Source organism: Myxococcus sp. RHSTA-1-4 (genome assembly GCF_020037125.1).
Lineage (GTDB): Bacteria > Myxococcota > Myxococcia > Myxococcales > Myxococcaceae > Myxococcus.
In genome coordinates this window covers 1-107,029 of sequence record NZ_JAIQDG010000038.1, presented here as the reverse complement: position 1 = coordinate 107,029, position 107,029 = coordinate 1, and the positions used below count along the sequence as shown (strand labels likewise).

At 71.6% G+C, this 107,029-nt stretch carries 79 protein-coding genes and 1 pseudogene; 36 read left to right on the top strand and 44 right to left on the bottom strand.

The window, feature by feature from the left end; genetic code table 11:
- A pseudogene (locus K8638_RS36955) lies at nt 1-264 on the top strand (hypothetical protein); the annotation flags it as partial.
- Nucleotides 265-344: 80 nt separating this feature from the next.
- The gene (locus K8638_RS36950; RefSeq protein ID WP_223759427.1) at nt 345-1,175 is read left to right on the top strand and encodes a type VI immunity family protein; all 831 of its coding nucleotides are present in this window, start codon (nt 345-347) and stop codon (nt 1,173-1,175) included.
- A 14-nt stretch (nt 1,176-1,189) separates the two neighbouring features.
- Here K8638_RS36950 and K8638_RS36945 read toward each other — a convergent pair whose 3' ends face one another.
- The 4 genes from K8638_RS36945 to K8638_RS36930 form a co-directional block, all read right to left on the bottom strand.
- On the bottom strand, nt 1,190-2,083 hold the full coding sequence (locus K8638_RS36945; RefSeq protein ID WP_223759430.1) for a DUF2381 family protein: 894 nt from the start codon (nt 2,081-2,083) through the stop codon (nt 1,190-1,192).
- Nucleotides 2,084-2,162: 79 nt separating this feature from the next.
- The gene (locus K8638_RS36940) at nt 2,163-4,217 is read right to left on the bottom strand and encodes a protein kinase (protein ID WP_223759426.1); all 2,055 of its coding nucleotides are present in this window, start codon (nt 4,215-4,217) and stop codon (nt 2,163-2,165) included.
- Nucleotides 4,218-4,457: 240 nt separating this feature from the next.
- Nucleotides 4,458-5,639 (bottom strand): TfuA-like protein, encoded by a 1,182-nt coding sequence (locus K8638_RS36935; protein ID WP_223759425.1) that lies wholly within the window; start codon nt 5,637-5,639, stop codon nt 4,458-4,460.
- 100 nt (nt 5,640-5,739) lie between these two features.
- Nucleotides 5,740-6,909, bottom strand: a complete 1,170-nt coding sequence (locus tag K8638_RS36930; RefSeq protein WP_223759424.1) for a YcaO-like family protein — start codon at nt 6,907-6,909, stop codon at nt 5,740-5,742.
- 410 nt (nt 6,910-7,319) lie between these two features.
- On the opposite strand from K8638_RS36930, the gene K8638_RS36925 reads away from it, so the two are divergent.
- A complete protein-coding gene (locus K8638_RS36925) occupies nt 7,320-7,787 on the top strand; it encodes a peroxiredoxin (protein WP_223759423.1) in 468 nt (155 codons plus the stop codon).
- A 19-nt stretch (nt 7,788-7,806) separates the two neighbouring features.
- Here K8638_RS36925 and K8638_RS36920 read toward each other — a convergent pair whose 3' ends face one another.
- Complete coding sequence (locus K8638_RS36920; protein ID WP_223759422.1) at nt 7,807-8,385, bottom strand: TIGR02265 family protein; 579 nt, start codon at nt 8,383-8,385, stop codon at nt 7,807-7,809.
- A 210-nt stretch (nt 8,386-8,595) separates the two neighbouring features.
- Here K8638_RS36920 and K8638_RS36915 point away from each other — a divergent pair, with 210 nt between their 5' ends.
- The 4 genes from K8638_RS36915 (at nt 8,596) to K8638_RS36900 (ending at nt 10,928) form a co-directional block, all read left to right on the top strand.
- Complete coding sequence (locus K8638_RS36915; RefSeq protein WP_225937900.1) at nt 8,596-9,201, top strand: RNA polymerase sigma factor; 606 nt, start codon at nt 8,596-8,598, stop codon at nt 9,199-9,201.
- The gene (locus tag K8638_RS36910) at nt 9,201-9,722 is read left to right on the top strand and encodes a zf-HC2 domain-containing protein (RefSeq protein ID WP_223759420.1); all 522 of its coding nucleotides are present in this window, start codon (nt 9,201-9,203) and stop codon (nt 9,720-9,722) included. The genes K8638_RS36915 and K8638_RS36910 overlap by 1 nt, the downstream gene beginning before the upstream one ends.
- Nucleotides 9,719-10,237 carry a hypothetical protein gene (locus K8638_RS36905; RefSeq protein WP_223759419.1) on the top strand — a complete coding sequence of 173 codons (519 nt, stop codon included), beginning with the start codon at nt 9,719-9,721 and terminating at the stop codon, nt 10,235-10,237. The genes K8638_RS36910 and K8638_RS36905 overlap by 4 nt, the downstream gene beginning before the upstream one ends.
- An 85-nt stretch (nt 10,238-10,322) precedes the next feature.
- Nucleotides 10,323-10,928: a DUF4136 domain-containing protein gene (locus K8638_RS36900; RefSeq protein ID WP_223759418.1), complete on the top strand. Its 606-nt coding sequence runs from the start codon at nt 10,323-10,325 to the stop codon at nt 10,926-10,928.
- Between the two features lie 18 nt (nt 10,929-10,946).
- On the opposite strand, the gene K8638_RS36895 is transcribed toward K8638_RS36900, so the two are convergent.
- The 3 genes from K8638_RS36895 to uvrA all read right to left on the bottom strand — a co-directional run bounded on the left by K8638_RS36895 (nt 10,947) and on the right by uvrA (nt 18,034).
- Nucleotides 10,947-11,945, bottom strand: a complete 999-nt coding sequence (locus K8638_RS36895) for a DUF5996 family protein (protein WP_223759417.1) — start codon at nt 11,943-11,945, stop codon at nt 10,947-10,949.
- Between the two features lie 178 nt (nt 11,946-12,123).
- Complete coding sequence (locus K8638_RS36890) at nt 12,124-12,699, bottom strand: glutathione peroxidase (protein WP_223759416.1); 576 nt, start codon at nt 12,697-12,699, stop codon at nt 12,124-12,126.
- Nucleotides 12,700-12,733: 34 nt separating this feature from the next.
- Nucleotides 12,734-18,034 carry an excinuclease ABC subunit UvrA gene (gene uvrA / locus K8638_RS36885; RefSeq protein ID WP_223759415.1) on the bottom strand — a complete coding sequence of 1,767 codons (5,301 nt, stop codon included), beginning with the start codon at nt 18,032-18,034 and terminating at the stop codon, nt 12,734-12,736.
- Nucleotides 18,035-18,164: 130 nt separating this feature from the next.
- Here uvrA and K8638_RS36880 point away from each other — a divergent pair, with 130 nt between their 5' ends.
- On the top strand, nt 18,165-19,163 hold the full coding sequence (locus tag K8638_RS36880) for a serine protease (protein WP_223759414.1): 999 nt from the start codon (nt 18,165-18,167) through the stop codon (nt 19,161-19,163).
- Nucleotides 19,164-19,169: 6 nt separating this feature from the next.
- Here the strand turns inward: K8638_RS36880 and K8638_RS36875 are convergent, their stop codons facing one another.
- The gene (locus K8638_RS36875) at nt 19,170-19,757 is read right to left on the bottom strand and encodes a DUF2378 family protein (RefSeq protein WP_370644218.1); all 588 of its coding nucleotides are present in this window, start codon (nt 19,755-19,757) and stop codon (nt 19,170-19,172) included.
- A 157-nt stretch (nt 19,758-19,914) separates the two neighbouring features.
- Here K8638_RS36875 and K8638_RS36870 point away from each other — a divergent pair, with 157 nt between their 5' ends.
- From K8638_RS36870 to mdoH, 4 genes are all read left to right on the top strand, one after another.
- Nucleotides 19,915-22,206, top strand: coding sequence for a PAS domain S-box protein (locus tag K8638_RS36870; RefSeq protein WP_223759412.1), 2,292 nt, complete (start codon nt 19,915-19,917; stop codon nt 22,204-22,206).
- A gap of 382 nt (nt 22,207-22,588) precedes the next feature.
- A complete protein-coding gene (locus K8638_RS36865) occupies nt 22,589-24,076 on the top strand; it encodes a glucan biosynthesis protein (RefSeq protein WP_225937898.1) in 1,488 nt (495 codons plus the stop codon).
- Nucleotides 24,076-24,564: a hypothetical protein gene (locus K8638_RS45035; protein ID WP_305071220.1), complete on the top strand. Its 489-nt coding sequence runs from the start codon at nt 24,076-24,078 to the stop codon at nt 24,562-24,564. Before K8638_RS36865 ends, K8638_RS45035 begins: the two co-directional genes overlap by 1 nt.
- 5 nt (nt 24,565-24,569) lie before the next feature.
- Nucleotides 24,570-26,591 carry a glucans biosynthesis glucosyltransferase MdoH gene (gene mdoH, locus K8638_RS36855; protein WP_223759410.1) on the top strand — a complete coding sequence of 674 codons (2,022 nt, stop codon included), beginning with the start codon at nt 24,570-24,572 and terminating at the stop codon, nt 26,589-26,591.
- Between the two features lie 41 nt (nt 26,592-26,632).
- Here mdoH and K8638_RS36850 read toward each other — a convergent pair whose 3' ends face one another.
- The 4 genes from K8638_RS36850 to K8638_RS36835 form a co-directional block, all read right to left on the bottom strand.
- Nucleotides 26,633-27,112 carry a hypothetical protein gene (locus K8638_RS36850; RefSeq protein WP_223759409.1) on the bottom strand — a complete coding sequence of 160 codons (480 nt, stop codon included), beginning with the start codon at nt 27,110-27,112 and terminating at the stop codon, nt 26,633-26,635.
- A 22-nt stretch (nt 27,113-27,134) separates the two neighbouring features.
- A complete protein-coding gene (locus K8638_RS36845; RefSeq protein WP_223759408.1) occupies nt 27,135-27,761 on the bottom strand; it encodes a hypothetical protein in 627 nt (208 codons plus the stop codon).
- Between the two features lie 189 nt (nt 27,762-27,950).
- Nucleotides 27,951-29,261, bottom strand: coding sequence for a M18 family aminopeptidase (locus tag K8638_RS36840; RefSeq protein WP_223759407.1), 1,311 nt, complete (start codon nt 29,259-29,261; stop codon nt 27,951-27,953).
- A gap of 12 nt (nt 29,262-29,273) precedes the next feature.
- Nucleotides 29,274-30,116 (bottom strand): hypothetical protein, encoded by an 843-nt coding sequence (locus K8638_RS36835; RefSeq protein WP_223759406.1) that lies wholly within the window; start codon nt 30,114-30,116, stop codon nt 29,274-29,276.
- A gap of 120 nt (nt 30,117-30,236) precedes the next feature.
- Here K8638_RS36835 and K8638_RS36830 point away from each other — a divergent pair, with 120 nt between their 5' ends.
- The gene (locus K8638_RS36830) at nt 30,237-30,953 is read left to right on the top strand and encodes a hypothetical protein (protein WP_223759405.1); all 717 of its coding nucleotides are present in this window, start codon (nt 30,237-30,239) and stop codon (nt 30,951-30,953) included.
- A gap of 66 nt (nt 30,954-31,019) precedes the next feature.
- On the opposite strand, the gene K8638_RS36825 is transcribed toward K8638_RS36830, so the two are convergent.
- The 4 genes from K8638_RS36825 to K8638_RS36810 form a co-directional block, all read right to left on the bottom strand.
- Nucleotides 31,020-31,958: an acyl-CoA dehydrogenase family protein gene (locus K8638_RS36825; RefSeq protein ID WP_223759404.1), complete on the bottom strand. Its 939-nt coding sequence runs from the start codon at nt 31,956-31,958 to the stop codon at nt 31,020-31,022.
- Between the two features lie 45 nt (nt 31,959-32,003).
- Nucleotides 32,004-32,705, bottom strand: a complete 702-nt coding sequence (locus tag K8638_RS36820) for a cysteine hydrolase family protein (protein ID WP_223759403.1) — start codon at nt 32,703-32,705, stop codon at nt 32,004-32,006.
- A gap of 78 nt (nt 32,706-32,783) precedes the next feature.
- The gene (locus K8638_RS36815; protein ID WP_223759402.1) at nt 32,784-33,677 is read right to left on the bottom strand and encodes a LysR family transcriptional regulator; all 894 of its coding nucleotides are present in this window, start codon (nt 33,675-33,677) and stop codon (nt 32,784-32,786) included.
- Between the two features lie 31 nt (nt 33,678-33,708).
- On the bottom strand, nt 33,709-34,344 hold the full coding sequence (locus tag K8638_RS36810; protein ID WP_223759401.1) for an SET domain-containing protein: 636 nt from the start codon (nt 34,342-34,344) through the stop codon (nt 33,709-33,711).
- A gap of 95 nt (nt 34,345-34,439) precedes the next feature.
- Between K8638_RS36810 and K8638_RS36805 the strand changes: the two genes are divergently transcribed.
- Entirely contained in the window at nt 34,440-34,814 is a 375-nt protein-coding gene (locus K8638_RS36805) for a DUF423 domain-containing protein (protein WP_223759400.1), read from the top strand.
- 15 nt (nt 34,815-34,829) lie between these two features.
- Here the strand turns inward: K8638_RS36805 and K8638_RS36800 are convergent, their stop codons facing one another.
- The 3 genes from K8638_RS36800 to K8638_RS36790 all read right to left on the bottom strand — a co-directional run bounded on the left by K8638_RS36800 (nt 34,830) and on the right by K8638_RS36790 (nt 37,542).
- Nucleotides 34,830-35,138 (bottom strand): hypothetical protein, encoded by a 309-nt coding sequence (locus K8638_RS36800; protein WP_223759399.1) that lies wholly within the window; start codon nt 35,136-35,138, stop codon nt 34,830-34,832.
- A gap of 9 nt (nt 35,139-35,147) precedes the next feature.
- Nucleotides 35,148-36,353: a glycosyltransferase family 87 protein gene (locus tag K8638_RS36795; protein WP_223759398.1), complete on the bottom strand. Its 1,206-nt coding sequence runs from the start codon at nt 36,351-36,353 to the stop codon at nt 35,148-35,150.
- Between the two features lie 160 nt (nt 36,354-36,513).
- Nucleotides 36,514-37,542, bottom strand: coding sequence for a 1-phosphofructokinase family hexose kinase (locus K8638_RS36790; RefSeq protein ID WP_223759397.1), 1,029 nt, complete (start codon nt 37,540-37,542; stop codon nt 36,514-36,516).
- A 153-nt stretch (nt 37,543-37,695) separates the two neighbouring features.
- Here K8638_RS36790 and mug point away from each other — a divergent pair, with 153 nt between their 5' ends.
- Complete coding sequence (gene mug, locus K8638_RS36785) at nt 37,696-38,196, top strand: G/U mismatch-specific DNA glycosylase (RefSeq protein ID WP_223759429.1); 501 nt, start codon at nt 37,696-37,698, stop codon at nt 38,194-38,196.
- A gap of 4 nt (nt 38,197-38,200) precedes the next feature.
- Here mug and K8638_RS36780 read toward each other — a convergent pair whose 3' ends face one another.
- The 3 genes from K8638_RS36780 to K8638_RS36765 form a co-directional block, all read right to left on the bottom strand.
- Nucleotides 38,201-39,034 (bottom strand): 3'(2'),5'-bisphosphate nucleotidase CysQ, encoded by an 834-nt coding sequence (locus K8638_RS36780; protein WP_223759396.1) that lies wholly within the window; start codon nt 39,032-39,034, stop codon nt 38,201-38,203.
- Between the two features lie 362 nt (nt 39,035-39,396).
- Nucleotides 39,397-40,068 carry a DUF542 domain-containing protein gene (locus tag K8638_RS36770; RefSeq protein ID WP_223759395.1) on the bottom strand — a complete coding sequence of 224 codons (672 nt, stop codon included), beginning with the start codon at nt 40,066-40,068 and terminating at the stop codon, nt 39,397-39,399.
- Between the two features lie 155 nt (nt 40,069-40,223).
- Complete coding sequence (locus K8638_RS36765; protein WP_223759394.1) at nt 40,224-40,451, bottom strand: hypothetical protein; 228 nt, start codon at nt 40,449-40,451, stop codon at nt 40,224-40,226.
- A 52-nt stretch (nt 40,452-40,503) separates the two neighbouring features.
- Between K8638_RS36765 and K8638_RS36760 the strand changes: the two genes are divergently transcribed.
- Entirely contained in the window at nt 40,504-41,196 is a 693-nt protein-coding gene (locus K8638_RS36760) for a Crp/Fnr family transcriptional regulator (protein WP_223759393.1), read from the top strand.
- Nucleotides 41,197-41,211: 15 nt separating this feature from the next.
- Here K8638_RS36760 and K8638_RS36755 read toward each other — a convergent pair whose 3' ends face one another.
- From K8638_RS36755 to K8638_RS36745, 3 genes are read right to left on the bottom strand one after another with little or no spacing between them, the layout of a single operon-like run.
- Entirely contained in the window at nt 41,212-42,012 is an 801-nt protein-coding gene (locus tag K8638_RS36755; RefSeq protein ID WP_223759392.1) for a FixH family protein, read from the bottom strand.
- A 14-nt stretch (nt 42,013-42,026) separates the two neighbouring features.
- Nucleotides 42,027-42,704 (bottom strand): redoxin domain-containing protein, encoded by a 678-nt coding sequence (locus tag K8638_RS36750; RefSeq protein ID WP_223759391.1) that lies wholly within the window; start codon nt 42,702-42,704, stop codon nt 42,027-42,029.
- Nucleotides 42,691-43,638 carry a hypothetical protein gene (locus K8638_RS36745; RefSeq protein WP_223759390.1) on the bottom strand — a complete coding sequence of 316 codons (948 nt, stop codon included), beginning with the start codon at nt 43,636-43,638 and terminating at the stop codon, nt 42,691-42,693. Before K8638_RS36745 ends, K8638_RS36750 begins: the two co-directional genes overlap by 14 nt.
- 341 nt (nt 43,639-43,979) lie before the next feature.
- Here K8638_RS36745 and K8638_RS36740 point away from each other — a divergent pair, with 341 nt between their 5' ends.
- Together K8638_RS36740 and K8638_RS36735 are read left to right on the top strand one after the other, a co-directional pair.
- On the top strand, nt 43,980-44,486 hold the full coding sequence (locus K8638_RS36740; protein ID WP_223759389.1) for a GNAT family N-acetyltransferase: 507 nt from the start codon (nt 43,980-43,982) through the stop codon (nt 44,484-44,486).
- 166 nt (nt 44,487-44,652) lie between these two features.
- A complete protein-coding gene (locus K8638_RS36735; protein ID WP_223759388.1) occupies nt 44,653-45,558 on the top strand; it encodes a CPBP family intramembrane glutamic endopeptidase in 906 nt (301 codons plus the stop codon).
- A 22-nt stretch (nt 45,559-45,580) separates the two neighbouring features.
- Here the strand turns inward: K8638_RS36735 and K8638_RS36730 are convergent, their stop codons facing one another.
- A complete protein-coding gene (locus K8638_RS36730; RefSeq protein WP_223759387.1) occupies nt 45,581-46,750 on the bottom strand; it encodes a hypothetical protein in 1,170 nt (389 codons plus the stop codon).
- A gap of 188 nt (nt 46,751-46,938) precedes the next feature.
- Here K8638_RS36730 and K8638_RS36725 point away from each other — a divergent pair, with 188 nt between their 5' ends.
- The gene (locus tag K8638_RS36725; protein WP_223759386.1) at nt 46,939-47,157 is read left to right on the top strand and encodes a hypothetical protein; all 219 of its coding nucleotides are present in this window, start codon (nt 46,939-46,941) and stop codon (nt 47,155-47,157) included.
- A 9-nt stretch (nt 47,158-47,166) separates the two neighbouring features.
- Nucleotides 47,167-47,328: a hypothetical protein gene (locus K8638_RS36720; RefSeq protein WP_223759385.1), complete on the top strand. Its 162-nt coding sequence runs from the start codon at nt 47,167-47,169 to the stop codon at nt 47,326-47,328.
- Between the two features lie 9 nt (nt 47,329-47,337).
- On the opposite strand, the gene K8638_RS36715 is transcribed toward K8638_RS36720, so the two are convergent.
- Both K8638_RS36715 and K8638_RS36710 read right to left on the bottom strand, forming a co-directional pair.
- Complete coding sequence (locus tag K8638_RS36715; protein WP_223759384.1) at nt 47,338-49,026, bottom strand: glutamine--tRNA ligase/YqeY domain fusion protein; 1,689 nt, start codon at nt 49,024-49,026, stop codon at nt 47,338-47,340.
- Nucleotides 49,027-49,195: 169 nt separating this feature from the next.
- A complete protein-coding gene (locus tag K8638_RS36710; protein ID WP_305071218.1) occupies nt 49,196-50,353 on the bottom strand; it encodes a glycosyltransferase in 1,158 nt (385 codons plus the stop codon).
- Nucleotides 50,354-50,469: 116 nt separating this feature from the next.
- On the opposite strand from K8638_RS36710, the gene K8638_RS36705 reads away from it, so the two are divergent.
- On the top strand, nt 50,470-51,363 hold the full coding sequence (locus tag K8638_RS36705; protein ID WP_223759383.1) for an alpha/beta fold hydrolase: 894 nt from the start codon (nt 50,470-50,472) through the stop codon (nt 51,361-51,363).
- A gap of 17 nt (nt 51,364-51,380) precedes the next feature.
- Here K8638_RS36705 and K8638_RS36700 read toward each other — a convergent pair whose 3' ends face one another.
- A complete protein-coding gene (locus tag K8638_RS36700) occupies nt 51,381-52,130 on the bottom strand; it encodes an arginyltransferase (RefSeq protein ID WP_223759382.1) in 750 nt (249 codons plus the stop codon).
- A gap of 201 nt (nt 52,131-52,331) precedes the next feature.
- Between K8638_RS36700 and K8638_RS36695 the strand changes: the two genes are divergently transcribed.
- The 3 genes from K8638_RS36695 (at nt 52,332) to K8638_RS36685 (ending at nt 55,104) form a co-directional block, all read left to right on the top strand.
- On the top strand, nt 52,332-52,574 hold the full coding sequence (locus tag K8638_RS36695) for a hypothetical protein (protein WP_223759381.1): 243 nt from the start codon (nt 52,332-52,334) through the stop codon (nt 52,572-52,574).
- Between the two features lie 227 nt (nt 52,575-52,801).
- Nucleotides 52,802-53,653 (top strand): glycosyltransferase family 2 protein, encoded by an 852-nt coding sequence (locus K8638_RS36690; RefSeq protein WP_223759380.1) that lies wholly within the window; start codon nt 52,802-52,804, stop codon nt 53,651-53,653.
- Nucleotides 53,650-55,104 carry a pyridoxal-dependent decarboxylase gene (locus K8638_RS36685; protein WP_223759379.1) on the top strand — a complete coding sequence of 485 codons (1,455 nt, stop codon included), beginning with the start codon at nt 53,650-53,652 and terminating at the stop codon, nt 55,102-55,104. The genes K8638_RS36690 and K8638_RS36685 overlap by 4 nt, the downstream gene beginning before the upstream one ends.
- 13 nt (nt 55,105-55,117) lie before the next feature.
- Here K8638_RS36685 and K8638_RS36680 read toward each other — a convergent pair whose 3' ends face one another.
- Nucleotides 55,118-56,539: a carbamoyl-phosphate synthase gene (locus K8638_RS36680; RefSeq protein WP_370644217.1), complete on the bottom strand. Its 1,422-nt coding sequence runs from the start codon at nt 56,537-56,539 to the stop codon at nt 55,118-55,120.
- A 157-nt stretch (nt 56,540-56,696) separates the two neighbouring features.
- Nucleotides 56,697-57,515 (bottom strand): methylase, encoded by an 819-nt coding sequence (locus K8638_RS36675; protein WP_223759378.1) that lies wholly within the window; start codon nt 57,513-57,515, stop codon nt 56,697-56,699.
- A gap of 104 nt (nt 57,516-57,619) precedes the next feature.
- Here K8638_RS36675 and K8638_RS36670 point away from each other — a divergent pair, with 104 nt between their 5' ends.
- Nucleotides 57,620-58,660, top strand: coding sequence for a hypothetical protein (locus K8638_RS36670; RefSeq protein ID WP_223759377.1), 1,041 nt, complete (start codon nt 57,620-57,622; stop codon nt 58,658-58,660).
- On the opposite strand, the gene K8638_RS36665 is transcribed toward K8638_RS36670, so the two are convergent.
- Entirely contained in the window at nt 58,621-60,159 is a 1,539-nt protein-coding gene (locus K8638_RS36665) for an MBL fold metallo-hydrolase (protein WP_223759376.1), read from the bottom strand. The genes K8638_RS36670 and K8638_RS36665 overlap by 40 nt on opposite strands.
- A 110-nt stretch (nt 60,160-60,269) precedes the next feature.
- Between K8638_RS36665 and K8638_RS36660 the strand changes: the two genes are divergently transcribed.
- The 3 genes from K8638_RS36660 (at nt 60,270) to thrS (ending at nt 63,932) form a co-directional block, all read left to right on the top strand.
- Nucleotides 60,270-62,132 carry an OPT/YSL family transporter gene (locus K8638_RS36660; protein ID WP_223759375.1) on the top strand — a complete coding sequence of 621 codons (1,863 nt, stop codon included), beginning with the start codon at nt 60,270-60,272 and terminating at the stop codon, nt 62,130-62,132.
- Between the two features lie 94 nt (nt 62,133-62,226).
- The gene (locus tag K8638_RS36655; protein WP_223759374.1) at nt 62,227-62,484 is read left to right on the top strand and encodes a hypothetical protein; all 258 of its coding nucleotides are present in this window, start codon (nt 62,227-62,229) and stop codon (nt 62,482-62,484) included.
- Between the two features lie 245 nt (nt 62,485-62,729).
- A complete protein-coding gene (gene thrS / locus K8638_RS36650; protein ID WP_223759373.1) occupies nt 62,730-63,932 on the top strand; it encodes a threonine--tRNA ligase in 1,203 nt (400 codons plus the stop codon).
- Between the two features lie 61 nt (nt 63,933-63,993).
- On the opposite strand, the gene K8638_RS36645 is transcribed toward thrS, so the two are convergent.
- The gene (locus tag K8638_RS36645; RefSeq protein ID WP_223759372.1) at nt 63,994-65,577 is read right to left on the bottom strand and encodes a collagen-like protein; all 1,584 of its coding nucleotides are present in this window, start codon (nt 65,575-65,577) and stop codon (nt 63,994-63,996) included.
- 471 nt (nt 65,578-66,048) lie between these two features.
- Entirely contained in the window at nt 66,049-66,465 is a 417-nt protein-coding gene (locus K8638_RS36640) for a CBS domain-containing protein (protein ID WP_223759371.1), read from the bottom strand.
- Nucleotides 66,466-66,676: 211 nt separating this feature from the next.
- On the opposite strand from K8638_RS36640, the gene msrB reads away from it, so the two are divergent.
- On the top strand, nt 66,677-67,099 hold the full coding sequence (msrB, locus tag K8638_RS36635) for a peptide-methionine (R)-S-oxide reductase MsrB (RefSeq protein ID WP_223759370.1): 423 nt from the start codon (nt 66,677-66,679) through the stop codon (nt 67,097-67,099).
- Nucleotides 67,100-67,153: 54 nt separating this feature from the next.
- Here msrB and purL read toward each other — a convergent pair whose 3' ends face one another.
- The 7 genes from purL to K8638_RS36600 all read right to left on the bottom strand — a co-directional run bounded on the left by purL (nt 67,154) and on the right by K8638_RS36600 (nt 78,771).
- A complete protein-coding gene (gene purL, locus K8638_RS36630) occupies nt 67,154-71,059 on the bottom strand; it encodes a phosphoribosylformylglycinamidine synthase (RefSeq protein WP_223759369.1) in 3,906 nt (1,301 codons plus the stop codon).
- 203 nt (nt 71,060-71,262) lie between these two features.
- Entirely contained in the window at nt 71,263-72,462 is a 1,200-nt protein-coding gene (locus K8638_RS36625) for an SDR family oxidoreductase (RefSeq protein WP_223759368.1), read from the bottom strand.
- 92 nt (nt 72,463-72,554) lie between these two features.
- Nucleotides 72,555-73,865, bottom strand: coding sequence for a hypothetical protein (locus K8638_RS36620; RefSeq protein ID WP_370644216.1), 1,311 nt, complete (start codon nt 73,863-73,865; stop codon nt 72,555-72,557).
- Nucleotides 73,866-73,951: 86 nt separating this feature from the next.
- Entirely contained in the window at nt 73,952-74,800 is an 849-nt protein-coding gene (locus tag K8638_RS36615; protein WP_223759366.1) for a metal-dependent hydrolase, read from the bottom strand.
- Nucleotides 74,801-74,832: 32 nt separating this feature from the next.
- Nucleotides 74,833-76,347: a hypothetical protein gene (locus K8638_RS36610; protein ID WP_223759365.1), complete on the bottom strand. Its 1,515-nt coding sequence runs from the start codon at nt 76,345-76,347 to the stop codon at nt 74,833-74,835.
- 153 nt (nt 76,348-76,500) lie between these two features.
- Nucleotides 76,501-77,943, bottom strand: coding sequence for a DUF2079 domain-containing protein (locus K8638_RS36605; RefSeq protein ID WP_223759364.1), 1,443 nt, complete (start codon nt 77,941-77,943; stop codon nt 76,501-76,503).
- 225 nt (nt 77,944-78,168) lie between these two features.
- Nucleotides 78,169-78,771 carry a hypothetical protein gene (locus K8638_RS36600; protein WP_223759363.1) on the bottom strand — a complete coding sequence of 201 codons (603 nt, stop codon included), beginning with the start codon at nt 78,769-78,771 and terminating at the stop codon, nt 78,169-78,171.
- Nucleotides 78,772-78,938: 167 nt separating this feature from the next.
- Here K8638_RS36600 and K8638_RS36595 point away from each other — a divergent pair, with 167 nt between their 5' ends.
- Nucleotides 78,939-79,499, top strand: a complete 561-nt coding sequence (locus K8638_RS36595; protein ID WP_223759362.1) for a DUF2378 family protein — start codon at nt 78,939-78,941, stop codon at nt 79,497-79,499.
- A 23-nt stretch (nt 79,500-79,522) separates the two neighbouring features.
- On the top strand, nt 79,523-80,617 hold the full coding sequence (locus K8638_RS36590) for a hypothetical protein (RefSeq protein ID WP_223759361.1): 1,095 nt from the start codon (nt 79,523-79,525) through the stop codon (nt 80,615-80,617).
- Between the two features lie 16 nt (nt 80,618-80,633).
- Here K8638_RS36590 and K8638_RS36585 read toward each other — a convergent pair whose 3' ends face one another.
- A complete protein-coding gene (locus tag K8638_RS36585) occupies nt 80,634-81,467 on the bottom strand; it encodes a hypothetical protein (RefSeq protein ID WP_223759360.1) in 834 nt (277 codons plus the stop codon).
- Nucleotides 81,468-81,722: 255 nt separating this feature from the next.
- Nucleotides 81,723-82,160, bottom strand: a complete 438-nt coding sequence (locus K8638_RS36580; RefSeq protein WP_223759359.1) for a DUF2383 domain-containing protein — start codon at nt 82,158-82,160, stop codon at nt 81,723-81,725.
- 514 nt (nt 82,161-82,674) lie between these two features.
- On the opposite strand from K8638_RS36580, the gene K8638_RS36575 reads away from it, so the two are divergent.
- The 5 genes from K8638_RS36575 to K8638_RS36555 all read left to right on the top strand — a co-directional run.
- Entirely contained in the window at nt 82,675-88,143 is a 5,469-nt protein-coding gene (locus K8638_RS36575) for a non-ribosomal peptide synthetase (protein ID WP_223759358.1), read from the top strand.
- A gap of 54 nt (nt 88,144-88,197) precedes the next feature.
- The gene (locus K8638_RS36570) at nt 88,198-92,913 is read left to right on the top strand and encodes an SDR family NAD(P)-dependent oxidoreductase (protein WP_223759357.1); all 4,716 of its coding nucleotides are present in this window, start codon (nt 88,198-88,200) and stop codon (nt 92,911-92,913) included.
- Nucleotides 92,914-92,943: 30 nt separating this feature from the next.
- The gene (locus K8638_RS36565) at nt 92,944-97,578 is read left to right on the top strand and encodes a type I polyketide synthase (RefSeq protein ID WP_223759356.1); all 4,635 of its coding nucleotides are present in this window, start codon (nt 92,944-92,946) and stop codon (nt 97,576-97,578) included.
- Nucleotides 97,579-97,629: 51 nt separating this feature from the next.
- Complete coding sequence (locus tag K8638_RS36560) at nt 97,630-103,566, top strand: type I polyketide synthase (RefSeq protein WP_223759355.1); 5,937 nt, start codon at nt 97,630-97,632, stop codon at nt 103,564-103,566.
- A gap of 149 nt (nt 103,567-103,715) precedes the next feature.
- The coding region (locus K8638_RS36555) for a non-ribosomal peptide synthetase (RefSeq protein WP_223759354.1) at nt 103,716-107,029 on the top strand (3,314 nt) is incomplete at its 3' end.

The window sequence follows — 107,029 nt, the reverse complement described above, 5'->3', positions numbered from 1 at the left end:
CATGAGACGGAGCTGAGGATGCTGCGCAACGGAGGCAAGGAACTCGTGGGCTCGGTAGTGCCCGACGTCGTCATCCATACGGGCAATCCTCTCCAGGCACAGAGGGTTTATGACTTCAAGTTCCCGTGCCCCGAGAGGAACAACCCTCAATGGAGAGACTACCCTTCAGGCAACTCCCTCCAGGTCCTGAACCAGGGGGCCGCATACGAGAAGGTACTCAGAGCATCCTCTGCTCGAGTGACTCCCAAGGGCGTGTTCAGATGAGCAAGCGATATCCAAGCATTCGGGTCCACGTCCAAGGCCAGGATGTGCCAGTCCCGAACAGTCTCGTCCTTCGATTCTTCATGCATCGATCTCACCAGGAGTTCGCGCCCGGCGTGCTATGCGCACTGGACACGTACACGAAGGCAGCAGGCCCTGATGCACTCGCCTGGTATCCGGGACTGGAGGGCAATTGGCAAAAACTCGACGCGAATGCGTGGGAGCGCTTCCGGCAAGACCTGCTCAAGCACCACTCCTTCTTTGCCACCCTGGTGGACCGTCCAGATGACGTCGGGAGCCTCCGGTTCGAGTACTGCGGGATATCGAAGGAAGAGCCAGGTCTGCTTGACGACCCGAGACTCGCGAGTGTCGCCACATTCGTGCTCCCGGTGGAGTTCCTGGAGCAGCGAGGACCAGGACAGGTGCGCGAACTGGCCTTGCAGGTGGCTTCGCACCTTCCCTTCCACTCGGGCTACGCAAGCCTTTCATTCAACCTGTTCGCTCAATCCGCAGATGTCTCTCGACAGCTTTACAAACACTGCTTCCGTTACCCGGGAATGGACATGCTCGAGAGCAGGGCTTCCTGGGATATTGGCACGCGGGTCCCCGGTGCGTACTGGCTCACCTTCCTGAGCAATCCCGTCCTGGGTGAACTGGGTGGCGCGGAAGGTCTTCGGGCTCGATTGGCTTCGCCAGGTACGACTGTCCAGCAACTCGCTGATGACCGCGCAGTGGTGACACTCGGGCAGTGGCCGGAGGCCGGCGACCTGGAGGCTGGCAAGGACCTCCCCGCCTACCGCGAGCTGGCCCATGTCCTGGAGCCCTGGCTCTACCACTGCAATCCGCAGGACTTCGTCCACTACGACTTCTCTTCGGCGGACAGGCTCCGCTGGGAGCGCCGCTTCCTCGACTGACTCCGCGCGGCAGCTCACGGCACTTCGATGCCCTCGATGGTCACGGGCCTGCCGCCGCCCTCGTCCCATAGCTTGAGGGTATAGCGCCCCCGCGGAAGCGTTTTCGCCTGCTCCCCGGGAATCACGATGATGCGGTCCTCCTTGAACCGGAGAGGTTCCTGCTGCCACGGACGAAGAACCTTCACGATGTGGCCCCGAGCATCCACGAGTGAGGCCCCCGCCGCCGTCCAGTCCGGCCCTGGCTCCCACATCTCCAGGGACACCCGAAGTCCAGCCCACGTTTCGGCCAGGGTGACGACGTCCGTGAAAAAAACAGAGAGCGGTGCCGGACTCTCCACCCGTTGGTAGGACACCCTCCTCAACTGGAAGACATCCGACCCTCTCATTGAGGCCACCAGCGCTTCAATCCCCCCTGTGGGAGCCCGGGTCAACCGCAGCCTGTCGACTTCACGCTGGAGCCGTAGTCCCCCCGCTCTCAGTTCCTCGACTTCCTGTCGGTAGGACTCCGCAGAGCGCGGCTGGCGGTAGACCTCGACCTGACGCTCCACATGAGAGGCATCCACCACCAGCATGACGGCGGCACGCTCTGGAGCCGCATCATCATGGAAACGGACTTCCAGCCGCAGCCGCTCCCCATGCCGAAAGGTCCCCGAGGGGATGAGCGCGAGGTGGTCATCCGCGATTCCGACCCGCTGGAAGCGCTCGCGTCCCTCCAGCACCACATACTCGGGTGCGATCCGCGAATCGAAGAACACTGTCGTGGACAGTCCCGGACCGATGCGAACTTCGGGCAGCGAAGAAGACGGGGCAGCACGCAGCTCGATACGGCGAACCCCAGACGTGAGAGCTGAAACCTCCGAGTCAGCGGCCCAGGCCCCTGACGCCAGCAGCAGTCCCCATGTCAGCAAGGCGAAGGGAGGCGAGACAGACAAGATGGGGACCTCTCATAAGGAGCACATCCATGGCGCATCGGGCTCGTAGCGCCCATCACCTGAGTCTTCCGAAATAGAAGGACGTCGCCAGGTCGACTCGAGGAGACATCATCGGCCTTTCAGGAGTACTGCCCTTGGCAAAGGGGACCCCCAGGGTTTCCCTGTTTGGGTCCTCCACGAGGTTAGCGCAGATGGGGAGGCGCCTGCCGTCAGGCATCACCAGTTCGGTCACCCAGGCATAGACGCGGTCCTTCCCTCGGAAGAGCTCGCCGTGGAAGACGGACCCCTTCGGGATATCCACATGTGGAATATCTTGAATCACATGGACGGTGACCGGTCCATCCGGCGGCACCGGAATCGGAGCCTTGTTACGATCCGCCAACAACGAGAGATCTTGAATGCTGCTGATGAGCCGGGGGGGCGCCAGCCCCAGCTCCCGCATGATCGGCAGGCGCTCCTCGGGGCACGGCATCTCGGGAGGCCCGGTGCGAACCTGGGGGCCTCCAGCACAAGCCGTTGCGATGCAGGCCACAGCGGTTGCCTTGGCCAGGGTGCTGCGCGCCGACGGTCGCTTCGACGGGGGAGGCGCGACTGCGGCCCTCTCGGCAGCGCCCGTCGTCGGCGCTGAGGCCTGCAGGCCCGCCTCCAGGGCAGCCCCCGCATCGGGGACAGATGGCACGACCGCGAGAACTGACGCATCGGGAGAACTCGGAGCACGGCTCGTCACAGCGGAACTTCCTTTCTCGGAAGAGGGAGGTTGCATGGGCGCCGTCGCCCCCTCCGGCGACGGCGCAGAACGGGTCAGCCCGAAGGCCACGAAGCCCAGGACCATCAGCACGCCCACCCCGAGTCCCACGACGGCACCGCGGCTCATTCGCCGCGAAGGCGCCGCAACGGATGCGGGAGACTCCTCTCCCCCCCCCCTGGGCAGCACGGACGCTGGCGCCGCGTCTCCGCGCCCCTGAAGCGGCGTGGAGGCGAAGGTCTCCAGCGGATCCACGGTGACTGGCGACGAAGGCTCCCGCGCGCTCGTGAGCCCCGCGGCATGTCCGGACTCCACGAGCGCGTCGGACTCCGGCGGCTTCAACGTGTCCGGCGGCGCACGCACCAACTCCGGCACCATCCGCACGCGCGGCGTGTCCTCACTCGCCCCCTGCGCCTCGACCTCGGGAGGCCGGTCCAGCGATACCCTCCACGCGGGCTGGCGCTTCTCCTTCGCCACGTCCCAGAGCGCCTGGAGCAGCGCCTCCGTGTTCGGATAGCGGTCATCAGGGTGCTTCGCCAGCAAGCGCATGGCGACGTCGCCCAGGGCTCGTGGCACCTTCGGATTCACGACGTGTGGCGCCCGCGGCGTCACCGTCTCAATCGCCGGCAGCAGCCGGTCATACGGAAGCTTCGGATCGAACGCGTAGCCATCCGTGAGCGCCTCGTACAGCAGCGCGCCCAGGGCGTAGAGGTCCCCCGGGACGCCCGCGTCGAAGTACGCCCCCCGCTGCCAGGCCCCCTCTCGCAGGAAGGCCACGCACTCGGGAGGCAGCAGGTGGGGCGAGGCCGGAGCCACCCCCACCGTCAGCGCCGTCGCCCCCGGCACCCGTACCGTGCCCAGGTCGATGAGGAACGGCCGCTCGTCCTCGCGGCGGATGAGCAGGTTGTCGCCCTTCAGGTCGCGGTGGTGCATCCCGCGCCGGTGCAGGTCCGCCACCACGCGCACCACCTCCGTGAACACGGAGAGCAGGTGCGCCGCCGTGGGCTTCACCCGCCAGCGCCACTCATGGAACGTCTCACCGTCGATGTAGTCGGTGACGAAGTACAGGTAGCCGTCGGGCGGCTCAGGCCACCGGTCCACCGCGTGGAGCCGAGGGAGGTTCGGGTGCGGCGCGCAGGCCAGCAGCGCGGCCACCTCGTGCGCCAGCCGCCCGTTGACGTCCTCCTCCTCCGCCGCGTGCGGCCCGGCAGGACGGAGCGCCATCTTCAGCGAGTAGAAGCGCCCTCCCCGCTCCACCTTGAAGACCCGGCCAAAGCCTCCCGCCCCCAGTGACGCCACCACGCGCCACGGCCCCACCTCGCTGTCCGGCACCAGCTGGTCCGGGTGGAACGGCGGAGACCTCACGTCCACGCCTCCTGGACCGACACCACCTGGCAGGTCGGTCCCTCTCGCACCACCGCCAAGGACTCCCACCCCGCGCGCGAGTCACGGCGCGACGGCACGGCCGTCACCGGCGTGAGGAGCACGAGAGGACTCGGAACCACCCAGGGCGCGGGGCTGGACAAGGGCAACCTCCGAGGTTGACTCTACCCATTCTCGCGGGTCTGTCACTAATCTTCCCACCCGCGAGGTGGGTGCCCCGTCTCAGTCCGACCCGACGTCCCCCGTCGGCTCCTCCGCGTCCTCCCGGGCCACGTCCCGCGCGGCCTTCGCCCAGCGGCCCCTCAGCCGGGCCTCGGCGGCCAGGGCCTCGTCCCAGGAGGGGCCGTCCGGAAGCAGCCGGGGCGCGTGCTCCAGGACGAGCCGCTCCAGCGCGAGCTCCTCGCACAGCCGCCGCAGTCCCATGGCGTCCAGCCCGCTCGCGGCCAGGACCGCCTCGCGCCGCTCCGGTGCCACGCCGCGCTGCTCCCACCACGCGGCCTCTTCCTCCGCCACCTCGTCGGCGGTGACGGTCAACCCCAACGTCCGCGCCCAGCCCGCGAGCAGCGCCCTGCGCAGGCCCGCTTCGGCCAGCTCGACGGCATCCGGGGCCTCGCGCAGCGCATCCAGCACCCGCCCCGAGGACACCTCACCTCCCCGGACCCGGGTCACGTCGTCCACCAGCCGCCGGCGGCGCACCAGTGACGAGGGCGACTGCCGCGCCCCCACCAGCATGGGCGCTCCCGAGGCCACCAGCTCCGCCGCGGCCTGGAGGCAGGCGATGGCGTCCAGCCGCTTCAGGTCCTCCGCGCCTCGCGGGAACCACGCTTCCCAGGCGGCGCGCACGGACTCGGACCAGCGTGGGCGCACCTGCTCCAGCAACCGGGGCCACGTGCGCTCCTGGTAGAACAGCGCCTCCGCCGCTTCGACCAGCATCCTCGCGGCGTCGCGGCCGAGGACCCGGGCGGCCCTCGCGCACTCGGCCACGTGCCGCACGTTGACGAGCGGAACCGTGAGCGGCCGCCACCCGTGCTCCGCGTCGGCGTGCAGCAGCGCCACCTCCGAGTCGTCCACCACCACCCCGTCCCGGTACCACCCGAAGATGCGCCCCACGCCCACCATGCCGTGCGGTGCCAGCTCCGCCGCGCGCAGCGCGCCCATGCTCGCCCCGCCGAAGACGGCCACGCCCGCCTCCAGCGCCGCCAGCACCTCGTGATGCCACACCGACGGCTGCGCCTCGAAGACGCCGTCCACCAGGGCGATGGCCCGGGGTCGCAGGCTCAGCGCCCGCCATACGTCGCCCTGACGCGCGGGAGGCAGCACGGTACACGGCGCCAGCCGCCGCGCTTCGTCCGCAGACAGCGAGGGGCCCAGGAAGACCACCAGCTCATCCGCTCGCCGGCTCATGAGTGCTCCGAGATGCACATTCGCTTCATCACCACCACCCTCGCCTCCTTCGCGGGCATTGGCGGGCCCGGGAGGCGCCTCCGCGCGTCCGCTCGCTGCCTCATAGAAGCTCCGAGATGCGCATCCCCGGCACCACCACACGCCTCACGTGCAGGCCCGCCACGGGCGAGTCCAGCTCCACCGCCGCCACCCTCGCGAAGCCGGCGCGCTTCATCAACTCCAGCACGTGCCGCACCCTCCGCCCGGCCGGAGCCCGGGCCCGCGCGCCCAGGTCGGGCATGTCCTCGGCCCGGCGTCTCGGCCGTACGTGGGCACACGCCTCGGCGAAGCCCCGCGCGGCCTCACGGTCCGCCGAGGCCACGTCCTCTCGCGCACCGTGGATGTCCGTCAGCCGCGACTGCGCCGCCTCCAGCAGGGCCTTCAGCAGCGCCTCGTCCCGCCCCATGGCGCACGCATAACCCGCGGTGAGCGGCACCGGCCCTTCCTCCAGGTCCACCAGCACCGCCGCGCCCACCGGCAGCCCCACCGTGCCCGGTGCACGAAGGGAGGGCGTGGCATCGAAGAGGTACACGCCGAAGCCCCGCTCCCGCAGCCGGCCCGCAAGCTCCGCCGTGCGAGGCGCCCCGCTCGCAAGCTCCGTCGGCCGCAGCAGGCGCCGCCGCACCACCTCCTCCGTCCACCCCTCCGGCAGCGCCCGCGCGAGCTGGTCCCGCTCCGTGGCCTCCAGCAGCGCGTGAAGCAGGGCCTGGCTCGCATCCGGATGCGCTCCGGAGCCATTGCTCGTCCACGCCGCGGCCACGGGGCCCAGCGAAGGGCCCCCCGGCGGCGGGACGTGGATTCCCTGGGCCGGCACCCACACCGGCCGTCCCGAGTGCAGCTCCGTGGCCTCGCGCCACGCGCAGCGCACCCCGTCTCCCCACAAGCGCGGCTCCACGAGCGCACCCGCCGAGCCGAGCGACTCCGCGCCCCAGAAGGAGCCCGACCGGCCGTCCAGCTCGGCCCGGGAGCCCCATGACAGCCGGCCCGGCACCACCGTCTCCGCCGCCCATAGCTCGGCCGTCTCCAGCAGCGCGCCCCACAAGGCGTCGGAGTACGTCAGGCCCTTGCCATTGCACACCTGCAGGACGTGGCCTCCGGGCCTCACGGCGCACGCCACCTCCACACCCGTCCGGTCCAGTCCCGTGACACGCGCCACCCGCGTCACGCCCATCGCCCGGGCCAGGCGGGTGGGAAACTCCTTCGAGGAAAAGACGTCCCTGGTAGGCCTCACGGGCGCGGACCTTATCTCGAAACCGGCGCGCGTACCGGTGTGGATGGAGTGCTCACACCACGGGCTTGCGCCACGAGCGGGACAGGTGCGGGGCATCACTCTCCCGGGCGAAGCGACGCGCCAGCTCGCCCGTCCCGCCAAGCCTCGTCCATCCGCCGCAGGCGGGCGAGGTGCCGCTGGTCGGATGAAGATTCCTCACTCGCCGCTGGGTTGGGGCCGGTGACATCCACGAACCGAGTGCCCGTGATGCCCGCCTGCTCCAAGGCATCCTTGATGTCTTCGGACACGATGAAGGCACTTCACGACGCGCATGGCTGGCACTTCGGAACGAGGCAACCCGGGCAGCGGGTTCTCTTCAAAACATGGTAGGGGTGGGCCGCCCCCGGCCCATCAGGAAGGGACCCACCGGAATGCCAGCCGTCGGAGACCCCGCTCCGGACTTCACCGCCACCGACTGCCGGGGCGCTCCCCTGCGGCTGTCCTCCCTGCGCGGCCGGCGCGTGGTGCTGTTCTTCTTCCCCAAGGCCTTCACCATCGGCTGCACCATCGAGAACCGGGCGTTCCGCGACAACCACCTGCTCGTGAAGGAGCTGGGCGCGGAGCTGGTCGGCGTGTCGGTGGACACGCAGCGCACGCAGTGCGAGTTCGCCGAGAAGGAGGACATCCACTTCCCCCTCCTCGGCGACGAGAGCCGCGACATCAGCCGCGCCTATGCCGCGCTCTGGCCCGTGCTCAACGTGGACCGGCGCATCACCTTCATCATCGACCCGCACGGCCGCATCGAGCACATCATCCGCCACGAGGTGCGCGTGTACCGGCACCTGGACGACGTGCTCCGCTACCTGCGCGCCAATCCGCTGCCCGCCTCACCCGCCTGAGGGCCGGAGGCCACGCGCCTCACTTCCAGTCGAAGTGGTATTCACAGTGCGGCCCGCCCCGGGCGCGACACACGGGGTGCGCGGCGCTCACCGCGCGGCCACCCGACAGCTCGATGGCCCGCTCGTGCCAGCCGATGATGGTCAGGCAGTCCGTCTCGGTGACGTTCTCCGCGCCGAAGGTGCGCAGCACGGCGGCGTTGGGTCCCTTCTGCTCGTAGGTGCGCGAGCCCACCGCGTAATAGAAACGGTAGATCTGCGGCGCCTGGCTCAGCAGGAACTGCGGGTCCCCGGGACGGACGAAGACGTGCTGCGCGCCGTGGAGCGCCTCCTCGGCGGAAGCCCGGCCCATGTCGATGAAGGCCCGCCGCTTGTCCTCCGGCGACATCACCTCCGCGATGGCCGTGTCCAGCCGCAGGTTGAGCTCCAGCGGATACCAGGCGATGGGGAGGATCATCTTCCGCAAGAGCGCCTGGTCCTCCGGCGGAAGCCGCCGCAGCACCTCGTCCACCCGCGACTGCCCGCCGTGGTGGCGCAGCATGTTCAGCCGGGAGATGAGCACTCCACCCTTGATGCGAGAGCTAGAGCCTTCCGTCACCATGCCCCGTCCCTGGTGTCAGCAATGCGCTCATTGTGTCAGTGGCGACACCAGGGCAGCAATCGCGGCGGCTGCCTCCTTGTCCTCCAACATGCTGGATTTCCTGCGCAATCTGTAAACTCGGGGACAAAACCGCCCTGTAAATAACCTTTCGGCGGTCTGGGGGTTGGAGGAGTCGTGGGTACCGGGGACACAGGTGGACGGGTGGTGGCGATGCCCTCGCGCGTCGCCCGGCCGGGACTGGCGCGGGCGACGGACGAGGAGTTGTGCCGCGCCTTCCTGGACGGAGAGCCGGCGGCCTTCGAGACGCTGGTGACGAGGCACCGCTCGCTCGTCTTCTCGCTGGTGCGGCGCTACGTGTCTCGCCCGGAGGACGCGGCGGACCTGGTACAGGCGGCCTTCCTGCGAGCGCTGGAGGCGTCACGCCGTGTGTTCTCGCGCTTCACGCCCGCGGGGCCCGCGCCCTTCCGGGCCTGGCTGGTGCGCGTTGCCCTCAACCTGGCGAAGAACCACGCGCGGCAGGGACAGCGGTGGCGGCCGGTGCTGGTGCAGACGGGCACGGAGGCCACGGCGGCGGACCCGGCGGAGTCGGCGCAGGAAGGGCTGGAGCGGAGCGAGCAGCAGCGGCAGGTGCGTGAAGCGGTGCTCGCCCTCCCCCGGCGCCAGCGCGAGGTGCTGACGCTCCGGGTGGACGGCGGGCTGTCGTTCAAGGACATCGCCCAGACGCTGGGCATCACGGAGAACAACGCGAAGGTGCAGTTCCACCACGCGGTGAAGCGGTTGAAGGCGCAGGTGGGCGCGCCCGAGGAGAAGAGCTGATGGCCGCGTGCCCTGAATACGAGGTGCTGCTGGACCTGCACGCCACCGGCGCCCTGGAGAACGAGGAGGCCGCCCGGGTGGGCCAGCACGTGAAGACGTGCGACGGGTGCCGCGAGGCGCTCGCGTCGACGGTGGACGTGCTCGCGCTCGCGGAGCTTCCCCCGCTCACCTCGGAGGAGAAGGCCGTGGTGCAGGAGCTGCCCCAGCGCACGCTGGCGGCCTGGCGGTGGGACTCGCGGCACCGGGGGCTGGGGCTGCGGACGCTCGGCGCGCTGATGGCGGTGGCGGCGGCAACCCTGCTGCTGCTGGTGCCGGCCCTCTTCTGGAGCACTGGCGACGAGAATGGCCCCGTGGAGCCCACGGCCAAGGCCGCCGCCGAGGCGGAGGTGGACGCGGAGACGATGGCCGCCATCGAGGCCTGGGCCGGCCTGGAGCCGCTCGACGAGGATTGGGGCGCGCTGGAGGAAGGCGACGCACTGGAAGACGAGGACCCGGACCTCGACCTGGGAGAGACGCTGTGAGGACGATGAGGCGGACGCGGATGGCGGCGCTGGTGCTGGCGCTGCTGCCCCTGGTGGCGGGAGCGCAGCCCCCGCGGGAGGAGCGCGGGGAAGCCCGCGACGTGGAGCGCATGGAGCGCCGGGAGCAGCGGCAGCGGCTGCGGCAGGTGCTGGCGCTGTCCGCCGCGCTGGAGCTGGACAACGCGCAGGCGCTGAAGATGGAGCAGACGCTGCGCGCCTTCGACGAGAAGCGCCGTCCCCTGCGCGAGCAGGTGCGGGAGGCCGCGCGCATCCTCCATCTGGCGGCCCGGGGTGACAGCACGGCCCTGCCGCACGTGGACGCGGCCGCCCAGCGCGCCTTCGAGGCGCGAGAGCGCATCGCGGTGCTCGACAAGGAGATGTACCAGGCGCTCGCCAGGGAGCTGCCTCCGGAGAAGCGGGCGAAGCTGGCGCTCACCCTGGCGCGCACCGAGGGGAAGATGAGGCTCAAGTGGAAGCGGCACGGCGAGCAGGAGACACCGGCCGCCGGGGACTGACGCCGGGCCTCATCGGCCTCGAGAGCAGTCGAAGCCCCGAAGTGGGCCGGGTAGATTCACCGCCCCACTTCCCAAGGAGATGCCCGTGCGGACGTTGCTCCGACTCACTCCCCCGCTCCTGGCCCTGCTGCTCGCCGCCTGCGGGCACATCGACGTGAAGACCCAGCACGACGCCAGCGCCGCACGGGCCGCGGGTGGCTACCGCACCTATGCCTGGAAGCCCCCGTCGCCGGGCGAGGAGCAGCACGCCTTCAGTCCCGGCACCCGCGTGAGTGTCGAGAAGTCGGTCGACGCGTACCTCCAGTCCCGCGGCTACCAGCGGGTCGAGGCCAGCGCCACCCCGGACTTCCTCATCCGCTGGGGCGGTGCCCTCACGGGCACGGTGATTCGCATGGAGGGCCTCAGCCAGGGTCCCCGGGACCCGCCGATGGACCCGATGGACCCCCGGCGCCGCACGTCCGAGGGCCTCTACACCGCCCCCACCACGAGGCCCCGTCCAGTCGACACCGAGGTCCCCAAGGGCGTGCTCGACCTCGACATCCTGGATGCCGGCACGAGGAGGCCCGTGTGGCATGGCCGGGCCCAGGGAGAGCTGTCGGAAGGGGCCAAGGAGGGTGACGTACAGGTCTGGCTGGACAAGGCCGCCTCGAAGCTGCTCGCGGACTTCCCGCCCGAGGCCGGGAAGCACTGACGCCGTCCGCGGCCTCCCTCAGTGCGCGGGCTGCTCGGGAAGCGTGGCCCCTTCCGGGGCGCGGCTCGCGGCCGCATGCTCGGGCAGGTACAGGGGCCGCTCCAGCCGCGCACGGTCCCACCCGCCCAGGTCCGCGCACGCCTCGTAGGTGCTCTGCAGGAAGTCGAGCAGGGACGACCTCGGGTCCCCGGACCGCCGGACCTCGTCGTAGGCCAGCAGGTACTCCTTGAAGCCCGAATCGTACCGGGCCCCGCCGGGACGGACGCTCGCGGCCGGGAAGCCCTCCGGCTCCGGGGCGGCGTAGCAGTAGTAGGCGGCGCCCTTCGCCTCCGGGGTGCCGGGCCAGAAGCCGGCGCTGCAGACCTCCTCGCAGTACGCCTCGCGGGTGATGAGGTCCGCCCCGGGGCGCTCCGGCGCGGAGCGGCCGGAGAAGCGCGTCACCGCCAGGTCGAAGCTCCCCCAGAAGAAATGGACCGGGCTGCACTTGCCGGTGAAGCGCGCCCGGAACTCCTCCAGCACGAGCGACGACTGCAGCAGGGCCCGCCACCAGCGCTGGACGTACTCCGGCTGGTAGGTGGCGTGGTGCCTGTCCTCGCTGAAGCGGGTGGTGTCGTCGGGAATCTCCACCGGCGTGTCCCAGATGCGCACCTCGACACCGAGCGAGCGCAGCGTCGCCATGACGTCCCGGTAGAACTCCGCCACGGGCCGGGACTCCAGCCCGAGCACGCGCGTGTCTCCCTGGCTCGTCCGGAAGAGCAGCTCGTGCGCGAGGAAGTCGAAGTCCACCTCGAAACCGCCATTCCCGTAGGGAATGAGCCCCGTCGTCAGCCCCCGCGCCGTCACCCGGAACGCCACGTTCCACCAGTGGTTCTCCGTGGGAGTGAGCGCGAGCTTCACCTTCCCTAGAATCTGCGTGTACCGGTGCAGCGTGGCGTAGCTGTCCCTCCACGCTTCCAGAGGCAACTCCGGCCACGCCTCCTTCAGCGTGTCCACGTCGGGTGTCGAAGCGAAGGCCATGCTGCCTCTCCCCACAGGCCAGGTCCGCCTTGAGGATGGGCCCGTGCCCACGCCCGTGCCATGCGGCCCGCGCGGGCCGCATGCCATGAAGACGGGGGGCGGAGCGTCAGGCCCCGCGAATCCCCTCGAAGTACGGGGGGCGCGGCCAGCGATTGCCCCCTCGCCGCCCCGGGGACGGCTACTTCTGCGCGAGCGCGCTGTCGATGGCCGCCTTGAGCTCGGCGCTGTCCGGCGTCACCGCGCTGGGGAAGGCGGCCTTCACCTGGCCGTCCTTGCCCACCACGTACTTGTGGAAGTTCCACTTGGGCGCGGGGTGGTCCTTCGACAGGAAGGCGTAGACGGGGGACTGGCCCTCGCCCTTCGTCTTCACCTTCTCGAACATGGGGAAGGTCACCTTGTAGCGGAGCTCGCAGAACTTCTTGATCTCCTCCGCGCTGCCCGGCTCCTGGCCCCCGAAGTCGTTGGAGGGGAAGCCCGCCACGACGACGCCCTTGTCCTTGTACTCCTGGTAGAGCTTCTCCAGGCCCGCGTACTGCGGCGTGTAGCCACACTCGGACGCGGTGTTCACCACGAGGACCACCTTGCCCTGGTAGCCGGACAGCTTCTCGGGCTTGCCGTCGAGGCGGTTGGCGGACAGGTCATGGAAGGACATGGATTTCTTTTCCGTGGAAGACTTCGAGGGCTGGGTGTCCGCGGCGAGCGCCGGGGTGACGGCGAGCGCCGCGGCAACGGTCAGGGAGTGGAGGGTTCGCATACCGCCGCAAGGATGCCGGACGCCCCCGCGCGTTTCACGCCCTTCTCGCCGAGGCCCGGGGCCGTGTGTCGTCACCGGAAAAGAATGACTTGAGCACCCGGCCGGTGGGTGTCTTCAGCTTCGCCACCTCCCGGGGCGTGCCCGCTCCGACGATGTAGCCGCCCTGCTCGCCGCCCTCGGGGCCCAGTTCCACCACGTGGTCCGCCGCGCCGATGACGGACGGGTGGTGCTCGATGACCACCAGCGTGTCGCCACGGTCCACCAGCCGGCCCATGAAGGTGATGAGCTTCTCCACGTCGCCCAGGTGCAGGCCCGTGGTGGGCTCGTCGAGCACGTACAGCGTGGGCTCGTGCCGCGCGGTGGCCGTCAGCTCGGCGGCCAGCTTCAGCCGCTGCGCCTCGCCGCCGGACAGGGTGTTGGAGCCCTGGCCGAGCTGCAGGTACCCCACGCCCAGGTCGGCCAGGCACGCCAGCGGCGCGGCCACGCGGGGCAGCGCGCGGAAGACGTCCTTCGCCTCGTCCGCGGACAGCCGCAGCACGTCGCCGATGGTGAGCCCGTTGTAGCGGACCTCCAGCGTGGCCGCGTCGAAGCGCGCGCCGTTGCACGCCTCACACGGCGTCACCACGTCCGGGAGGAAGGACATCTCGTGGGAGATGGAGCCCTGCCCCTCGCACACGGTGCAGCGGCCGCCGCTGGCCGTGTTGAAGGAGAAGCGCGCCGCCGTGAAGCCGCGAATCTTCGCCTCGGGCGTGGCCGCGAACACGCGGCGCAGCTCGTCCCAGATGCCCAGGAAGGTGGCCGGCACCGAGCGCGGCGTGCGCCCGATGGGCGACTGGTCCACCGACAACACCCGCTTCAGCGACTCCACCCCGTGCAGCGCGTCGAAGGCGCCCGGCTTCACCGTCACGAGTTCCAGCGCCTCGCGCAGCGCCGGGTACAGCACCTGCCGCACCAGCGTGCTCTTCCCGGAGCCGGACACGCCGGACACGACGTTGAGCCGTCCCACCGGCAGCCGCAGGTCCACGCGCTTCAGGTTGTTGGCGCGCGCGCCCTTCAGCTCAATCCACTGCTTCGGCTCGCCCCGTCCGGACGGAGGCCGCACCTGCGCGCCTTGCAGCGCCCGGGCCGTGGGGGAGTCCCCCTCCAGGACGACGTCCGGCGGCCCCTCCGCGAGGATGTGTCCGCCGCCCCGCCCACCCGTGGGGCCCAAATCCAGCAGGTGGTCCGCCGCGCGGATGGTGTCCGAGTCGTGCTCCACCACCAGCACCGTGGAGCCCGTGGCCACCAGGGCGCGGAGGTTGTCCAGCAGCCGGTGCGTGTCGCGCGGGTGCAGGCCGATGGTGGGCTCGTCCAGGACGTACATCGCCCCGGTGAGGCCCGCGCCCAGCTGCGCGGACAGCCGCAACCGCTGCATCTCCCCGCCCGACAACGAGGCCGCGTTGCGATCCAACGACAGGTAGCCCAGGCCCACGCGCTCCAGGAACTCCAGGCGCCGCAGCAACTCCTGGCGGGACGGCTCGCCAATCAGCGCCCTGTCGCCCTTGAACTTCCACGCGCGCACGCGCTCCAGCGCCGCGGCCACGGACTGCTGTACCACCTCGTGGTAGCGCGCGGACTCCAGCCGCACGCCGCGCGGAATGGGGGCCAGCCGGCTGCCCTCGCACGTCTCGCAAGGTGCCACCTCGCCCTCGGCCATCGCCTCGGCGCCGCCCTCCACGCCGGTGCCCTCGCAGGACTCGCAGCGGCCCTGCTTCGTATTGAAGGAGAACCAGCGCGGGTCCAGCTCCGGCACGGCCGTGCCGCACTTCGGGCAGGTGCGCTCGGTGGACAGCAGCGTCTCACCCCTCCCTCCGCCCACCTTCAGCGCGCCCTGGCCCCAGCCCAGGGCCTTGTCGAACACGTCACGCGGCAGCTTCGCCAGCTTCCCCTCGTACATGACGAGGTCGATGTCGTGCTCACGCGTCTTGGCCAGCCTCGGCGGGTCGTCCGTGGAGGAGAGCTTCCCGTCGACAACCGCGGAGGTGATGCCCGCGCGCGCCGCGGCGGCGAAGACGTCCAGGTACGTGCCCTTGCGCGCGCGCACCGCCGGCGCCAGCACCGTGCCCTCCCCCTTCATGGCGGTGAGCTGCGCGTACAGCGCGTCCGGCGTGGTGGCGGCGATGGGCGAGTCGTCGTGAGGGCAGTGCGGCTCGCCCAGCTTCGCGAAGAGCAGCCGCAGGTAGTGGGCCACCTCGGTGACGGTGGCCACGGTGCTGGTGGCGCCCGCGCGCGAGGTGCGCTGCTCCAGCGCCACCGAGGGCGGCAGCGAGCCGATGCGCTCCACGTCCGGGCGCGGCATGGTGGGGAGGAACTGGCGCGCGTACGGGCTCAGCGTCTCCAGGAAGCGCCGCTGCCCCTCCGCGAACACCACGTCGAACACCAGCGAGCTCTTGCCCGAGCCGCTCGGGCCCGTCACGACGGTCATCTTCCCCAGGGGAATCCGGCAGGAAATCTCCTTCAGGTTGTGCTCGCGCGCGTGGTCCACCTCGATGGCGGGCACCGCGTCCTTCCCCGGCCGGCGAAGCTTCATCGAGCGCCCCAGCGGCCGGTGCTCGCCCCGCAGCGCCTTCGCGGTGGCGCCTTCCGCGCGCGCCACGTCGGCGGGAGTGCCCTCCGCCACCAGCCGGCCACCGTCGCGCCCGCCCACCGGCCCCAGGTCGATGACCCAGTCCGAGCCCTTCATCACCGACACGTCGTGGTCCACGACGATGACGCTCGCGCCCCGCTCCACCAGCTCGTGCAGCGCGGCAATCACATGGCGCACGTCCTCGGCGTGCAGGCCGGCGCTGGGCTCGTCGATGAGGAAGAGCGTGCCCTTCGCCTCGCTGGCCAGGGCACGCGCCAGCTTCAGGCGCTGCGCCTCGCCGCCCGACAGCGTGGACAGCGGCTGTCCCAGCGGCAGGTAGCCCAGGCCCAGCCGCGCCACCGGCCCCAGCGTGCGCCGCAGGGCCGCGTCGTCACCGAAGTGCCGCAGCACCTCCTCCACCGTGAGCTCCAGCACCTGCGCCACGCTGAAGCCCTGGTGGCGGACGGCGAGCACCTCCTCCTTGAAGCGCCGGCCCCGGCACGCCGCGCACAGCAGCGCCACGTCCGCGAGGAACTGCATCTCCACCGTCTCGTAGCCCTCGCCCGAGCACGCCTCGCACCGGCCCTTGTCCACGTTGAAGGAGAAGTGCGCCGCGGTGAGGCCGCGCACCTCGGCGTCGGGCTCGGCGGCGAAGCGCTCGCGCAGCCGGTCCCACGCCTTGGTGTACGTGGCCGCGTTACCACGAGACGTGCGCCCCAGCGGGGACTGGTCCACGAAGGTGACGGACTCCACCGCCTCCAGTCCCTCCACCGCGTCCACCGCGCCGGGGGCCTCCACGTCCTTCACGCCCAGCCGCCGCGCCACGTGCCGGTAGAGCACCTCGTCCATCAGCGTGCTCTTGCCCGAGCCGCTGGGGCCCGTAATCGCGCACAGCACGCCCAGCGGCACGCGCACGGACAGCTCCTTCAGGTTGTGCTCGCGGGCGCCCCGCACCACCAGCTCGCCGGTGCGCTGGCGCGGCGTGCGCGGGGACTCGCCGCCTCCGGCCAGCATCCGGCCGGTGGGCAGGTCCGCCTTCTTCGCCAGCGCCTCGGGCGTGCCGTCGAAGCACAGCTTCCCGCCGTGCTTCCCCGCCCCGGGGCCCAGCTCCAGCACGCGGTGCGCGGAGCGGATGACCAGCGGGTCATGCTCGATGACGAGCGCGATGTTGCCCCGCTCCGCCAGCTCGGCGATGGCCTCCGTCAGCGGCGGCACGTCGCCCGGGTGCAGGCCCACGGTGGGCTCGTCCAGCACGAAGAGCGCGCCGGTGAGGGACGTGCCCAGCGCCGCGGTGAGGGACACGCGCTGCGCCTCGCCGCCGGACAGCGTGCGGGCGGGCCTGTCCAACGTGAGGTAGCCCAGGCCCACCCGCTGCAGGTAGCGCAGGCGGCCCGCCAGCTCGCGACGGGCCAGGTCGCCCTGCCCCGTCGTGGTGCGCAGCGCCTCCAGCCGCGCCAGCGCGTCCGTCAGCTCCAGCCCGTGCCACGAGGGAAGGTCCAGCCCGCCCACGCGGTACGCGCGCGCCTGCTCGTTGAGCCGCGCGCCCCCGCAGCTCTCGCACAGGGTGTAGGCGCGGTAGCGCGCCAGCAGCACGCGCACGTGCATCTTGTACGTGCGCCCCTCCATCCACCGGAACCACGCACGCACGCCCGGGTAGGCCCGCCCGTCGTGGTAGTCCCCCTCGCCTTCCAGCACCAGCTCCCGCTGCTCCGGCGTCAGCGACGCCCACGGCGCCTCCCAGGGAATCCCCCGCGCCCGGCACCAGCGCTGGAGCATGTTCCGCTCCCACGTCGTGGACTGGCCGGACCAGGGACGGATGGCCCCCTTCGACAGGCTCAGCGTGGGGTTGGGAATCACCTTGTCCCAGTCGATGCCGATGGTGCGGCCGAAGCCGCGGCACGGGGCGCACGCGCCCACCGGCGACTGGTAGCTGAAGAGGCCGGGCCGCGCGGGCTCGAACTCCTTCGCGCACTTCGGACACACCAGCCCCCTGCGCAGCCGCACCGGCGCCACGCCCGGCACGAAGGCCAGGGCCTCGCCATCCGCGCGCGCCCACGCGTCCTCCAGCGCCTGCGTCACGCGCGACAGCTGCGCGTCCGCCAGCTTCACCCGGTCCACCACCACCCGCGCCACGCCGGCCGGGTCCGTGGCCTCGGAGGGCTTCAGCGACTCCAGCTCCTTCACCTCGCCCTGCACCACCAGCCGGTGGTAGCCGTCCTTCAACAGCCGCGCCCGCGCGTCCAGGAACGCCGCTGTGTCGGGAATGCGCAGCGGGAAGGTGAGGACGGCCTGCGCGTCCGGGTGCTCGCGGATGACGGCCGCCGCCGCCACGCGCGCGTCCGTGCGCACCGCCTCCACGCCGCACGTGCCGCACACCGGCACCGCCTCGCGCGTGAAGAGGGCGGAGAGGTACGGCTCCACGTCCGCCAGCGTGGCCACCGTCGAGCGCGAGCTCTTCACCGGGGCCCGCCGGTCCACCGCCACGCCGGCCGCCACCGGCTCGAGCGCGTCCATGGGCGGCCGCTCCAGCCGCTCGAGGAACTGCCGGGCATACGGGCTGAAGCTCTCCACGAAGCGCCGCTGCCCCTCCGCATACAGCGTGTCCAGCGCCAGGCTGGATTTCCCCGACCCCGACACCCCGGTGATGCAGACGAACTCCCCTTCCGCGAGGTCGACGGAGAGGTCCTTCAGGTTGTGCGTGCGGGCGCCTACGAGGTGCGTCTTGTGCATGGAGGTCGCAGGTTTAACGACCAGACACTTCGGCGCCAACGACAAGTAAGACCGGAGTACAGGGGCCCCCTCCCACGTTGGGTGCCAGGCAGGCGGACTGCTAGAACAGGGATTTACGCAGGAGGTCATCATGTCCGAGGCCCCCGACAGGACTCCGCCCCGGGACGCCATCGTGCGGGCCACGCCTTCACTGGTGGTGCTGGAGGTGGAGGGCCGCACCGCGTCCGGATTCGTGGCCACGGCGGAGGGCCACCTCGTCACCTGCCTCCACTCGGTGGCGGGGGCGCGCGGCATCTGCGCGGTGCTGGCAGACGGCGTGCGCTCGGAGGTGGTGCGGGTGGTGGCGGTGGACGAGCGGAGGGACCTGGCCGTCCTGCGGCTGCCCCTTCCGGACAGGGTGCCCGCGCTCGCGGTGTCCTCCCGGCCGCTGCCCGCCGAGGGGGAGACCGTCTACGTGCTGCGTGGGGCGAGCGGCCCCGCCCCGGAGGTGCGCTCGCAGGAGGTGCGCGCGGTGCAGGTGCTGGGGGACTGGCTCACCCTGCTGGAATTGAAGCGCACCCTGCCCGAGGAGTCCTCGGGCAGCCCGGTGCTGGACTCACGAGGCGACGTGGTGGGCGTGGCCACCGCCGCCCTGGCCAATGGCCGCGCCCTGGGGCTGGTCATCCCCTTCCGCTACGTGGTGCCCATGCTGAGCGGCGCCGGCTCCTGGCCGCTGTCCGCGCTGGAAGCCCCCAGGCGCCGGGCCGGGCGCGCGCGCCAGGTGCCCCAGCATCCGTTGAGCGTGCTGGAGGGCGCCCCCATGGACGCGGTGGAGTCCATCGCCAGCACCCTGGGCCATGCCATCAACGCGGGGGCCCCCGCCTACAACCGGGGCGACGTGGAGGGCTGCTACCGGCTCTACGCCCGCACCGCCGAGCAGCTCATCGACGAGCGCGGCGACTGTCCCGGCGCCCAGCGCGCGCTGCGCGACGGGCTGCTGCGCTGCGTGGAGCTGTCCGGCGCGGACGACCGCGCCTGGGCCCTGCGCGACACCTTCGACGGGCTGCTGGACGTCATCCACCGCTGGCTGCAGTCCCGCCCCAGGCGCCCCCCCGCTGGCAAGGCGCCTCCGAAGCGGCTCCTCAACTGACGCCCCTCAGGCGTCCTGCCACGTCACGCGCAGGATGTAGCCCGCGGGCAGGCGCTCCAGCACCTCCACCACCGGCGTCACCCGCGTGCGGCGCAGCACCCCCTCCACCACGCCGGCCACGAAGTCCGGCAGCGGGTCCGGGTCCACGACGCGGATGCGCCACTCGCGCGCCTGCACCGGCTCCAGCAGCATCTTCATGTCCTCGCGCCCCGCCTTGAGGTACGTGGGCAGCCGCGTCAGGCACCGCTCCGTGCCCAACAGCGGCGCGGCGGTGGCGAAGATGCGCCCCACCAGCGTCTGCGCGAAGCCCTCCACGTACTTGTGCCCCAGGGCACGGTTGGCCGCTTCCGGCGGCTGCCCCACGAAGGCGAAGCGCCGGGCCACCCCCAGCGCCGCCCGCCACACGGCCAGCGGGTAGTACTCCTGTGCCGCCTCCGCGTCGTAGCCGATGTCCCGCAGCGACTGGGCGAATCCCCCCGTGGGCTTCAGCGCGTGGACGAACAGCCCCTCGAAGTTGCGCCGTGGCACCTGCACGGGCATGGGAGGCGGCTTCCGCGGCTCCAAGGCCGGCTCGCTCATTCCCCGCCGTTCCATACGTGTCCCCCCTGACCAACGGTCCAGCCCGCTTCGGTACCAGTGTACCAGCACCGCCGCCGCCCCATTCCCATCCCACACCCAACGCTAAGGACACCACACTTTTACAACCGGGCCGCTCATGCAACGATGAAGGATAGTAAATGCAAGGAGTGTCATGCGGGTCCTGATCGTCACCCAGGGTGGGGCGGCCCTGGAGCCACTGGAAGCCCGGCTGTCTGCGCGCGGGCACACGGTGGTCACGGCCGCGCGTGACGCCGAGGTGCCAGCCCTGTGGCGCTCGGGCGCCTGCGCGTTCGCGGTGGTGGACGCCCGGGGCCCGGCCTCGCCCGTGCCGCTCCTGCGCGGCCTGCGCAGCCTCCCCGGAGGGCTGGAGACGGTGGTGCTGCTGCTGGGCCCCCGGGACGCGCTGGGCACGCTGATGCCCGCCCTGGAGGCCGGCGCGGACGACGTGCTGGCCTGGCCCCTGGCGCCGGAGGAGCTGGAGCTGCGGCTGGAGCTGGCGGAGCGGCGCTTCACCCGGCGCCACGGCCGCATGGGGGTGCCGTCCGGAGACGACCTGCGCGACAGCATGCTGTCGGTGTCGCCCGTCCCCACCTCCATCACCACGCTGGGAGACGGCCGGCTGGTGGCGGCCAACGACGCCTACTTCCAGGCCTTCGGCTACACGCGCGAGGAGGCGCTCGGCCGTACCACGGTGGAGCTGCGCCTGTGGGAGCGCGCCATGGTGGACCGGGACCAGGTGGTGGAGCGGCTGAAGCGGTACGGCTCGGTGCGTGGGGTGGACGCGCGGTACTACACCCGCTCGGGCGAGCTGCGGCACACGCTGCTCTTCATGGGGCTGGTCCCCTACGGCGGGGCGCCCCACATCATCTCCTTCTTCCCGGACATCACCCCGCTGAAGCGGGCCGAGGAGGAGCTGCGGCGCTCGGAGGTGAGCTTCCGCACGCTCATCGAGAACCTGCCGGACCTGATGGCCGTCTTCGGGAAGGACGCGCGCGTGCGCTACGCCAACCTCAAGGTCGTCACGGCGCTGGGCTACTCGGACCTGCGCGAGCTCATCGGCAAGCACATCTCCGAAATCATCCCCCCGGAGGACGTCGCCTCGGCGGACGCGCGCATGCACGAGGCGTTGAGGTCGGGCCGGGCGGCGCTCCAGGAGCGGCGGCTGCTGCGGCGTGACGGCACCATCCTCCACGTGGAGTCCACCTCCTTCCCGCTGCCCTTCGACGGCGAGGACACCATCGTCTCCGTGTCGCACGACCTCACGGAGCGCAACCAGATGCAGGCGCGGCTGATGCTGGCGCAGCGCATGGCGTCGGTGGGCACGCTGGCGGCCGGCGTGGCGCACGAAATCAACAACCCGCTGGCGTACCTCACGGCCAACCTGGCCTTCGCGCGCGAGGCGGTCGGCACCCTGCGGGAAGAGGGCGCGCGAAGCCTGGAGCCGAAGCTGGTGGGGGCGCTGGCGGACGCGCAGTCGGCGCTCGCCGAGGCGCAGCAGGGCGCGGACCGGGTGCGCACCATCGTCCGGGATTTGAAGACGTTCAGCCGGGTGGACGTGGCGGACAACACGGACGTGGACGTGCGGCAGGTGCTGGAGTCCACGCTGAACCTGGCGACCACGGAGATCCGCCACCGCGCGCGGCTGGTGAAGCAGTTCGCCGAGGTGCCCCGCGTGCGCGCCAACGAGTCGCGGCTGGGACAGGTGTTCCTCAACCTGCTCGTCAACGCCGCGCAGGCCATCCCCGGAGGCACGCCGGAGCGGCACGAGATTCGCGTCGCCACGCGCGTGGGCAGCGGCGGCCGGGTGGTGGTGGAGGTGGCGGACACGGGCCTGGGCATCGCGGCCGAGCACCTGCCGCACCTGTTCGACCCGTTCTTCACCACCAAGGAGCCCGGGGTGGGCACCGGGCTGGGGCTGTCCATCTGCCACAGCCTCGTGGCCTCGCTGGGCGGGGAAATCCACGTGGAGAGCGAGCCGGGCAAGGGCTCCACCTTCCGCGTCCTGCTGCCCGCCTCGCAGCCGGTGCAGGCCGCGCCCGAGCCCCCCGCGCCCCCGCCGCCCACCGCGGAGAAGCGGGGCCGGCTGCTGGTGGTGGACGACGAGCCCCTGGTGTGCACGGCCCTGGCGCGCACGCTGAGGCCCCACCATGACGTGACGATGTCCACGCGCGCCCAGGAGGCGCTGGACCGAATCGTCGCCGGGGAGCGCTTCGACGTCGTCTTCTGCGACTTGATGATGCCGGGCATGAGCGGCATGGACTTCTACTCCGCGCTGAAGGAGCGCTACCCGGAGCAGGCCGGGCGCGTGGTGTTCCTCACCGGCGGGGCCGTGACGCCGCAGGCCCGCGCCTTCCTCGAGTCCGTGCCCAGCCCCCACCTGGAGAAGCCCTTCGCCAGCCGGGAACTGCTTTCACTCGTGCAGGAACGGCTGGCGCACGCGTAGTGCAATGTCCACCTGTGGAAGATTTGGACAGCCACACCCGAAGGCTGTCCCTCTTCTCCCCAGCCTCGGGTTCTCCCCGGCCGGGAACCGTGGGCCGGTAACTCTCCATTCCCGAGACTGCTTGGAACCGCAACTGGATGGCATTTCCAGGTGCCCGGAATCCCGTGAAGTTCCGCCGTGCGGAGTTCGGGCCCGGTGGGCTGGTACGCGGGTTGCTCATGTCCTGACGCGCTGCACCGCGAGTGCGGGCGCGGCATGAAGTCGGGCGTGGTCCGAAGGACCGGGGGGCCGTTCGACGTACCGGTTTTCTCGGAGGCACCTGGACGTGAAGTCGTTGCGGCGCAAAGCGTGGAGCACGGGCGTGGGGTGGCTGTGCGCGGCGATGGTGGCCGCGAGCGGGGCCGCCGGCGCGCGTGAGTCCCCCCCCGGGAAGCCCGGCGCTTCCGGGCGGGCCTTCACCGCCGCCACCGTGGTGGAGCGGGCGCGGGCCCTGGCGGCGCGCCCCTACGAGGAGCCCCGGCGGACGCTTCCCGAGGCGTACGCGCGGCTCTCGTATGACGCGTACCGGGACATCCGCTACCGCAACGACAAGGCGCTGTTCCGCGAGGCCGGCCTGCCCTTCCAGGCGCAGTTCTTCCACCCGGGCTTCCTCTACCCCGAGCCGGTGCGGGTGAACGTGGTGGCCGGAGGCCGGGCGGAGCCGGTGCGCTTCTCGCCGGAGCTGTACACCTATGGCTCGCTGGTGCCGGCGCCGCCGCTGGAGAAGGCGGACGGCTTCGCGGGCCTGCGCCTCACCCATCCGCTCAACCGGGCGGACCACTTCGACGAGGTGCTGTCCTTCCTGGGCGCCAGCTACTTCCGCGCGCTGGGCAAGGGCAACGTGTACGGACTGTCCGCGCGCGGCGTGGCCATCGACACCGCGCTGCCGCGCCCCGAGGAGTTCCCCTCCTTCCGCGAGCTGTGGCTGGAGCGCCCGGCGCCCGGCGCGGACCGCGTGGTGGTGCACGCGCTGCTGGACGGGCCGAGCGTCACCGGCGCGTACCGCTTCACCGTCATCCCCGGCGTGCGCACGGTGATGGAGGTGGAGGCGACGCTGTTCGCGCGCAAGGCCGTGGAGCAGCTCGGCGTGGCGCCGCTGACGAGCATGTACCTCTTCGGGGAGAACGACCGGGGGACATACGACGAATTCCGCCCCGAGGTGCACGACTCGGACGGCCTCTTCGTCTGGACGTGGGACGGAGAGCAGCTCTGGCGCCCGCTCCAGAACCCCGAGCGGCTCAACGTCTCCAGCTTCCGCGCGCGGGGCCTGCGCGCCTTCGGGCTTCTCCAGCGGGACACCGCGTTCTCCAGCTACGAGGACCTGGAGGCCCGCTACGAGCTGCGTCCCAGCGCGTGGGTGGAGCCCGTGGGCGACTGGGGCCCGGGCTCGGTGCGGCTGGTGGAGATTCCGACGCCGCAGGAGGTGCACGACAACATCGTCGCCTTCTGGGTGCCGGACGCGCCGCTGACGCCGGGCGCTCCGCTGCGCGTGGCGTACCGCCTGCACTGGGGCTCCCAGGCGCCGTGGGCGGCGGCGGGCTCCTTCGTCACCGCCACGCGCGTGGCCGCGGGTGACACGCCGGGAGCGCGGCGCTTCGTGCTCGACTTCTCGCGTCCCGCCACCGAGGGGGATGCGCCGGTGGAGGCCGTCATCACCGCCTCGAAGGGCCAGGTGCTGCGCACCACCGTGCGGCGCCACGAGCCCTCCGGCGGCTGGCGCGCCACCTTCGAGCTGCTGCCCGACGGCAACACTCCCACCGAATTGCGCGCGTACCTGAAGTGCGGTTCCGAGACCCTCACCGAGACCTGGAGCTACCTGTGGACACCGTGATGATGCAGACCTCCCGCCCCTCCATCCTGGAGTCCGCGTGGGTCCGCCCGGAGACCCGCGCGGCGCTCGACGCCTTCTTCCGGGGCTTCGGCTTCACCTCGGACGAGGACCTGACCGCGCTCGCCCTCTGGGTGCTGGAGGGTGCCCGCGAGCAGGGTGAGCGGCCCCAGGCCGCCGTGGCCCTGGCGCGCGCGCGGGTGGAGACGTGGCTGGCCGGAGTGCTGAGCCAGGAGGCCGGAGGCACGCTGCTCGCCCGGGGCCGCGCGGCCTTCGTCCTGTGCGACGGCGCGCGCCTGGGGGCCCGCCTCCTGACGCGGGGCGCGGTGCCGGACGGCTTCGCGCGGGCGCTGCGCGCGGCGGTGCCGGTGCCTGCGCCGGTGCAGGTGGCCTCGGTGATGCCGGAGCAGCAGCTCGTGCTGTGGCCCTTCGGTGAGCTGCTCCGCCGCTGGTGGCGCGGGGCCCAGGCGGACGTGTCCATCTCCCGCTGACTTCCATGCACGCCCATTCGTTCTCACCGGAGAGCGCCGGCCGGAGGCGCGCCTGCGTCCTCGGCCTGGCGGCCGCGTCCACCGTGGTGGGGACGTGGGAGATGCACCGCCTGCTGAGCGTCCGGGGGACCACCGCGCCGGAGCTGGTGCTGGTGGCCCTCTTCACCCTGTGCTTCGGGTGGATTGCCCTGTCCTTCTGGACGGCGGTGGCCGGGTTCCTCCAGCTCGCAGTGGGCCGACGCCTGCCCGGGCTGCGGTGGCCCACGGCGGAGGAGGAGTCCTCGCCGCTGACGTCCCGCACCTCGGTGGTGATGCCCATCCACAACGAGGACCCGGCGGCCGTCTTCGCCAACGTGCAGGCCACCTACGAATCAGTGGCCGCCACGGGGCACCTGGACGCGTTCGACTTCTACGTGCTGAGCGACTCCACTCGCGCGGAGGCGTGGGTGGCGGAGGAGCTGGCGTGGGCGGAGCTGTGCCGCCGGGTGGGTGGCCAGGGGCGCATCTTCTACCGGCGCCGTACGGACAACACGGGGAAGAAGGCCGGCAACCTCCAGGACTTCTGCGAGCGGTGGGGCCGGCACTACGACTTCACGGTGGTGCTGGACGCGGACAGCCTGATGGACGGCCGCACACTGGTGAAGATGGCGCGGCTGATGGAGCTGAACCCGCGCGCGGGCATCCTCCAGGCACCGCCGCTGTGCGTGGGGCGGAGCACGCTGTTCGCGCGGCTGCAGCAGTTCGCGGGCCGGGTGTACGGGCCGGTGGTGGCGGCGGGCGCGGCGGCGTGGCAGCTCGGCGAGTCCAACTACTGGGGCCACAACGCCATCCTCCGCACGTCGGCGTTCATCGAGCACTGCGGGCTGCCGGTGCTGCCGGGACAGCAGCCCTTCGGCGGGCACATCCTCAGCCACGACTTCGTGGAGGCCGCGCTGATGCGGCGCGCGGGATTCACGGTGTGGCTGGTGCCGGAGCTGGGCGGCAGCTACGAGCAGCCGCCGCCGAACCTGCTGGCGTACGCGCAGCGGGACCGGCGCTGGTGCCAGGGGAACCTCCAGCACCTGAGCCTGGTGCTGGCCGGTGGACTGCACCCCATCAGCCGGGGGCACTTCCTCATGGGGGTGATGTCCTATGCAGCGTCGCCGCTGTGGCTGATGTTCCTGATGGCGGGGCTGGTGGCGGCGCTGCATGACGGGTGGGTGTCGTGGGCGCACCCCACCGCGCACCCGGTGGACTTCGGCTTCGACACGGGGGGCGCGCTGCGGCTGCTGGGCGTGTCCATGGGAATGCTGCTGGCACCGAAGCTGATGGGGCTGGGCCTGGCGCTGGCGCGCGGGCAGGACGCGGCGCGCATGGGCGGCCGGGCGCGGCTGGTGGCGAGCGTCCTGGTGGAGAGCGTGCTGGCCACGCTGCTGGCGCCGGTGATGATGCTGTTCCAGTCGCACTTCGTCTTCGGGACGCTGCTGGGCTACCGCGTGTCCTGGACGAGCCAGCAGCGCGAGGACGCGGACCTGCCCTGGGCGGAGGCGGCGCGGCGCCATGCGGTGCACACAGCGGTGGGGGTGGCGCTGGCGATTGGAACTTTTGCGCTGTCCCCCGGGCTGGTGGCATGGCTGGCGCCGGTGGTGGCCGGACTACTGCTGTCGATTCCCCTCTCCGTGCTGACGGCGCGCGCGTCGCTGGGCCTGTGGACGGAGCGCGTGGGCCTGTTCCTCATCCCCGAGGAGACGGTGCCCCCGAAGGTGCTGGAGCGGGCGCGGGAGGTGACGGAGGAGCACGCGGTGGCGCCGGTGGCGGACGCGGTGGACCACGTGCTCTCGGATGCGCGGGCGCATGCACTGCACCTGGCGCTGCTGGAGTCGCTGCCAGGGCCGGAGACGGTGCCCGCGGCGTTGGCGTCAGCACGGCGGAAGCTGCTGGGTGGCTCCGTGGAGCCGCTCTCCGCGCCGGAGAAGGTGGCCGTGCTGCTGGACGCGGGCACCCTCACCGAGGCTCGCGAACGGCGGCTGACCCGCGCCACCTCCTGAGCGCCCCTGAGCGCTACCGGGCCAGTCTCCGACGGGCCCACTCACGGGTTGTATGGGTAGCGCGCCAGCACCTTGCCGTCTGGCGATACGGCATACAGTTCGAACCAATGAGGCGAGGGATTGAAGCCGGGCACCGCCCATCCGCACTTGTCCACACGCCGGTTGATTTCGACGAAATACAGGCCACCTTTCTGCCCGACAGTGACCTCCATGGCCTTGGCGGAGTAGGAACAATCCCCGGCGAATTCCTTCGGAACCTTCGCCATCACTCGTTGTAGCGCGGCGTGAGCCGCGAGGATGGCGGGACCATCCAACGTGGCTAGCGGACGGAGGTCATCGGGCCACTCAATTCCCTCTGCGACGACAGGTTGGCGGGCGGCGGCACCTCCATCCGTACTCGCGATGCGAGCTTGGGGAGCGACCGTTCCCGCATCGCCCTCCGCCCCCCTTGCCGGAGAGCTCACCGGGCCACCATCCGCCAGTAGCGTCATGAGCACGACGAAGTGATGAAGTTTCATCATGGAACCGAGCCCCACGGTGCTTCTACCAGTTCAGTTCAGGAGTGCACTTGGGCACGAGGATTCTGGGTCCGCGCATGCCGGACGACTCGCGAGGCCGACAGGTTGCCTGAAACTCCCAATGCGCTTTGTCCTCGTTCCATTGGAAGACCTCACCCGCTGAGTTCCACTTGTAGAAGCGAGGCTCTTCCTTGTGGCCTGTTGCGAGCCAGGCCCAAGCGGGAATCAACTGCCCCTGGGCATCACGTGCCAGCCTGCCGCTGGGGCTCGCCGCATAGGCCACCATCATCCACAACCCCTGTTCCGTCTTCAGCGCGGGAAATTGTGTCAGGTCCGGACTGCTCATGCGGGTTCCACAGGGGTGATTGTGAGCGAACCCAATGACAGGCACGTCCCGGCCGAAGTCCTCATCCTCCACCCCACCAAACGGTGGATGACATGAATCACGCTCCTTCATCAGGTTGCGGATGGGCCACGACACACGCCAGTCTCGGGGCGTCTTGTAGAGGGCAACACAGTATTCGGCGGCGTCCGGACGCGGGGCGCCTGTGTTGGGGTCGCAGGAATCCGCGGCGCCCGGTAGGGACATCAAGGCCTTGAGTGTCGGCAGCACCAGGTCATCCGGAATGCTGGCCGTGTCCGCGACAACCACGGGGACGTCCGCATGCGCCCAGGGTCCGGGAGCAACGGCCAGATCGAACCTCCCCTCCAGGATGGGCAACTCGGTCCGCAGGTAGTAGAGCCTGGGGCCCACACACGCAGACACGAGCAGGAGCACGGAAGAAAGGCCCTGTCGCAAGGGAAGCTTCATTGCGACAGAGCCTAGGCGATCCACCCCGTCCTACGCGAAGAACCGCCGCAGCACGGCGACCATCTGTCCCACGTCGGACGCGCAGGCCATCTCGCGAATCGAGTGCATGGACAGCATGGGGTTGCCCACGTCCACCGTACGGATGCCGAGCTGCCCCGCCGTAATCGGCCCAATCGTGCTGCCGCACCCCAGGTCCGTGCGCGTGACGAAGTGCTGCGGAGTCACCCCGGCCTCGCGGCACAGCGCCGCGAAGTACGCCCAGCTCTCGCCGTCCGTCGCGTATGACTGATTCGCATTGGACTTGATGACCGGCCCCGCGCCCATCTGCGGCTGGTGCTTGGGCTCGTGCAGCGACGCGTAGTTGGGGTGCACCGCGTGCGCCATGTCCGCGCTCACCAGGAACGAGTTCGCAATCGCCCGGTGGAATGCGTCCGGCCGCCCGTCCGAATGCGCCAGCGTGAAGCGCTCCAGCAGCGTGCGGAGGAAGGACGACGCCGCGCCCTGCGCGCTCCGGCTGCCGACCTCCTCGTGGTCGAACAGGACGGCGCCGCAGGTGGCCTCACGCGGCTCCTTGCCGGACAGCAGCGCGGACAGGGCCGCGTGGCAGCTCGCCAGGTTGTCCAGGCGCGGCGCGTGGAGGAACTCCCCGTGTGCCCCCGAGCGGATGGACGGCTGCAAATCATAGAGGCACAGGTCGTAGCCGAGGATGTCTCCCGCCTCCGCCTTCACCCCTCCGCGCGCCAGCTCCTGCAACAGCAGCGAGCGCAGGTCCACCGCGCCCGCGCTCTCCAGGCCCAGCACCGGCACCATGTGGTCCTGCGGGTTGAGCTTCAGCCCGTCCGAGTTCACACCCCGGTTGAGGTGGATGGCCAGGTTGGGTACGCGCAGCAGCGGCCGGGCGAAGTCCACGAGGTACCCATGGGCACGCCCTCCCGACATCACCATGACGCGGCCGGCGAGCGACAGGTCGCGGTCCGTCCAGGTGTGCAGCAGCACCCCGCCGTAAATCTCCACGCCGAGCTGCTGGTAGCCGTTCTTCGACACCGCCGCGTTCGGCTTCAGCCGCAGGTTGGGCGAGTCCGTATGGGCGCCGACCAGCCGGAAACCCGCCTGGTCCACCGGCTTCGTGCCGAGCTGGAAGGCGGCGATGCTGGTGTCTCCCCGGGTGACGAAGACGCGCTCGCCGGGCTTGACGGTCCACGACTCACGTTCATCGAGGACTCGGTAGCCCGCCTGGGTGAGGCGGCGGGCCGTCTCGCGCACCGCGTGGTACGGCGTGGGCGAGGCGTCGATGTACTCCAGAAGGTCTCGGGCCAGGGCGTCGGTGTCGATGGGGCTCATGGGCGCCCCAAGCTAACGCCGTCCAGCCCCTCCGCCACTCCCGAATGTCGCCACCCGGGCAGGCGGGCGGGCCCCCGGGGCCCCCGCCGGGACGATGGTGGAGCTCGCCCGGGCCCCCGGCGCCGCGTCCAGGAAGGTCCCCAGCAGCACCCAGCGGCGGGCCGACGCCTCCGCGCCGCGCCGCGCCACCACCGGCGTCGTGTAGTGCCAGAAGGGCAGCCGGTACACGGTGACGCCGCCCACGGTGCTCACCTTCGTGAGCTCGGAGAGGTGCCCGTCCTTCGCGTACACGAGGTACTGGTGCTCCACGCCCGGCATCGTCAGGGAGACGTGCATGTCCACGTAGCCGTCCCGGGCCTCGGGCTCCTCCGGGTGGTGGTCGTTGTGCGGGCCCGTATAGTCCCCGGGGCCGTAGCACAGCACCTGGATGCCCCACTTGCGCCGCAGGGTGCGCCCGGAAACCACGGCGGCGAAGGCGGCGAAGCTGTCCGAGCGCATCATGTCCGTGAGCCCCACCGCCTCGGCCGCACGGTAGGAGCGGGAGCGGCGGCTCTCCAGGAGCGCCGTGCGCACGCGCACCGTCTTGGGCAGCAGCTCCATGTAGTTCATCGTCATGCCGGAGATGGAGTCATGGGGGATGGGGTCCTCCATGGACACCAGCGTGTCGCGAAGCGCCGCGTCCAGCGCGTCCCGGCAGGCCACGGCCTTGCGCGGGTCGATGACACCCTGGAGCGCCACGAAGCGCCGCTCCGGGTCCAGCAGCGCGCCCGTCAGCTCCCGGTCCCTGCCCTCCAGGATGCGGCGTCCCTTGGGGGTGAGCAGATCGGCGAACTCGGCGGGGAAGGTCTTCTTCATGCGCCGGAACATAGCGGCCCCATCCGGGAGTGCACGCACCTTGGAAGCGCCCGGACGCAACCTTGGACCGGGTCCCCACGATAATCGCCGGTAGGCCGAATTCCGGAGACTCCCCCAGGCATGGACCCCATCCGCAGCCGCCCCCGCGTCCTCACCACCCCTACCTCCGCCGCGCAGCCCCAGGCGGGCACGCAGCAGGCCGCCGCTCCGGCCCGGGCGAACGCCGTGGGCCACACCGGACTGAGCACCTTCCAGGGCACCGCCCCGGCCCGCGCGGCCGCGGCGCAGGCGACGCCGGGCTCCTGGCGCGGCGGCCCGGACACCGAGGTGGGCAAGGCCGTCCGGGCCATGTGGGAGCGGATGCAGCAGATGCCGGGCAACGACATCAGCATCAAGGGGGACACCCCGGCGAGCCTGCTCGGCCGCGCCATCCTGGACAGCAAGCACGTGACGAACGAGCAGCTCATCGCCATGTCCAAGGTGTCGCTGGACCAGCTCGCCACGGACCCGGCCACGCGGCAGAAGGTGCTGGACAAGGTGCCCAACGCGCGCGAGCTGCCGGTGCACAAGTTCACGGTGGCCATGCTGTCGGCGGCCACGGGCATCGACCCGCGGAAGCTGTCCGAGGCCTGCCCGGACCTGGGCCTGACGGGTGCGCCCAACACGCCGCTGCTCTACGCGGCCAGCAGCGAGCGCATGCAGCGCTCCACCGCGCTGCACGACTTCACGGACTACCTGCGCGGCGCCGGCATCAAGGGGCTGAACAAGGCCGTGTGGGGCGTGGAGAACCGCATCCTGTCCGCCATCGTCTCCGCCGTGGGCGGCGGGCGCTACTGAGCGACGACACCGCTTCTCGGTGAGTTTCCGGGCCGTGGCCTCCCAGCGGAGGTCACGGCCCTTCATCTATTCGCCACCCTCGGTGCCACCCGCCATCCGCTGCCGCGCTGTCTCCAGCCGCTTCGCGCGCACCTTGCCGGCGACGCCCAGCAGCTTCCGGTCGCGCTCCCACCGCTCGCGCGTGGGTGCATCAACCTGGGCCCACAGCGGCTCGCATCGCTCCAGGGCCCGCTTCGCCAGGTCCAGCGCGCCACCGAGCGCCAGGTGCGTGGCCGCATCCTCCGGGTCCGCCTGGGCCAGTCCCCGCATCATCACCGCTAGAGCCAGCAATTCCTCGCGCACGGGCTCCGGCCAGCCGCTCCGGCGGGCCACCTGGAACAGCCAACCGAGCAGCGCCAGGTGGACATGGCAGTCCTCCACCGTGCGGAACGGCTTGAGGTAGCGCGCGTACCCGTCCCCGGGCAGCACCTCGTCCGGCGCCACGGCCACGTCCTCCAGCACCAGCTCCGCGTGTGGCACCTCGGGCACGAAGGGCAGCTCCGGCAGCGCGGTGACGCGGACGCCCGGCCGCTTCGCGTCCACCACCACCATCCGCAGCCGGTTGCGGCCCTGTGCATCCTGGCCCTCGGTGGCCACCACCAGCAGCAACTCCGCCCGGGTGCCCAGCGTGACGAACGCCTTTTCGCCGGTGAGTCTCGGGCCCGAGCCCGTGTCCGTCAGCCGCGTCTGGATTGCGGAGGGGTGCGCGCCGGCCGGCTCCGTGGCGCAGAGCGCGCAGGGCCGGTCCGCCGGGAGCATGGGGAACAGGAACCGGTGCGCGGCGTGATAGCCGGAGGCGAACGCGAAGCCGAGCCGGTCCGCGCGAAAGCCACCCGTCAGGGCCAGGTCCGCTGGCGCGGGGAAGCGCGTGAGCAATTCCAGGTGGCGCCGCCACCACGTGTCGACGGAGTCGAGAGGCAGCGGGTCGGGGGACTCGGTGAGCAGGAAGCGGAGGGCGTCGTTCACGGGAGTGACTCTATGCCAGGGGCCCCCTCCCCGGCTCACGTCCCATCAGTTCGAGGAAGTGCCCGCGCCACGCGCCTCGTTCCCGGGACGGATGGGAATGGCCAGCACCGCGCGAGTCGGCATCACATCGGCGAAGCGGTCGGCCAGCGCCGCGAGGCTCGCCGCATGCAGCACACGGGCAGGCACCGGTGCGCCCCCCGCCGCTCCCGGCAGGTCGCGCGTGGCCGAAGCCTCGGACGGCAGAATCACCCGGTATCCGAGCACGAGCCCGTCCCGCACCGTGGTGTCCACCGCGAGGTGGGTCATCAGGCCGGCGACGATGAGGGTGTCCACTCCCAGCGCCCGCAGGCGCTCGTGGAGGTCCGTGCGGGAGAAGCCCCCCGCCATCTTCTTGAGCACCACCTGCTCGAACGGCAAAGGAGCCACCTCCGGCCGCACCGCGGCACCTGGACTCCCCTCGGCGAACAGCGGGCTGCCCTTGGCCGTCACGTCGTGGACATGCACCACGTGCAGGCCCGAGGCGCGCGCCCACGAGAGCAGCCGCTGCGCATTGGCGACCGCGGAGGGCGCGTCGGGCAGTGGCAGCCCGCCGGAGAAGAACTCCTCCTGGAAGTCCACGAGCACCAGCGCCGTGCGCCGCGGGTCGAGCGCCGTGGGAGGAGTGAGGCCATAGCGGGCCCGCAGGGTCGACACGGGCGGCGCCTTGGCGCAGGCGGTGAGGAGGGACAGCAGGGAGAGGAGCCGCAAGGCATGAGCATTCATGCCGCGAACCATGGCGGCGAGCCGGCCCGCGCACCGCTGCGCGGATGCCTGCCCCCCATGCGTCTATGCAGAGGTCCCCGCGAGCCTCGACGCCTCACGTTCCACGAGCGCGGCGAGGAAGTCCGCCACCACGCGGATGCGGGTGACGCGCCGCAGGTCGGGATGCACCGCGAGCCACAACTCCCGCTCCACGCCCTCCCCTGGCGCGCCCACCCGCATCAACCCCGAGTCCCCCGCGAGCCAGCACGGCAGCACCGCGAGCCCGAGCCCCGCCAGCGCCGCCTCGAACAGCACCGGCGCACTGTTGCTGCGCAGCACGGGCGCGGCATCCCCTCCCACGCGCGCGAGCCAGCGGGCTTCCGGCAGATGGGAGAGACTCTCGTCATACGCCAGCAGGGGCATTCCCCGGACCTCCTCCACACGCGAGGGAGGCCGGGGCCCGAGCAGCGAGCGGGCCCCGTAGAGGGCAAACCCCAGCTTCCCCAGCTTCCGGCTGGCGAGCCCCGGCTCCACGGGCCTTCCCAGCCGCAGCGCGAGGTCCGACTCACGCCGGACCAGGTCGAGCACGTGGCTGCCCGTGAGCACCTCCAGGCGGAGGTCCGGGTGACGCGCGCGCAGGGCCCCCAGTCTCGGGGCGAGGAAGCGGCTGCCCAGGGACTCCACGCACGTGAGGCGCACGACTCCGGAGGCCGCCGCGTCGCGCGCGCCCACGGCCCGCTCCACCGCGAGCGCCTGCTCCTCCACCGCCTGCGCGTGGGGGAGCAACTCCTCCCCCGCGGCGGTGGGCACCATCCCTCCGGGCAACCTGTCGAAGAGGCGCGCGCCGAGCGCCTGCTCCAGTTCAGCGAGCCGGCGCCCCACGGTGGTCTGGTTCACCCGCAGCGTCCGAGCCGCCGCCGAGAGGCTGCCCGTGCGCTGGATGGCGAGGAAGACGCGCAGGTCGGACCAGTCGAACACCGGCGGCACCCTCCTCGCGGACGCGCCCGGCTCAGCCCGCGCGCTTGCGGCGGACCGGCCTGGTCCGCTTGGACGACTTGCTGGACGGCGAGGACGGCTTCTTCCCCGCCCCCTGCTTGCCGCGCGACTTCTTGCCCCGGGCCTTGGACTTCGACTTCGCCTTCGACGCGGCCTTCTTCCTGGCGGGCTCCGGCTTCACCGGCGCGAGGATGGTGCCCCGGCACTTCGGCGAGCCGCACTTGCAGACGTAGAGCGCCTCGGAGTCCGGGCCCATGTCCTCGGTGCGCTCGTAGGCGTAGTCGTAGACCAGCTCCTCGCCGGGCTCGATGTCGCGGAGGGCGTAGATGTAGATGTGGCCCTTGTCGATGAGGGCCTCGCAGTTGGGGTCACACGAGTGGTTGATGTAGCGCGACTCGTTGTGGACGGTGCCCGCGTCCAGCACGCCCTTGTTGTCCAGGTTGAAGAGGAAGGTGTGGTGCCGCTCCATCGCCTCGTCGTCGTAGCGGCGGTCGGCTTCTTCCTGGGTGATGCGCTCGCCGATGTACTCGATGATGCGAGTGCCCTTGCGGATGCGGCGCGTGGCGAAGGCTCCCGTACCCTGGATGGTGGACGGGCGCAGCTCGAAGGGAATCGGCTTGGGGGAAGGAATGAAGGTGGGTGAGGTCATTCGGGTGGGAGCGGCCCGGGAGTTCACGAGAGCCAGGACGCTCCGTCAGCGGCGGTGTAGCGTGCCCGAGTCGGACTCCCGATGAAAGGCGCTCGATGATGCGTTGGTGGCTTGTCCTCGGTGCGGTGAACGCTTTCCTGTCCGTGGCGGCGGGCGCCTTCGGCGCGCATGCGCTCAAGGCCCGGCTTCCCCAGGACCTCCAGGTCATCTTCGAGACCGGGGCGCGGTACCACATGTACCACGCGCTGGGGCTCCTGGCGGTGGGCCTGCTGGGGCACTTCCGCCCCTCCCCGCTGCTCTCCGGCGCCGGCTGGTCGATGCTCGCGGGCATCGTCCTGTTCTCCGGCAGCCTCTACGTGCTCGCGCTGTCCGGCATCCGCGCGCTGGGGGCCATCACCCCGCTGGGCGGCGTGAGCTTCCTCGCCGGCTGGCTCCTGCTCGCCCTCGCGGCCTGGCGGACCACGAGCTGAGACGCCCCCCCGCCGTCACTCCCTCAGCGGCGGGGGCAGCGGATAGACGAGGTCCAGGTCGCGGTGGTTGCGCAGGCCACACGCCTCGCGCTGCACCATCAGGCTCCACTTCTGGTACTCGGCTTCCTTGCGCAGCTCCCGGTAGCGGGTGACGTACCGGGCGCGCTCCGTCCCGGTGTGGGCCCGCAGCTCGAGCTCGGCCCGTGACAGCTCCGCCAGCAACTGCTCCAGCTTGTCCCCAGACCTCCGCAGCCCGGCGGCCTTCTCCTTCTGGAACTCGGCCTCGACGGGCAGCAGCGCATTGACGCGGTCATCGCGAGCCATGGCCTCCATCTAACAATCCCGCGTGCCCCACGCTTGCCCGGAGGGCGCCGCCCGCCCCCCTGCCCGGGAATCGGCGGGGTGGCCGCCACTCCGCCACGCCTCACGCACCAGCGCGAAGCCCGCGGCCAGCAGCAGGCCGTTGCGCAGCAGCAGCAGCGCCGCGTGCACGGGGCCGATGCCCGTGTCGTACGTGCTGCCGGCGAAGATGCCCCGGCTCATGGCCGCGGCCACGAAGACGGCGACGGACGGCCAGCGGGAGCCGGAGAGCAGCGCCAGCCCGGCCGCGCCCGTGAGCCAGACGAGGTACTGCGGGCTGAGCACGGGGTTGAGGATGATGAAGGCGATGAGCGGCCCCAGGGCCAGCCGCGCCAGGTCCTCCACCCGCTCGGGCGCGCGGTGGCGCACGGCCCACAGCCCCACCGCCGCCGAGCCCAGGGAGCCCACCACCCATATCCAGCGCGTCGCGTCCTTCACCCACTCCGCGGCCGCGCCATGCAGCTCATACGCGGCCGTCGCATGGACCCACGCCACGTCCGGCACCCACCCCATCAAGTGCGCGGCCCACAGCAGGGACGCCCCGAGCGACTCCACCTGGAGCCCCCTTCCCACGTGGAAGGACGCGAAGCCCCACCAGGGCCAGAAGGCGCTCAGCGGCACCAGCGGCAGCACTCCCAGTCCCAGCCCCAGCACCAGCCGCCGCGCCGAGCCCCGCCGCCAGCACACCGCCAGCGCCAGCGGCACCAGCACCACGGGGTACAGCTTCGTCACCACGCCCACCGCGAGCGCCAGCCCGGCCAGGACGTCCCGCCGCCGGGACAGGGCCACCAGCGCGGCCAGGGTGAAGGCGGCGGGGATGAGGTCGTAGCGCTTCAGGTAGTGGATGCTCTGCAGCCAGCTCGCCACCGAGTACACGGCCAGCGGCGCCCAGGCGCGCGGCGAACGGCCCCAGCGCTTCACTCCCTCCGACAGCAGCAGCCACTTGATGAAGGCGTCGAAGAGCGTGAGCTGCAGGCCGAAGAGGGTGATGAAGGCGGGCAGCGTCCCACCCAGCCACGCCGCGGGGACGAACCACAGCAGCGCGTACGGCGGGTACTCGAAGCGGAAGTCCTGGTTGGGGGTGGCGCCCTCCAGGAAGGACCGCGCCGTGCGGAAGTACAGGTCCAGGTCTCCGACGCGCGGCGAGAAGGCATAGAACGCCAGGGGCAGCACGCTCACGACGAGCGCGCCCCAATGCCAGGGACCGAAGCGGGGAGCGGAAGAAGGCGAGGCGGACACGCGCGGACACTCTGTCCGGAGCCGCTCGGGTTTGTCGCGGGGAAAGAGCCGGGTGGCGCTCCCCCGCCCGCCCGTCCTGCATCCAGTGGGGCCGCGGCGACTACGCCAGGGACAGGGGCTCCGGCTTCACCTGGAGGAACAGGCGCTCCACGTCGTGACGGTGGCACAGCTCCGTGCCCTGGGACAGGAGCGCGGCCGTGCCCGAGGCGATGCCCCAGCGCAGGGCCTCCTCGGGAGACTGGCCCCGGGCGAGGGACAGCGTCAGCCCGGCCACGAAGCTGTCACCCGCGCCCACGGAGCTGTGCGTCTCCACCGGCGGAGGCGAGGCGCGGAGCTGCCCGTCGCGCGTCGTCAGCAGGGCGCCGTCCGCGCCCATGGACACCGCCAGCATCTCCACCCGGCCCTTCGCCACCAGCTCACGGGCCGCCGCGGCCTGGGTGGCCAGGTCCTCCACCTTCATGCCGGTGAGGTCCCTCAGCTCGCGCCGGTTGGGCTTGGCCAGGAACACGCCCTCCTCCAGCGCGGCCTTGAGGGGAGGCCCGTTGGTGTCCACCACCACGCGCACGCCCTGGCGCTTCGCCTGCCGCGCCACGCGGGCGTAGAAGTCCTCCGGCACGCCCGGCGCCAGGCTGCCGCTGGCCACGATGAAGGCGGCGCCCACGGACACCTCGGCCACCGCGTCCAGGCAGCGCTGCCACTCGCGCTCGGAAAGGGTCGGCCCCGGGAGGATGAAGCGGTACTCGCGCGAGCTGGTCCCCTCCGCCACCGTGAAACTCTCACGCGTGTAGCCCTCCACCGGGATGGAGCGGCGCAGCAGGCCCTTCTCCTCCAGGAGGTGCTCCAGCAGGTGCCCGGTGGGGCCACCCCGGGTGTAGACGGCGATGGACTCACCGCCCAGCTCACGCACCACGCGCGCCACGTTGATGCCGCCGCCGCCCGGGTCCCTGCGCACGGGGCCGCAGCGCAGCTTGTGCTCGGGAGTGACCTCCGGCACCGACGTGGCCAGGTCGATGGCGGGGTTGAGCGTCAGCGTCACGATGTGCGGCATCTCGAGCGTCCTCCAGGGCTGCGTGTCAGTGGCGCGCCGAGCCTGCCGCACCCGGGCCCGCTCCGCCAGCCAGCGGAGCATCCGGCCAGGTTCCTGCCCTACGGACAACACCCCACCCTGGGCGTCAGAGCGGTTCCTGTTGCCTTCCCGGGTAGGCCCGCGAATATCCCCCTCTGCATGACACCGCCACGCAAGCCCACGCGGGAGGAACTGGCCGCCGCCACCGGGAGCACCATGCCAGACCTCATCGCTCCCAGGCTGCGCGTCCTCTTCTGCGGCATCAACCCCAGCCTCTACTCCGTCGTCGTCGGCTTCCACTTCGCGCGGCCGGGCAACCGCTTCTGGCCCACGCTGCACGCCGCCCGCATCACCCCGCGCCTGCTCCAACCGTCGGAACAGGAGCAACTGCTCCCGCTGGGCTACGGCATCACCAACGTGGTGGACCGGGCCACGGCCACCGCGGACATGCTGGACGACGCGGAGCTGACCGAGGGCGCGAAGTCGCTGGAGGCCAAGGTGCGGCGCTACCGGCCCCGCATCCTCGCCATGCTGGGCGTGAGCGCGTACCGCACCGCCTTCGGCCGGCCCCGGGCGCAGCCGGGCCTCCAGACGGAGGCCATCGGTACGACGCGGCTGTGGGTGCTGCCCAACCCGAGCGGCCTCAACGCGCACTACCAGCTCGCGGACCTGGCGCGGCTCTTCGGGGAGCTGCGCCACGCGGTGGAGGTGGGGTGAGTCCTCAGCGGAGGATGCCGGCCTCTCGGGCGAACTGCGCGACCACGGGCTGCACCTGGGGGAAGGCGGCGGCGTTGCAGGCCAGCAGGCCGCGGTGGTTCTGCAGCTCGGAGCCGTCATACGAATACGGCGTGCCGCCCAGGTCCGTGAGGATGCCGCCCGCCGCGCGCAGCACCGCTTCCGGCGCGCAGTTGTCCCAGCGGTAGCTCTTGCCGCTGGTGTGGATGTAGACGTCGGCGGTGGCCTCGGCCAGCAGGCCGCACTTGAGGCCCACGGAGCCGGATTCACGCTCCCGGGTGATGCCCAGCCGCTTCGCCACCGCGTCCGTCAGCTTCGAGCGGTGCGAGCGCGACACGACCAGCCGCAGCGCGGATGGATCCGCCACGTCCGAGACGCGCAGGGCCCGGCGTCCGCCCTCCTCCTCCAGGAAGGCGCCCTGCCCCACCAGGCCCGTGTACAGCTTGTTGCCCACCGGGCGGTAGACGACGCCCACCGTGGCCTGCCCGGCAACGGCCAGCCCCACGTGGATGGCGAACTCACCGTTGCGGTTGACGAACTCCTGGGTGCCATCGAGCGGGTCCACGTACCAGCAGCGCTCGAAGCGCTTCCCGTCGCCGCTGTTGTCGGACTCCTCGGCCACGACGCCGTCGCCGGGAAAGGCCTTGCGCAGCTCACCGACGATGAACGCGTTCGCGCGCTCGTCCGCCTCCGTGACGGGGCCCATGCCTCCGGCCTTGTCCTGCACGGAGAAGTCCGTGGCGTAGATTTTCAGGAGGATGTCGCCCGCCTGTCGGGCGATGCGGCGCGCGGTGTCGAGCTCGGTGTCGAAGGAGGCCATGGAGGTGGAACAGTCTAGGGCAGATCGGGCACTCCACCCTCGACTCTTTCAGCGCCAAGGAGTACTCGCGGACCGTCTCGACCCGGGGTGAGCAGCTTGACGAACCCATCCACGAACCCGGGGCAGGCCCATGGAGGCCGGCTACCGCTGGTGGATGGGGCGCGAGGCACGGAAGAAGGACGCCGTGGTCATCGTCGCGGAGCTGGACGACGAGGTGGTGGGCTACGCCTGCGGCCGCGTGGAGGGCGTGGAAAGGAGCGGACCTGTACTTCCACCACGGCCCGCTCGGCACGTGGTTCGACGTGGTGGTCCACCTGCTGCCGCAGTGCGCCCTTTACGAATGGGAGAGGGCCGGGTCGCGCTCAGCGTCGCAGCGCGCGCGGGAAGAGCACCTCGTCCTCGAGCCAGGTGTGCTCGTCGAGCTCGCGCTCGAGCCGCGCGAGCCTCTCCCAGAGCTCGCGCCAGGTGCGGCATGCCCCCGCCGGGGCAACGTAGTCGTTCGTGAGCGTACGCAAGCGGGCAAGGCACTGCTCGACGTGCGCGTGCTCCAGCAGCATCACCTGGATGGGGGCCACCGGCGCCGGGGCGCGTCCACTGAGAATCCACGGGAAGAGCACCTGCTCCTCCTTCGCCAGGTGAGCGCCGAGCAGCTCCTCCAGAATGCGCAGCGTGGCCAGCAGGCGCCCCAGCCGCTCGGGTTCCTTGCTTCCATGGACCTCGAGGACGCGGACCGCCAGCGCGTCGAGCCGCTTCAGGTCCTCCTCGAGGGGCCGGTGGTAGTCCTCGACCAGGTGCGTGATGAGCGCGGCAAGCGGCGCCTCCTGCCACTGCGCCGCGTCCGCGGGCGCGCGCGCCACCCGCGCGACCTCCATGGCCACCAGCGTGGCGTCCACGTCGCTCCGCTCGCACGCCTGCTGCAAGCTGCAGTCCCCTCCGCAGCAGCCGTCCAGGCCGTGCCGCTGAAGGACCGGCTGCGCAGCGGGATGCAGTTGGATGAGGTCGCGAAGGCTCAGGCGAACATCGATTCCGAGCATCAGGGTCTCCCTTTCCTACCCGAGGTCATGAGCAAGACCGGGACCAACGTCCGCCGCGCGGGCGTCGACGGGCGCCCCGGTCCCCTCCCGCGCAGCTCCTGCGCTCCGCCCGACGCTCGACCGCAATTCATGCGGGCGGTGTGAGTCGTTCCAAGTCACGGGCGAAATGGAGTAGCAGCGCGTGCCTCGCCGCGCGCGCTGGGGCCCGGGATTCGCGCGGCCGGGCCCCACGTGGGCCGGTGGTAGAGCGCGCTCACGGCGAACATCACCACCAGCGTGGCGGTGTAGACGGCGGCGGCGGTCGTGGCTCGGCCCCGGGGAGCGAGTGCTGTCAGCACCGCCCCCGCGCCGAGCGCCATCAGCGCAGCGGCTTGATGAGACACACCGCGCTGATGGCTCGTCTCTTGCCAGGAGCCATTCGACAGGGGTGGATTGATGGCGGAAGCCAGCGAGCTGCTGCGTTCGATGGCGGTGCTGCGAGGAGTGCCTCCCGAGGAGCTGGAGGTGCTGCCGGTGGAGCGTGTCGAGCGAGCGCCCGGGCAGCCGTTCTTCTCCCAGGGAGACCCGGGGGATTCGGTCTACGGGGTGCTCACCGGGCGGGTGCGCATCGCAAAATCCGCGCGGGATGGGCGCGAGGTGTGCCTGGAGGTACTGGGGCCAGGGGACATCATCGCGGCGGTGGCGGTCATCCGCCGCTGCCCCATGCCAGCCACGGCCGTCGCCCTGGAGCGCACCGCCTGCCTGCGAGTGCCCGGGGACGCCTTTCAGCGTCTGCGCGAGCGGCACCCGGTGATGGCTCAGCGGATGCTGGACGTGCTCTCCCGGCGGCTGCTGGAGTCGGGCTGCTCGCGGCTGTGCCTCGCCACGGAGCCCGTGGAGGTGCGGATGGCCTCGGCGTTGATGCGGCTGGCGGACAAGTTCGGCGCGGTGCGGGGCGGAGAGCTCGCCTTCTCCCAGCGGTTCACCCGGAAGAACCTGGCGGACCTCGCCGGCACCACGGTGGAGTCGGCCATCCGGGTGATGAGCCGGTGGACGCGCGATGGCCTCATCCAGTCCAGCGCGGGCCGCATCACCATCCTCCAGCCGGAGGCGATGCGGCGGCTGGCCGAGCGCCCGGCCTCGGACTGAGGGCGGCGCTCCGGGTCAGATGTCGAACGCGTACTCGAAGGTGCCCAGGGTCTCCTCCCCTCGTGCCACCCGGAAGCGGAGGACCCAGTCGCCCGCCATGCTGAAGTTCACCTGGCCCTTGTAGAAGCCCTGGCCCTGGTGAATCGGGTCGACATTGCCCGAGGAGCCGTGGCCCATGCTCGGCATCTCGGGCGTGGCGGTGATGGAGAGGTCGGTGACCGGTGGGAAGGTCATCATGTCCGGGCCCGTCGTGTGCGCCGTCAGGACGAATTCGTTGGCTCCCGTCGTGGGCGGCTTCGGGAAGTTCAGGGTGAAGTGAAGCTTCCGCGCGCCCGCTCCACTGTCCACCGACAGGGTGCGCCGGCTGTCCTTGTCGGCCACGGGGAGGTTCACCAGGGTGAGCGAGGTCTTCTCCGTCGCGCCCGCCGGCGTGACGTCGACCGTGAGGTCCCACGTCTCGGCGTCGCCGGACGGCATCGTGAAGACGAGCGCCCCCTCGAACAGCCCGTCGGCACTGGCCTCCGTGTCAGGGTCGACGCTCGGGCAGCCGTGCTGGTGGCCCATCATCTTCATCACCGGGTGCTGCGTCAGGGTGGCCTCCGTCACCGGCTGGCCTCCCTGGCTCACCTTGTAGAAGACCCGGTTGAGGCCGACGGAGAGGGAGCTCGGCGACCAGAGCTCGAGCGCCACCGGGCCGGACGCGACCTCGGAGAGCTTCGTCAGCGCCAGCGGTTGAGGGGTGGGGGTGTCCTCGCCGCAGCCGAAGCCGGCCACGGCGGTCAGCAGGAACAGCATCCCGGTCAGTCGACGCATCATGGTGTATCGGGGCATCACAGGTTTCCTCCGGTGTCCTTGGGTTCCACCGCGGCACGGCTTCCCGCATGACCGCACGCGCTGGAGTTGCCGCCCCCCGTGCGCAGGGAGCGGGTGATTGCACAGCCATAGAAGGGGGAGCGCGCCGGAAAGGACCGCCGGGCCAGGAAGCCCTCGATGGCCTCTTCGAGATAGGCCTCCCGGCCGGGCTCACCCGGCTCGCGCTCGTTGTCCATCCAACCGTGGAAGAGCACCGAGCCGTCCCGGCGCACGAGCACCACGGTCGGGGTGCTGCGCGCGCCCACCGCGTCGGCGAGCACCGCCCCGGGGTCTCGCAGCACGGGCACGGTGACGCCCCGCGCCCGCGCCACCCGGACCAGCTCCTCCAGCGAGTCATCCGCGTTGCTGTCGACGGCCACGACCCCCACGCCGCGAGTGGCATAGGTGGCGTGCAGCGCCTCCACGCGCGCCTGGTAGCGCCGCACACAGGGACAGCTCGTGCTCCAGAAGACGAGGACGGTCGCCTCGCTCGGGTCGAGCACCTGTCCCAGCGGCACGGTGCTTCCGTCCGCCTGTTCCAGGAGCAACTGCCTCACGGGCCGGGTGGGGCCACTCGAAGTGGTGGCACAGCCCACGGTCCACGCCAGGACGAGCACCCCCAGGAATGTACCGGTGACACGGTCAGAAGAAGCCATGACGAACCCCCAATCCCCCGCTGAACCGCTCGGGCTTGTTTCGCGCCAGGCCCAGCCGGCCCAGGGCATCCGTTCCCACGTTGGCGCTGAGCGTCCAGTGCGGTGAGAGCTTCCAGGAGGCGGACGCCACCGCGCTGAGCCCCACGACCTGGGTGTCGGGGACGCGCTGTCCGCCCACGCGCAGTGCGCCTTCGACTTCGAGTGCTCCCTGCAGGGCGATGACCAGCGTGTCGGCCACCACCTCGCGGCCTGCCGCCCCCGCCACCTGGAGACCGGGGCCGTAGCGCTGCCGCACGTGGGTATCGGCCCGGGTGAAGGCCAGCGGCAACGTCGCGCCCACGTCGAGGCGCACGAACCAGGGCAGAGAGGTGCGCTCGACGGACGCCGCGAGCCCCAGCACCCAGGCGCCCCGCCCGGTCGCCGACGCGCCCAGGCTGTCGGTGGCCTCTTCCGGCCGTCTCCCGGTGGGCCCCACCACCGACGCGATGAGTGCCACCCCGGGCAATTCGACGTACTCCCCGACGGACAGGAGCTCCCAACGCACCCCGGCCTGGGCGTCCCCGGGCCCCTGTCCGGTGGACATCGTGCCGTCCGGCGCGGCGCGCAGGCCCACCACCCAGGGAGCCCGGGCGAACACCTGCCACTCTTCGGCGAGGCGCAGCAGCCCCCAGCCTTCCACCCGCAGCTCGTCCTCGCGCGAGTCGAGGAGCCGCGCGTGCCACCTGCCGTCGGAGTCCCAGCGGCCCGTGCCCCGGGCATACGTGGTGGACATCCCCACGGCGGCATCTTCCCAGACGACCAGCCGCCCCACTCCGAAGACGGAGGCAGACAGACAGCACGCCGCCGCCTGGACGGAGCGCGGCAGCGCCACGGCGAGCACGACCGCGAGAAGGTGGAGGACCTGGTGGCTACGTACTGTGAAGGGTGCGCTCATGCGTCACGACTCCTGCGCCCTTATGCGCACGGAGCCGTCCCGGGAGCCCTGTGGCGAAATGCCGCAAGCACCTCACCGGATATGACGGCGGTCATATCCCCGGTGTTCCTGTTCCGTGGACAGGCTGACGCCGCAGCCCACCTGCTCGTTGTGGCCGCGCGCTCCGTCGGCTCGAGGCCCGCCAGGCCGGCGTCACGAAGACCCCCGTCAACCAGACTCCGACGGAGTCACCTTCTCCAGCTCCCCATCCGCCGGCTGCTCCGCGATGATTCCGCCCCAACCTCCCTGTCCGTCAGGCACATGGTCCTTATCGTTGCCCCACATCTCCCAGGAGCCCGCTCATGCCCGTCACCATCCGCCCCGCGAAGCCCTCGGACGCACCCGAACTGGGTCGCATGGGCGCGGCGCTGGCCCGCCTGCACCATGAGTTCGACCCCCAGCGCTTCATGCTGCCCGACGACGTGGAGTCCGGCTACCGCTGGTGGCTGGGCCGCGAGGCGAAGAAGCAGGACGCCGTGGTCATCGTCGCCGAGCTGGACGGCGAGGTGGTGGGCTACGCCTACGGCCGCGTGGAGGGCGTGGACTGGAATGCCCTGCTGGACCGCTCGGGCGGCTTCCACGACATCTGGGTGGAAGAGAAGGCCCGCCGCGCCGGCGTGGGCGCCCTGCTCGCCGAGGAGCTGATGAAGCGCCTCACCGCCCTGGGCGTGCCCCGCGTGGTGCTGCATACCGCCGCGAAGAACGAGGCCGCCCAGCGGATGTTCGCCAGACTGGGCTGGCGCCCCACCATGGTGGAGATGACCCGCGAGGCGACCCCCACCGGCTCCAGCGAGCCCGAGGCGTCATAGCCGCCCGAGGCCCCACCACCGGACCGCGCTCCCCGCCCTCCGGCCCGTCAAGCAGCCCCGCCACACGCGGCACGTCGGATGGAGCGACACCCCGTCCGGCAAAGCCGGTAGCGTGCCCGGAAACCCACCCGGTGCCTTCCCTGGCACACACCTGAAGGAGACCTCCGTGCGTGCCGCCGATGTGCTGCTGGAGAAGGCCCCGTCGCGACGCCGGGCCCTGTCCGAGGCGGCATTCGTGTTCTTCACCGTCTGCCTGCCCACGGGAGGCACCGGCGCGGCCCGGTGGGTGCTGGCGACCATGGGGGTCGCGCTGCTGGCGTGGGGCCTCGCCCTGCTGCGCCCCTGGAAGGCCCCCCGCGCGGGAGCGTGGGTCGGTGTCCTGGGCCTCGTCGTGGCGCTGGTCGCGACGGGCGCGGGTGCCTGGGAGGCTTCCGGCGCGGAGCCGCCGAGGGGCCTGTCCCTGTCCATGACCGCGTTGTGCGTCCGCGCGATTGGCATGTGCCTGCTGGTGGCGGGGCTCCTCTGGCGCGACGGACAGGGCCCGGCGCAGGTGGGGCTGGTGCGCGCGGGCTGGCCGCGGGACCTCCTCTTCAGCGTGCCGGTCCTCACCGGCACGTATGCGGCGCACCTCGCCGCGGCGGTGCCGCTGGGAGTCCTCGCCGTGGCCTTGAAGCTGACCGACCAGGAGCTGCTGGCGCGCAAGGAGGTGGCCTCGGCGCTCCTGGGCACGGGCCTGGGCGTGCCCGCCTTCGCGGCGCTCATGGTGGTGGTGACGGGCTTCGAGGAGCTCGTCTTCCGCGGCTTCCTCGTGCCCCGGCTGCGGGTGCTGCTGCCCCACTGGCCGGCGGCGGTGCTGACCGCGGCCGCGCTCTTCGCGGTGGGCCACTTCTACGAGGGCACCCTCGCCGTCTTCCAGACCTTCGTGCTCGGGGCCTGGTTCGGCTTCATGCTGCTCTACCGGGGACGGCTGCTCCCGTTGGTGGTCGCCCACGCGGCCTTCAACACCGTGAGCTTCGCGCTCATGCTGTTGCTGTCCGAGTCGGGCATCCTGGACAAGCTGCCGTCCCACTGAGCGGAGCGGCGAGTCCGAGTCGTCAGAGCCGCCCGTGCGGCACCCGTCCCGCCTTGAACGCGTCCACCTGGAGGAAGGTGAAGGGCTGGTCATACAGCAGCCGGTCCTGCTGGCGCGTGCGGAACAGGTCCACGATGAGGTTCATCCTGTCGCCCAGGCTCCCCCAGTCGCGCGCCGCGCTGCCCGCGGTGTCGTCCGGGGTGCGGTCCAGCTCCGCCATCAGCGCCACCAGGTCCGGGTGCTCCAGCCGCGCCAGCTCCGGCGGGAAGTCCCGCTCCGACGTGAGCGCGGGAATGTCCTCGCCCAACCGCAGCGTCATGTCCGGCAGCTCCAGCCGCATCAGCGCGCGCGTGGCCAGCTCGCGCCAGATGCGCTCCAGCCGGTTGGCCAGCGGCGTGAAGGCCCCGCGCAGCCCCCACTCGGGCATGCCGCGCACGCGCAGGTCCGGGTCCGCGCGGGTGAACTCCACCAGGTTGTCCAGGAACAGCTCCCGCAGCGGCGCGTTCAGCGCGGCGACGACGGGCCCTTGCAGGCGCGTCTGCTCGTGGTAGCCCACCAGCGCGTTGCCCAGGAACATCAGCTCCGCCCGAGCCTTCCTGTCCCGGGTGAACATGGCCTCGAAGTACGCCTTCACCGCGCGGATGAGCAGGTCCTGCCCACCCTCCTCCACCGGCCCGGGCACCAGCCGCGACAGCACCGCCTCCAGCCGGGAGGTGTCCGGGCTGGTGAGGCCGGTGAACTTCTCCAGCATGTCCGTGTAGAGCGGCCCCAGCTCCTCGAAGACGATGAAGTTGCCGCGCGCCGCGTGGCGGGCGACCTCGTCGGTGACTTCCTCCAGCGTGCGCGCCAGCACGAACTGGACGCCCACCGAGGCGCCCCACGCACCGAGCAGCCGGTCCTGCAGCTCGGCGATGCTGCGAGTCACCGCGTCCGCCCGGTCCAGCAGCTCCCCCATGAGGCCGGGCAGCACGTCCTTGCGGATGAAGGCGCCCGCCGTCTTGGACGCCCAGGTGGAGAAGCCACACCAGTTGACGTCCTCCTCGCCGAGGGCGTCGGTGAGGGCCACCTCCAGCACGTGGTACGTCTGGGTGATGTGGAGGTTGCGGAGGACCGGGTCCTCCATGCGGATGACGGCGTCCACCTCGGCCTGGGTGGGCGGCGGCCACAAGCGTGGGAGCGTCCCGCAGGCCATGACGCGTGCGCCTCCTGGAACGTCCGGGCGGAATGTCCCGGACCTGACAGGAGGAGTGGGGCCCCCGAGCCCGTGATTCAACCTCTGATTCCACGCCGCCCGGCCGGGTGTCCCGCCCCGCGGTCCAGGGCGGTCAGCGGACGGGGCGCCCGGTGCCCCGGGACAGGTGGGGAAGGTATGCTGCCGGCATGGTGCCCCTGAACGACCGCTCCGGACTGCCGCCTCCGCGCCGCGCCGCGCTGGAGCGGGAGCTCGCGCCGCTCACCCTGCTCCAGGACGTGGTGCGCTGGGGCTTCGCGCACACGCCGCCCCGCGACGTGGCGGAGGTGGTGGTCCAGGACGAGTTCACCCACGACGTGGTGCTGTCATGGGATGACGGGAGGTACCTCGTCTTCGACACCACCTGACTGGGCGGAGTGAACGCGGTCTCCGTGTGGGACCACCGCCCAACCGCCGATGAACTCCTGGAGGCCCGGCTCGCCTCCGGGTGGACGCCCACGCCGACGAGCACCGTCGACGGGGACGTCATCCTCGGCCATGCCGCGTGCCGGGTGCCGCCGAAGCCGGCGGCCCCCTGAGGCCCGGGGCTACTTCCCCTTGGCCTGCTCCTTCGTCCACGAGTCCTTCAGCGTCACGGTGCGGTTGAAGATGGGCTTGCCGGGCTTGGAGTCCTTCGGGTCCACGTAGAAGTAGCCCTGGCGCTCGAACTGGAAGCGCGACTCCGCGGCGGCGTCCGCCAGCATCGGCTCCACGCGCGCGTCGCGGAGCACCTGGAGGCTGTTCGGATTGATGAAGGTGGTGAACTCCTTCGTCTCGTCCGCCTCCGGGTCCTCCACGGAGAAGAGCCGGTCATACAGCCGCACCTCGGCCGTGGGCGCGTTGCCGGGCACCCAGTGCAGCGTGCCCTTCACCTTGCGCCCGTCCGGCGCGTTGCCGCCGCGCGTGGCCGGGTCATACGAGCAGCGCAGCTCCACCACGTTGCCCGCCGCGTCCTTGATGACCTTCTCGCACTTGATGAAGTACGCCGAGCGCAGGCGCACCTCCTTGCCGGGCGCCAGCCGGAAGAAGCCCTTCGGCGGGTCCTCCATGAAGTCGTCCGCCTCGATGTACAGCTCGCGCATGAAGGGCACCTGGCGCGTCCCCATCTCCGGCTTCTGCGGATGGTTCTGCACCTCCAGCTGCTCCACCTGCCCCTCGGGGTAGTTCTCCAGCACCACCTTCAGCGGGCGCAGCACCGCCATGGCCCGGGGCGCCGTCTCGTTGAGGTCCTCGCGGATGCACAGCTCCAGCACGCCCATGTCGATGAGCTGCTCCGTCTTGCTCACGCCCACGCGCGTCGCGAAGTCGCGGATGGACGCCGGGGTGAAGCCACGGCGCCGCAGGCCGGAGATGGTCATCATCCGCGGGTCGTCCCAGCCGGAGACGATGCCCTCGTTCACCAGCTTGAGCAGCTTGCGCTTGCTCATCACCGTGTAGTTGAGGTTCAGCCGGGAGAACTCGTACTGGTACGGCCGGTCACCCTTGATGAGCTGGTCGACAATCCAGTCGTAGAGCACGCGCCGGTTCTCGAACTCCAGCGTGCACACGGAGTGGGTGATGCCCTCAATCGCGTCCGACAGGCAGTGCGCGAAGTCGTAGAGCGGGTAGATGGGCCACGCGTCGCCGGTGCGGTGGTGGTGCGCGTGACGGATGCGGTAGATGGGAGGATCCCGCAGCACCGGGTTGGGCGACGTCATGTCGATTTTCGCCCGCAGGGTGTGCTTGCCGTCGGGGAACTCGCCCGCGCGCATCCGGTGGAAGAGGTCCAGGTTCTCCTCCACGGAGCGGTTGCGGTACGGGCTGTCACGGCCCGGCGTGGTGAAGTCGCCGCGGTACTCGCGAATCTCGTCCGCCGACAGGCTGCACACGTACGCCTTGCCCTGCTTGATGAGCTCCACCGCGAAGTCGTAGAGCTTCGGGAAGTAGTCGGACGCGAAGTACTTGCGGTCCTCCCAGTCGAAGCCGAGCCACTTCACGTCCCGCTGGATGGACTCGACGTAGTCGACGTCCTCGGTGACGGGGTTGGTGTCGTCGAGGCGCAGGTTGCACTTGCCCCCATACTGTCGCGCCAGCCCGAAGTTCAGGCAGATGGACTTGGCGTGACCGATGTGGAGGTAGCCGTTGGGCTCGGGCGGGAAGCGGGTGTGCACGCGTCCCCCGTGCTTTCCCGTGCGCCGGTCTTCCTCGATGATTTCCTGGAGGAAGTTCAGGCCCTGCGTCTCGTTCGTCGTCGTCATGATGGAGGCGAATCCTGTTGAAGCCGCCCGGAGCCGGCAAGGGATTCCTTTCCCTTTGAGCACCAACCCAAGGGGTGGCGCCTCCGTCCGGGCCTCGGAGAACAACACCCCAGGCGCGCCTCCGGCATCCACCCGCCCGGGGAGCGGGGGCCCGTCCGCCCGTGCGCCCTCAGAGGGACGACAGCAGGGACTCCCAGGCGCTCAGGGCCCGGTCCGCGGACAGCTCCTCCGAGCGGGCGCGGGCCCGGGCGGACAGGTCCTTCCGCCAGGCGTCGTCGGACACCACGCGGCCCAGCGCGTCCGCCAGGGCCTGGGGGTCCTCCATGGGCACCATCACCCCGTGCCTGCCGTGCTCCAGCACCTCCGCCGGTCCCGACGGGCAGTCCGTGCTGACGACGGGGCAGCCCAGGGCGAGCGCCTCCAGCAGCACCATGGGCAGGCCCTCGAAGCGCGAGGACATGGCGAAGGCGGCCGCCCGCCGCATCAGCGCGTGGGGGTTGGGTTGGAAGCCCGGCATGAAGACGGAGGACTCCACGCCCAGCGACTTCGCCAGCTCCCGCAGCTCGGCCTCGAGCGAGCCCTCTCCCACGATGAGCAGGTGGTGGTCCACTCCCGCTTCCTTCATCCGGGCATGGCTCCGGATGAGCACGTCGAAGGCCTTCTGGTGCTCCAACCGGCCCACCGCGATGACCACGGGCTTGCGGTAGATGGGCTCGGCCCATTCGGGCAGCGGCTGCTCACTGGCGGCCCGCACCTTGTCGCCGTCCACGAAGTTGGGGATGACCACGAGCTGGTCGTGCCTCACGGGCACCAGCGCCTGGAAGGCCTTCGCCGAGTCATGGCCACAGGCGACGATGCGGCTCATCCGCGGGTAGAGCAGGCGCAGGCCCCAGAGCTGCCGCTTGGGCTGCTCGCGGCTGAAGGCGCCCCAGTCGAAGTGGATCATCCCCACCACGGGCTTGCCCAGCATCTTCCCGGCCAGGCAGGCGAGCAGCGCGGCCCGGCCCTCCTGGCCGGCGACGATGACGTCCGCGTCGCGCGCTTCCTGGAGCTGCCTCCAGAAGAAGCGCGGCAGCATCTTGCGGTTGTAGACGAACTCGTCGGTGCCCCAGGCCACCTCGGTATGCTGGGGAATGCGGTCCGACTGGCTCTTGGGATGCGGGCGGTGATGGAAGAAGATGCGCGTGGCGAAGCGCACCGGGTTCAGGCCCGACAGCACGTTGCACACGGACCGCTCGATGCCCCCCGAGCCGAGGAACACCAGGTTGAACAGGACGCGCTTCTTCGGGGTGGCTTCCGGTGCTTCATCCATACGCTGTGCGAGCATCGACCCCGCTCCAAGAGGCAGGCGCACCGTAGCCCAGGCCCTGGCGGCGCGGAAGCGAGCACTAACGCCCGTCCCCCCATGAAGCAACCTGCCCCCTCCACCCTTCCCAACCCACCGTGAAAACGCGCCTCCGTCCCCTCCTGCTCGTCCTGCTGGTGCCACTCCTCGGCGTACTCGCCGTCGGCGGCTACATCGTCTTCAAGGGCCACCGCATCGGCCAGGGGCTGCTGCACCCGCCGCGCGTGCCGGCGGAACGCCCCGAGGCCACGGGCGAACTGGCGGGACTGGAGGACGTGGCCTTCACCACGCCGGACGGGCTGACGCTGCGCGGGTGGTACGTGCCCTCGCGCAACCGGGCCGCGGTGGTGCTGGTGCACGGCTTCACGGGCAACCGCGCGCAGCTCCTCTTCGAGGCGCGCGCGCTCGCCCGGGCGGGCCACGGCGTGCTGATGTTCGACCTGCGGGCCCACGGCGAGAGCGATGGCGACCGGGTGATGTGGGGCGACGGCGAGCGGCGCGACGTGACGGCGGCGCTGGACTTCGTCTCCGCGCGCCCGGACGTGGACCCCGCGCGGGTGGGCCTGTTCGGCTTCTCCATGGGCGGCACCACCGCGCTGCTGGTGGCCGGCGCGGACACGCGGGTGAAGGCGGTGGCGGCGGCGGGCGCATACCCCGCGCTCGAGGCGGACGTGTACTCGGGCTACGGCCGCTGGGGGCCGCTGAGCGCGGAGCCGGTGCTGTGGACGCTGCGCCGCGCGGGCGTGGACGTGGACGCGGTGCGCCCCATCGACGGGATGTGCCGGATCCAGGGCCGCCCGCTGCTGCTCGTCAACGGCGACGTGGACCCGGACGCGCCCGCCAAGCTGCAGGCCAGCCTCTTCCGCGCGGCGTGCGAGCCCAAGGCGCTATGGGTGGTCGAAGGCGCGGGACATGGGGAGTACGCGAAGGTGGCCCCCGAGGAGTACGAGCGCCGCCTGCGCCAGCACTTCGACGGGGCACTCCTGAAGTAGGGCCCCCGGGGCGAACCTCACGAATCGGAAGGCGCGGGCACCCACCGGGGAGGCTCGCTCATCGCCGGGCGCTCCTCCAGCAGCTCATGCGGGCCGAAGCGGGCCTTGTAGCGCAGGGACGCGCACGCCAGGACGCGGTAGCCCAGGTACACGTGGGGAATCCCGCGCTCCTTCGCCAGCTCCACCTGGCGCACCACGTTGGCGGTGCCGAGCGACAGGTGCGCATAGGCCGGGTCATAGAAGAAGTACACCGCGCTCCACGCCTGGGGCGTCTCGTCGCAGAGGCCCACGCCCACCAGCTTCGGCCCGCCCTCCGCGCCGTCGTCGTACCAGGCCAGCTCCCGCGCGGACGGGTGAGGGAAGGAGAACTGGAGCGAGTAGTCGCGCGCGGTGATGGGCGAGGGATTCCACTCCCGGGCCACCTCGCGCTCGGCGTGCCACGCGCGGTACAGGGCCAGCCGCTCCGCGTCCACCCGGGGGCGGCCCACCTCCACGCGCAGGTGCGCACAGGCCGCCCGCGCCCGGCGCTGGCTCCGGTTGGGACGAAAGCCGTGCACGGGGATACGCAGCGAGACGCATTCGTTGCACGCCTCGCAGGCGGGTCGGAAGTACACCGGCCCGAAGCGGCGCCACCCTCGCACCATGAGGTGCTCGTACTCCTCGGGCGTGACGTCCTCCATCAGGAGGTTCTCCAGGGAGGCCTGCCGCTCCGGGAGATAGCTGCAAGCTCTGGGGGACTCGACGTCGTGTGCCAGGAGAAGGGCCATGTCCGTCCTCGTTCCTGTCTCCCGGTCCGGCTGGCGTCAAGTCAGGGCCGCCCGCCGGGGTGCCCCGTGTCCGGGGAACCTCATGCGGCACGCCGGACACCCCGGGAAGCCCCGCATCCCGAGGAAGTTCTCCCGGGAGGGGTCTGGCATGACTTATGCATCAACATTAGCGCGACGCACTGGCAGGACAGGAGATTTCACATGGCCCGCGACAGCATGCAGCCCTGGCTGGACCGCATCTCGTTCGGTGAGATCGAGGTGACGGGGGTGTCGCCTCGCTCGGCCTTTGGAAAGAGGGAGTGGGACGGCCACGACTGGTACGGCTCCCCTCTGAACCAGGACATCCCCGCCCTGGTCGCTCCTGCGTTCTCCCAGGTCCAGGGCGACCCGACCGAAGGCGCCATGAACGACGACGACTTCGACTTCACCATCGCCAGCTACTGAGCGGCCCTTCCGCCGCGTCCCCGGCGAACGGCGGCGCGTGCCGGGAGACGCACGCCTTGCCGTGCCCACGCAACTCCTGCGCGTGTGTCTGCATGGCATCAGGATTCTCAGAGACCGAGCAGCCAGGCAGCCGGGCAGCGACGGTGCTTGGAGCATGCAGGCACGCGCGTACCCCACATGGGCAGGCGTCTTCCCGGCCGTGGGCGCCACCGCGTATAAGTCGCGGCATGTCCGCGATTGACGTCTCGGTGGTGATGCCCACCCACAAGCGAGAGAAGGAAGTGGTGGAGGCCATCCGCTCCGTGCTGCGGCAGGAGGGGGTGAATGTCGAAGTCATCGTCCTGGATGACACTCCCGAGGGCACTGCGCGCGCGGCGGTGGAGGGAATCGGTGACGCGCGGGTGCGCTACCTGGTGAACGACCCGCCCTCCAAGGGCCGCCCGGCGGTGGTGCGCAACTACGGAGCGACGCTGGCGAAGGGCCGCTACCTGCACTTCCTGGACGACGACGACATGCTCGCCGAGGGCGCGCTGCACGGCATGGTGAGCGCGCTGGACGCGCGCCCGGACGCCGGCGTGGCGGTGGGCTGGGTGGTGCCCTTCGGCGACGACGCGGACTGGCTGAAGGACAAGAGCGAGTACTTCCAGTGGGCGGCGAAGGTGGGCGCCAGCACGCCCAACAGCGCGTGGACGGTGGCGCACATCCTCTTCCGCGGCACGCTGTATGTGAATTCGGCGTGCATGGTGCGCCGCGAGCACTTCGCGCCGCTGGGTGGCTTCGACGCCAGCATCCCCGTCTACGAGGACGTGGACTTCTACCTGCGCGCCATCCGCGCCTTCGGGCACGTGTACGTGGACCGCCCCATCCTCCACTACCGCACGGGCCGCCCGTCGCTGATGCACAACCTGGGCAAGGACGGCACGCTGGTGGTGCAGTCCAACGAGATGATTCACGGCAAGTACCGGAAGACGAACGGCATGCTGGAGTACCGCGCCTTGCAGATGCTGATGCGCGTGCTGCCCTTCGACGTGGCCAGGAAGCTGCCGCTCCGGCTGCCGAACCAGGGACGGACCTCGTGAGCCTGAAGAGCCGCCTCGTCGGCACCGCGAAGCGCCAGGTGAAGGAGACGCTGCGCCCGGTGCTCCAGCGGGCCATGGCGCCCGCCCGCACGTCCATTCCCGCCTCGCACTGGGGGCTGGAGCACCGTGCCGGCCAGGGTCTGTGCCTGGAGGGCGTGCCGCTCAAGGACCTGGTGGCCCGGTACGGCTCGCCGCTGCACGTGGTGCAGCTGGCCGCGCTGCGCCGCAACGCGGAGCGCTTCCTCGCGGTGCCTCCGGGCCGCGCGGGCGGCTGCGAAGTCTATTACTCGTACAAGACGAACCCGGTGCCGGGCGTGCTGTCGTACCTGCACGGCCTGGGCGTGGGCGCGGAGGTCATCTCCGCCTATGAGATGTGGCTGGCGCTGAAGCTGGGCGTGGCCCCGGAGCGCATCGTCTACAACGGCCCGGTGAAGTCCGAGGCCTCCGTGCGCGAGGCCATCTCCCGCGGCATCCAGCTGCTCGCCGCCAACCACGCCGAGGAGCTGGCCGTCTTCTCGCGGCTGGCCGCCGAGGTGGGCCGCCGCCCGCGCGTGGCGGTGCGGGTGAGCACCAACAGTGGTTGGTCCGCGCAGTTCGGCACGCCCATCGCCGGGGGCGCCGCGCTGCGGGCCTACCAGCAGGCGCGCGACTCCCAGCACCTGGACGTGGTGGGCCTGCACGCCCACCGCGGCGAAACCATCCGCACCGAGGGAGACCTCACCGGCTTCGTGGAGGCGGTGCTCGCCTTCACGGACACGCTGCACCAGGAGCTGGGGCTGGATTTGGAGGTGCTCGATTTGGGCGGCAGCCTGTGCACGCCCACGGTGGAGCACATCGCCGAGCGGGACTGGCGGCTCAACCTCACCTTCTTCCGGGACGTGTCGGCGCCGGACCCGGCGGCGTCGCTCTCCATCGAGCGCTACGTGGCGCTGGTGGTGGAGATGGTGGAGTCGCACTACGCGCGCCGGGGCCGCCAGCGCCCGCGCATCTTCCTGGAGCCGGGCCGCGCCATGACGGGCGACACGCAGCTGCTCCTGGGCCGCGTCCACGCACTCAAGGCGGCGGAGGACCGCACCTACGCGGTGCTCGACGCCGGCATCAACCATGCGGAGTGCGTGCGCAACGAGTACCACCAGCTCTTCCACGTGGACCGGCCGGACGCGCCCGAGGAGCAGGTGTACACGGTGGTGGGCCCCATCTGCACGCCGGGCGACACGCTCTACCACGCGAAGCGGCTGCCCGCGCTGAGCGTGGGGGACACGCTGGCCATCATGGACGCGGGGGCGTACTTCGTGCCCTTCGCCACGTCCTTCTCCTATCCGCAGCCGGCCATCGTCGCGCTGGACGGCGGAAAGGAGCAGCTGTTGCGCCGCGCGGAGACCTTCGACGACCTGGTGGCCTTCGACGCGCCGCCCGCCAGTGGAGCGGCCCCGAAGCCCGAGGCCGCCTGAGCCCGGGGCCCGGTCAGCGGTTGAACACGATGGAGCGCAGGAAGGCGCGGGGGTGGCGCGCGGAGCCGTAGAGAATCTGCGCCACCTCCACCGCGGTGGGCATCAGGTCATCCGAGTCGATGAGCGGGTCCACGAGGATGCCGCGGTGCTCCTCCACCCAGCGCCGCCACTGGCGCGCCTCGTCCACAGGGAGCGCGCCGGACAGCCGCTGGAGGTTGAGCAGCATCTCCAGGGCGATGCGGTTGCAGAACGCCTCGCCCCGCCCCTTCCACTCGCGCGCCGCCCGCACCTCGCGCAGCAGCGCGTCCCGGTCGCCCAGCGCCGCGTGGTACGCCAGCAGCGGCAGCGGCAGGCCCCGGGCGATGTCGAAGCCCATCTGCCCGTAGTAGCGGGGGTTGAAGTCGATGAGGAGGAAGTCGTCCTTCGTCTGGATGAACTCCACCTCGAAGACGCCGTGGTAGCCGAGGCGCGCGCACAGGCGCCGGAGGCCCTCGGCCAGGTCGGCGCGCACGGGGGCGGACTCGAAGCACACGCCCACGCCCAGGCGCCGGGGGCGCTGCAGCACCTTCATGGCGCCGCGCACCTCGAACACCTCGCCCGTCTCGTCCACGAAGCCGGACAGGCTGTAGATGCCCTGCGCCGCCTCCGGGTGGAACTCCTGCACCATGGGGCGGGCCACCGCCGGGTCGAACCGCACCAGCATGTCCGCGTACCCGTCGCGCGAGAAGGCGCGGTACTCCTCCGCGAGCTGCGCGGGCTCGGAGACGGGGTGGCCCTTGACGTGGGTGGAGTAGAGAATCTGGGTGGTGGGCTTGATGAGGACGGGGAAGCGCGCCTCCTTCGCCACCGCGGACAGGTCCGCCTCGGACTCGGGGAACCAGGTGCGCGGCAGCCGCAGCCCCACCTCCTGGCCCACCTCGAAGAGCTTGCGCTTGTTGAGCAGGCCGTAGACGGCGTCCACGCCCGGGTCGTAGAGGTGGAAGAACTCCGACAGCGCCTCGCCGTGGACGGACACCAGCCAGGCCAGCTCGTCGCTCGTCGGGTAGAGCACGTGCTGGAGCGGCTCGCGCCGGCCGAAGTCGAGCAGCCACTCCATGAACTCCTCGGCGCGGGACTCGGGCGGGCACTGGACGCGGCGGCCCACGAACCGGGACCAGCTCGCGGGGCCCAGCTTCGTGGGGTCCGCCACCGTGACGTCGATGCCGTTGCGCCCGAAGCAGCGCGCGGCGGCGAGCGTGCCGTAGAAGCCCGCCGAGAAGAGCAGCACCGACGGCCGGCCCTCCACGCGTGCCCGGGGTGCCTGCTCCACCATGGCGTCCTCTGTCTCCCTGGGTGATTCCGGCACTCCGGACGTCCCCTCCTGGCGCGAGTGCTTCGGCGCGGCGGTACCTGCGTCGAGCCCGGCGGTGGAGAGGGTGTCGAGATGCCGTTTCATGGGTGTGGTGCGTGCTTTCCTGCTCTGGTGGGCCCACCCATGGCAAGCCCCGGAGCTCGGCCGACGCAGAATAGTCGCCTGGGACCCACTTTTCTTCTCCCCCTCCCCTCCACTCATCTTCTCGCACCCTGGGAGACACCGGGACTTCTAAGACCCATCAGGGGCTGATACCCCCGCCAGGCCTCCAGACGAGGTAGCCACCGGAGAGGAGCCACGCGTCGGTCTCCACGGCACCGGTGCGGGCGGCCAGGCGGAGGGCGGCCTCGCGAAAGGCCTCGGGCGGCGCGGTGTGGCCCGCGGCCCGGGCCTCTTCCCAGGCGGCGGCCCACTCGGAGAAGAAGGCGTGGATGGGCTCTCCGGGGCGCACCCGGCGGCGGAGGTCCCTGGGGAGCCAGTCGCGGAACAGCAGCGGCGCGAAGCCGTGGCTGAAGTCGGTGTGGAAGAGCAGGGCCTCGCGGGTGAGGGACGGCTCCGCGTCTTCCGGCCGGCGACGCAGCAGGTGCGCGGTGAGGATGGCGCCCGTGGCATCCGAGCTGCCCTCCACGAGCAGGCCGGATGGCAGCAGGTAGCGGCCCAGCGTCCGGTGCACCTCGGGGACGCGCTCGGGCGGCCCCTGCCGGAGCAGGTTCATGGCGCGCACGAGGCGGGCGGGCTCGTCCTCGAGGAGCGGCAGCTCGAAGCCTCCCTGCCGGAAGTGCGTGCGGGCGTCGGCGTGGGCCCCGGCGGCCCGGGCGCGCTCCGCGTCCAGCTCCACGCCGATGACGGTCATCTCCGGCTGGAGGGCCCGGAAGGCCTCGGCGCTCTCCAGCGTCGTCCAGGGGTGCTCGCCGAAGCCCACGTCGACGAAGACGGCGCGGGCCCAGGGGCCGTCGCGGCGGGAGAGCAGCTCGGGCTCGAAGCGGCACAGGTACGCATCGAGCGCTCGCAGGCGGCCACGCGAGGTCCGCCCGCGTGTCTTCGTATCCAGCGACGACATGGCCCTGGCTCATGGGCGAGCCGCGCCCCGCCGTCAAGCACCCACCGGCGCGGCGGGGGCGCGGGTTCCCTCGGGTGGACAGGGGCCGGTAGGCTGAGGGCACCGTGGAGCCCTCCTCCGTCCCGACCTGCCCTCGCTGTTCCGCGCCGCGCATCCTGCGGCCGGAGTGTCCCCAGTGCGGCGTCATCTATGCCAAGGCGGATGCCCTGGCCGCCCGGCGGGCCTCGCGGCAGGCCTCGCCGCCGCCCGCCGAGGTGGCGCCGCAACCGGAGGCGCCAGAGGAGCCGCCCCTCATCGACCCCGCCTGGCTCGTACCGCCCGCGGAGCTGCGCTCGGACGTGCTCCCCGAGCGGACGCCGGACCTCGACGCCGCCGCGGAGGAGATGGCCTACGAGCTGAGGCTGTACACCTTCGTGCTGCCGGTGACGCTGCTGGTGTCCTACTGGGCCGTCTCGGGACCCATGGGGTTCGTGGTGCGCCTCTTCACCATGCCACTCCACGAGATAGGCCATGCCGTCAGCGCCTGGCTGTGTGGCTACGTCGCGTTCCCCACGCTGTGGAAGACGCCCATCTTCGGCCAGTCGTACCTGCTCGCGGCGGCGGTCGCCGCGGGGCTCGGGGTGTGGACCCGGCGAAGCTGGAAGCACCGCCGCTGGGGGCAGGTGGCCGCGGGCGGAGGGCTTCTCTTCCTGCAGCTCGTGGGGACGCTGTTCCTGTCCAGGCCGACGCAGCTGATGCTCTTCTCCTTCAGCGGGGACGGCTTGATGATGGTGCTGGGCACCGCGCTGATGACGACAATCTATGCGCCCCCGGGGAGCTACCTCCACGAGCACGGGCTGCGCTGGGGCTTCGTCGTCATCGGCGCCACCAGCTTCCTGGATGGCTTCCACACGTGGTGGAAGGCCCGGACGGACTTCGGTGAAATCCCCTTCGGACAGAACGAGGGCGTGGGCCTGAGCGACGCAAGCAAGCTCGTGGAGCATCACGGCTGGGACGCGGGAGACCTCATCCGCCGCTACGTGACGGTGGGCGTGCTGTGCCTCGCCTTCCTCGCCGTGCTCTACGTCGTGCAGATTGTCCGGATGCGCAAGCGCCTCGCCGGGCGTCACCCCACGGAGCCGAACGGCCACATGAAGCCGGGGTAGCGCAACACCTCCGGCTTCCGCTGCCCCTTCCACTTCAGCGCCTCGCCCGGCCGGAGCAGCAGCGCCTGGGGCCCGTGCCCCACCGCGCGCCGCACCTGGACGAGCCGCTCCGGGTACGGGTCCGCGTCCGGATTCTCATCGAGCTGGCTCGCCCCGCTCACCGGCTGGCCCGGGTAGCCCACGTAGCGAGGCCCCATGCCCTCGCGCCAGTACCAGGGCGCGCCTCCGTCCGCGCACGGCACCACGTAGCGCGCGCCCAGCAACTCGCCGTACCGCAGCGCCTCCTCCGGCCCGGCCATGAGCTGCTGGGGCTTCGTCAGCGCGCCGCGCGGCACGTTGACGAGGAAGGCATCCAGCGTGGTGAAACCGAAGAAGATGGGCGCCAGCCGGAAGCCGCGCACGCCGCAGAAGAGCACGTCCACCGGCCCCTCCTCGCGGCGCACCTTCCGGCACACCGCCTCCATGTCGCCGCGCACGTCATGCCCCGAGTCCGCGAAGAAGGCCGCGGAGAACCCCGGCGCGCCCACCCACCACGCGTTGCCCTCGTTGAACAGGTCCGGGTACGGCCCCTCCTCGTCCGTGGGCTGCTCGCCATGGAAGGGCAGCGCGCGCACGGTGACGTCGCCCACCTGGCGTGACTCGCCCCAGCGCAGCGGCTCCACGCGCGTGAAGCCGAGCTGCTTCAGCCGCAGCGCGCAGTCCGTGGAGAAGAGGCTCTCGCGCGCCACCACCGGCACGAAGATGCGCGTGTCACGGGGCAGCGGCAGCAGCGAGCCCAGATGGAAGTGGTCTCCGTGCGAGTGCGTAATCACCACCGCGTCCACCCGGCCCACGTCGCGCGGCTGCATGGGCGGGTAGCCCTTCGGGTCCACCAGCCCCTGGGGCCGGAAGTACGGGTCCACCAGCACGCGGCCCTCGCGGCCGGCCACCAGCACCGTGTTGTGCCCCACGAAAAGAGCCCCGGGCGCGGGCACCTCCACCGGCGCCTCGTGACGCACGAGCCAGCCCGCCTGCCCCAGGTCCGACAGCAGCTCCGCCACCACGGGCACGGTGGAGAGGGCTCGCAGCTCCGCGCGGGTGGCGCCCCGGGCCAGCATGGCGAAGAGGTCCGCCACCGCCGGCCACTCGGCCGCGCGCACGGGGACGTCCAGGCCCAGCGACTCCTGGCGCAGGTGTAGCACGCGGGGCTTGTGCCGGGTGGCGTCCGGGAAGAGGACGTCGCGCCGCAGCACACGCCGGCCGCGCCGCCGCCGGCCGTCCTCGCACAGCGCGGCGTAGCGGGGAGTGTCCTCCAGCCAGCGCACCAGCGCGTCCGCCTCGCGCAGCGCGCCTTCGCGGCCCAGGGTGGCGATGTGCCGCTTGAGGGGCAGGTGGGCGCGGCGCACGGGCCGCGCGGTGGGGCCCTGGATGCTGCAGCCCAGGTCCTCGTGGTGCTCGGCCTCCGTCCGGGCCGAGGCGAGCACGGCCAGGCTCACGCCCCGGTGCAGGGTAAGTCGCATGCGGCGGATGATGTCATGCCGCGCCGCGTGAGCGGCGGGCTTCCAGGCATGGGGCGCGGCGAGGACGCCCGCGAGACAGCCGGAGCGAACGCCGCTACCCTTCGGCCCCCATGGCACGCCCCGCCCAGCAGCTTCCCCCGACTCCGCCCTCCCCGGGTGAATCCGCCCCCGAGCTCGTCCAGCCCCGCTTCGCCTGGCTGCCCGCCGTGGGCACGTGGAAGTACCACGCGCTCCTGAGCGCGGTGGCGCTCCTCGTCCTCGGCCCGCTGGGCGGCATCGCCGCGTCGTACATGAACTTCAGCGTGGGCTTCTTCGTGGGTGGCCAGGTGCTGGCGGGCATCCTCGGCAGCGCCGTCACGTACGGCTACGGCGCGGAGGGCAAGCATGGCGCCAACTACATGCAGACGATGGCCGCGTCGGTGGCCTCGCTGTGCGCCATGTCCGTGCTCATCCAGGCCATGGTGTGGCTGGGCATGGAGATGCCGCCCGCCTGGCACCTGATGCTCTTCGTGGGCTGCGTGGGCATGTTCGCCGTGGGCGTGGGCATGCTCTACACGCCCCTGCTGGTGGACAAGCTGCAGCTCGACTACCCGTCGGGCCTGGCGGTCGCCAACATCCTCCGTGCCCTCACGGACAAGCGCCTGCTCAAGGCCTCCATCTCCAAGCTCGGCGGCGGCACGCTGCTCGGCGCGGTGGCGGCGTGGTCGACGGAGAAGATTGCCTTCGTGGCCTCCATCGGCACGAGCGCCGCCACGCTGGGCGCCGGCATGATTGTCGGCAGCCGCATCACCGTGCCCGCCATCGTCATGGGTGTCATCGGCGCGCTGATGACGCCGTACTTCCGCGAAATCGGGTGGCTGGGGCCCAATGACCCGTTCCGCAAGATTGGCTTCCTGCTGGGCCTGGCCATGATTTGCGGCGCGGCGGCGGTGGACCTGTCGCTGCTGGCGGTACAGGCGGCGAAGCGCATCCGCGCCCGGGCCAACGCCCCCGAGGCGGGTGAGGAGGAGGCCTGGAAGAAGGTCAACATGCCCCGGCTGCTGGCCTGGGTGGTGGTGTGGGGCGCCGCGTCGGTGCTGGTGGGCACGCTGGTGCTGGGTCAGCCCGCGGGGTGGCTCCTCTTCGGCATCGCCCTGGCGCTGCTGTTCGTGCTCATCAACGGCATCTCCTACGGCATCACCGACCAGAACCCCATCTCCAGCGCGTTCGTCATCTCGGTGATGCTGATGTCGCTGATGGGGCTGAAGAACCCGCTGGTGGGGCTGATGGGCGCCACCATCCTCCTCGTCTCCACCTCGGTGGGCGTGGACATGCAGCAGGACCGCTCCACCGGCTGGCGCCTGGGCACCCACCGCGTCACGCAGTTCCGCTACCAGGTGCTCGGGGTCATCATGGGCGCGCTGCTGTGTGTGGGACTGGCGCGCGTGTTCATGGCGGCCTACCCGGCGCTCACCATCAACCAGCTCGACAACCCGAAGGCCAACGTGGGCCAGTGGGGCTCCGCCATGACGTACAAGCTGGTGGGCGCGATTCGCGGGCTGGGCTCGCTGTCGGACGCCACGGTGAAGATGCTGCTCATTGGCCTGGCCATCGGCCTCGTCGTCCAGGTGGTGCGCAAGGGCGTACTGAGCCGTCCGGGCTACCAGCGCTTCGTGAAGAACTCGCACCTGGGCTTCGCGGTGGGGTGGACGATGGACTCCCTGCTGCTGGCCAGCCCGTATGCCTCGTCATTCGGTGGCTTCGTGTCCTTCCCGGTGACCATCTGGTTCGGCGCGGGTGGCATCTTCACCTCCGTGTGGAACACCCTGGCACAGCGCGGCCAGCAGTCACACGCCGCGGGCAGCCCCGGCCAGGGCGAGGCGCTGCCCGAGGACATGAGCAGCATGTCCCTCGTTGGCGGCGGCCTCATCGCCGGCGAGTCGCTCTTCTTCCTCATCGTCGGGTTGATTGGCCTGGTGTCGCTGCTGGCGTGAGGCGTGCCCCGGAGCGCCTCGGGATGAGATAGCCCGGACAGCCAGGTGAGCCTCGGCTAGACTGAGCCGTCTCAATCAACTACCGAGGTTTCCCATGAAGCGTTCCCTTGTCGCGGTGGCGGTGCTGTTCGGTGTCTCCCTGTTGGGCTGTGGAGGGACCGATGTCGAGGTCCAGCCCGAGGAGGAGCTCGCGTCGGCCACCGGGGCGCTCTGCGACGCCAGCATTCCCGCCTGCGAAGACCTCGACATGACGGGGTGTGGGCGCGGGGGCGATAGGACGAACTGCTGCCTTGGAGGGAAGACCTTCGTCTGTACCTGCACGGACATCTCTCGCGTCTGGCTTTGCCCGTAGTGTCCCCGGGGGCGACTTGACATTTTTCGTCGCCCCCAGCAGTTTTGCCTTCGTGAGCTTCGTCATCTTCACCACCGCGACCACCACCACGACTCGCTTCGGCGGGTGTGGAGCGGTGCGCGTCGCGTGGTGAGCTGACGAACGCACGGTTCCCTGCCCCGCCTTCTCCGGCCGGGGCAACCGTGCGCTCGCTCAGCGCTCCGTCCGGATGGGCTTTCCACCACTTCCGAAACGGAGACGCAGCAATGCTTGACGAACACGACCACCGCTCGCTGGGCCAGCGCCTGGACCTCTTCCACCTGCAGGAGGAGGCCCCGGGCATGGTGTTCTGGCACCCGCGCGGCTGGATGCTGTACCGGCTGCTGGAGGACCACGTCCGCCGGCGCATGCAGCGCGAGGGCTTCAGCGAAGTCCGGACGCCGCAAATCTACGCGCAGCCCCTCTGGGAGCGCAGCGGCCACTGGGAGAACTTCCGCGAGAACATGTTCCTCGTGGAGGACGGCGGGCGGCACCTCGCGGTGAAGCCCGTGAACTGCCCCGGCCACATCGAGCTCGTGCAGCGCATGGCGCCCAGCTACAGGGACCTGCCCCTGCGGCTGGGCGAGTTCGGCCTCGTGCACCGCAGCGAGCCGGGCGGCGCGCTGCACGGCCTGTTCCGCCTGCGCCAGTTCACGCAGGACGACGGCCACATCTTCTGCTCCGAGGACCAGGTGCAGCGGGAGGTGGTCCGCTTCGTGGGCTCGCTGAAGGACTTCTACGCGGGCTTCGGCTTCGACGACGTGCAGGTGGCCTTCTCCAGCCGGCCGGAGGTGCGCGCCGGTGAGGACGCCCTCTGGGACAAGGCCGAGGCGTGGCTGCTGTCGGCCGCGAAGGAGGCCGGACTGGAGTGCCTCATGCAGCCGGGCCAGGGCGCCTTCTACGGGCCCAAGCTGGAGTTCGTGCTGAAGGACCGGCTGGGGCGCGCGTGGCAGTGCGGGACGATTCAGCTCGACCTGGTGCTCCCCGAGCGCTTCGACCTGCGCTACGTGGACGCCTCGGGCGCGCGGGTCCGTCCGGTGATGCTTCACCGCGCGCTGCTGGGCAGCCTGGAGCGCTTCATCGGCGTGCTGCTGGAGCACCACGGTGGCGCGCTGCCAGCGTGGCTCGCCCCGGAGCAGGTGGTGGTGGCGTCCGTGGGTGAGGCCGCGGCGGACTACGCGGAGCGCTTCGCCGCCCGGCTGCGCGAGGCGGGCTGTCGCGCCCGCGCCGACGTCCGGAACGAGTCGCTGTCGAGGAAGATTGTCGACGCGCACGGAGCCGGCGCGCCGTGGCTGGTGGTGGTGGGCGCTCGCGAGGTGGAGGCCGGCGGCGTACGCCTGCGCCAGCGCGACGGCGCGCAGAAGGACCTGCCGTGGGACAACGCGGTCGCGGAATTGGTGGCCGCGTGCCGTCCGGCGGTACCCGCCTGAGCCGGGGGACGGCCCGCCCCTTCCGGTGCGAGGGGGCGGGCTATCCGCGGACGGGCTCCGCTCAGAAGAAAAGCAGCTCCGGCTGGGCCGCCTTGACGGTGATGATGTCTCCCGCGGTGCCCGGCTTGGCGGCGCCAGCGGCCACCGTCAAGGCCGTGCCATCTCCGCCATTGCCCGCGCTGCCGCCACCACCGCCGCCGGTCTGCTCCAGGCTGGTGGCCGCGCCCGAGACAGCCGACGCGCCCGCCGTGCCGCCGTTCACCTGGACGTTGGCGGAATTCACGATGACGGGCGTGTTCGCGGAGAGGAACTGGATGATGCCACCGCCGCCGCCTCCGCCGCCGCCGTACATCTGCCCCGCCACCGGGCTGGAGCCATTCCAGCCAACGGCCCCGTTGCCGCCATTCGCGTAGATTCTACCGTTGGTGTCCACGGTGATGGTGCCACGGGAGATGAGGCTGACGACGCCGCCACCACCGCCGCCACCGCCCGCCACGGGCGTCGGCGAACCAGCGGGCCGATTGATGGTGGGAATGCTGTTGTTGATGCCCTGGCGGCCGTTGGCGTCGATGTAGCCGCGGATGATGATGTTGCCCTTGGCGGCAAGGATGAGCCGCCCACCGCCGTCGCCGCCGAGGATGTCGGCGTTCGTCGTCGAGCGATAGCCACTGCCGCCCCCCGCGAGGTCGGCACGGGAGAGCAGCGAGGTGCGCCCCAGGTCCAGCCCCCGTCCACCCAGATGTTGCCAGGCGGCGGACATGGCGATGCCCTTCTGCGGCGGGTTGAGGGTCTGAATCTGGAAGTCGGGGCTGACGATGATGCTTCCACTCTGACCGATGATGATGTCGCCGGTGGCGCGAATCATCGTCCCGCTCGACACGATGAGCGTGCCGTCGATGGTCACGTTCCGGAACATGAGGTTGGCGCCAGCGGGCAGGGGGAAGTTCCCGGCCTGGAAGTACCGCGGCTGTTGGAAGGATTGGAGGGTGAAGTCCCCCGCGGAGCCGTCGCCGTAGAGCGCGAGCGCACCGGACTCCCCCTGGGGCCCCTGCAGCCCCGTCTCGCCGGTGGGCCCCTGAGGCCCCGTCGCGCCCTGTGGCCCCTGCGGACCTGGCGCGCCGTTGCAGAGGTACTTCGTGGACGCCGCATCCACCTCGTCACCGTCCAGCGTCCCGTCGCCATCCCGGTCGACGCCGGCCAGCAGCCGCGTCCCGCCATGCGCGCAGTTGCTCCCCGCCAGTTCGACCTCCGTGGCCACGAGCGCACCCAGGCCCCGCTCTCCCTGGGGCCCCGTTGTTCCCGTTGCTCCCGTTGCCCCGTTGCAGATGTACCGCGTGGTCGCCGAGTCCAGCTCCGCGCCTTCCAGCGCTCCGCTCCGGTCCGAGTCGACCCCGGCCTGCAGCCGGACACCTCCGAACGCGCAGTTCGTGCCCGCCGGCTCGGGGGTGGTGAGCAGCAGCGCGCTCAGCCCCTGCGGACCTTGAGGACCTCCCGCGGGCCCCTCGGGCCCCTGAGGACCCGCGGGCCCCGCGGGCCCTTCGGAGCCCGTCGAGCCCTTGCAGGCAGCCATGCCAAGGAGCCCCGCCACGAGCGCCACTCGCAGCGCGGGCGCGCGGAAGAACACCATCGAAAGAGGAACGTGCATTTGAACCCCCACCCACAAGAGGACTCACGGTCCGGGAGCACGCCCCGGACGACGGAGAACAGGCGGGTGCGGGGCCGCGCGCACCCTCGAAACGGCGGAGGTGCATTCTGGACCCATTCACTCACCGTCCGCCAGCACCCGCCGGCTCTTCTCGGGGTGACACGCCCTCCCCATGCGGCGCACGTCGGCCCACCCTGACGCAGAACCTCGGCGCACGTCCCGGACACCTGCTCCGCCTGCCCATTGCCCCATCAGGTGGAGCGTGGGACGTACCGGGTAGCTCGGGTGGCCTCGCTCCCGGCGGGTCTTTCCCCGTCGGGTCCCGTCGCGGCGCGGACTGCGCGGGATACATCCACCACCGCGAAGCGTCCCGCGCCGAAGAAGCAGCGGGCAGCCCCCGTCCAGCAGGAGCTGCCCGGAATGGAGACCCGGCGCCCGCCCCCGCGGAAGGCAGGCGGGCGGAAGTGAGCCTCAGGCCTGGTGGAGGCGCTCGAGCACCTCGCCGGTGTGCAGCACCTCCTCGGGCACGGTGGCCAGGTCATCCAGGCTGAGGATGCCGACGGGCCTCCGCTGCGCGTCCACGACGACCAGGCGGCGCACCATCTTGTCCTCCATCATCTTCTCGGCCACTTCGAGCGTCTCCTCCGTGCCGCAGGTGACGACGGTGGACGTCATGACCTCACGGACCTGGGTGGTGTTCGGGTCCTGGCCCAGCGCGGTGCAGCGCACGGTGATGTCCCGGTCCGTCAGCATGCCCACCAGCTGTCCACCCTCCAGGACGGGGAGCGAGCCGATGTTGCAGGTCCGCATCCTCAGGGCCGCGGCGCGCACGGGCTCGCCCGCCTCGATGGTCTCCAGGTTCTTGGTCATCAACTCGCCAATCCGCATCGGCTCCTCCTCTGCGAGATGTCCCCCTCCTCCCTACCGTGGGTGCCCTGGTGGCTCCGTGCTGGCCTGCGCCCGATGCATGGACCCGGAGCAGCCCACCGGACAGCGCGACGCATTCCTGGTTGCCCTCCAGGCGCGACGACGGGGCAGGATGCGCATCTGAAAGCTTCGCCCGGGATTGTGCCCCGGGCCCCGAAAGGAGCACGACGGCATGGTGGACAAGCTCATCCTCAGCGACGACGAGTGGCGCAAGCGCCTGAGCCCGGAGGAGTACGACATCCTGCGCCGGCACGGGACGGAGCGCCCCGGCTCGGGCTGCTTCCTGGGGACGAAGACGCCCGGCACGTACGTGTGCGCCGGCTGCGGCAACCCGCTGTTCAAGGCGGGGACGAAGTTCGAGTCCGGCACCGGCTGGCCGTCCTTCACCCAGCCGCTGACCGGGGACTCGGTGACGGAGGTGCAGGACCGCTCGTACGGGATGATTCGCACGGAGGTCCGCTGCGCGCGGTGTGACGGACACCTGGGCCACGTCTTCCCGGACGGCCCGCCGCCCACCGGCCTGCGCTACTGCATGAACTCCGTGGCCATGAAGCACGTGCCGGAAGGACAGCCCCTCGAGCTCGTGAAGGCGTAGGCACCCGGCGCCCGGCCTCCTCCGTCAACGCGGGGAGGCCGGGTCACACCCCGCTCAGCCCAGCCAGGCCCGCGCGTTGCGGAACATCCGCATCCAGGGCCCGTCGTCTCCCCAGTCGCGAGGCCGCCACGAGTGCTGCACCGAGCGGTGCACTCGCTCCGGGTGCGGCATCGTAATCGTGAAGCGCCCGTCGCGAGTGGTCAGCCCGGCGATGCCGTGAGGCGAGCCGTTGGGGTTCGCCGGGTACGTCGCCGCCACGCGGCCGTGGTTGTCCACGAAGCGCGTGGTGACGAAGCCCAACCCGTTGACGCGCGCGGCCTCCTCGTCGCTGGAGAACTCCGCGCGGCCCTCGCCGTGCGACGCGACGATGAGCATCCGGCTGCCTTCCATGTCCCGGTAGAAGAGGGACGGCGTCCGGGCCACCTCCACCGTCACCAGGCGCGCCTCGAACTGCTCCGAGGCGTTGCGCACGAAGCGGGGGAAGTGCTCCGCGCCGGGGATGATGTCCTTGAGCTGGGCCATCATCTGGCAGCCGTTGCAGGCGCCCAGGCCGAAGCTGTCCGGCCGCGCGAAGAAGGCGGCGAACTCATCGCGTGCCCGCGGGTTGAAGAGGATGGACTTCGCCCAGCCGCCACCCGCGCCCAGGACGTCGCCGTAGCTGAAGCCGCCGCAGGCCATGATGCCCTGGAAGTCCTTCAGCGACACGCGCCCGGCGAGGATGTCGCTCATGTGCACGTCCACCGCGGTGAAGCCGGCGCGGGTGAAGGCCGCCGCCATCTCCTGCTGGCTGTTGACGCCCTGCTCGCGCAGCACCGCCACGCGAGGCCGCGCGCCCCTGGCGATGAACGGCGCCGCCACGTCCACGGCCGGGTCGAAGGCCAGCTTCGGAGACAGGCCCGGGTCCGCCGGGTCGCACTTCGCGGCGTACTCCTGCTCGGCGCAGACGGGGTTGTCGCGCAGCAACTGCATCTCGTAGCTGACGCGGGACCAGGCGCGGCGCAGGGCCATGGTGCCCTCCGCCAGCCGCTCGCCGCCGTGGCGCACGCGCACCTCCAGCGCCTCCGTGGGCCGGCCCAGCTCATGGCAGTGCGCCGCCAGGCCGTGCTGGCCCAGCACCTCGCGCACCCGCGCCACGTCGGCGGCGCGCACCTGCACCACCGCGCCCAGCTCCTCGTTGAAGAGGGCCGACACCATGCTGCCGCCCAGGCCGGTCAGGTCCACGTCCAGGCCGCAGTGGCCGGCGAAGGCCATCTCGCACAGCGTGGCCCACAGGCCGCCGTCGGAGCGGTCGTGGTAGGCCAGCAGCCGCCCCTCCGCGTTGAGCGCCTGCACCGCGGAGAAGAAGCCGCTCAAGAGCGCGGGGTCCTCCACGTCCGGGCACTCCGGGCCCACCTGCCCGTAGACGTGCGCCGCCACCGAGCCGCCCAGCCGCTGCTTCCCGCGCGCCAGGTCCAGGAACAGCAGCCGCGTGTCCGTGGCCACGTCCACGAGCTGCGGCGTCAGCGACTGGCGCACGTCCAGCACGGGGGCGAAGGCGGAGATGATGAGCGACACCGGAGCCGTCACCGCCTTGCGCGCGCCGGCCTCCTCCCAGACGGTGCGCATGGACATGGAGTCCTTGCCCACGGGGATGGTGAGCCCCAGCGCGGGGCACAGCTCCATGCCCACCGCCTGCACGGCGGCGAAGAGGTTGGCGTCCTCTCCGGGGCTGCCCGCCGCCGCCATCCAGTTGGCGGAGAGCTTCACGTCCGGCAGCTTGCCGATGCGCGCGGAGGCGATGTTGGTGATGGCCTCACCCACCGCCATGCGCGCGGAGGCGGCCGCGTCCACGATGGCCAGCGGCGTGCGCTCGCCCATGGCCATGGCCTCGCCGGTGTTGCTCGTCACCGTGGACAGCGTCACCGCGCAGTCCGCCACCGGCACCTGCCACGGGCCCACCATCTGGTCTCGGGTGACGAGCCCGGACACCGAGCGGTCGCCGATGGTGATGAGGAAGGTCTTGTCCGCCACCGTCGGGTGGCCCAGCACGCGGTCGGCCAGGTCCTTGAGCGGCACGTCCAGCTTCAGCGGCGGCAGGGCCAGCGGGCGGGACTTCACGTCGCGGTGCATGCGCGGCGGCTTGCCGAACAGCACGTCCATGGGCAGGTCGATGGGCGCGTTGCCGAACTGGGAATCGCCCAGCTTCAGAACCTGCTCGGCGGTGGCGTCACCCAGCACCGCGAAGGGAGCGCGCTCGCGCTCGCAGAGGGCCGCGAAGCGGGACAGGTCCTCGGGGGCCACGCCCAGCACGTAGCGCTCCTGCGCCTCGTTGCACCAGATTTCCACCGGAGACATGCCCGGCTCGGCGTTGGGCACCGCGCGCAGCTCCAGGCGCCCGCCCAGCTCGTTGTCGTGCGCCAACTCCGGCACGGCGTTGGACAGGCCGCCCGCGCCCACGTCGTGGATGGAGCGGATGGGGTTGGCGTCGCCCATGGACCAGCAGCGGTCGATGACCTCCTGGCAGCGCCGCTCCATCTCCGCGTTGTCACGCTGCACGGAGGCGAAGTCGAGGTCCGCCGCGCTCGCGCCCTGCGCCATGGAGGACGCGGCGCCGCCGCCCAGGCCGATGAGCATGGCGGGCCCGCCGAGGACGATGAGCTTGTCGCCCGGCTGGAGGCGCCCCTTCTGCACGTGCGGCGCGCGGATGTTGCCCAGGCCGCCGGCAATCATGATGGGCTTGTGGTAGCCGCGCACCTCCACGCCGTCGGGCGTGGGCACCTGCGCCTCGAAGCTGCGGAAGTAGCCGGCGAGGTTGGGACGGCCGAACTCGTTGTTGAAGGCGGCGCCGCCGAGCGGGCCGTCAATCATGATGTCCAGCGCGGAGACGATGCGGTCCGGCTTGCCGTAGGGCTGCTCCCACGGGCGCTCGAAGCCGGGGATGCGCAGGTGGCTGACGGTGAAGCCGGTGAGGCCCGCCTTCGGCTTGGCGCCGCGGCCGGTGGCGCCCTCGTCGCGAATCTCTCCACCCGCGCCGGTGGCGGCGCCCGGGTACGGAGAAATCGCCGTCGGGTGGTTGTGCGTCTCCACCTTCACCATGATGTGGGCCGGCTCACGGACGCTGCCCCACTCCCCCGTCTCCGGATGGGGGAAGAAGCGGTCCACCTCGAAGCCCTCGATGACGGCCGCGTTGTCCTTGTAGGCGGAGAGCACGCCCTCCTTGTTCCGGGCGTAGGTGTTCTTGATGGCCTGGAAGAGCGAGCGCTCCCGCGGCTTGCCGTCGATGGTCCAGGACGCGTTGAAGATTTTGTGCCGGCAGTGCTCGCTGTTGGCCTGCGCGAACATCATCAGCTCGACGTCGGTGGGGTTGCGCTTCAGCTCGGTGAAGCGCGCCACCAGGTAGTCGATTTCGTCCTCGGCCAGGGCGAGGCCCAGGTCGCGGTTGGCGCTCGCCAGGGCCGCGCGGCCTCCGCCCAGCACGTCCACCGTGGTGAGGGGCCGGGGGGTGTGCGCCTCGAAGAGGATGGCGGCGTCCTCCAGGCGAGCCATCACCGCCTGCGTCATCCGGTCGTGCAGCACCGGCGCCAGGCGCTCCAGCTCCGCGGGCTCCAGCGCGCGGCCACCGGGGCCGGCGACGAAGAAGGCGGTGCCGCGCTCCATGCGGCGCACCTTGTCGCCGAGGCCGCAGTTGTGGGCGATGTCGGTGGCCTTGGAGGACCAGGGGGAGATGGTGCCCGGCCGGGGCACCACCAGAAGCAGGCTGCCCGCCCGCTCCCCGGCGGCCACGTGGGGGCCGTACTCGAGGAGGCGGCGGAGGGTGGCCTGCTCTCCCTCGGTGAGGGGCGCCGAGGCGTCGAGGAAGTGCACGAACTCCGCGTAGACGGACGACACGGAGGGCACCCGCTCGCGGCACCGGGCGAGGAGCTTGGCGAGCCGGAAATCAGAGAGGGCCGGAGCCCCACGCAGGATGTGCATGCTGGACATGGGAATGGGAGTGGCTCTGGGTAACAGCCGGGGCGTCCTTATCACCCTGCGTCGCGGCGACGGGTGAAGAGTTGACGCAAGGCCGGCCGCTGCACGAACGGGCAGGAGCCATGGTAGGTGCCCCCCGTACGTCGGAGCCTGAGAGGCGCTCGCGACAGCCCTGAAAGCGCCGCGAGCTCACCCCATTCCCAGGCCGCGCCGCCCTACCCGCCCTTGCCGGACGCGGCCGGAGCCGTGGGCGCGGTGGGAGCCGCCGTCCCGGACTGCTCCTTGTGCCACAGCGCGAGCAGCTCCGCCTCGCGCTCCGGAGGAAGGCCCGCGCGCATCTTGCCGCGGCGCTCCTCGGGCAGGCTCTTGAAGTACGCCAGCGTGTCGCGGACGGTGACGTCCACCGGGCGGAACTTCAGCCCCGCCTTCACGGCCTTCGTGTTGCCACGCAGGTGCGTGCCCGCGGAGCTGCCCTTCGGCGGCATGTAGATGGGGAGGCGGACATCCCCCGTCTCGCCCTGCTTCTCCAACCAGTCCGCGGGCACCCACGTCACCTTCGTGTCCTTGCCGGACACCTGACGGCACGTGTCGAGCATGGCGCCCATCGTCCACGGCTGCCCCGGCCCCACCGCGTTGAAGATGCCGGTGGTGTTGCCCTCGATGAGGAGCACCAGCCACTCGGCCAGGTCGCGCACGTCGATGATTTGCAGCGGGTCGTTCGGGGTGCCGGGGGCCAGCATCTCCCCGCCCTTGTCGAAGCGCACCGGCCAGTACGTGAAGCGGTCCGAGCGGTCCTCCGGGCCGACGATGTAGCCCGGACGGATGTTGGCGACACGGCCCGGCAGCGCGGCCTCGGCGGCCTCCTCGCACAGCCGCTTGAGCGCGCCGTAGAACTCGTAGTCCTTCCCCATCGTCTCCAGGGTGGGGTCGGCCATCGTCGCCGTGGGGCCGCTCTCGTCCTCGTGCGGCGTCTTGTCGCTGGCGTACGCGGAGACGCTGGAGATGAAGAGGTACTGCTTCACGTTGGGCGCGAGCAGCTCCGCCGAGGCGCGGACGATGCGCGGGTAGTACCCGGACGTGTCCACCACCGCGTCGAACTTTCGGCCCTTCAGGGCTTTCAAACCCTCGCCCTTGTTCGGGTCGCGGTCACCGCGCAGCTTCTCCACGTTGGGGAACAGCTCCGGGCGCGTCTTGCCGCGGTTGAAGAGCGTCAGCGAGTGCCCGCGCGCCTGCGCCGCCTGCACCACGGCGGGGCCCAGGAAGCCCGTGCCACCGAGGACGAGGATGCGCTTCTTCGCGCCCTTCTTCGGCGCCGGGCCCTTGCCACCGGACGCGGCCAGCGCTTCGGGGCCGAGCGCGAGCAGGGACGCGCCCGCGAGGGAGTACTGCAGGAACTTCCTGCGAGAGGAGGACATGTATGGCGGCTCCAGGGGGACCTGGCGCGCTCGGGGGGAGCGGGCACGAGAACGCCGCGCCCTGAATTCCATTCCCGGCTCCGCGCGTGTTCCTACCGGTCGCCCAGCGCCATGCCCAGACCCACCGTCCAGGACACCCCATGCGTCCAGGAGGCCCCGGGTGGACGCATCGCCTGATAGAGCACCTCCGTGGTGGCGATGAAGGGTCCGCCCAGCGACAGGTGCGCCCGCACCCCCACCGGCACGCCGAGACGCGAGCCCCCCTCCCACGTGTACACGCCCACGCCGGCGGTCGCCCGCAGGTCCAACCCGCGAGAGTACCCCTGCCGCCAGACCCACAGCGGTGGAGACTGCACCGACAGCGCCCAGCCCCCCGACGGCCAGGGACGCGAGCCCGCATCCACGTATCGGGTCCAGTCCATCGACAGCCCCAGGGCATGAGGCAGGGGAAGCGTGGCGCGCACACCCGTGGAGGGCGCGGTGCCGCGCGAATTCCGGTGGACTCCGCCCAGGAGCTGGAATGACAGCTCGGGCGGAGGCCGGTAGTCGCGCAGCGGCACTCTGGGCGCGTCCGGAGCGGAGGCCTCGTCGAACCGCTCCGCCGCCCACTCCAGGAAGGCCCGTGTGTACGCCACCGCGGCGGCGGCCCGCGCATCCATGAACGCCGCCGTGCGCGCCGGGTCGACGCGGTGCTCGCGTCCCTTCCACCGCACCTTCGTCTCGCCAAACGCATTGCCCACGAGGCCATAGGCGCCAAACGCTCCGGGAGCCCGGGAGTCGGGCTCGGCCCAGAAGGCGCTCCACGGAATCTCGGCTCCATCCTCCGTGGACAGGGACTGGGTGCGCACCACGTCCAGCGTCTCGCGAGCGAGCGCATGCTGCGCATCGGGTCCGGAGAGCGGCGCCACCCTCCGCGGGGGCAGTCGCGCCAGGGAGTCGCGGATGCCCAGGGCCTCGAAGCCATCACCGGCGCCGTGCATCACCGGCACCACGTGCGGCGGAGAGGCCATGTCCTGGATGTGGTGCGCCAGATGCCCCGCCCTGTCCCACGCGCGCGGCAGGTCGCCATGGCGGGCCGCCTCCAGCGCCTCGTCCCACAACACCCGCACGCGCGCGTCCGAGCCCTGGCGCAGCGACGAGTCGATGCGTCCCTCCGGCCGGTAGAAGTGGTGCCAGCCGGTCCACTTCACGTGGAGGTTGATGTCCTCCGCGGTGGAGCCGTGCAGCACCGAGTCCCGGTGCTCCGAGAGCCTCTTCCCCTGGCCCGAGCGCATGGCCGCCTCGAGCGCGGCCTTGGTAAGCGCGCCGTGGTCCTCCACCGAGAAGGCCTCCGCGCGCGGCGAGAGGAGGCCCACGAACAGGAGCAGCAGGCAGGCAGGCAGGGCTCGCGTCACATGGCGCATCGTAGGACACGCAAACCCGCGCCAACGTCCATGCGTTCCGGGAAACGGCTCCGGACGTGTACGCCCTCCCACCAGCCGGGCGGGCGCTAGGCGGCCTCCACGGCGGCCGGAGCCGCCGCGTCGATAGCGGCCAGGTGGGCCCGCGCCAGGTGCAGGTTGTCGTTCTGGAGCGGGTGGAAGGACGGCCGCAGGTACTCCTTCACCCCTCGCCACAGCACGCGGACCAGCACCGGGTCCTTCCGGTGGGCGCGCCACAGCTCGCGCAGCAGGCCGCCCCAGCCCAGCCCCGGCTCCTGCCGCAGCAGCGTCACCGTGGCGAAGAACCACAGGCCGAACAGCGAGAGGGCCCCCGCGAACAGGCCCGCCGTCCGCACCGCGTAGCCCGGAGCCACCTTGCGCAGCACCTCGAAGGCCACGGCCTTGTGCTCGATTTCCTCCGCCGCGTGCCACTCGATGAGCTGGCGCATCGCCGGGTGGCCGTCGGCGAACACGCCCAGCGTCAGCGTGTTCTCGCTCATTACGGCCGTGAAGTGCTCCAGCGCGGCCGTCATCGCCAGCCGCAGCGGCGGCGGCGAGTACTTGTCGATGAAGCCCCAGACGAGGCGCTGGTACACCGCGATGAAGCCGGAGAGGTCGTAACCCTGGGACTCCAGCAACTCGATGTACGCCTGATGCTCGCGCGCGTGCTTGCCCTCCTGCGCGAAGAAGGCCTTCACCTGGGCGCGCAGCGCGGGCGCGTCCTCCAGTTGGTCCAGGTAGTGGTTCACGCTGCGCACGAAGAAGCGCTCCCCCTGGGGGAAGAGCATGTTGAGCCCGTTCCACAGGTGCGTGGAGCCCGGCCCACCGTGGTGCCAGATGCGAGGGAAGCTCGCGTCGAAGTGGAACTTCAGGTGTGGTCGCGGGCGGATGCGCGCGGGGTCGATGATGGGAACCATGCGGTGCTCGTGCGTCGGGACGTCAGAAGGGGTCAAGGTGGGGGAAGCGCGGGCCGGGCCCGGCGGGCCGCCTCCGGAGCGAGCGCGGCCCGGAAGGCCAGGAGCCGCTCGCACGAGTTGAAGGGGCCGCTGCCCGCGAGCGAGGCGAAGAAGCGCTTGCGCACACCGGAGGGCGTCACGCACAGCACCTCCGTCACGCACAGGGCCACTCCGCCCCCCACGGCGGGCAGCGGACGGATGGTGTTGAAGAAGACGGGCGGGTGCCGCACCAGCGCCGCCTCGCTGTCCACCACGAGCGTGAGCTTGGACAGCAGCGCGTTGCCGCACATCGCGGAGGCGACCTGCCGCAGCGCGGGCGTGAACGCGAAGGCGTGCGTGGTGAGCGACGGCGCCCACCAGGGCAGGGACGGCGAGTAGAGGGTGGAGAAGACGTCCTCCAGCACCCCGCCCTCCCCCCGCGTCCGGGCCAGCACCGCCGCCACGGCCTCCGGCGTCACCGGGCCCTCGCGCGTGCGCGACGGCACCACGGCGATGCGGATGCGCCGCCACTCCCGCTCCACGGAGATGGGCGTGTCAGGGAGCACCGGCGCCAGCAGCGTGAGGTTGTCACACGACGGGAGCAGCTCCGCCCCGGTGCGCTCCAGGGCCGTCAGCATCGCGCAGCAGAGGTTGCGGTAATCGAGCCGCTCCGGAAGCTCCACGCGCAGCAGCGGCGTGGTGTCATCGGGGCCGGTGAGCCACTCACCGCCGTCCGTGCCGCGCTCGCGGCGGGGCATCACCCGGGCGAGCGCCTGCGACACGTCCAGCATCGCCGTGCCGTCCATCACCAGATGGTCGAAGCTCAGCTCCAGCGAGCCCGTCGTCCCGTCCACCCGCGCGCCCAGCCACGCGCTCGACGTCATGAGATGCGACGTCCACGCGCTGCCGCCTCGCGAGGCGCGGTCCACCACCACCTGCGGGCGCAATCCATCGCGCCGGGCCTCCATCAGCGTGCGCACCGGTGCCGCCGCCAGCCGCGCGGCCACCGCCTCCAGTGTGAGCTCCGCCTCCTCCAGCGGCAGCCGCACCACCTGGAAGCCGCCGCCCTCATGGGTGACGGCGGCGGTGAGCACGGCCAGGTCCGGCACGGGCTGCCGCGCGTCGAAGCCCGAGCGGCCGAGCCTTGCCACCCACACCTCGGTGGGCTGGTTGTGACGGCGCCCCCGGCTGTCCCGGTGCCAGCGCGCCACGCGGGCCAGCAGCGCCGCGGCCCATGTGCCGCCGGTGGTGTCCACGCCCAGCGGCTGCACCGTCACCATGAGGCGGCGCGAGCGGGGCTCGGTGCAGAGGTACTGCTCCCACGGCGTCAGCGCCGGCACCACGTCCGACGCCCGCCGCGAAGGGAACAGGCGCCGCATGCCGTCACACGCCCGTACCAGCGTGGACAGCGCGCCCCGGGCCACCGGATGGAAGTGAGGGAACTTGTAGCCCAGGGTGGCACGCACCCGCGCGGTGACGTCCACGTCACCGGGTACGACCTCTGGGAAGCGAGGGCCGGAGCCATCCATGGCATGTGTCCGAGGGGGGGCCACCGGGGGATGACCCACTGCATCTTCCCCAGTCTAGCGGACACCGGACCTGTCCGGTTGCACCAGCGCGAATTTCTCTTCCAGCCCGGCGCCCCCCCGTTTCCGGGAAGGTGGGGACCGACCCCGGCGGGGTCAGGGCGCCTCGGTGAAGCGCCCCCGGGCGAGGAAGACGTGCGAGTCGTCGATGAGGATTTCCGCGCCCTCCTGGGCACGCCACCGGGCGAGGTGCGCCTGCAGCTCCTCGACGGACACGGGATAGGTGTCGCCCATGGGTGGCTTCTCCACCAGCACCCAGTCGTAGACCCACTCCCCACGCGGCTGGGGCCCGCCCACGGAGTACACCTCGTCGCGTGAGACCAGGGGCGTGACGAGGTTGCTCCCCAGCAGCACCTTGCCCTCACGATGCGTGGAGAGGACATCCAGCGCGCGCCGCACGCTGGCCAGCCGCCCCGCGTCACCCGGGCACCTGGGCGGGTGGGCCGCGGGGGATGCGAGCGTGCGCACGAGCGGCCTCAGGTTGGACTCGTTGGTGCTGACGAGCAGCAGGCTGGTGGTGACCAGCACCCACGCGGGCGGGCGGCGCGCGAGGAACAGCGGCAGCAGCGCCACCACGGCCACGGCCACCAGCGGGGCTCCGTACTGGTGGCGCCACGCCATGCCAAGGAAGCGGATGCCGAGCATGGGCAGCAGCACCAGCAACCACGTCCACTGAGGCCTCAGCCGCTCGCGCCAGGCCCAGATGGCCAGCGGGACGAACAGCAGCGCGAACGTGCCCACCCGGGAGATGTGACGTGGGGCCAGACGCACGGCCACGTAGCGAATCAACCCCTCGTCCAGGCCCTGGGTGAGGCGCGCGCTGTAGTCGACGGACGGGCCCATCCACCGGGGCCGCACGCCATAGACGAAGCCGAGCCACGCCACCGAGAGCGCCACCACGCCCAGCGCCAGGCGCCGGTCCCCGCGCAGCCACAGCGCCACGGCGAGCATCAGGCCGGCGAAGGGGAATTCCTCCTTGCAGGCGAACAGCAGCAGCAGCGAGGCCAGCAGCAGGACGTTCTTCCGGAGGAAGAAGGCCACGCCCAGCAGCACGAGCGGCAACATCGACCACGTGGTGGGGTGCACGGGGTACATCACCGCCCCCACCGCGCTGGGGCTCAGCAGCAGCAGCGCGCACAGCAGCGCCGTGGACGCGCGGTCCAGCGTGCCGCGCAGGTGGAGCCAGAGCAGCGGCGCCGTGGCGAGCAGCACGAGGAGCGCCTCCGCCACGAGGGCGGCCCACATGGGCGACAGCACGGAGACGAGCGGCCGGGCCAGCCACAGGACGGGGTCGAAGTGGTCGTTGAAGATGTGGACCTGGCGCGCGCTGAGCCACGGGTTCGGGTCCTCCAGGGACAGCCTCGCCAGCGCGTGGGTGTAGATGCCCAGGTCGTAGTACGCGAAGCAGAGATGCGCGGCCTGGAGCCAGACGGGCAGCACGACGAGCACGGCCCACAGCAGGAAGGGCGTGGCCAGCCCGAGCGCACCGGCCAGGCGCCGGGCACGGGAAGGCCCGGGTTCATCGATGGTCGAAGTCATGCCGCGCGAGCCGTCTCCAGCAACCCTCATCAAGAGGCGCGCGAGGATAGCAGGCCGGTGTCAGCACGTACCTGCGGGAGTGGATACTCCGGGCGTTTGCCTACAGGAACTCGTCGACGATGTAGACGCCTGCGCGAGAGAACTCGAGGATGGCCGTGCCGGGTTTGGATTCAGGCCGTTTCCTCATCTGGCCCTTGCCCAGGCGGGCCCAAGGCTCGCCGTCGCTCACACCGCCAGTTCTTCGGGCTGCTCCGCCGGCTCCTCCTCGACTCCGAGACGCAGCAACTCGGAGTAGCGCGCGAGGCGCTGCTGGAAGCGGCGCTCGCTGCGTCCCCAGAACAGGAGGATGGAGCGCGAGTCGTCCTCACCATGGCAGAGATAGATGCCGTACTCGTCCTTGCCTCCAATCCATTCCGGGTGGTGACGGTGCTCGACGCGCAGGCCGCTGTAGCGAGACAGGGGCTCGCTCCAGGTCTGGTCACGCAGAGCTCCGGAGCCGAGCTGGCGCACTTCCTCGGCCGTCACCTCGACCTGCAACTGAGTCAGGACGCAAGCGAACGTGCCCACCACCCCGAGCACCCCACCCAGGACGAAGAGGACGAGCCACCACCAGGTCGTGAGGACCTCGGAGAGGGGCAGGTCCTGGTCCAGCACGAAAGCCACCGGAAGTACGCAGAACCACGTAAGGATGAGCAGCGGGTAGACCACCTGTCCGAGCCACGGCCGCGACGCGAAGCGCAGCGGCAGGTGGCGCCCCATGTCGACACTCGGAAGGGTGTTGGAGCTCACCTCGAAGAATCGCATCGGGTTCTCTGGGAGAACCATCATGCCACGTTTCCATCCCTCCCTGGACTGGCTCCCAGGGGAGATGTGCAGAACTGAAGCATCGCTCACTCCGCGCCATCCGCACTCCCGGGGGCCAGTTGTCTCCACCCACGAGGACACACCCAGGGGACTGGCCTCCGGAGGTGGGCTCTGGAAAGAATGCGCGCCCCATGAACAACGAGCGCGTCATCTTCAGCAACACGGTGGAGAGCCTGTACCGCAGGACGCTCGACGGCGACCTGCCGCCGGAGCTTCGGGCCCGGCTGAAGACGCTGGGCCTGGACCTGGACGCGCCCCTGCTGGCCGCGTACCCCCATGCCGTCTGGGTGCAGTGCCTCGACGAGACGGGCCGCGCCCTGTATCCCGACCGCCCGCTGGACGAGGCCCGGCGCCAGCTCGCCCGGCGCATGATTGAGGGCTACGCGCAGACCGTCATGGGCGCGGCCGTGCTCGCCATGGCCCGCGTCCTCGGCCCCATGCGCTCGCTGGGACGCATGACGCACAACTTCCGCAGCGGCAACAACTTCACCGAGACACGCCTCACCGCCGTGGGCCCCGCCGCCGCCGACCTCTGGTTCAACGAACCCGAGGCCACCGAGGGCTTCGTCGAGGGCGTCCTCGAGGAGGGCCTCCACCGCATCGGCGTGCGAGGACTCCTCATCACCCGCACCCGCCAGGGCCCCGAGTCCTGCACCTACCGCGTCCAGTGGGACGACCCGTCCGCGCACTGACCTCCCTCCCCTCCCGGCCCACCATGCCTCGCATCCTCGACAGCCTCCCGCAGCTCTACCAGGGCCTCCTCCCCGACTTCCTCCACCAGGACGTCCCGGAGGAGACCAAGGCCACCTGCTCCAACTGCGCCATGTGCAAGGAGAACGCACAGGGCGCCGTCGACTCCGTGGACGGCGTGAATCGCTTCTTCCGTCCCGACACCAAGTGCTGCACCTACTCCCCGCGCCTGCCCAACTTCCTCGTGGGCGCGCTGCTGTCCGACGAGCGCCCGGAGCTCGCCGAGGGGCGCCGCCGCATGGAGGAGAAGATCGCCAGCCGTGTCGGCGTGACGCCGCAGTGGGTGAAGCCACCGGCGAAGTTCCAGTTCCTCTACAAGAACGGACACCAGTTCTTCGGCCGGGCCGCGTCGCTGCGCTGCCCCTACTTCGCCATGGACTCCGGCGGCTGCACCATCTGGCCCTACCGCGAGGCCGTCTGCTCCACCTTCTTCTGCAAGTACGTGGCGGGCGCCGACGGCCGCAAGTTCTGGATGTCCCTCAAGACGTACCTCACGCTCGTTGAAATCCAGCTCTCGCGCTGGACGGCGCTCCAGCTCCTGCCGGACTACGTCCTCTCCGGGAAGGACCGCGCGGAGACCCAGCCCGCACCGCTCGGCGTGGAGGACCTGGACGACACCGCGCCCCCCGCGAAGGCCTATGCGGAGCTGTGGAAGGAGCACGCCGGCCGCGAGGCCGACTACTACCGCGCCTGCTACCGTCTGGTGCGCGAGCTGCCCGCGGACGGGCTGGAGAAGCTGCTCGGCCTGGACGGCACCATCGAGCTGAAGACGCTGGAGAAGCTCCACGACACCGCCGTGCTCCCCAGGCTGCCGCGCACGCTCAAGTTCAACCCCGACGCCACCGTCCAGTGGATGCAGGACGGCAGCGTGGCCCTGGGCGCGTACAGCGACTACGACGCCATCGCCCTGCCCGGCGAGGCCTACGGCCTGCTGGTGGAGTTCACCGGCCGCGAGCCCGTGGAGAAGGTGCGCCAGCATCTGAGGGACGCGAAGCAGGCGGACCTGTCCGAGGAGGTGTTGGTGGAGCTGTACCGCCACCGCATCCTCGTGGAGGCGTGAGCGCCCGGCGCCACGCTCAAGGCTGGCCGGACAGCTCGCCCAGCTCGCGCAACAGGCGGACGGTGGAGTGCGCCAGGCGCCACGCGAAGACGGTGCCGGAGAGGTGCTCCGCCAGCCAGGAGCAGAAGCCCGGGTCGCCCGCCCCCAGCCACGCGGCCGACTCCGACAGTTCCCCCTCCGCGGCCTCCCAGGCACGGCGGTGGGCGCTCGCGGCGGCCATCACCTCCGACACGGCATGGGTGAAGGCGTCCAGCATGGCGCGCAGCTCCAGCGGCGCGCCCGGCTCGCTGGCGCGCGCCTCGCGCAGGCGCCCCATGTGGACCAGCAGCCCCTGCTCCAGCGCGGCGGAGGTGCCAAGCCGGGCCTGCGCTCCGCGCAGCAGGAGCTGGAGGTCCTCGCCCAGCTCACGCAGCAGCTCCTCCTGGGAGCGGGCCTGGGGACGGCCCAGGCGCGTGCAGATGGCCTCCCACAGGCTGCTGTAGCCCAGCAGCTCCACCACGCTCCGGCGCACGTGCGGGGGGATGCGGTCCAGGAAATCGATGGCACTGAGCCGGGCCGCGCTCACCAGGGGCCCCGCGTCCGGTCCGCTCTTCGTGAGCTGCAGGAGCTTCCACGCCCACTGCAGGGCGCGCTCGGTGGAGCGGAACAGGGCCTCGCAACTGGCGCTGAGGGAGCCCGCGAGGCTCGCGTCGATCAGCGAGGAACCGGGCGCGGAGACGGGCGCCGGGGAGGCCTCGGGCTCGGGCCGGGACGGCTCGCCGGAAGTCGCGGTGTCGGAATCTCCGCCTTCCGCGCGCCGATCACTCCCGGAGCCCGAATCGCGTTCCGATGAACCGCTGTCCAGCAACATGCCTCGCCTCCCGAAGCGCGACCACAAGACTCCAGGTATCGCATGCCGCTCCGGCAACCTCCAAGGCCCCCACCCGCACGGCACACGTCTCCCCGTTTTCTCAGGACCGGCGAAAACGAGGGACGGGGCGTGTGGCGCCTGACGTGGAGGATGGGCGCGAGGGCCTGCGCGGCGAAGGGACGGAGCGCCCGCTCGGGCGCCCCGTCTGGATGCGCCGGGATAAGGGCCGTCCCGACGTGACAGGTCACCCATGCATCAGTGCAGGGTGCGCTTCAGGCGGCTGAGCCGCTCGTGGGTCCGCTTCTGGGCGGGCAGCAGCTCCATCCTCACGAAGCGGCGGACCTCGCCATGCACCTGGTCCGCGTCGCGCTGGTAGTCGTGGAGACCGTGGTCCTCGCCCTCTTCCAGGGCCTGGATGGCGGTCTTCTCGCCCAGCATGTCTGCGCCGCCCTGGACGAGCTTCGAGAAGGTGCCCCACAGCCCCGAGCTCTCCGCGGGCTCGCCGCCCAGCTTGCGGATGCGCTCGCGAAGCTCCTCGACCCGGTGCTCGTGGTCATGCTGGCAGTCCTCCAGCGCGTCGCGGAGCCGGTCGTCCGAGACATGTCCGAGCGCCTGGCGGTAGGTCTCCACGGCGGAGATCTCCCCGCGGAGGAAGGAATTGAGGGTGTCCACATCCTTGCTGGCGTGAGCCATGAGCGGCCTCCTTCGACAGAGCGGTTGCTCGCGCAAAGGTGCTGCCGCCAGCGCGCTGGCACGAGGGCCCCCCTCCCCGTCACCCCGGGCCTGCTCCCCCGGCCGCCCAACCCCCCAGGGCGGCTTTTCACGGATGGCAGTTTGTCCGGTTTGCAAGAATGCGCCCGGGCTGTGATTATGCCGCTTACCTGGAGTCCTGGAGTCTTTGCCTACCCCCCCATGCCTACAGACCGCCCGACATCTCCCTACAACCCCAGGCCGAGCCTGCCTGCCCTCACTCCGCGCATCACCCGGGCTCCAGGGCGCTCCGTCCCGGCCGAGCGTGAGCTGGGGGCGAGGGGAGATACACGGGCTTCACCCGGTGTCACTCCCTTGAGTCAGTTCCATTTGGTTTAACCGGCCCGTCTCCATCCACTGCCCCCCGAGACAGCCTGATAACAGGACCTGTCTCACAGCACCCGTCTTCCACTGAAACACGGGGCTGACACCACGAGCGATACATCGAGGAGGCGTCATGCCCGCCGGACTGCCACCGGACCTGGATACACGCTGTGACACGTTGGTGGAGCTCCTGCGGGTGCGCGCGGAGCGGCAGCCCCGGCAGCGTGGCTTCACCTTCCTGGTGGACGGTGAGTCGGAAGAGCTCCACCTGTCCTACGCGGAGCTGGACCGGAAGGCGCGCGCCATCGCCGCGGCGCTGCAGGCGCGGGGCTGCCGGGGCCAGCGCGCGCTGCTGCTGTATCCGCCGGGGCTGGACTACATCGCCGGCTTCTTCGGCTGCCTCTACGCGGGCGTCATCGCCGTCCCCATCTACCCGCCGGACCCGATGCGGCTGGGGCGCACCCTGCCCCGGCTGATGGCCATCTGCCAGGACGCGCAGGCCACCATCGCCCTCACCACCGACTTCATCCTCGGCATGGGGGAGATGCTCTTCGAGCAGGCGCCGGAGCTGCGGGCGCTGCACTGGCTGGCCACGGACACGCTGGACGAGTCCACCGGCGAGGGCTGGAAGGACCCGGGCGCCGAGGCCAGCACCACCGTCTTCCTCCAATACACGTCCGGCTCCACGTCTTCGCCCAAGGGCGTGGTGCTGTCGCACGCCAACCTGATGCACAACTCGGCGCTGATCCACGGGTGCTTCGGGCACTCGAAGGACAGCCGGGGCGTCATCTGGCTGCCGCCGTACCACGACATGGGCCTCATCGGCGGCATCCTCCAGCCGCTGTACGGCGGCTTCCCGGTGGTGCTGATGTCGCCGGTGGACTTCCTCAAGCGCCCGCTGCGCTGGCTGCAGGCGGTGTCGAAGTACGGGGCCACCACCAGCGGCGGGCCCAACTTCGCGTATGACCTGTGCACGCGGAAGGTGACGCCCCAGGAGCGCGACGCGCTGGACTTGAGCCGGTGGGACCTGGCCTTCAACGGCGCCGAGCCGCTCCAGCCGGAGACGCTGCGCCGCTTCGCGGAGACGTTCGCTCCGTGCGGCTTCCGGATGGAGGCGTTCTACCCCTGCTACGGCCTGGCGGAGGGCACGCTCATCGCGTCGGGCGGCCTCAAGCGGGAGGCGCCGGTGCTGCGCACCGTGGACGCCGCCGCGCTCAAGGGCCACCGCGTGGAGCCGTCCACCCCGGAGCGCCCGGGCGCGCAGACGCTGGTGGGCTCGGGCCGCGACCTGGACGGGCAGCGGCTCGTCATCGCCCACCCGGAGACGGGGGCGGTGCTGCCGCCGGGCCAGGTGGGTGAAATCTGGGTGTCCGGCCCCAGCGTGGCGCTGGGCTACTGGAACCGCCCGGAGCAGTCGGCGGCGGCCTTCGGCGGGAAGGTGCCCGGGGACGACGCGCGCTACCTGCGCACCGGCGACCTGGGCTTCCTGGACGGCGGCGAGCTGTTCGTCACCGGCCGGTTGAAGGACCTCATCATCATCCGCGGCCGCAACCACTACCCGCACGACATCGAGCGCACCGTGGAGCCCGTGCACCCGGCGCTGCGCCCGGGCTGCGGCGCGACGTTCTCAGTCGAGAAGGACGGCGAGGAGCGGCTGGTGGTGGTGCAGGAGGTGGACCGCCGCGCCGTGGAGTCGGGCGGCGTGGACCTGGACGCGCTCGCGCGCTCCATCCGGCAGGCCGTCGCCGACGCGCACGAGCTCCAGGTGTACGCGGTGGTGCTCATCCAGAGCGGCAGCCTCCCGAAGACGTCGAGCGGGAAGATTCAGCGCTTCGCCACCCGCGCGGACTTCCTGTCCGGCGGCCTGGAGGTGCTGCACCAGAGCATCCTGGAGTCCGCGCCGGCCGAGCCGCCCGCGAAGGCGGCCTCCGAGTCCGCGCCCGCGCAGGCGGCCCGGGAGGCGGCCCCCGCCGCGCGCGAGCCGAGCTTCATCCAGAAGGCGCTGACCGCCGTGACGGACGCGGGGGCGCGCCGCGCGCTGCTGTCCGTGTTCCTCCAGGAGCAGGCCGCCGCGGTGCTGCGCCTGCCCGCGTCACAGGTGGACCCGAAGAGCCCACTCCACGTTTATGGCGTGGACTCGCTGATGGCCATCGACTTCAAGAGCGCCCTCGACTCGGGCCTCGGCGTGGACGTGCCGCTGGCCGGCATCCTCCAGGGCGACTCGCTGGAGAAGCTGGCGGACACCGTGCTGGCGCTGCTCTCCGCGCCCCCGTCCTCCGCGGCCGGGCCCGCCGTCGCGGCGTCGAACGAGAGCGCGGGCGAGGCCCCGCTGTCCGGCGGCCAGCAGGCGCTCTGGTTCCTGCACCAGCTCGCGCCCGGGAGCGCCGCGTACCACGTGCCCGTCGCCGTGCGCGTGCGCGCCGCGCTGGACGTGGAGGCACTGCGGCGCGCGTTCGAGGCGCTCGTCGCCCGCCACCCCGCGCTGCGCACCACCTTCGCCCTGACGCCGTCCGGTCCCGTGCAGCGCATCCACGAGGCGCTGCCGCTGGACTTCGAGACGGTGGATGCCCGCGGCTGGGACGACGCCGCGCTGCGCGAGCGCCTGTCCACGGAGGCGCGCCGGCCCTTTGATTTGGAGGCCGGGCCGCTGCTGCGCGTGCGCCTGTACACGCGCGCGCCGGACGACCACGCGCTGCTGCTGGCGATGCACCACATCGTCACCGACTTCGGCTCCCTGGCCGTCATGGCGGAGGAGCTGGAGGCGCTCTACCCCGCCCTGCGCTCAGGGAAGAGCCTCACCCTGCCGAAGCCCGCGCGCACCTACGCGGACTTCGCGCGGTGGCAGGCGGAGCTGCTGGCCAGCCCGCGCGGCGCGGCGCTGGAGCGCTACTGGCGTGAGCAGCTCGCCGGCCCGCCGCCGGTGCTGGACCTGCCCACGGACCGGCCCCGTCCCCCCGTGCAGACGTACGCCGGCCGCGTCCACACCGAGCGCCTCGACTCCTCGCTGACCGCGGGCCTCAAGGCGCTGGCGCGCGAGCAGGGCGCCACGCTGAACATGCTGTTGCAGGCCGCCTTCCAGGTGCTGCTGCACCGCTACACCGGGCAGGAGGACTTCACGGTGGGCGTGGTGAGCGCGGGCCGTCACCGCGCCGAGCTGGCCAACGTGGCGGGCTACTTCGTCAACCCGCTGGTGGTGCGCACCCGGCCCTCCGCCGCGCTGTCCTTCACGGACTACCTGGCCTCCACGCGGCGCACGGTGCTGGAGGCCCTGGAGCACCAGGACCAGCCCTTCAACGTGCTGGTGGACAAGCTCCAGCCGGTGAGGGACCACAGCCGCTCGCCGCTGTTCCAGGTGATGTTCGTGTACCAGCGCGCGGCCCGCCTGGACGAGCGCGGCCTCACCGCCTTCGCGCTGGACATTCCGGGCGCCCGCTCGGAGCTGGCCGGGCTGCCGCTGGAGTCGCTGCCGCTGGACCACGGCGGCGCCCAGTTCGACCTCACGCTCACCATGGGCGAGGCCGCGGGCGAGCTGGTCGCCTCCTTCGAGTACAACACCGACCTCTTCGACACGGCCACCATCGCCCGGATGACGGGCCACCTGCGCACGCTGCTCGCCGGCCTCGTGGCGGACCCGAAGCGCGCGCTGGCGGACCTGCCGCTGCTGCCCGAAGCGGAGCGCCAGAAGCTGCTCGCCATGCAGTCCGGGCCCCGCGTGTCCCTGGACGGCTCGCTGCTGCCCGGCCTCTTCGCCGCGCAGGCCGCGCGCACGCCGGACGCCGCGGCGGTGATGTTCCGCGACGAGCAGCTCACCTATCGCGAGCTGCACCAGCGCGCCGGCTTCCTCGCCGCGTGGCTGCGCGAGCAGGGCGTGGGGCGTGGCTCGGTGGTGGGCCTGTGCCTGGAGCGCTCGGTGGAGATGGTGGCCGCGGTGCTGGGCGTGCTCTCCACGGGCGCGGCCTACGTCCCCATCGACCCGGCGTACCCGGTGGAGCGGCTGACCTTCATCCTCTCCGACGCGGGCACGCCGCTGCTGCTCACCCAGTCCTGGCTGCACGGGCAGCTCGCGTCGCACGTGAGCGGCGGGCCGGTGCGGGTGGTCAGCCTGGACAAGGACCTGGACTGGAGCGCGGCGGCGTCCACGACTCCGCCGGAGCCGGTGGCGCTGCGGCCGGAGGACCTGGCGTGCCTCGTGTACACGTCCGGCTCCACGGGCCAGCCCAAGGGCGTGATGCTGGAGCACGGCGGGCTGGCGAACCTCGTCCGCTCGTTCGTGGAGTCCTACGCGCCGGGCGTGGCGGACCGGATGCTGCCGCTCACCTCCGTGGCGTCCGCCAGCTTCGTGGGCGAGGTGCTTCCTCCCCTGTGCACGGGCGCCGCGCTGGTGCTGCCCACCGAGGGCGAGGTGCTGGACGCGGAGCTGCTGCTGGGGCTCATCGCGCGGCACCACATCAGCATCGTCAGCACCGTGCCCGCGGTCATCGCCGGGCTCAACGCGCGCAAGGACACGCTGCCGCCGGTGCGGCTGGTGCTCAGCGGCGGTGAGGCGCTGGTGGCCGGCGACGTGGAGGCGCTGCTGGGCACCACCACCGTCGTCAACGGCTACGGCCTGACGGAGACGACGGTGTGCACCACGTACCACCACCTGCGCCCGGAGGACCTGAAGGGCCGCGCGTGGATGCCCATCGGCAAGCCCATCATCAACACGGACGTGTACGTGCTGGACGCGCGGCGCCAGCCCGTGCCCGTGGGCTGCGCGGGCGAGCTGTACGTGGGCGGCACGGGCGTGGCGCGCGGCTACTGGCGCCGGCCGGAGCTGACGGCGGAGCGCTTCGTCGCCAACCCCTTCCGTCCCGGTGAGCGCATGTACCGCACCGGCGACGTGGCCCGGTGGCTGCCGGACGGCGTGCTGGAGTACCTGCACCGCGCGGACGACCAGGTGAAGATTCGCGGCTTCCGCATCGAGCTGGGCGAGGTGGAGGCCGCCGTCCGCCGCCACCCCGCCGTGCGCGACGCCTTCGTCATGGCGCGCGAGGACACGCCGGGAGACCGGCGCCTCGTGGCCTACGTGGTGCTGTCCGAGCCCGCGCCCACCAGCAGTGATTTGCACGGCTTCCTCGCGGAGTCGCTGCCGCCGTACATGGTGCCGTCCGCCTTCCTCGCGCTGCCGGCGCTGCCGTTGTCGCCCAACGGCAAGGTGGACACGCGCGCCCTGCCCGTCCCGGAGGGCGAGCGCCCCGCGCTGGCCGCCGCCTACGCCCCGCCGCAGAGCGAGCTGGAGCGCCGCATCGCCGCCATCTGGCAGCAGGTGCTCAAGGTGGGCGAGGTGGGCCTGCACGACAACTTCTTCGAGCTGGGCGGCAACTCCATGCTCATCGCCCAGGCGCACCGCCGCCTGCGCGAGGAGCTGGGCGCGAACCTGGCGCTGGTAGACCTCTTCAAGCTCACCACCGTCAGCGCGCTGGCCCGGCACCTGGGCAGCGCCGAGTCCGGAGAGGTGGCCGCGAAGGAGCAGGCCCGGTCCATCCAGGACGAGGCGGAGCGGCGCCGGGCGGCCATGGGGCGCCGCCAGCAGGCCGCCAGGGGACGTGGGCCCCGCAAGTAAAGCTGTACCGCGACGACTTCCAGGCCGCGTGACGCGGCAGGTGGGGATGAAGACATGAGCACCGAGACAGAGACGCAGGGTGGGGGCCTGGAAGGCATCGCCGTCATCGGCATGGGCGCGCGGCTTCCGGGCGCGAAGACGGTGGCGGAGTTCTGGAAGAACCTCTGCGGCGGCGTGGAGACCATCTCCTTCTTCACGGAGGAGGAGCTCATCGCCGAGGGCATCGACCCCGCGCTGGTGCGGGCGCCCAACTACGTGAAGGCGGGCGGCGTGCTCGGCGACACGGAGATGTTCGACGCGGCCTTCTTCGGGCTCAACCCGCGCGAGGCGGCGTTGATGGACCCGCAGCACCGCGTCTTCCTGGAGTGCGCGTGGGAGGCCATGGAGGGCGCGGGCTACAGCCCGGAGCACCAGCCCGGCCGCGTGGGCGTGTTCGGCGGCATGAGCATGAACACGTACCTGCTCAACAACATCTACGCGCACCTGGCTCACGTGGCCTCGCTGGAGAGCCTCCAGGCGTCCATCGGCAACGACAAGGACAGCCTCACCACGGAGGTGGCGTACCGGCTCAACCTCAAGGGCCCGGCCGTCACGGTGCAGTCCTCCTCGTCCACCTCGCTCACCTGCATCCACTTCGCCTGCCAGAGCCTGCTGGCGTACGAGTGTGACGCGGCCCTGGCCGGCGGCGTCTCCATCCACTTCCCGGAGAAGGCGGGCTACCTCTACTACGAGGGCGGCACCACGGCCCCGGACGGGCACTGCCACACCTTCGACGCCAAGGCCCAGGGCTTCGTCGCCGGCCATGGCGCGGCCGTCATCATGCTGAAGCGCCTGGAAGACGCGGTGCGCGACGGCGACACCATCTACGCGGTGGTGAAGGGCTCGGCGTGCAACAACGACGGCTCCAACAAGGTCAGCTACATGGCCCCCAGCGTGGAGGGCCATGCGGAGGCGATTGCCCTCGCGCAGGCGGTGGCGGGCGTGACGCCGGACTCCATCGGCTACGTGGAGGCGCACGGCACCGCCACGCAGATTGGAGACCCCATCGAGGTGGCGGCGCTGACGCAGGCCTTCCGCCAGGGCACGGACGCGAAGCAGTTCTGCGCGCTGGGCTCGGTGAAGACGAACATCGGCCACCTGGACTCCGCGGCGGGCGCGGTGGGCTTCATGAAGGTGGCGCTGTCGCTGCACCACAAGAAGCTGGTGCCCAGCCTCCACTTCGAGACGCCCAACCCGGCCATCGACTTCGCCAACAGCCCCTTCTTCGTGAACACGCAACTGCGTGACTGGCAGGACGGCCCCACGCCCCGGCGCGCGGGCGTGTGCTCGCTGGGCATGGGCGGCACCAACGCCCACGCCATCCTGGAAGAGGCCCCGCCGCTGCCCCCCACGGACGCGCCCCGCCGCCCCGCGCAGCTGCTGCTGCTGTCCGCGCGCTCGGACACCGCGCTGGAGACCGCCACGGACCGGCTGGTGTCGCACCTGAAGGAGAACCCGGACCTGTCGCTGGCGGACGTGGCCTACACGCTCCAGGTGGGCCGCAAGCGCTTCGGCAAGCGCCGCGCGGTGGTGTGCCGCTCGGTGGGGGACGCGGTGGAGGCGCTGGCCTCGCGCGAGCCCGGGCGCGTGCTCACCGGCGCCCAGGAGTCCGCGGGCCGGCCGGTGATGTTCCTCTTCTCCGGCCAGGGCTCGCAGTACGTGGACATGGGCCGGCAGCTCTACGAAACGGAGCCCTCCTTCCGCGCGGACGTGGATGCGTGCGCGGAGAAGCTGAAGCCGCACCTGGGCCTGGACCTGCGCACGGTGCTGTACCCGCCCGCGGAGCAGCGGGAGGCCGCCGCCGAGCGCCTCAAGCAGACGTCGCTCACCCAGCCGGCCCTCTTCGTCATCGAGTACGCGCTGGCGAAGCTGTGGATGTCCTGGGGCGTGAAGCCTCGCGCCATGCTGGGACACAGCATTGGCGAGTACGTGGCGGCGTGCCTGGCGGGCGTGTTCTCGCTGGAGGACGCGCTGGCGCTGGTGGCCGCGCGCGGCCGGCTGATGCAGGGCATGCCGGCGGGCACCATGCTCGCGGTGTCCCTGGCCGAGTCCGAGGTGGCGGGCAGCCTGCCCGCGGAGCTGTCCATCGCCGCGGTGAACAGCCCGGGCACCTGCGTGGTGGCGGGGCCGGTGGCGTCGGTGGAGTCCTTCGCGGAGACGCTGGCGTCGCGGGGGGTGAACAGCACGCGGCTGCACACCTCGCACGCGTTCCACTCGTCCATGATGGACCCCATCCTGGAGGCCTTCCGCGAGGCGGTGCGGAAGGTGAAGCGCAACGCGCCCCAGGTGCCGTACCTCTCCAACGTCACCGGGAAGTGGATTACCACCGACGAGGCCACCAGCCCGGACTACTGGGCGAAGCACCTGCGCGGCGCGGTGCGCTTCGCGGACGGCGTGGGTGAGTTGCTGAAGGACGCGGACGCCATCCTCCTGGAGGTGGGCCCCGGCAACACGCTGGCCACGCTGTCCCGCCAGCACCCGGCGAAGGGAGCGCAGCACGCGTTCATCAGCTCGCTGCGCCACCCGAAGGAGTCGCACGCGGACGTGGAGTTCTTCCTCGGCGCCCTGGGCCGGCTGTGGCTGGCGGGCGTGGAGCCGGACTGGGACGCCTTCATCGACGGCGAGCGGCGCCGCCGCGTCCCCCTGCCCACCGCGCCCTTCGAGCGCCAGAAGTTCTGGGTGGAGCCGAAGAAGGAGTCGCACGGCGGCGCGGGCAAGGCGCACGTCGACGACACCGCCGGCGCGGACCAGAAGCAGGACGTGTCGCGCTGGTTCTACCTGCCCACGTGGAAGCGCACGCCGCCCCTGGCCTCCGGCGAGTGGGCGAAGGCGAAGGCGTGCTGGTGGCTCTTCACCCCGGGCACGGACGGGCTGGGCGGACAGGTGGCGAAGCGGCTGGCGGAGGTGGGCCAGGACGTCGTCACCCTCACCCCGGGCCCGCGCACCGCGCAGGTGAGCGCGCGTCACTGGACGGTGGACCCGAAGGATGCCGCGGGCTACGCGACGCTGCTGGCGACGCTCACCGCGGAAGGGCTGGCGCCGGAGCGCATCCTCCACCTGTGGGGCGCGGTGGCCGGGGAGTCCTCCGGTGAGGCGGCGCTCGACGTGGCGCTGGAGCGGGGCTTCTCCAGCCTGCTCTTCCTGGCGCAGGCGCTCGGCCGGCAGGGCGGCGCGAAGCCCGTGTCGCTGGTGGCCGTCACCCACCGGATGCAGGCGCTCGCGGACGAGCAGCCCCGCCCGGAGTGGGCCACGGTGCTGGGCCCCTGCCGCGTGATTCCCCAGGAGTACCCGCACCTGTCCTGCCGCTCCGTGGACGTCGTCCTCCCCGCGCCGGGAAGCTGGCGCGAGGCCACGCTGGCGGAGGCGCTGCTGGCCGAGTGCGCCGCCGCCTCGCGCGCGGAGGCCGCCATCGCGTACCGCGGTGGGCAGCGTCACGCGCAGGTCTTCGAGCCCGTGGCTCCGGACGCGCTCCGCGCGGAGTCCCTGCCGCTGCGTGAGGGCGGTGTGTACCTGCTGCTCGGCGGCTTCGGCACGCTGGGCACCGCGCACGCGCGGGCGCTCGCCCGGAAGGTGAAGGCGAAGCTGGTGCTGGCCAGCCGCACCGCGCTGCCGGAGCGCTCCGGCTGGGACGCGTGGCTGGCGTCGCACGGTGAGACGGACGCGGTCAGCCGCCGCATCCACAAGGTGCGGGAACTGGAAACGCTGGGCGCCGAGGTGCACGTGGTGGCCGCGGACGTCGCGGACCGGACGCAGCTCCGCGCGGCCGTGGACGCGGCGGTGTCTCGCTTCGGCGCGCTGCACGGCGTGGTGTACGCGGCGGGCGACGTGGACCCTGCCCTCTTCCGCGCCATTCCGGACACGCGCCCGGAGGACGTGCGCAACCACTTCCGCAGCCGCATCCAGGGCGTGTACGCGCTGGAGGAGGCGCTGGCCGGCAGGACGCTGGACTTCTGCCACCTGGCCTCGTCGCTGGCGGCGGTGCTGGGTGGCCTGGGCCTGGCTTCGTACACGGCCGCCACGGGCTTCATGGACGCGTTCGCCGTGAAGCACACGCAGGAGTCGCCCGTGCCGTGGACCAGCGTGGGCTGGGACGCGTGGCGCTTCGAGGAGGGCTCGGCCTCTCCGCTGGCCGCGGCCACGCCGTTCGGCGCGCTGGCCGTCTCCGCGGACGAGGGCGCTCGCGCCTTCGAGCACCTGCTCGGGCTGGGCCCGGTGGGCCACGTGGCCGTGTCCACCAGCTCCCTGTCGGCCCGCGCCGCGCGCTGGACGCGTCCGGAGCAGGAGAAGCAGGCGGAGAAGCCCCAGGCCGCGCTGGTGCAGGCGGACGCAGGAGCGAATGACCGGACACCCCGCCCGACCTTGCAGAACCCGTACGTGGCGCCCCGCGACGAGCTCGAGGAGACGATTGCCCGCCTGTGGGAATCCACGCTGGGCATCGCCCAGGTGGGCGTGCACGACAGCTTCTTCGAGCTGGGCGGCAACTCGCTGGTGGGCGTGAAGCTCATCGCCCGCGTGCGCGAGCAGTTCGGCGTCTCCATCCCCGCCGTCAGCCTCTACGAGGGCCCCACGGTGCACGCCCTGGCGAAGCTCATCAAGGCCGCCACCCGGCCTCCCGACGCGGCACCGGCGGAGGAAGAGGACTCGGGCCTGGACCGGGGCGCGCGGCGCCGCGCCCGCCGTGCCTCGCGCCGGGGTGGGTCCTCCGAGGACGCGCCCGAAGAAGAGAACTGAGCCGTCCCCCCTTCCAGGAAGTCCGCCGCCATGCCTACCGACATCGTCGCCGACGAGCAGGACATCGCCATCATCGGCATGACCGGGCGCTTCCCCGGAGCGCCCGACCTCGACGCCTTCTGGCGCAACCTGCGCGAGGGCGTGGAGTCCATCCGCTCCGTGAGCGACGCGGAGCTGGAAGCGCTCGGCGTGGACGCGGCCCTGCGCAAGGACGCGTCGTGGGTGAAGGCGTCCGCCGCACTGGAGGGCATGGAACTCTTCGATGCGGGCTTCTTCGGCTACACGCCCCGCGAGGCGGAGCTGATGGACCCGCAGCACCGCGTCTTCCTGGAGTGCGCGTGGGAGGCGCTGGAGCGCGCGGGTTATGCGCCCGAGTCCTTCAAGGGCGCCATCGGCGTCTTCGGCGGCGCACCGACGAACACGTACCTGCTGCACCACCTGGTGCCCAACGCGGACCAGCTCAGCATGCTGGACCAGGTGCAGATTGACGTGGCCAACGGCGGGGACTTCCTGGGCACCCGCGTCGCGTACAAGCTCAACCTGCGCGGGCCCAGCTACTCCATCGCCAGCGCGTGCTCCACGTCGCTGGTGGCCACGCACGTGGCCTGCCAGAGCCTGCTCAACGAGGAATGCGACATCGCGCTGGCCGGCGGTGTCTCCGTCCACGTGAAGCACCCGGAGGGCTACCGCTACCTGCCTGGAGGCATCGTCTCGCCGGACGGACACTGCCGTGCCTTCGACGCGAAGGCGGACGGCACCGTCTTCGGCAGCGGCGCGGGCGTGGTGGTGCTCAAGCGCCTGCAGGACGCGCTGGAGGACGGCGACCACATCCACGCCGTCATCAAGGGCTCCGCCATCAACAACGACGGCGCGATGAAGGTGGGCTTCACGGCGCCGGGCGTGGAGGGCCAGGCCGCCGTCATCAGCGAGGCCCTGGGCGCGGCGGGCGTGGAGCCGGAGACCATCGGCTACGTGGAGGCCCACGGCACGGGCACGAAGATGGGCGACCCCATCGAGGTGCGCGCGCTGACGAAGGCGTTCCGCCCCCGCAAGGCCAGCGCGGCCCCGGCCGTCCCGGCACGCAAGATTCCCATCGGCTCGGTGAAGACGAACATCGGCCACCTGGCGAACGCGGCCGGCGTGTCCAGCCTCATCAAGGCCGTGCTCTCGCTGGAGCACCACGAGCTGCCGCCCAGCCTCCACTTCGAGCAGCCCAGCCCCGAGATTGATTTCGAGAGCAGCCCCTTCTACGTCAACGCGAAGCTGGAGCCGTGGCCGGCGAACCCGAAGCACCCGCGCCGTGCGGGCGTCAGCTCCTTCGGCGTGGGCGGCACCAACGCCCACATCGTCGTGCAGGAAGCCCCGGACCTGCCGCCCTCGGGCCCGTCGCGGAAGGCGCAGCTCCTGGTGCTGTCGGCCCGCTCGGCCACCGCGCTGGAGGCCGCCACGCAGCGGCTGGCGCGGCACCTGCGCGCGCACCCGGAGCAGCCCCTGGCGGACGTGGCCTACACGCTCCAGGTGGGGCGGCAGCCCATGGCCCACCGCCGTGTGCTGGTGTGCACGGACCGCGAGGATGCACTCGCCGCGCTGGAGGCGGAGGGGACGCCTCGCTGCGGGACGGACGCGCCCTCCGTGCAGGACCGGCCGGTGGCCTTCCTCTTCCCGGGCCAGGGCTCGCAGTACGTGGGCATGGCGCGCGGGCTGTACGACGCCGAGCCCGTCTTCCGCGAGCACCTGGACGCCTGCGCCACGGGGCTGCTGCCGCACCTGGGGCTGGACCTGCGCACGGTGCTCTACCCGGACGCCGCGGGCGCGGAGGAGGCCGCGAAGAAGCTGGGACAGACGGCCCTCACCCAGCCGGCCCTCTTCGCCGTGGAGTACGCGCTGGCGCGGCTGTGGATGTCCTGGGGCGTGAAGCCGCAGGCCATGCTGGGGCACAGCGTGGGCGAGTACGTCGCCGCGTGCCTGGCCGGTGTCTTCTCCTTGCAGGACGCGCTGGCGCTGGTGGCGAAGCGCGGGGCGCTCATGCAGTCGCTCCCCGCCGGGGCCATGCTGAGCGTGCAGCTCCCCGAGGACGAGGTGCGCCCGCACCTGACGCCGGAGCTGTCCCTGGCCGCCGTCAACGGGCCGCGCCTCACGGTGGTGGCGGGCCCCACGGAGGCCGTCGCCGCGCTCCAGGCGAAGCTGGAGGCGAGCGGCGTGGGCGTGGCGAAGCTGCACACGTCGCACGCGTTCCACTCCGCGATGATGGACCCCATCCTCCCGGCCTTCACGGACGCGGTGCGCGCGGTGAAGCTCAACGCGCCGAAGCTGCCCTTCCTCTCCAACGTGACGGGCACGTGGATTGACGCCGCGCAGGCCACGGACCCGGCGTACTGGGCACAGCACCTGCGGCAGGCGGTGCGCTTCGACGCGGGCCTGCGCGAGCTGGCGAAGAAGCCGCAGCTCGCGCTGCTGGAGGTGGGCCCCGGGACGACGCTCGTCTCGCTGGCGCGGCAGCAGCCCGGCGCCGAGGGACGCGTGGCGGTCTCCTGCACGCGGCACCCGCGCGAGACGTCCGCCGATGACGTCACCGTGCTCCTGGGCGCGCTGGGCAAGCTGTGGCTGGGCGGCGTCCACCCGGACTGGGCGGGCTTCTCCAAGAAGGAGCAGCGGCGCAGGCTGCCGCTGCCCACCTACCCCTTCGAGCGGCAGCGGTACTGGATTGAGGCCCGGCCCGGGAGCGGCCTGGGCGCGGCGCGTCCCGCGGCGGCCACCTCCGCCTCCGCCGAGAAGAAGAGCGACCCGGCGGACTGGTTCTACGTGCCCTCGTGGAAGCGCGCGCCGCTGCCGCGTGCGGCCACGGCCACCGGGCCCGCGGCCAGCGTGCGGAGCTGGCTGATGTTCGCGGACGGCGCGGGCGTGGCGGACGCGATGGCCTCCCGGCTCGTCGCGGCGGGACACTCCGTGGTCCGAGTCGTCCCCGGCCCGGCGTTCAGCCAGCGGAATGACGGCTCCTTCGCCGTGGACCCGAAGCGGCGCGAGGACTACTCCGCCCTGCTGGACGCGCTCCAGCAGCAGGGACACGCGGTGGGCGGCGTGGTGCACCTCTGGGGCGTGACGTCCGGGAACGTGCTCCGGGACGAGGCGGTGCACCACGGCTTCGACAGCCTCGTGTCGCTCGCGCAGGCGCTGGGTGCACAGAGCCAGCCGAGGCACGTGCTCGTGGTGGCCAGTGGCGCCGCGCGGGTGGAGCGCGCGGACGCCCTGGTGCCCGAACTGGCGGCACTGCTGGGCCCCTGCCGCGTGGTGCCCCAGGAGTACCCGCACCTCACCTGCCGGCTGGCCGACGTGGCCCCGGCGGGCATTGGCATGGAAGCCTCCGCGCTGGCGGAGCACCTGCTGGCGGAGCTCTTCGCGGGCGCGGCGGAGCCGGTGGTCGCCTGGCGCGGGCGCCAGCGGTGGGTGCAGACCTTCGAGCCGCTTCGGCTGGAGGAGGACGCCGCGTCCAGCCGGCCGCTGTGCGAGCGCGGCGTGTACCTCGTCACCGACGGCCTGGAGGGCCCCGGCCACGTGCTGGCCTCGGCGCTGGCGCGGAACTTCCGCGCGCGCCTCGCGCTGGTGGAGGCCCCGGACTTCCCGGCCCGCGAGCAGTGGGCACAGTGGCTGGCCACGCATGAGCCGACGGACGCCACGCGCCGCAAGGTGGAGGCCGCGCAGGCGCTGGAGGCGGCCGGAGCCGAGGTGCTGGTGCTCGGCGCGGACGGCACCGACGCGGAGCAACTGAAGGCCGCCGTGGCCCGGACGGTGGAGCGCTTCGGCCGCATCCACGGCGTCATCCACGCCGCGGGCGGGCTGCGCGGCGCCATGCTGGGCGCCATCCAGGACCTGGGCCCCGAGCAGCGCGCCGCCCACTTCGCGCCCGCCCTCCACGGCCTGCGGGCCCTGGCCGAGGCGCTCCCCGCGGACGGCCTGGACTTCGTGCTGCTGATGTCGTCGCTGTCCTCGGTGCTGGGGGGCCTGGGCCAGGTCGCGCACGCGGCGGCCAGCGCGTTCATGGATGCCTTCGCGGAGGCGCGCTCCGACGCGGGCTCCGTGCCCTGGCACAGCGTGGGCTGGGACGCGTGGAAGCTGGACGAGTCCACCGCGCTGGGGGCGCTGGCGAAGTTCGCGCTCAGCCCCGAGGAGGGCGTGAGCGCCACGCGCCGCATCCTCGCGGGGGCCTCGGGCGGGCCCATCGCCGTCTGCACCGCGGACCTGGCGGCGCGGCGGCGGCAATCGGCGCGCTCCCCGTCGCAAACCCAGGCGGGTGCCACGCCGGGAGCGCGCAAGAGCCACCCGCGCCCGGCGCTCGCCGCGGCCTACGTGGCGCCGCGCACGGACCTGGAGCGCACCCTCACCACGGTGTGGCAGGCCGTGCTGGGCATCGAGCCCATCGGCATCGACGACAACTTCTTCGAGCTGGGCGGCGACTCACTGCTCGCCGTCCAGGCCTCGGCACAGCTCCGGCAGGCCCTCCAGGTGGAGGTGCCGGCCGCCACCCTGTACCAGCGCCCCACGGCGCGCTCGCTCTCGGAGCTCCTGGGCGAGGGCGACGCGGCGGCCCGCGAGCGCGCGGAGAAGCTGGCGAAGCGCAAGGAAGAACTGAGCCGCCGCAACCAGTGGCTCCACCGCCGGCAGAAGTAGGCGCGTCACGGCACGCACCCTCCGGCCCTACACCCCTTACGAGAAGACACCATGGCTGACATCAACGACACCGACGGCAGCTTCGAAGGATTGGCCATCGCCGTCATCGGCATGTCCGGGCGCTTTCCCGGCGCGAAGGACGTGGAGCAGTTCTGGAAGAACCTCTGCGCGGGAGTGGAGTCCATCGTCCCGCTCACCGACGCCGAGCTGCGCGCCGCGGGTGTCTCCGCCGAGGAGCTGGGCTCCGGCCGCTACGTGAAGGCGGCGCCGGTGCTGGACGGCGTGGAGCTCTTCGACGCGGGCCTCTTCGGTTACACGCCGCTGGAGGCGCGGGTGATGGACCCGCAGCAGCGCCTGCTGCTGGAGTGCGCGTGGGAGGCGCTGGAGCACGCGGGTTATGACCCGGACAAACACCCGGGCGAGCGCATCTCCGTCTTCGCCGGCACCCGCACCAGCACGTACCTCTTCCACGTGCTGGCCAACCGCGCCGCGCTCCAGCCTCAAGACAGGCTGCTGGTGGAGCTGGGCAACGACGTGTCCTCGCTGGCCACGCGCCTCTCCTACAAGCTCAACCTCACCGGCCCCAGCACCATGGTGCAGACGGCGTGCTCCACGTCGCTGGTGGCCATCCACCTGGCCTGCCAGAGCCTGCTGATGGGCGAGTGCCGCATGGCCCTGGCCGCCGCCACGGCCGTCAACGTGCCGCACCGCGCGGGCTACACCTACGAGCCGGGCAGCATGCTGTCCCCGGACGGGCACGTGCGCCCCTTCGACGCGAAGGCGGAGGGCACCGTCTTCGGCAGCGGCGCGGGCGTGGTGGTGCTCAAGCGCCTCCAGGACGCGCTGGCGGACGGCGACAACGTGCTGGCCGTGGTGCGCGGCTCGGCGGTGAACAACGACGGCTCGCACAAGGCGTCCTTCACCGCGCCCAGCGTGGAGGGCCAGACGGAGGTGCTGCTGGAGTCGCTGGCGTGCGCCGGACTGGACGCGGACGCCATCAGCTACCTGGAAGCCCACGGCACGGGCACGTCGCTGGGAGACCCGATTGAAATCCTCGCGCTGAACAACGCGTGGCGCGCCAGCACGGACAAAAAGGGCTTCTGCAAGCTGGGCACGGCGAAGGGCAACGTGGGCCACCTGGACGTGGCCGCGGGCATGGCGGGCTTCATCAAGACGGTGATGTCGCTCCAGCACCGGAAGCTGCCGCCGATGCTGAACTTCACGCAGCCCAACCCGCAAATCGACTTCGCCAGCAGCCCCTTCACCGTCAACACGAAGCTGACGGACTGGACGGGCACCGGCCCGCTGCGCGCGGGCGTCAGCTCGTTCGGCTTCGGCGGCACCAACGCGCACATCATCCTGGAGGAGGCGCCGAAGGCGGCGGCGTCGGGCCCGTCGCGTCCCCAGCAGCTCGTGGTGCTGTCGGCCCGGAGCGAGGCCGCGCTGGACACCGCCACCGGCAACCTGGCGGCGTGGCTGCGCGAGCACCCGGGCGCGTCGCTGGCGGACGTGGCCTTCACGCTCCAGATGGGCCGCAAGGACTTCGACCACCGCCGCGTGCTCGTGGCGCGCGCCACGGGCGAGGCCGCGGAGGCGCTGGCCTCCCGGGCTCCGAGCGTCCTCACGGGCGTGCGCGAGGTGGGCGACCGGCCGGTGGTCTTCATGTTCCCCGGCCAGGGCGCGCAGCACGTCAACATGGCGCGCGAGCTGTACGACTCCGAGCCCGCGTTCCGCGCCGAGGTGGACACCTGCGCGGAGAAGCTGAAGCCGCACCTGGGCCTGGACCTGCGCACGGTGCTCTACCCCACCGCCGGCGGCGAGGCCGAGGCCACGAAGAAGCTGGAGGGCACCGCGCTCACCCAGCCCGCGCTGTTCGTCCTCGAGTACGCGATGGCGAAGCTGTGGATGGCCTGGGGCGTGAAGCCGCGCGCCATGGTGGGCCACAGCATCGGCGAGTACGTGGCCGCATGCCTCGCGGGCGTCTTCTCGCTGGACGACGCGCTGGCGCTGGTGGCGAAGCGCGGGGCGCTCATGCAGTCGCTGCCCGCGGGCTCCATGCTCGCGGTGCCGCTGCCGGAGGCGGAGGTGGCGCCGCTGCTGGAGGGGAAGCTGGACCTCGCGGCGGTGAATGGCCCGGCGATGTGCGTGGTGGCGGGCCCGTCGGAGGCGGTGGACGCGATGGAGGCGAAGCTGTCCGCGCGCGGCGTGCAGGCGCGGCGGCTGCATACGTCCCATGCCTTCCACTCGGCGATGATGGACCCCATCCTCGCGCCCTTCACCGAGGCCGTGCGCCGCGTGCGCCTCCAGGCGCCGAAGCTGCCGTACGTGTCCAACGTGACGGGCACGTGGATTGACGCGGCCCAGGCCACCGACCCGGCCTACTGGGCGCGGCACCTGCGCCAGCCGGTGCGCTTCGCCCAGGGGCTGCGCGAGCTGCTGAAGGACTCCTCGGACGTGCTGCTGGAGGTGGGCCCCGGGCAGACGCTGGGCAGCCTCGCGAAGGCACAGCCGGAGACGGCCGGGCGCACCGTGCTGTCCTCCGCGCGCCACCCGCAGAAGCCGGAGTCGGATGCCGCGAAGCTGATGGGCACGCTGGGCAAGCTGTGGCTCGCGGGCGTGCCGGTGGACTGGAAGGGCTTCCACTCCGGACAGCGCCGCCGCCGCGTGCCGCTGCCGGGCTACCCCTTCGAGCGCGAGCGCTACTGGGTGGACCCGGTAGAAGGCGCGGCCGCGCAGACGCAGCAGCGGGCCCCGGCGGGCAAGAACGCGGACGTGGCGGACTGGTTCCACGTACCCGCCTGGAAGCCCGCGGCCCCGCCCGAGCTCGACCGCGAGGCGCTGGCGAAGTCGCGCTGCTGGGTGCTGCTGGAGGACGGGCTCGGCGTCGGCGAGGCGCTGGCGCGCCGGCTGGCGGCGGAGGGCCGTGAGGTGGTTCGCGTGAGGGCGGGCACCGCCTTCGCGCGCGAGGATGCCCGCCGCTTCGTGGCCGCCCCGGACAGCAAGGCGGACCTGCAAGCGGTGCTGGCGGACCTGGAGAAGCAGGGCCTGCCCGCGGACGTCATCGTGCACCTGTGGAGCCTCACCGCGCCGGACGTGACGAGCACGGGCGCGGAGCTGTTCCGGAAGCTGCAGCCGGGCGGCTACTACAGCCTCCTCGCACTGGGACAGGCGCTGGCCACGGGCACCCGGGCGGTGCGCCTGGAGGTCGTCTCCAACCGGCTGCACGACCTGGACGGCGAGCACCAGTCCCTGGCGGAGAAGTCCCCGCTGCTCACGGCCTGCAAGGTGATTCCGCAGGAGCTGCCGCACGTCACCGCCCGCTGCGTGGAGGTGGAGGTAGCGGTGCCGTCCAGCCCCCGCGCGGAGCGGCTGGCGGGAATGCTGGTGGCGGAGCTCAGCGCCCGTGGCTCTGAAATGCTCGTGGTGCTGCGAGGCACCCGCCGCTACGTCCAGGCCTACACCCCGGTCCGGCTGGAGGCGAAGGGCACGCCGCTCACCCCGCTGCGCGAGGGGGGCGTGTACCTCATCACCGGCGGCATGGGCGCGGTGGGCCTGATGCTGGCGGACCACCTGGCGGAGACGCTGAAGGCGAAGGTGGCGCTGCTGGGCCGCACGGCGCTCCCGGAGCGGAGCGCGTGGGACGCGTGGCTCGCGGGCCATCCCGAGGACGACACGGTCAGCCGCCGCATCCGCCGCGTGAAGGAGCTGGAGGCGAAGGGCGCCGAGGTGCTGGTGCTCGCCGCGGACGTGGCGGACGCCGCCCAGCTCAAGGCCGCGGTGGCGAAGGTGGAGGCCCACTTCGGGGCGCTGCACGGCGTGCTGCACACGGCGGGCGTCACCCGGGGTGACTCGCCCTACCTGGCGCTGACGGACGTGCGCCGCGACGCGGCCGAGACGCAGTTCGGCCCCAAGGTGTACGGCACCTATGCGCTGGAGGAGGCGCTGCGCGGGCGCGCGGTGGACTTCGTGCTGCTGTTCTCGTCCAGCTCGTCGGTGCTGGGCGGCCTGGCGCACTTCACCTACGCGGCGGGCAACCAGTTCCTGGACGCCTTCGCGGAGAGCCGCCGCGGGCTGGAGTCCCCGCGCTGGGTGAGCGCGTCGTGGGACCCGTGGCCCGAGGAGACGAAGCACACCTCGCTGCGCACGGCGATGGACCAGTACACGATGACGGTGCCCGAGGGCACCCAGGCGCTGCGCCGGGTGGTGCAGGCCGGGCTGGACGGACAGGTGGTGGTCATCACCGGCGACCTGGAGCCGCGTCTTCGCACATGGGTCAACCGCGAGCCGAAGGCGGCGGGCGCGCAGCCGAAGAAGGCCGCGAACCGGACGCGCCGGGGCAAGACGGCGTACGTGGCCCCCTCCACGGACCTGGAGAAGGCGGTGGCCGCGCTGTGGAGCGAGCTGCTGGGCGTGGCCGAGGTCGGCCTGCACGACGACTTCTTCGACCTGGGCGGCCACTCGCTGCTGGCCACGCAGCTCCGCAACCAGCTCCAGGCCACCTTCAAGGTGGAGCCGCCGCTGCGCAGCCTCTTCGAGAACCCCACCGTGGCGGGCCTCTCCGGCCTCATCGCGAAGGAGCTGGCGGCGCGCGAGGCGGTGCCGACGAAGCCCCTGGCCGAGGCCCTGCGCACGGCCTTCCCCACCGAGCGCCCGTCGCTCCTGGAGGACTGGCTGCGCCGCAAGGTGGCCAAGGTGACGAACCGGGCCGTGAAGGACCTGCCCGCGGATGGCAGCCTCAAGGGCCTGGACCTGGACGCCATCGGCGCGGAGCTGGAGTTCGACCTGAAGAAGCAGCTCAAGTTCCAGCTCTACCCGCATGAGCTGCGCGAGCACGCCTCGCTGCCCGAGCTGTCGCGCTACCTGCTGGCGGAGATGGAGCGGCAGACGGACCCGGCGCGCTTCGCCACCGACATGCCGCTGTCGGCCTTCTCCCTGCGGCCCTACCGCCGGCAGGCGTCCGGCCCCAAGGTGCGGGCGGCGAAGAAGAACCCGAGCATGGTGTTCGTGCACTCCACGCCGCGCGCGGGCTCCACCCTCTTCCGCGTCATGCTGGCCGGCCACCCGCGCCTGTTCTGCCCGCCGGAGCTGAACCTCCTCTTCTTCGAGACGATGCGGGAGTGGAAGCAGAACGTGGGCTTCGGCCACGAGATGGAGTGGACCGAGCGCGGCCTCTTGTGGGCCTTCATGGAGGTGCTGAAGCTGGACTCCACGGCGGGCCAGGCGTTCGTCGACAAGCTGGTGGCGGACAACGTCTCCGCGCAGGCCGTCTACGGGCGCCTGCAGGAGCTGTCCGGTGGCCGCCTGCTGGTGGACAAGACGCCGCCGTACGCCATGGACCCGGAGACGCTGTGGCGGGGCGAGGAGATGTTCGAGCAACCGAAGTACCTCTTCCTCATCCGGCACCCGCTGCCGGTGATGGAGTCGCTGGTGCGTATGCGCTTCGACCGCCTCTTCGGCCCCAGCCTCTTCGGCTCCGCCGACGTGGACCCGTACGCGGTGGCGGAGACGGTGTGGGCCATGCCCAACCAGAACCTGCTCGACTTCTACGAGCGCATCGGCTCCGAGCGCGTCCATTGGGTCCGCTACGAGGAGCTGGTGAGCGAGCCGGCGCGGGTGATGAAGGGCGTCAGCGACTTCCTGGGCCTGCCCTACGACGAGGGCATGGTGCAGCCCTACGACGGGAAGCGGGAGCGCATGCTCGGCGGCCTGGGTGACCCGAACATCCTCCAGCACACCCGCATCGAGGGCGAGCGGAGCGACTCGTGGAAGCGCATCCAGTGGCCGCGCGCGCTCGACGCGTCCACGCGCGCGCTGGCCACGCGGCTCGGGTATGAGCTGCCCGAGGCCGCTCCGGTGGCCCCGAAGAAGTCCGGCGCCGCCGAGGAGAACCGGGCCGAGAAGCTGCTGGAGAACCTGGACAACCTGTCCGACGAGCAGGTCGCCGCACTGCTGGCGGAAATGGAGGGCAACCCGGACAAGGTTGCCTGACCCAGGGCGAGGGGCCGGCCTCGCTCCGCGGCTGACGTCATGGGCATTCCTGATGTGGGGGGTGTCGCGGATACTGATACAACCAAGGCATCTGCTGGATGCCGCTGGATGTACCGCGCACCCGTCCGACACCTGGTTTTGGAGTTCCCATGGCGCTCACCCCAGAGCAGAAACGCGCGCGGCTCGCGGAGCTGCTGCGTGACAAAGCCCGCGCATCCCGTCGTGCCCCGGTCTCCTTCTCCCAGGAGCGCATGTGGCTCCAGGAGCGGATGGAGCCCGGGAGCGCCGCCCTCAGCGTCCCCAGCGCCGTGCGGCTGTCCGGCGAGCTGAACACCGCGGCCCTGCGCCGCGCCCTCCAGGCCCTGGTGGACCGGCACGAGGCCCTGCGCACCACCTTCGTCGAGCAGGATGGCCGGCTGCTCCAGCACATCGCGCCCTCGATGAACGTCGAGCTGCCCGTGGTGGACGTCCAGGGCTCCGAGGCCGAGGCCTGGAAGCGGCTGCACGCGGACGCGAGGCAGCCCTTCGACCTGGAGAAGGGGCCGCTGCTGCGCGCCGTGCTGTACCGCTGGGGTGAGCAAGAGCACCTGCTGCTGCTCAACATGCACCACATCGTCTCCGACGGGTGGACGATGGGCGTGCTCGTGCGGGAGCTGGGCGTGCTCTACCCCGCGCTCGCGTCCGGCCAGCCCGTGTCCCTGCCGCCGCTGCCCCTCCAGTACGCGGACTTCGCCGCATGGCAGCGCGACTGGCTGAGGGGTGAGACGCTGGACTCGCAGCTCGGCTACTGGCGCCAGCAGCTGGATGCCGACGCCGTGCTGGAGCTGCCCACCGACAGGCCGCGCACCGCCAGTACCAGCACGCGGGGCGCCCGCCACACGGCGATGCTGCCGCCCGCGCTGCTCCAGTCGTTGAAGGACCTGGCCCGGCGCGAGGGCCGCACCCTCTTCACCCTGCTGCTCTCCGCCTGGCAGGTGCTGCTGTCCCGCTACAGCGGACAGGACGACGTGGTGGTGGGCTCGCCGGTCGCCGGCCGCAATCGCGCCGAGCTGGAGGGGCTCGTCGGCCTCTTCGTCAACACGGTGGCCCTGCGCACGGACCTGTCCGGAGACCCGTCCTTCCTCGAGCTGCTGGGCCGTGTCCACGAGAAGGTGATGGGGGCCTTCGCCCACCAGGACATGCCCTTCGAGAAGCTGGTGGAGGCCCTGCGGCCGGAGCGGCGGCTCGGCAGCACTCCGCTGTTCCAGGTGCTGTTCGCGCTTCAGAACGCGCCGATGCCTCCACTGCGCGCGCCCGGGCTGGTGATGGAGGCGCAGCCCGTGGACAGCGGGGCCGCCCAGGTGGACCTGACCCTGCTCGCCACCGAGCTGCCCCAGGGCCTGCGAACCGCCGTCGTCTATCGCACGGACCTGTTCGACGAGGCGACGGTGGCGCGGTTGGTGGCGCACTTCCAGACGCTGCTGGAGGGCATCGTCGCGCACCCGGAGCGGCGCCTGTCCGCGCTGCCGCTGATGGACGAGGCCGAGCAGCGCCGGGTGCTGCGTGAGTGGAGCACCACCGGCTCCGACTACCCGCGCGAGGCCACGCTGCCCGGCGTCTTCTCCCAGGTGGCGGCACGCTTCCCCGACAACACCGCCGTCGAGTTCGAAGGCTCCAAGCTCTCCTACCGCCAGCTCGATGAGCGCTCCAATCAACTCGCGTGGCTCCTGCGCGGGTTGGGCGTGGGCGCGGATACGTGTGTGGCCCTGGCCGTCGAGCGCTCGCTGGAGCTCATCGTCTCGCTGGTGGCCATCCTCAAGGCCGGCGGCGCCTACGTCCCCCTGGACCCGAACTATCCCCGCGAACGTCTCGCGGGCATGGTGGAGGACACCTCTCCACGAGTGCTCGTCACCACGCGAGCGTTGTTGCCCCGTCTTCCCGCCGACAGACTCGCCACCGTGATGCTGGAGGACGCCGCACTCGCCTCCGAGCCCACTCACGCGCCACCTCCGCTGGCCCTGCCCGACTCGCTGGCCTACGTCGACTTCACCTCCGGCTCCACCGGCAGGCCCAAGGGCGTCGGCACCACTCACCGGGGCGTACTGCGCACCCTCATTGGCGTCGACTTCGCCCACTTCGGCCCCGGCGAAACGCTGCTGCAACTGGCCCCCATCTCCTTCGACGCTTCCACGTTCGAAATCTGGGGCGCGCTGCTGCACGGCGCCCGGCTCGTCGTCATGCCGCCCCTGCCTCCTTCCCTGGAGGAGCTGGGACAGGTGCTCCGCGACTCCCGCGTCACCACCCTCTGGCTCACCACCGGCCTCTTCACCCAGATGGTGGAGGGCAACCTGGAGAGCCTTCGCCCGGTGAAGCAGGTGCTCACGGGTGGCGACGTCGTTCCCCCCGCACACGCGCGCCGTGCGCTGGAAGAGCTGCGCATTCCCGTCACCAACGCCTATGGCCCCACGGAGACCACGGTCTTCGCCACCTGCTTCCGGATGACGGACCCGGCGCAGGTGGAGGCCTCCGTCCCCATCGGCCGGCCCATCGGCGGCACCCGGCTGTACGTGCTCGACAAGCACGGCCAGCCCGTCCCGCCAGGCGTTCCGGGAGAGCTGTTCATCGGTGGCGACGGCCTGGCGCGCGGCTATGTCGGCCAGCCCGCCCTCACCGCCGAGCGCTTCGTCCCCGACTCCTTCTCCGGCATCCCCGGTGCGCGCCTCTATCGCACGGGAGACCGGGTCCGCTGGCGCCCCGACGGGCTGATGGACTTCGTCGGCCGTGCCGACTCGCAGGTGAAGCTGCGCGGCTTCCGCATCGAGCCGGGTGAAATCGAGGCCGCGCTGACCGAGCACCCCGCCGTGCGGCAGGCGTTGGTGCTGGTGCGAGAGGACCGGCCCGGTGACAAGCGGCTGACGGCGTACGTCGTGGGCGCTCCCGGCGTGACGGTGGAGGAGGCGGCGCTTCGGACCACGCTCCAGCAGCGGCTGCCCGACTACATGGTGCCGTCCGCCTTCGTCACGATGGACGTGCTGCCCCTCACGCCCAACGGCAAGGTGAACCGCAGGGCCCTGCCCGCCCCGGACCTGGCCACCGCCGCCAGCCGATACGCCGCCCCACGCACACCCACCGAGGAGGCGCTCGCCTCCCTCTGGGCCGAGGTGCTCGGCGTGCCGCGCGTGGGCGCCGAGGACAACTTCTTCGAGCTGGGCGGCCACTCCCTGCTGGCCACGCAGGTGGTCTCCCGCATCCGCGTCACCTTCGGCGTCGAGCTGCCCCTGCGCGAGCTGTTCAAGTCGCCCATCCTCTCCGCGCTGGCCGCACGGGTGGACGCGGCGCTCCAGGCCCCCCAGGAGACTCGAACCGCCAGGGAGCAACTCCCCGAGCTTCACGCGGACGCACGCCCCCTGTCCTTCGCGCAGCAGCGGCTGTGGTTCATCGACCAGTTGGAGCCCGGCGGCAGCCTCTACAACATGCCCTTCGC

Coding starts and splice junctions, on each gene's coding strand:
- K8638_RS36655 (WP_223759374.1), top strand. CDS start 62,227: ATGAAGCGTTCCCTTGTCGCGGTGGCGGTGCTGTTCGGTGTCTCCCTG.
- K8638_RS36675 (WP_223759378.1), bottom strand. CDS start 57,515: ATGTCGTCGCTGGATACGAAGACACGCGGGCGGACCTCGCGTGGCCGC.
- K8638_RS36605 (WP_223759364.1), bottom strand. CDS start 77,943: ATGACTTCGACCATCGATGAACCCGGGCCTTCCCGTGCCCGGCGCCTG.
- K8638_RS36570 (WP_223759357.1), top strand. CDS start 88,198: ATGAGCACCGAGACAGAGACGCAGGGTGGGGGCCTGGAAGGCATCGCC.
- K8638_RS36910 (WP_223759420.1), top strand. CDS start 9,201: ATGGCCGCGTGCCCTGAATACGAGGTGCTGCTGGACCTGCACGCCACC.
- K8638_RS45035 (WP_305071220.1), top strand. CDS start 24,076: ATGATGCAGACCTCCCGCCCCTCCATCCTGGAGTCCGCGTGGGTCCGC.
- K8638_RS36580 (WP_223759359.1), bottom strand. CDS start 82,160: ATGGCTCACGCCAGCAAGGATGTGGACACCCTCAATTCCTTCCTCCGC.
- K8638_RS36700 (WP_223759382.1), bottom strand. CDS start 52,130: ATGGCCCTTCTCCTGGCACACGACGTCGAGTCCCCCAGAGCTTGCAGC.
- K8638_RS36660 (WP_223759375.1), top strand. CDS start 60,270: ATGGCACGCCCCGCCCAGCAGCTTCCCCCGACTCCGCCCTCCCCGGGT.
- K8638_RS36850 (WP_223759409.1), bottom strand. CDS start 27,112: ATGATGAAACTTCATCACTTCGTCGTGCTCATGACGCTACTGGCGGAT.
- K8638_RS36915 (WP_225937900.1), top strand. CDS start 8,596: ATGCCCTCGCGCGTCGCCCGGCCGGGACTGGCGCGGGCGACGGACGAG.
- K8638_RS36935 (WP_223759425.1), bottom strand. CDS start 5,639: ATGAGCCGGCGAGCGGATGAGCTGGTGGTCTTCCTGGGCCCCTCGCTG.
- K8638_RS36895 (WP_223759417.1), bottom strand. CDS start 11,945: ATGGCCTTCGCTTCGACACCCGACGTGGACACGCTGAAGGAGGCGTGG.
- K8638_RS36740 (WP_223759389.1), top strand. CDS start 43,980: ATGCCCGTCACCATCCGCCCCGCGAAGCCCTCGGACGCACCCGAACTG.
- K8638_RS36890 (WP_223759416.1), bottom strand. CDS start 12,699: ATGCGAACCCTCCACTCCCTGACCGTTGCCGCGGCGCTCGCCGTCACC.
- K8638_RS36560 (WP_223759355.1), top strand. CDS start 97,630: ATGGCTGACATCAACGACACCGACGGCAGCTTCGAAGGATTGGCCATC.
- K8638_RS36625 (WP_223759368.1), bottom strand. CDS start 72,462: ATGTCCTCCTCTCGCAGGAAGTTCCTGCAGTACTCCCTCGCGGGCGCG.
- K8638_RS36595 (WP_223759362.1), top strand. CDS start 78,939: ATGAACAACGAGCGCGTCATCTTCAGCAACACGGTGGAGAGCCTGTAC.
- K8638_RS36610 (WP_223759365.1), bottom strand. CDS start 76,347: ATGGATGGCTCCGGCCCTCGCTTCCCAGAGGTCGTACCCGGTGACGTG.
- K8638_RS36750 (WP_223759391.1), bottom strand. CDS start 42,704: ATGGCTTCTTCTGACCGTGTCACCGGTACATTCCTGGGGGTGCTCGTC.
- K8638_RS36620 (WP_370644216.1), bottom strand. CDS start 73,865: ATGCGCCATGTGACGCGAGCCCTGCCTGCCTGCCTGCTGCTCCTGTTC.
- K8638_RS36730 (WP_223759387.1), bottom strand. CDS start 46,750: ATGGCCTGCGGGACGCTCCCACGCTTGTGGCCGCCGCCCACCCAGGCC.
- K8638_RS36950 (WP_223759427.1), top strand. CDS start 345: ATGCATCGATCTCACCAGGAGTTCGCGCCCGGCGTGCTATGCGCACTG.
- K8638_RS36645 (WP_223759372.1), bottom strand. CDS start 65,577: ATGCACGTTCCTCTTTCGATGGTGTTCTTCCGCGCGCCCGCGCTGCGA.
- K8638_RS36725 (WP_223759386.1), top strand. CDS start 46,939: ATGGTGCCCCTGAACGACCGCTCCGGACTGCCGCCTCCGCGCCGCGCC.
- K8638_RS36680 (WP_370644217.1), bottom strand. CDS start 56,539: ATGAAACGGCATCTCGACACCCTCTCCACCGCCGGGCTCGACGCAGGT.
- thrS (WP_223759373.1), top strand. CDS start 62,730: ATGCTTGACGAACACGACCACCGCTCGCTGGGCCAGCGCCTGGACCTC.
- K8638_RS36875 (WP_370644218.1), bottom strand. CDS start 19,757: ATGGAACGGCGGGGAATGAGCGAGCCGGCCTTGGAGCCGCGGAAGCCG.
- K8638_RS36870 (WP_223759412.1), top strand. CDS start 19,915: ATGCGGGTCCTGATCGTCACCCAGGGTGGGGCGGCCCTGGAGCCACTG.
- K8638_RS36925 (WP_223759423.1), top strand. CDS start 7,320: ATGCCAGCCGTCGGAGACCCCGCTCCGGACTTCACCGCCACCGACTGC.
- K8638_RS36830 (WP_223759405.1), top strand. CDS start 30,237: ATGGACCCCATCCGCAGCCGCCCCCGCGTCCTCACCACCCCTACCTCC.
- K8638_RS36690 (WP_223759380.1), top strand. CDS start 52,802: ATGTCCGCGATTGACGTCTCGGTGGTGATGCCCACCCACAAGCGAGAG.
- K8638_RS36755 (WP_223759392.1), bottom strand. CDS start 42,012: ATGATGCGTCGACTGACCGGGATGCTGTTCCTGCTGACCGCCGTGGCC.
- K8638_RS36585 (WP_223759360.1), bottom strand. CDS start 81,467: ATGTTGCTGGACAGCGGTTCATCGGAACGCGATTCGGGCTCCGGGAGT.
- msrB (WP_223759370.1), top strand. CDS start 66,677: ATGGTGGACAAGCTCATCCTCAGCGACGACGAGTGGCGCAAGCGCCTG.
- K8638_RS36745 (WP_223759390.1), bottom strand. CDS start 43,638: ATGAGCGCACCCTTCACAGTACGTAGCCACCAGGTCCTCCACCTTCTC.
- K8638_RS36600 (WP_223759363.1), bottom strand. CDS start 78,771: ATGATGGTTCTCCCAGAGAACCCGATGCGATTCTTCGAGGTGAGCTCC.
- K8638_RS36810 (WP_223759401.1), bottom strand. CDS start 34,344: ATGACCTCACCCACCTTCATTCCTTCCCCCAAGCCGATTCCCTTCGAG.
- K8638_RS36770 (WP_223759395.1), bottom strand. CDS start 40,068: ATGCTCGGAATCGATGTTCGCCTGAGCCTTCGCGACCTCATCCAACTG.
- K8638_RS36710 (WP_305071218.1), bottom strand. CDS start 50,353: ATGCTCGCACAGCGTATGGATGAAGCACCGGAAGCCACCCCGAAGAAG.
- K8638_RS36880 (WP_223759414.1), top strand. CDS start 18,165: ATGTCCGAGGCCCCCGACAGGACTCCGCCCCGGGACGCCATCGTGCGG.
- K8638_RS36790 (WP_223759397.1), bottom strand. CDS start 37,542: ATGCTCCGCTGGCTGGCGGAGCGGGCCCGGGTGCGGCAGGCTCGGCGC.
- mug (WP_223759429.1), top strand. CDS start 37,696: ATGCCAGACCTCATCGCTCCCAGGCTGCGCGTCCTCTTCTGCGGCATC.
- K8638_RS36590 (WP_223759361.1), top strand. CDS start 79,523: ATGCCTCGCATCCTCGACAGCCTCCCGCAGCTCTACCAGGGCCTCCTC.
- K8638_RS36840 (WP_223759407.1), bottom strand. CDS start 29,261: ATGAGCCCCATCGACACCGACGCCCTGGCCCGAGACCTTCTGGAGTAC.
- K8638_RS36800 (WP_223759399.1), bottom strand. CDS start 35,138: ATGGCTCGCGATGACCGCGTCAATGCGCTGCTGCCCGTCGAGGCCGAG.
- mdoH (WP_223759410.1), top strand. CDS start 24,570: ATGCACGCCCATTCGTTCTCACCGGAGAGCGCCGGCCGGAGGCGCGCC.
- K8638_RS36575 (WP_223759358.1), top strand. CDS start 82,675: ATGCCCGCCGGACTGCCACCGGACCTGGATACACGCTGTGACACGTTG.
- uvrA (WP_223759415.1), bottom strand. CDS start 18,034: ATGCACAAGACGCACCTCGTAGGCGCCCGCACGCACAACCTGAAGGAC.
- K8638_RS36805 (WP_223759400.1), top strand. CDS start 34,440: ATGATGCGTTGGTGGCTTGTCCTCGGTGCGGTGAACGCTTTCCTGTCC.
- K8638_RS36835 (WP_223759406.1), bottom strand. CDS start 30,116: ATGAAGAAGACCTTCCCCGCCGAGTTCGCCGATCTGCTCACCCCCAAG.
- K8638_RS36615 (WP_223759366.1), bottom strand. CDS start 74,800: ATGGTTCCCATCATCGACCCCGCGCGCATCCGCCCGCGACCACACCTG.
- K8638_RS36665 (WP_223759376.1), bottom strand. CDS start 60,159: ATGCGACTTACCCTGCACCGGGGCGTGAGCCTGGCCGTGCTCGCCTCG.
- K8638_RS36695 (WP_223759381.1), top strand. CDS start 52,332: ATGGCCCGCGACAGCATGCAGCCCTGGCTGGACCGCATCTCGTTCGGT.
- K8638_RS36920 (WP_223759422.1), bottom strand. CDS start 8,385: ATGGTGACGGAAGGCTCTAGCTCTCGCATCAAGGGTGGAGTGCTCATC.
- K8638_RS36715 (WP_223759384.1), bottom strand. CDS start 49,026: ATGACGACGACGAACGAGACGCAGGGCCTGAACTTCCTCCAGGAAATC.
- K8638_RS36760 (WP_223759393.1), top strand. CDS start 40,504: ATGGCGGAAGCCAGCGAGCTGCTGCGTTCGATGGCGGTGCTGCGAGGA.
- K8638_RS36865 (WP_225937898.1), top strand. CDS start 22,589: ATGGTGGCCGCGAGCGGGGCCGCCGGCGCGCGTGAGTCCCCCCCCGGG.
- K8638_RS36640 (WP_223759371.1), bottom strand. CDS start 66,465: ATGCGGATTGGCGAGTTGATGACCAAGAACCTGGAGACCATCGAGGCG.
- purL (WP_223759369.1), bottom strand. CDS start 71,059: ATGTCCAGCATGCACATCCTGCGTGGGGCTCCGGCCCTCTCTGATTTC.
- K8638_RS36780 (WP_223759396.1), bottom strand. CDS start 39,034: ATGGCCTCCTTCGACACCGAGCTCGACACCGCGCGCCGCATCGCCCGA.
- K8638_RS36565 (WP_223759356.1), top strand. CDS start 92,944: ATGCCTACCGACATCGTCGCCGACGAGCAGGACATCGCCATCATCGGC.